At 45.5% G+C, this 86,166-nt stretch carries 69 protein-coding genes and 1 other RNA gene; 57 read left to right on the forward strand and 13 right to left on the reverse strand.

The features are described 5' to 3' along the window. Positions 1 to 282 precede the first annotated feature (282 nt). Genes B0H94_RS12075 through pgsB form a run of 4 tightly spaced genes read right to left on the reverse strand, consistent with a single transcriptional unit; the run spans position 283 to position 5,893 of the window. Positions 283 to 2,754, reverse strand: a complete 2,472-nt coding sequence (locus B0H94_RS12075) for a gamma-glutamyltransferase (protein WP_181315394.1) — start codon at positions 2,752 to 2,754, stop codon at positions 283 to 285. A 13-nt stretch (positions 2,755 to 2,767) separates the two neighbouring features. Beyond that, complete coding sequence (locus tag B0H94_RS12080) at positions 2,768 to 4,120, reverse strand: CapA family protein (protein WP_106589532.1); 1,353 nt, start codon at positions 4,118 to 4,120, stop codon at positions 2,768 to 2,770. A gap of 24 nt (positions 4,121 to 4,144) precedes the next feature. Next, positions 4,145 to 4,609, reverse strand: coding sequence for a poly-gamma-glutamate biosynthesis protein PgsC (pgsC, locus tag B0H94_RS12085; RefSeq protein WP_106589533.1), 465 nt, complete (start codon positions 4,607 to 4,609; stop codon positions 4,145 to 4,147). A gap of 36 nt (positions 4,610 to 4,645) precedes the next feature. Next, on the reverse strand, positions 4,646 to 5,893 hold the full coding sequence (gene pgsB / locus B0H94_RS12090) for a poly-gamma-glutamate synthase PgsB (RefSeq protein WP_106589534.1): 1,248 nt from the start codon (positions 5,891 to 5,893) through the stop codon (positions 4,646 to 4,648). A gap of 479 nt (positions 5,894 to 6,372) precedes the next feature. On the opposite strand from pgsB, the gene B0H94_RS12095 reads away from it, so the two are divergent. The 5 genes from B0H94_RS12095 to B0H94_RS12115 all read left to right on the forward strand — a co-directional run bounded on the left by B0H94_RS12095 (position 6,373) and on the right by B0H94_RS12115 (position 10,071). Then, positions 6,373 to 6,867 (forward strand): TQO small subunit DoxD, encoded by a 495-nt coding sequence (locus B0H94_RS12095; protein WP_106589535.1) that lies wholly within the window; start codon positions 6,373 to 6,375, stop codon positions 6,865 to 6,867. Positions 6,868 to 7,800: 933 nt separating this feature from the next. After that, complete coding sequence (locus B0H94_RS12100; RefSeq protein WP_106589536.1) at positions 7,801 to 8,232, forward strand: small multi-drug export protein; 432 nt, start codon at positions 7,801 to 7,803, stop codon at positions 8,230 to 8,232. A 70-nt stretch (positions 8,233 to 8,302) separates the two neighbouring features. After that, positions 8,303 to 9,283 carry a 2-hydroxyacid dehydrogenase gene (locus tag B0H94_RS12105; protein WP_106589537.1) on the forward strand — a complete coding sequence of 327 codons (981 nt, stop codon included), beginning with the start codon at positions 8,303 to 8,305 and terminating at the stop codon, positions 9,281 to 9,283. 17 nt (positions 9,284 to 9,300) lie between these two features. Continuing rightward, complete coding sequence (locus tag B0H94_RS12110; RefSeq protein WP_106589538.1) at positions 9,301 to 9,681, forward strand: DUF8042 domain-containing protein; 381 nt, start codon at positions 9,301 to 9,303, stop codon at positions 9,679 to 9,681. Positions 9,682 to 9,741: 60 nt separating this feature from the next. Then, positions 9,742 to 10,071 carry a hypothetical protein gene (locus tag B0H94_RS12115; protein ID WP_106589539.1) on the forward strand — a complete coding sequence of 110 codons (330 nt, stop codon included), beginning with the start codon at positions 9,742 to 9,744 and terminating at the stop codon, positions 10,069 to 10,071. A gap of 27 nt (positions 10,072 to 10,098) precedes the next feature. Here the strand turns inward: B0H94_RS12115 and B0H94_RS12120 are convergent, their stop codons facing one another. Further along, positions 10,099 to 12,183 (reverse strand): sensor domain-containing protein, encoded by a 2,085-nt coding sequence (locus B0H94_RS12120; protein WP_106589540.1) that lies wholly within the window; start codon positions 12,181 to 12,183, stop codon positions 10,099 to 10,101. 134 nt (positions 12,184 to 12,317) lie between these two features. Then, entirely contained in the window at positions 12,318 to 14,378 is a 2,061-nt protein-coding gene (locus tag B0H94_RS12125) for a flagellar assembly protein A (protein ID WP_106589541.1), read from the reverse strand. 1,258 nt (positions 14,379 to 15,636) lie between these two features. Between B0H94_RS12125 and B0H94_RS12130 the strand changes: the two genes are divergently transcribed. The 3 genes from B0H94_RS12130 to cypC all read left to right on the forward strand — a co-directional run bounded on the left by B0H94_RS12130 (position 15,637) and on the right by cypC (position 19,050). Beyond that, positions 15,637 to 16,524, forward strand: a complete 888-nt coding sequence (locus B0H94_RS12130; RefSeq protein WP_106589542.1) for a phosphatase PAP2 family protein — start codon at positions 15,637 to 15,639, stop codon at positions 16,522 to 16,524. A 178-nt stretch (positions 16,525 to 16,702) separates the two neighbouring features. Continuing rightward, positions 16,703 to 17,725: an NAD-dependent deacylase gene (locus tag B0H94_RS12135; protein ID WP_345789046.1), complete on the forward strand. Its 1,023-nt coding sequence runs from the start codon at positions 16,703 to 16,705 to the stop codon at positions 17,723 to 17,725. Between the two features lie 14 nt (positions 17,726 to 17,739). Further along, entirely contained in the window at positions 17,740 to 19,050 is a 1,311-nt protein-coding gene (gene cypC / locus B0H94_RS12140; protein ID WP_106589543.1) for a CYP152 family fatty-acid peroxygenase CypC, read from the forward strand. A 269-nt stretch (positions 19,051 to 19,319) separates the two neighbouring features. On the opposite strand, the gene B0H94_RS12145 is transcribed toward cypC, so the two are convergent. The 3 genes from B0H94_RS12145 to hmpA form a co-directional block, all read right to left on the reverse strand. Beyond that, complete coding sequence (locus B0H94_RS12145) at positions 19,320 to 21,515, reverse strand: putative bifunctional diguanylate cyclase/phosphodiesterase (protein WP_181315395.1); 2,196 nt, start codon at positions 21,513 to 21,515, stop codon at positions 19,320 to 19,322. A gap of 116 nt (positions 21,516 to 21,631) precedes the next feature. Then, positions 21,632 to 23,593: a diguanylate cyclase gene (locus B0H94_RS12150; RefSeq protein WP_181315396.1), complete on the reverse strand. Its 1,962-nt coding sequence runs from the start codon at positions 23,591 to 23,593 to the stop codon at positions 21,632 to 21,634. 837 nt (positions 23,594 to 24,430) lie between these two features. Then, the gene (gene hmpA / locus B0H94_RS12155) at positions 24,431 to 25,651 is read right to left on the reverse strand and encodes an NO-inducible flavohemoprotein (RefSeq protein ID WP_427909954.1); all 1,221 of its coding nucleotides are present in this window, start codon (positions 25,649 to 25,651) and stop codon (positions 24,431 to 24,433) included. A gap of 162 nt (positions 25,652 to 25,813) precedes the next feature. On the opposite strand from hmpA, the gene B0H94_RS12160 reads away from it, so the two are divergent. From B0H94_RS12160 to B0H94_RS12210, 11 genes are all read left to right on the forward strand, one after another. Further along, on the forward strand, positions 25,814 to 26,248 hold the full coding sequence (locus B0H94_RS12160; RefSeq protein WP_106589546.1) for an RrF2 family transcriptional regulator: 435 nt from the start codon (positions 25,814 to 25,816) through the stop codon (positions 26,246 to 26,248). A gap of 80 nt (positions 26,249 to 26,328) precedes the next feature. Next, a complete protein-coding gene (locus B0H94_RS12165) occupies positions 26,329 to 27,750 on the forward strand; it encodes an NAD-dependent succinate-semialdehyde dehydrogenase (RefSeq protein WP_106589547.1) in 1,422 nt (473 codons plus the stop codon). Between the two features lie 155 nt (positions 27,751 to 27,905). Continuing rightward, entirely contained in the window at positions 27,906 to 28,478 is a 573-nt protein-coding gene (gene hpf / locus B0H94_RS12170; protein WP_106589548.1) for a ribosome hibernation-promoting factor, HPF/YfiA family, read from the forward strand. Positions 28,479 to 28,680: 202 nt separating this feature from the next. After that, a complete protein-coding gene (gene secA, locus B0H94_RS12175) occupies positions 28,681 to 31,209 on the forward strand; it encodes a preprotein translocase subunit SecA (protein ID WP_106589549.1) in 2,529 nt (842 codons plus the stop codon). Positions 31,210 to 31,234: 25 nt separating this feature from the next. After that, a protein-coding gene (prfB, locus tag B0H94_RS12180; protein WP_106589550.1) for a peptide chain release factor 2 occupies positions 31,235 to 32,333 on the forward strand; the annotation gives its coding sequence in 2 pieces (ribosomal slippage) (positions 31,235 to 31,306 and positions 31,308 to 32,333; 1,098 coding nt in all). A 736-nt stretch (positions 32,334 to 33,069) separates the two neighbouring features. Beyond that, entirely contained in the window at positions 33,070 to 33,942 is an 873-nt protein-coding gene (locus B0H94_RS12185) for a YitT family protein (protein WP_106589551.1), read from the forward strand. Positions 33,943 to 34,010: 68 nt separating this feature from the next. Further along, positions 34,011 to 34,394 (forward strand): c-type cytochrome, encoded by a 384-nt coding sequence (locus tag B0H94_RS12190; RefSeq protein ID WP_106589552.1) that lies wholly within the window; start codon positions 34,011 to 34,013, stop codon positions 34,392 to 34,394. Between the two features lie 241 nt (positions 34,395 to 34,635). Then, positions 34,636 to 35,322, forward strand: coding sequence for a cell division ATP-binding protein FtsE (ftsE, locus tag B0H94_RS12195; RefSeq protein WP_106589598.1), 687 nt, complete (start codon positions 34,636 to 34,638; stop codon positions 35,320 to 35,322). After that, positions 35,312 to 36,208, forward strand: a complete 897-nt coding sequence (ftsX, locus tag B0H94_RS12200; protein ID WP_106589553.1) for a permease-like cell division protein FtsX — start codon at positions 35,312 to 35,314, stop codon at positions 36,206 to 36,208. The genes ftsE and ftsX overlap by 11 nt, the downstream gene beginning before the upstream one ends. 27 nt (positions 36,209 to 36,235) lie before the next feature. After that, the gene (locus B0H94_RS12205) at positions 36,236 to 37,558 is read left to right on the forward strand and encodes a murein hydrolase activator EnvC family protein (RefSeq protein WP_106589554.1); all 1,323 of its coding nucleotides are present in this window, start codon (positions 36,236 to 36,238) and stop codon (positions 37,556 to 37,558) included. A 90-nt stretch (positions 37,559 to 37,648) separates the two neighbouring features. Further along, positions 37,649 to 38,503 (forward strand): alpha/beta fold hydrolase, encoded by an 855-nt coding sequence (locus tag B0H94_RS12210; RefSeq protein ID WP_106589555.1) that lies wholly within the window; start codon positions 37,649 to 37,651, stop codon positions 38,501 to 38,503. Between the two features lie 645 nt (positions 38,504 to 39,148). Here B0H94_RS12210 and B0H94_RS12215 read toward each other — a convergent pair. Continuing rightward, positions 39,149 to 40,435 (reverse strand): helix-turn-helix domain-containing protein, encoded by a 1,287-nt coding sequence (locus tag B0H94_RS12215; protein WP_106589556.1) that lies wholly within the window; start codon positions 40,433 to 40,435, stop codon positions 39,149 to 39,151. A gap of 354 nt (positions 40,436 to 40,789) precedes the next feature. Here B0H94_RS12215 and B0H94_RS12220 point away from each other — a divergent pair, with 354 nt between their 5' ends. From B0H94_RS12220 to B0H94_RS12280, 13 genes are all read left to right on the forward strand, one after another. Beyond that, on the forward strand, positions 40,790 to 42,538 hold the full coding sequence (locus tag B0H94_RS12220) for a putative bifunctional diguanylate cyclase/phosphodiesterase (RefSeq protein WP_106589557.1): 1,749 nt from the start codon (positions 40,790 to 40,792) through the stop codon (positions 42,536 to 42,538). Positions 42,539 to 43,038: 500 nt separating this feature from the next. Beyond that, entirely contained in the window at positions 43,039 to 44,532 is a 1,494-nt protein-coding gene (locus B0H94_RS12225; RefSeq protein ID WP_245894007.1) for a S41 family peptidase, read from the forward strand. A gap of 112 nt (positions 44,533 to 44,644) precedes the next feature. Beyond that, positions 44,645 to 45,841 carry a PDZ domain-containing protein gene (locus B0H94_RS12230; RefSeq protein WP_106589558.1) on the forward strand — a complete coding sequence of 399 codons (1,197 nt, stop codon included), beginning with the start codon at positions 44,645 to 44,647 and terminating at the stop codon, positions 45,839 to 45,841. A 687-nt stretch (positions 45,842 to 46,528) separates the two neighbouring features. After that, the gene (uvrB, locus tag B0H94_RS12235) at positions 46,529 to 48,508 is read left to right on the forward strand and encodes an excinuclease ABC subunit UvrB (RefSeq protein ID WP_106589559.1); all 1,980 of its coding nucleotides are present in this window, start codon (positions 46,529 to 46,531) and stop codon (positions 48,506 to 48,508) included. A 10-nt stretch (positions 48,509 to 48,518) separates the two neighbouring features. After that, the gene (gene uvrA, locus B0H94_RS12240) at positions 48,519 to 51,392 is read left to right on the forward strand and encodes an excinuclease ABC subunit UvrA (RefSeq protein WP_106589560.1); all 2,874 of its coding nucleotides are present in this window, start codon (positions 48,519 to 48,521) and stop codon (positions 51,390 to 51,392) included. An 88-nt stretch (positions 51,393 to 51,480) separates the two neighbouring features. After that, positions 51,481 to 52,659 (forward strand): DUF4097 family beta strand repeat-containing protein, encoded by a 1,179-nt coding sequence (locus B0H94_RS12245; RefSeq protein ID WP_181315397.1) that lies wholly within the window; start codon positions 51,481 to 51,483, stop codon positions 52,657 to 52,659. 60 nt (positions 52,660 to 52,719) lie between these two features. Next, entirely contained in the window at positions 52,720 to 52,929 is a 210-nt protein-coding gene (locus B0H94_RS12250; protein ID WP_106589562.1) for a PspC domain-containing protein, read from the forward strand. Beyond that, entirely contained in the window at positions 52,929 to 53,285 is a 357-nt protein-coding gene (locus B0H94_RS12255) for a phage holin family protein (protein WP_106589563.1), read from the forward strand. Before B0H94_RS12250 ends, B0H94_RS12255 begins: the two co-directional genes overlap by 1 nt. A 318-nt stretch (positions 53,286 to 53,603) precedes the next feature. Next, a complete protein-coding gene (hprK, locus tag B0H94_RS12260) occupies positions 53,604 to 54,539 on the forward strand; it encodes an HPr(Ser) kinase/phosphatase (RefSeq protein WP_106589564.1) in 936 nt (311 codons plus the stop codon). Between the two features lie 59 nt (positions 54,540 to 54,598). Beyond that, on the forward strand, positions 54,599 to 55,450 hold the full coding sequence (gene lgt, locus B0H94_RS12265; RefSeq protein WP_106589565.1) for a prolipoprotein diacylglyceryl transferase: 852 nt from the start codon (positions 54,599 to 54,601) through the stop codon (positions 55,448 to 55,450). A 101-nt stretch (positions 55,451 to 55,551) separates the two neighbouring features. Further along, complete coding sequence (locus tag B0H94_RS12270) at positions 55,552 to 56,508, forward strand: nucleoside recognition domain-containing protein (RefSeq protein ID WP_106589566.1); 957 nt, start codon at positions 55,552 to 55,554, stop codon at positions 56,506 to 56,508. Continuing rightward, positions 56,498 to 57,145, forward strand: coding sequence for a pyrophosphatase PpaX (gene ppaX / locus B0H94_RS12275; RefSeq protein ID WP_106589567.1), 648 nt, complete (start codon positions 56,498 to 56,500; stop codon positions 57,143 to 57,145). The genes B0H94_RS12270 and ppaX overlap by 11 nt, the downstream gene beginning before the upstream one ends. After that, complete coding sequence (locus B0H94_RS12280; RefSeq protein ID WP_106589568.1) at positions 57,142 to 57,639, forward strand: acyltransferase; 498 nt, start codon at positions 57,142 to 57,144, stop codon at positions 57,637 to 57,639. Before ppaX ends, B0H94_RS12280 begins: the two co-directional genes overlap by 4 nt. Here the strand turns inward: B0H94_RS12280 and cax are convergent. Further along, positions 57,636 to 58,688, reverse strand: coding sequence for a calcium/proton exchanger (gene cax, locus B0H94_RS12285; RefSeq protein WP_106589569.1), 1,053 nt, complete (start codon positions 58,686 to 58,688; stop codon positions 57,636 to 57,638). The genes B0H94_RS12280 and cax overlap by 4 nt on opposite strands. 212 nt (positions 58,689 to 58,900) lie before the next feature. Here cax and B0H94_RS12290 point away from each other — a divergent pair, with 212 nt between their 5' ends. From B0H94_RS12290 to ssrA, 24 genes are all read left to right on the forward strand, one after another. Beyond that, entirely contained in the window at positions 58,901 to 60,091 is a 1,191-nt protein-coding gene (locus B0H94_RS12290; protein WP_106589570.1) for an ATP phosphoribosyltransferase regulatory subunit, read from the forward strand. Beyond that, the gene (gene hisG, locus B0H94_RS12295) at positions 60,084 to 60,722 is read left to right on the forward strand and encodes an ATP phosphoribosyltransferase (RefSeq protein ID WP_106589571.1); all 639 of its coding nucleotides are present in this window, start codon (positions 60,084 to 60,086) and stop codon (positions 60,720 to 60,722) included. Before B0H94_RS12290 ends, hisG begins: the two co-directional genes overlap by 8 nt. Then, positions 60,719 to 62,017, forward strand: a complete 1,299-nt coding sequence (hisD, locus tag B0H94_RS12300; RefSeq protein WP_106589572.1) for a histidinol dehydrogenase — start codon at positions 60,719 to 60,721, stop codon at positions 62,015 to 62,017. Before hisG ends, hisD begins: the two co-directional genes overlap by 4 nt. After that, positions 61,998 to 62,582 (forward strand): imidazoleglycerol-phosphate dehydratase HisB, encoded by a 585-nt coding sequence (gene hisB / locus B0H94_RS12305; RefSeq protein WP_106589573.1) that lies wholly within the window; start codon positions 61,998 to 62,000, stop codon positions 62,580 to 62,582. Before hisD ends, hisB begins: the two co-directional genes overlap by 20 nt. A 2-nt stretch (positions 62,583 to 62,584) precedes the next feature. Beyond that, positions 62,585 to 63,229 (forward strand): imidazole glycerol phosphate synthase subunit HisH, encoded by a 645-nt coding sequence (gene hisH, locus B0H94_RS12310; protein ID WP_106589574.1) that lies wholly within the window; start codon positions 62,585 to 62,587, stop codon positions 63,227 to 63,229. Further along, complete coding sequence (gene hisA / locus B0H94_RS12315) at positions 63,222 to 63,962, forward strand: 1-(5-phosphoribosyl)-5-[(5-phosphoribosylamino)methylideneamino]imidazole-4-carboxamide isomerase (RefSeq protein WP_106589575.1); 741 nt, start codon at positions 63,222 to 63,224, stop codon at positions 63,960 to 63,962. Before hisH ends, hisA begins: the two co-directional genes overlap by 8 nt. After that, entirely contained in the window at positions 63,956 to 64,714 is a 759-nt protein-coding gene (gene hisF, locus B0H94_RS12320; RefSeq protein WP_106589576.1) for an imidazole glycerol phosphate synthase subunit HisF, read from the forward strand. The genes hisA and hisF overlap by 7 nt, the downstream gene beginning before the upstream one ends. Then, positions 64,711 to 65,343, forward strand: a complete 633-nt coding sequence (gene hisIE / locus B0H94_RS12325) for a bifunctional phosphoribosyl-AMP cyclohydrolase/phosphoribosyl-ATP diphosphatase HisIE (RefSeq protein WP_106589577.1) — start codon at positions 64,711 to 64,713, stop codon at positions 65,341 to 65,343. Before hisF ends, hisIE begins: the two co-directional genes overlap by 4 nt. Before the next feature lie 690 nt (positions 65,344 to 66,033). Then, the gene (locus B0H94_RS12330) at positions 66,034 to 67,107 is read left to right on the forward strand and encodes a tetratricopeptide repeat protein (RefSeq protein ID WP_106589578.1); all 1,074 of its coding nucleotides are present in this window, start codon (positions 66,034 to 66,036) and stop codon (positions 67,105 to 67,107) included. A gap of 104 nt (positions 67,108 to 67,211) precedes the next feature. Next, entirely contained in the window at positions 67,212 to 68,156 is a 945-nt protein-coding gene (gene trxB / locus B0H94_RS12335; protein WP_106589579.1) for a thioredoxin-disulfide reductase, read from the forward strand. Positions 68,157 to 68,609: 453 nt separating this feature from the next. Then, positions 68,610 to 69,587 carry a Bug family tripartite tricarboxylate transporter substrate binding protein gene (locus B0H94_RS12340; RefSeq protein WP_106589580.1) on the forward strand — a complete coding sequence of 326 codons (978 nt, stop codon included), beginning with the start codon at positions 68,610 to 68,612 and terminating at the stop codon, positions 69,585 to 69,587. 109 nt (positions 69,588 to 69,696) lie between these two features. Further along, positions 69,697 to 70,179, forward strand: coding sequence for a tripartite tricarboxylate transporter TctB family protein (locus tag B0H94_RS12345; RefSeq protein WP_106589581.1), 483 nt, complete (start codon positions 69,697 to 69,699; stop codon positions 70,177 to 70,179). A gap of 24 nt (positions 70,180 to 70,203) precedes the next feature. Continuing rightward, entirely contained in the window at positions 70,204 to 71,724 is a 1,521-nt protein-coding gene (locus tag B0H94_RS12350) for a tripartite tricarboxylate transporter permease (protein WP_245894008.1), read from the forward strand. Positions 71,725 to 72,752: 1,028 nt separating this feature from the next. Then, the gene (locus tag B0H94_RS12355) at positions 72,753 to 74,357 is read left to right on the forward strand and encodes an ATP-binding protein (RefSeq protein WP_245894014.1); all 1,605 of its coding nucleotides are present in this window, start codon (positions 72,753 to 72,755) and stop codon (positions 74,355 to 74,357) included. Further along, complete coding sequence (locus B0H94_RS12360; RefSeq protein ID WP_106589583.1) at positions 74,351 to 75,064, forward strand: response regulator; 714 nt, start codon at positions 74,351 to 74,353, stop codon at positions 75,062 to 75,064. Before B0H94_RS12355 ends, B0H94_RS12360 begins: the two co-directional genes overlap by 7 nt. 140 nt (positions 75,065 to 75,204) lie before the next feature. Beyond that, complete coding sequence (locus B0H94_RS12365; protein WP_106589584.1) at positions 75,205 to 76,311, forward strand: Bug family tripartite tricarboxylate transporter substrate binding protein; 1,107 nt, start codon at positions 75,205 to 75,207, stop codon at positions 76,309 to 76,311. A gap of 84 nt (positions 76,312 to 76,395) precedes the next feature. Beyond that, positions 76,396 to 76,884 (forward strand): tripartite tricarboxylate transporter TctB family protein, encoded by a 489-nt coding sequence (locus tag B0H94_RS12370; RefSeq protein WP_106589585.1) that lies wholly within the window; start codon positions 76,396 to 76,398, stop codon positions 76,882 to 76,884. A gap of 13 nt (positions 76,885 to 76,897) precedes the next feature. Beyond that, positions 76,898 to 78,385 carry a tripartite tricarboxylate transporter permease gene (locus B0H94_RS12375; RefSeq protein WP_106589586.1) on the forward strand — a complete coding sequence of 496 codons (1,488 nt, stop codon included), beginning with the start codon at positions 76,898 to 76,900 and terminating at the stop codon, positions 78,383 to 78,385. 53 nt (positions 78,386 to 78,438) lie between these two features. After that, on the forward strand, positions 78,439 to 79,464 hold the full coding sequence (locus tag B0H94_RS12380) for an AbrB family transcriptional regulator (RefSeq protein WP_181315399.1): 1,026 nt from the start codon (positions 78,439 to 78,441) through the stop codon (positions 79,462 to 79,464). Between the two features lie 106 nt (positions 79,465 to 79,570). Next, positions 79,571 to 79,801, forward strand: coding sequence for a preprotein translocase subunit SecG (gene secG, locus B0H94_RS12385; RefSeq protein WP_245894010.1), 231 nt, complete (start codon positions 79,571 to 79,573; stop codon positions 79,799 to 79,801). Positions 79,802 to 79,912: 111 nt separating this feature from the next. Next, entirely contained in the window at positions 79,913 to 80,668 is a 756-nt protein-coding gene (locus tag B0H94_RS12390; RefSeq protein WP_106589589.1) for an alpha/beta hydrolase, read from the forward strand. A gap of 23 nt (positions 80,669 to 80,691) precedes the next feature. Then, positions 80,692 to 82,923, forward strand: a complete 2,232-nt coding sequence (rnr, locus tag B0H94_RS12395) for a ribonuclease R (RefSeq protein WP_106589590.1) — start codon at positions 80,692 to 80,694, stop codon at positions 82,921 to 82,923. Between the two features lie 134 nt (positions 82,924 to 83,057). After that, complete coding sequence (gene smpB / locus B0H94_RS12400) at positions 83,058 to 83,543, forward strand: SsrA-binding protein SmpB (RefSeq protein ID WP_106589591.1); 486 nt, start codon at positions 83,058 to 83,060, stop codon at positions 83,541 to 83,543. A gap of 89 nt (positions 83,544 to 83,632) precedes the next feature. Next, positions 83,633 to 83,993: a transfer-messenger RNA gene (ssrA, locus tag B0H94_RS12405) on the forward strand. Positions 83,994 to 84,038: 45 nt separating this feature from the next. Here ssrA and B0H94_RS12410 read toward each other — a convergent pair. Together B0H94_RS12410 and B0H94_RS12415 are read right to left on the reverse strand one after the other, a co-directional pair. Next, positions 84,039 to 84,809: an SDR family NAD(P)-dependent oxidoreductase gene (locus tag B0H94_RS12410; protein WP_106589592.1), complete on the reverse strand. Its 771-nt coding sequence runs from the start codon at positions 84,807 to 84,809 to the stop codon at positions 84,039 to 84,041. 24 nt (positions 84,810 to 84,833) lie between these two features. Next, positions 84,834 to 85,430, reverse strand: coding sequence for a class I SAM-dependent methyltransferase (locus B0H94_RS12415; RefSeq protein ID WP_181315400.1), 597 nt, complete (start codon positions 85,428 to 85,430; stop codon positions 84,834 to 84,836). A 104-nt stretch (positions 85,431 to 85,534) separates the two neighbouring features. Here B0H94_RS12415 and B0H94_RS12420 point away from each other — a divergent pair, with 104 nt between their 5' ends. Beyond that, a complete protein-coding gene (locus tag B0H94_RS12420) occupies positions 85,535 to 85,906 on the forward strand; it encodes a rhodanese-like domain-containing protein (protein WP_106589594.1) in 372 nt (123 codons plus the stop codon). Positions 85,907 to 86,166 lie beyond the last annotated feature (260 nt).

Below are 86,166 nucleotides of genomic sequence, written 5' to 3' on the forward strand. Positions count from 1 at the left end.
CTTAGCTTTGGCCATAAGGTTCACGCCCTTTATCATTGTTGTCTTTCATGTAACCATGTGCCAATGTGCCGTGTCCACTATTTATACTAACTTCATGAGTTCATAAAACATGGACCGGCTCCAAGCAAAAGTGGAACTGAATTTGTAAAAATGGACCGTTTCCAAACAAAAGTGGTCCTAGATTTATAAAAATGAAGCGGCACATACGCAAAATGGAACTCATCCATAGATAACAGCATAAAATGACCCCCTCGGCGTGAATCAGCCGAGGGGGTTCACTCATCACTCTATAATATCCACATGGCCATCACGTCGAGGATCGGCTCCTCCTTGAAGCTCCTCATCATCCTCTTCATTTTCAGGTTCAAGCTCTAAATAGAGACCTTGTATGCCGCCGAAGTAAGCGGCTGAACTATGGCTGAGAATGGAGTAACTCGGGTCTTCTCGAAGGTTTTCGTAAATGCTTTGTGATGAATCGCCTTCTAATGGCGTTTCCCACATGTCCCTGAAGTCTTCTTCATAGTAAATGACGCCGTTGTCGATAAAAAGAGTGTCATTCTCATCGTCACGGTTAATGTCGCTTTCAGCGAAGATACGCGGTTCTTCGATAGCCTCCTGCAAAGTTTCTGCTTCATCGTTATATTCAAGGTGCATCAGCGTTTGTGCGAGCATAGCTGGAATGCGCTTGCCGCCTGGTGATCCGATTGACATCACCGGCTCGCCGTCTTCGACCAAGATCGTAGGAGAGATGTAACTGCGCGGACGTTTGCCACTCTCATAGCGGTTCAGCGGGAGGAGGCCTTCATCGAGTAGTGCCTCTTCCAACGATTGACTCTCTTCAATCTGATTTTCTTCAAGTAGTGCCTGCTCTGGAAGCTCTCCTTCTTCAGGTACAACGTCTTCAGTACCCGGTACGTTCATGGAGAAGTTCGTCAGCTGGTTGTTCATGAAGAAGCCGCCGTAAGGTTCAGGCTCTTCATTCCCTTCGACTTCACCAACGCTGCCTTCAACTTTACTTTCTTCAGCTGTATACTCGACGTATTCTCCTGAGCCGAAAAACTCACTTAACGTATTGGTAACAGCGATCATCTTTCCGTCCGAGTCCCGGACAGAGAAGTGGGTGGTGTTTGTTGCATCATTTTGGGTTTCTTCGTTTTCCAGTTGGTCTTCGTCAAACGCGTTATCGTTTTCAGGACCATCGCCTTCGGTATCATCTCGCTGCTGGTCAGGCGCAGGTTGTTCGTCTTCTGGCCCCGGCACTTCTGGCTCCCCAGGAGTCTCTTCTGGAATTTCTTCGTCTTCTGTTTTTTCTAGTTCCTCCGCTGCTTCCTGAAGAAGTCTGATGTATTCTTCGGAGGTGAGCAGTTCGTGATAGTCTTCAGGGTCGAGACCTTGTTCATGCTCGATAACGTTTTGTTCGGAAAGCGCAAGCTCATTCGTTTCTGCTGGTAGAATGTTGTCCGGGTTTGTCTCGCGCTCTTCAATCGCATTCATCATTCGGGTGCTGATATCTTCACGTGTAATGAATGAAGGATCAGCGACACTGATCAGTCGGTCATCATAAACGAGCGAAATGATATTGGCAAGTTTGGGTACGAGTTTATCATATTCATGGTCCCCGTCTTCGTTGAAATGATCCTCAAGCCCAGTTTTTTCAATCAACTCAAGCAGCTGAATGGTGGTGATGCCGCCGCTTGGGGGAGTGCCTGAAGATACGGTATAGTCGCCAAAGGTGCCCTCGGCGGTTTCGAGAACCTGTACTTCATAATCATCAATATCCTCCATACTTAAGCCGTAGCCATCAAGCCCCTCAGGGGAATGTTCGCCTTCACCAGTTAAAATTTGGGCGATATTCGTTTCTACATCGTTATTTTCAGATGTGTACTCGAGGCCGTAAAACGGGTGTTTTTCATCTTCAGCCAGTGCTTCGGCTTCAAAGGTATCGAGATCTTCGTAATAACTTTTTAAATCCTTAAGTACATTGGCAAGGGCGGGCTGTTCTAAGATTTCATTTTCCTGCACGGCTTCTGCATTTTCATCAAAGAAAGGTGTTTCGCCGGCAAAGTCTCCGATGTAACGAATGTTACTGCTCAGCTGGCTGCTTAGCTCACTGTCGACGCTGAAACCTTGCTCACTTAACTCGTAAGCTGGTTGAATCAGTTCATTAAATTCGAAAGTTTCACTGCCTTCTTCGGCATACATTCGTTCCATACCCCGGACAAAGCCGGGAACCCCTGCAGAAAGTGCAGGGTCAGCCGGGTCAACCATTTGCTCGTAACCGCCATAATCTTCAGCGTCGCGCTTTGGTGCAGTTTCACGATAGTCAAAAGCAGTTGTCTCATCGCCATCGGTGATCAAACTCATCCCGCCGCCGGCAATGCCGGAGCCGTAGGGTTCAACAACTCCGAGTGCAAATGATATGGCGATGGCTGCATCCACTGCATTTCCGCCCTCATTCATGATCCTGTTCCCTACGTTCACAGCGATCGGGTGAACAGAGCTCACCCCGTGACTGCTGATGTCACCGTCATCAGCGCTGCCCTCACCGGCGTCATCCAACTCAATGGGGGCCGCCTCTTCAAAAGCAGTAGGAGCCCCAGTGAAAAAGTTGTAGTCATCTTGTAAATAAAATGCTAAAAAACCAGAAGCGATTACGATCGCTGCGGTATACGTTTTCCACAATTTCCGGTAGGGTCCCCAAATTATTGATCCTGTTTTTCGAACGTGTTGTTCGATTTTCGTTAAAGCTTTCATCATGCTCGTCTCCTTACGACTCGGCTTCGATTTCAGGGTCAAGGTGAAGCCGCCCGTCGTGTGTTTCCCATTCTGCATCTAGATTTTTTGAAAGTTGTCTAAAAATACGGGCTTGCTGCATTTGTTCGATCGGGTTTTCGATTCCATGTGGTGTAAACTCGCTTAAACGTAAGGGGGTGAAGATCACTTCATCAATTTCGAGACCATCATCCGCTTCTGTCACATGTAAATCGGCGATCGCTGAATCTCGCGCACGTGTCCAGCCTTGATCGGAGATGAAGTTACCCATACTAGTTAATACAAGTGTTTCATCTATGACTTCAACAGGAGACAAGACACTCGGGTTGTGACCGATAATGACGTCAGCCCCGGCATCAGCTAATATGGCAAATCTTTCTTCGGTTTCATCTGGCGGGTTACTGAGAAAGTCAGTCCCCCAATGAAAATGTACAACAGTAAAGTCATATTTATCAGAAGCCTCTTGAATTGCAGGAATAATACCGGGGGCATCACCCTCATACCACGCAGATACGCCTAGAATACCCGCTTGTGCGAATGTTTGCGCTGCGTAAGTTTCTGTAACGCTTAACGTTGCAATTTCATAATTGTTGCCAACGGTATGAACATGTGGTTCGGCCGCTTCAGCCCCGACACCTAAGCCGACGGTATCGATATTATTGTCTTCCAACGTATTTAAGGTGTAATTGGCAGAGATGTTGCCAAAATTCAACATGTGGTTGTTCGCCAAGGAGACATTCGTGAAGCCGATATCTGCTAAAGGCTCAGCACTCGCCGGCTCAGTAAAGAGTTGAATGTCTTTATCGTGAATAATGTTACCACCACGTTGAATAGCTTCAGATGTGAAAGCGTCTGTAGCATCCTCATGGGTTAAAGCCTCCAAAAATTGTTCCCCTGACGTAAAGGCTTCATCACCATCCAAAAGGTCTTCGTTATTGATCAGCACCTCAGGATTTTCGATAAATCCTGCACCTTCTGTGTCATCAAGGAACTCAGGGTCGTTAATCGGCAGCATCGGCTGTGCGAAGTTGGCAGTGACGTAATCCGCTTCAGCGAGCTTGTCTTTTGTATTACGGAAAAACGCGTGATACCCCCCGTCATGATGAGGGGCGGTGTCCATGACATGACGCCCGAGCATAATATCGCCAAGCATGGAAAGTTGATAGCGCTCTTCATCATCTTCCTGGTTTGCACTGACAGGTTTATCCGCCGGCGCTCCCCAAATTTCTGAGCCGGCAATAATCGCGCCAAAAGCACCGAGGGCAATTAAGCTGTGAGGGAGGAGCTTCTCTTTATGTCGTTTTGTCATCCGCAAATACCGTTCTTTAAAGGTGAGGGAGCGGCGCATAGGTATACCTCTTTCGTGAAAAAATTAAATTAAGAATAATAAGTAGAACATGAGCCCAAAATAAGTTAAGCCCCCAAGGAGGTACGTGCTGCCAATCGTCGGAAGTACACCTTGCTTATGCACAGTGTTGGCAATTAAGCCGGGGACAATAATACCAATCCCGCGGAGTTCAAAACTCTCTTCAATAGGGAGTCCTAAGTAAAGTGCAAAAAAGTCATAGATTAACTTTAAGACGATACCAACAGAGAGCATCGCCGCAAATTTCCGCCGGCCGTATAAGATGACGAACCGGTTTAAAACATACTGCACAATTAGAAATGTCGAAATGCTGATAAAGCCAATGACAACGAGGTTCATCTGCTGGTCAAAAACGAGTGCCACATAGCCGGGCACAATTAAGCCGGACGGGAGGACGCCCGTCCGTTCTGTATAAATTAAGCTGAGCACAATGCCGATAATTAACGCTACATATAAATCGTCACCAAACATAGGGAGGTTCCACCTTTAAATAAATTCCTTTTTTCTTTAATGAGCCGCGACTAATTGCCGCACATGTTCTTCTGTCTCTTCGTGATCTTTCTTGTCTTCAACTTCAACTGTGACAGGCTCCACTTGTAAAGTGTGCAGCAGTTCGGCTAAAGCTTCGCCCCCGCCGTGAATATTGCCGATGCCGTAAAACACGGCTGGCGCTTCTAACCCTTTTAAATATTTGAACACTTCATCAACTGGCTGATTGGTCATGTCAATAAGCTCAGGTGATTGAAGCATACCGGCATCATTTGCTTTTAATATCGCCTCATTATTTTTTCCCATCAATACTACCTTGTCAGCTGCCATGCGAGGGAGGACGTCGCGTGCGAACTGTTCTGTCCGGTCCACCCGGTCGTCCCGGCTGTTCATAATGACGACGGTTTCCATGTCATGATACCCAAGCTTACCCATGCGCCGCCAAATATTAAGTGTAGATGTCGGGTCGTTCGCAGCAAAGGCGTTAAAGAGATAAGACGGTGCAACTGCATCTTTTACGGGTGTGATCCGCATCGCCCCTGGATCAACGGAAGCGTTCAACATACCGTTTAATGCCGTTTCCCGGTCAATCCCCATACAGTGCGCTGCAGCTAAGGCAATTGAAACATTTTGCGGAAAAATCATGTAGGGAAACTTTAGTAGAAACGATTCATCAACTTCGAATTCATCTGCGATCACAAGCTGTGTGTTACGTTTTTCAGCCAGCTGTCGAAACTCCTTAATATAAGGATTATCTGGCATGATTAAATAACCGTTTTTCGGTATGGAGGTTTTAAAAGCTTTGGCGACCTCATCAAGGGTTGGACCAAGCTCATCCATATGGTCTTCAAGAATGTTTACGATGACAGAGATATGAGATTGAATTAAGTGGTTTTGAAAAGTTTGCTGATACTCCGGCTTAACGGCCATGCACTCGCTTACAAGTACATCAGCATCTTCAGCAACAGCACGGTGAACAATCCGCATTTGTTCATTGATATTCGGGCCTTCTGGACGGCGTACAATCGGCTCTTCTTCATCGGTATGCCAAAATAAAAGGCGGGCTTGAGTGCCGGTTGTTTTACCGAGTACGTGATCACCATTTTCTTTTAAAATGCCGGTGATCAGGCGGGTGGCCGTTGATTTTCCGCGAATGCCGTTAATGTTCACACGTAGACGGAGCTGATCAATCCGCTTTTGATGACGTCGGCGTTCAATGAGACCGATAATAAGTGCAGCAGCCACGACAAAAATGATATAAACCATACGTATACTCCTCTATATAAGAGATGTTTGTAGCTCTTTAAACAGTACGATTCCAGTTGGAACACTTGACAAAATAAACATAAACCAAATCAATTTTATAGAACTTTTCCGGTGCGGTCAATTTTATGCAGGAAAATTTAAACCTGCGAAAATGTCAGGGTGTTATAACATTGTACGTGCAGCTTGTTATCGTAATTCAGACGAAGGATAAAGCTGAGATGCAATATACAAAACATGAGGTTTGACGCAAAACTTTAGATAGATGGTTCCACTAAAAGTGAAGGTATGATATACTGTATGTGAAAATATTCACAATCTAATTTTTTGATTAAAAAGTTTTTATGGTCACCGTACGTTTAATGGCAGCCAACATTTGCGATTGAAAGACGGGGGTGGAGATATGCTGCGTTTACTTGAAAGTTTTAATTGGTCATGTGAAAACATTCACATAAATATACTTTACATAAGGAGGCGTTCTCATGTTAGTGAAATTTTTAAGACAGAGTGCAATTGCAGCCGGAGTGCTTTTACTATTGCGTCTATGGCTCGGTTGGTCGTGGCTCACGTCAGGCTGGGGGAAAGCCTTAGGTGAAGAACGATTTGATGCAAGTGGCTATTTGCACGGTGCTGTGCAGGATCCGGTAACCAATCAAGCAGGTGAAGTGGCTTATCCGTGGTACGTTGCTTTTATTGAGTATGTGGCCCTGCCTTTATCTTCTGTATTTAGCTTTATGGTCGCCTGGGGCGAAATATTTGTAGGGGTTGGTTTAATTTTAGGAATTTTAACAGTGTATGCTGCGTTTTTCGGTGCGACGATGAACTTTGCCTTTTTATTTGCAGGCACGATTTCAACAAATCCGATTATGCTGCTTGCGGCTTTCTTTTTAATCGCAGCCGGCCATAACGGTGGATGGTTCGGCGGCGATCGTTATATTCAGCCAAAACTGCAGCATTGGGTGAAAAGAACCTCGTAACATCAGCATGTGCACGCGCCTAAAAAACATGCACATATGACGCAGCAAACAGTGTGCTAAAAACCGTCAGACGAGGTCATAACTCCCTTTAGTTAAAACGTGAGTGGGTATATATAGCAGATGCACAGAAACCTTTTCATTCTGTGCGTCTGCTTTTGTGTAGGCTTTATATTGCTTGACGTTTTATGCGATGTGGAAGATGCTTTTACATCGGTACCTACTTTTGATAAGTCTGACGACACGTTCAGCAATGATTCGCATTGCCCATAGGCTTGTTCAGCCTGATCGGCGGTTTGATCTGCGATACTTAACATTTCTTCAGGCGCTGAATATATTTCTTCTGTACCCGCGGACATCTCCTCGGAAATGAAAGATAAGTTCAGCGTGTAGACAAACTTTCAAGAAAAACGGAGGCTGACGTCGCTTTTCGGCGGACGCTTGCTCAGGCACGGCCTCAACTTCCTCGGCAGAAAGTCACTGCCTGCGGGATTTTCGGCTCGCGCTGTTCCTGATGGCGTCGCCGCCGGTGCTCGTCAGTCTTGCGTCATTTGCTGGTCATGAATTGTAGAGAGCCTTTTGATCAAGCGATATTTAGATGAATCAATTTCATAATGACGCTTCATGAGCGATCAAGCGAACCATATACAATGGAAATCCTTATGATCCGTTAACTAACAAGTGACCGAAACAAAAGACGGCGACTCCCAGAGGATCAAGCCCCCGGGAAAGCGTCCGTCGGTAGTGTTGGTCACGTTCATGATTCGGTTTTTTCTCTTAATAGGGCAGCCAGCGGCGGTTGGAGCCGTAAGTTGTGAGTTAATGTTAAGTTTTGTACTTTGTCTACAGCCTGAAGTTTTTATTGACTGTGAAGAATCTTTTTTCTTTGCGCCGGGAATAAGCTGTGGGTAAGGCGGTATAGAGAAGGTGAATCATATGTGGGAGTACGTAAGTTTAAGTATCAGCGCGTTTTTTATGGGTTATGTGCCGTTTTTTGAAATTTACTTAGCGATTCCGGTTGTGATGATCGCCGGGATGGACCCGGTTTCGGCCATCATTTGGTCCGGGATGGGCAATTTTCTTGCTGTGCCGACGGTGCTCTTTCTTTATCAGCTGCTCAGCCGCTGGCCTCGGCTCGGGCGGTGGATGAAAAAGCTTGAGTATAACCGGTTCCGCCGGCACATTGACCGGTATGGCGGGTGGATGGTTCTTCTTGTGACGGTGCTTGTCGGGGTGTGGGCGGTCGCTGCAGCAGGGCGTTCACTTGGGATGAGTTACCGGGTAATTATGATTAGTTCAGCGTGCAGTATTATACTTTACGGCATAGCCACGGCGTTTGCTGTCCAGCGCGGCTTGGACTTTTTCTAGCTGCGTTTGACTTTTGTTTTAAGCGTGTATAAAACCAACAGTGGATATTTCAAGTAGAGGAGTGGTCGAAGTGTCACAGCCGAAAATTATTGCGTACAGCCGGGTGATGCCGGAGGTGCTCGATTCTTTAAAACGTTCATATGAAGTTGTTCATTATGAACATGACGAGCATTTGGAGAATGAAAACTTTGCTGCCGACATTACAGAAGCAGAAGGCGTTATTGGTCTTGGCTTAAAAGTGACGCCGGAGCTTTTAGATCGAGCTGAAAATTTAAAGGTCATTAGTAACGTCTCCGCAGGCTACGATAACATGAATGTTGAAGCGATGACGATACGCGGCGTGATGGGGACAAATACGCCGGGGGTTTTGGATGAAACAACAGCTGATGCTGTGTTTGGGTTGATTTTAGCAGCTGCCCGCCGCATTCCGGAGTTAGACCGTTACGTGAAAGAAAAACAGTGGACAGAGCTTCTGCCGGAAGAAAAATTTGGTTTGAACGTAAACGGTAAAACGCTGGGTATTATCGGACTTGGACGCATCGGTTCTGAAATTGCTAAGCGCGGACGCTACGGGTTTGACATGAATATCTTATATCATGCCCGCTCGCGTAAAGAAGACGCTGAGCGCGACTTTGAAGCGCAGTACTGTGAGCTTGATGACCTGCTTGCCCGTGCAGATTTTATTGTGGCCATGACGCCGTTGACGGAAGAAACGAGAAAAATGATTGGACGCGAGCAGTTTCAACAAATGAAAGAAACCGCCATTTTCATTAATGCTTCTCGCGGCGGGGTTATTGAGGAAGAGGCACTCGTTTCCGCGTTGGAAAACGGTGAGATCTGGTCTGCAGGACTGGATGTTTATTCAGAGGAGCCGCTTCCGTTTGATCATCCATTTTTAAAGCTTGAAAACATTGTTACAACCCCTCATATCGGCAGTGCAACCCGTGAAACGGAAGAAGCCCTCTCGGCCCGTGGCGAGCAGAATTTACGTGAAGCTTTAGAAGGACGGCGGCCGCAGGATTTAATTAATCCAGAGGCTTATGAAAGTTAAGAACAGGGGGCACTTCGTTGACACAACGTTTAAGTGAAGCAGAACAAAATTTTTTAAAACGTTACGTCGATTGGCTTGAAACGATGGAAGACGGATTGACGACTGTATCCACGTTTTACCATGAAGGGTTTACTGCTGAAGGCGACCGGCTGCTCCGCGAAATGATGGAGGGGTTTCGGCCGCTCGGGTCGAGCAGCATGAGTGTGCGCACGTTATTTTCAGAAGAAGAAGCATTGAGAACGCTTCACCGCTTTGAAGGTGCTGTGAACCGTGCTGTGGCAGTAGAAGAAGCTGAAGGAGACGAGGAGCGCTTTCGGCTGTTGCGCGAGGAAGTCCTGCCTGCGTTTCAAGGATGGAAGCTGCGGGTTGTACAAAAGTATCAAGCAGCAGATGCATAAATCCAGGCTTCGGCGGGTATAGCCATAGAGAAACATCATTGAAAGGAGCGTCGTTCATTTATGGCACATCATACACATGAAAATCACCAGCATGAACACAGCATGGCTTGTGGTCACACAAAGATTAAGCATAACGGCCACATTGATTACATTCATGATGGGCACCTTCATCACAAACACGAAGATCACTGGGATGAGTGCGCGATCGAGGTTAGTGAAACGAACCCTGAAGAGTGTAATTATGTAGAAGCCGCGTGTCAGCATCATGAAGATTGCGGGCATGAGCTTGTTCCTCATGGCGACCATTACGATTATTTAGTCGATGGTCGGCTGCATCATGTACATGGGGATCATATCGATGATCACGGACCGGTGGAAGTGATCAAATAAAAGCGATGGAGCCTGGCTCCATCGCTTTTATTTGCCTTCGGATAACTGTTTTTTTAACTGTTCTGCGGAGGAGGGATAGCTGAAGTAAAAGCCTTGCAGGCCTTCGCAGCCGAGGTTAGTTAAAATGTCAGCCTGCATTTTTGTTTCGATCCCTTCAGCAACCACATCAATTTTCAACTGACGGGCAAGGCCGGTAAGTGAAGCGGCAATCGCCCGGCTGCAGTCATCCACATCAATATCGTGAATGAAAGAGCGATCAATTTTCAACGTGTGCACGGGGAAGGACTTTAAGTGACTAAGAGACGAATAACCGGTACCAAAGTCATCGATTGCAATTTGCACCCCGAGTGCGCTTAAATTTTGGAGCACAACTTGAATACTGCCTTCTTTAGCAAGCAGGGCGGTTTCTGTAATTTCAAGCTGTAAAAGTTCAGGTGGAAAGTTTGTATATTTTAATATGGAGCGAACTTTATTAACAAATACCTGACCTTCAAGCAGCTGTTTAATAGATACATTCACTGAAATACGTACAGGCTCACATTCTGCATTAATCCAATCAGCACCAAATGAACAAGCCTGCTGCAGCACCCACTCCCCAAGCGGTAAAATCGCGCCGAGCCCTTCAGCGATCGGGATAAACTCTCCTGGAGAAACAATACCAAGCTCTGGATGCTTCCAGCGCAGAAGTGCTTCGACGGCTGTAATCTTTTCGGTGTCTGGGTTCATGATCGGCTGAAACAAAACGTAAAAGTCATGGTTTTTCAAACTGCGATACATGTCATGGCCGAGCTGAAGCCGCCGGGAGCGGGATTCATCGGTGTGTGTATGATAAAAACCGTAACAATTGATTTCTTGTTTTTTACTCGCAACCATCGCATCTAAAGCGTGCTCAATTAACTCCTCCACCGTTGTTTCACTTTGCCCGTCAAATGTAGATATGCCAATCGTCGCTGAAACTGATACCCACGTATCATCCGGAAGTAAGAAAGCCTCCTCAAACGTGTGCAGCATGTCGGTCGCCTGCCTCCCAGCTTCCTGCTCATAACTGAAGGACGTAATAAGCGCAAAATATTGATTGCCGTCCCACTTGGCGAGTTCCCCTTCTTCTGGAATAACGGCTGCAAGGCGTTGACCGATTTGGTAAAGGAGCTGCTGCCGCTGCAGCTGCGATAAAGTGGCACTTGTATGCTCAAAGCCGTCAATATTAATGCAAAGAAAAGAAAGAAAATCACCTTTTTTTACAGCCTGCTCCCATGCTTCATAGGCATGGTCCAGAAACAGCCTGCGGTTAGGCAGGTGCGTTTCCGGGTCGTAAAAGGCGAGTAGGTGTCTTCGCTGCTTTTCAAGTTTTTCATCTGTCACATCTTTTGCAATGCCATACACTCCGAGAACGTGACCGTCTTTGGCTTCACGTACCGGCATATTAAGCACCTTAATGTTTAAAAGACGGCCATCTTTATGATAAATCCGGGTTTCATAACTTTGGGATTCCCCTTGAGCAGTACGTAAAAAATGTTCCCGTGTATGGGGCAGGTCTTCATTTAAAACTAAATCTTGATAAGAGAATCCTTTAACGTCCTCAATTGTATATCCGGTTAAATCTGCACAAGCTTGGTTGATAGCGTAGTAATAGCCATCTAAATCCATAGCATAAACAGCATCAATATTTTCGTGAAATAAAGCTTGAAAATGAGCGTCAAATTCTTTCATCTTCTGAAATGTCTCAGCAGAAGCTTCGGTGTTTTGCAGTTGAAGTACGGTATAAGCCTGTTCCGGGACCGGAAGCAGCGAGATGTGAAGCTTTTCTTCAGAGAGGTTTTTTCGTTTAAACGAAAACTGGTGACTTGAAGGGTACTGGTTTTTCGCTCGGTCGAGTGCACGGCGGAATGTACCAGCCTCATCTTGCAAATGGAAGTAATCGAAAATATCAGGATAGGTTTTTAAATCTTCCGTTTTAAAACCGGTCATATTTGTAAAAGCATTGTTGCTGGCAGTGATTTGATGGTTTGCATCAAGCAGGATCAGACCATCTTGATGTTCGTGAAAGAGGGAAGTAAACAAGGGAGCGTCCGGGTTTATCAGAATTCTATGTACATCATTAGCTGCTTTCATAAAATGGACCTCCCAATCAATATGAATCTTGTGAAAATTATACAAATCAACACTCGTCGTATCAATACCTCACTGAACAGGTTTGGAAAATAAGTAAAATATACCTTGGTGATTTAAGTGAAGCACCGGTGCTGTTACAGCTTAACCGGTGCCCCGCGCTCACTAGCTGAGAAGATGCCGTCTTCATTTAAATAAAATAATGCGTTGGATAAGTCGAAAGCAAGTGTTCGTTTTTGGTCTCCGATGTGAAGGGTCGTGTCTGCATATGCATGTTGAATCGAGATTTTCCGATCAGCAGGAACAGATAAATAAGTCCGAGCCCCGCCTGCAGACCCAACCGTTTTTGCGGTAATGTCACCTTCAGCTTTCAATGTTCCGCCAATGACTGTTTTGGAGACAAGAATATCACCAGCTGCTGATACGTTAGAATGGGTACAGCCGCCTCCGAAAATGTGCACATGACCTGCACTTGTAATGGTGCTTTTTGTGGCATAACCGAGATTTAATTGAATATTAGGGTCAAATAATGTTGTCTCATTCTTCATACTTAAATATTTCATACGCTCGTACCACGTTTCAAGCTCCTCAATCGTTTGAACCGGCGCGGTACTTAAAAGTAAGAATTGCTGTTGTAAAAAGTAGCGAACATCATGCCATTCAGTATCAAGCTCGCTCCGCTGCAGATCTAACTTCTCGACTAAATGCTTTACATCAGACTGCATCGTCGGAAACTTTTGGGATATAAGCAGTCGCAGCACCTGACTCACGCTCATCGTAGCGTAATTGGATTGCTGAAACGCTGCGGAAGTATATAACTGTTTTAAAGCCTGAAGCAGCCCGGCCACTTGATCTTTCACCGGCTGAAGCGCTGCAGCAGCTTCTCCTGCATAAAGCTTTTCGGCTCCGGCGATTAATGTTGAGCTGATGGCATTACGTTGTACGGTGATCGACCCGGCAGCGCGTAACGTACTTTTTTCAACATAAGATTGGGCGTGAATTTCACCACCGGCTTCAACACGCATATTTGCTTCAACAGCACCGCGAATATCGATATCACCGATAAAGCTTAAGTTACCGGTTTTCGTGTTTAAGTCGCCGTTGTGAACGAGTTGGGGGAGAACGGAAACCCGCACAATCTGCCCGTGCCGTTCTACCTTTGGGCGCCCGCATTCTTCAGCGATAACGCGCTGCTCATTTTCTGAATAAGATACACCGCGTCCGGCTTTAACAATAAGAGGGTAACCATCTGGAGCCTCAATGGTTTCACCATAAATGTTTAATCCTTCTTCTCCCTCTTCCGGCGGATGAATACTAGCTAGCGTATTACCTTCGTCAACGTTTGGAATGTAGTTTGTTTCACGGAAGTCGACAGAACCGTCAGCCTGCGCTTTTGGAGATATTCTACGTTGATCAATATCAATCGTAAAATCAATGTCCCCGTCTTTACCTGGAACAGCTGGTTTTCCTTCAGCCACCACAAGTCGGACTGGTTCATCGGTTTCACACCCAAGTTGAATGTTTTCGTATAAAATCCCAGAGACGACACGATAAGACTCAAGTTTGTTAAGCACATCGGCCATTTGCAATTCGTTATTCATCTGTACTTTTTTCTGCGTTTCAAGTGTTAAGCGGGCATCCGGCGGCCGGTCTTCCAGTGTGTAGACGGTGAATGACCCAGGGTTCACTTGAAGAATGGCTTGATCGTCATTTTTATGAATGTGAAGGCTCCATGAAGTTTCTACACGCTCGTTGGCAAGCTCTATGACAACGTTATCTTTTTCACGGATCGGCGTACTGCTGCGAAACGTTTTGTCGTTCACGTGTAGTGTAACCCCTTCTCCTGGATAGACGACTGGAGGGCCGCTGGATCCATCCTGCACATGAAGCTGCCCGTTGTGTACCCAGGCTTGTCCGTAAGCCTGTTCTGCATCTTCTTTTGTTTGCTCACGTTCGAATTTGTGAACTTCAGCTGCTTCAACGATTTTTGCAAAAGCATCATCTGTCGTCTCTTCTGGAGCTTTGCTTTTAAGTGAGGCTTCAATCATCGGTCGGCGACGAAGGAAGAATCTACTTTTATCTGTTTCGGGTGTAAGCACTTTAACATCGAGCATTTCCACGGTTTGTTGAAAGTGCTCTTCTGCTTTACGAATGCAGTGAGTGACTGTGCGACCGGTAAACCGCTTCTTTTCAGTCATTGCCACACCCCTCCTTTTATTCACTTTACCTACGAAGGTGAATTCGACATTAAGACAAACGTTACTTATTCTTATGTCAATTTTACTAGAAATTAGGCGGTGTGTCGAGAAAATTCAGAAAAAAGGTGCATTGAAATTTGAAGATGTGATTGAAAGGGAGTTGCCAGAAGTTAGCTCGTTTCCTTGGAATGAGAGCGTTTTTATTGGGGAAAGAGAAGTAGTGTCTACGTTGGTAGTATGTAAACAGCCGATAAACTGAGCATGGTTAAGCCAAATAGGCCGAGTGATATACCGCCAAATAAAAAGAGAAAGACACGTTGGTTTTGGTTCATGGGGATCCTCCTTTTAATGGTATTGTAGAATAGTTTTACCCGATCTATTATTTTTTAAACGATATCTTAAAGCTGCTGAGGGTTTATAAAGGTTAAAGCTTCACTTCTATTAAATATAGAAGTGCCAGACTGTCGACAAAGTATAAAACATAACATTCACGCACAGCTTACTGCTCCGGGATCCGCGGACTGCCCTGTTAAGAGGATAAAAACCGAATCATGAACGTAACCGGAACGAAAACGGACGCTTTCCCGAGGGCTTGCCTTCAGCTAACTTGTTCGAATAAAAACCATTCGAACAAGTGGATCTTCAGCCTGCGCTTGAACCTCTGGGAGTCGCCGTCTTTCGTTTCGGTCACTTTTATATTGATGGATTATCTTTTTTTTATTGTGCATAAAACGTCATGATGAAATTAATGCATATAGACATCGCTTGATCAAAAGGATCTTTACATTTGATGACCTTCAAACTACACAAGGCTGACGAGCACCGGCGGCGACGCCACCAGGAACAGCGCGAGCCGAAAATCCCGCAGGCAGTGATCTGCTGCCGAGGAAGTTGAGGCCGTGCCTGGGGCAAGCGTCCGCCGAAAAGCGACGACAGCCTTCGTTAATCTAAAAAGTTTGTCTACACGCTGTCACTTCTATTAAATATAGAAGTGCTGCAGTTCAAAAGACACAGTTTTAAAAAATATTCATAAACACGTATATATTTCAGAATTTCGGGAAGAAATGTAATAGCAATAGATCGAGCCGTGAAGTCCTCATCTGTTGCTGCCCCCTTTTTTGATAAATTTTTGGACTGCCGGCAGTGCGGCAGTCTCTTTTTTTGTGGCTATTTTTCGTTTTTTTAATTTCTTAAGGATGAACAAATAAGGATAACTTCTGCATAAGGTGTAGAAGTGAAGTAGAAGGGGGCGGATCATTTGAGTTTTAATTATTTACGCTGGTCACAAGTAGCTTATGCTGGGGAAAGAACCTCACCTAAAGACGGTGTGACGCCGAATGCCGGAAGTTGGCCGTTGTTTTATTTTTCAAGAGACCAAAGGGGATTTCTTACGCCAGAAGGTGACCCATTCGATGTACCGGTTGCAGATCCGAATCATATTCCGTTTGAACAAGAACTGCAGGCTGTTCATTCGGCACTTGCCAATGCTGACCGACGTGGTGTAGCATTGGCTGAATATTATGGAACAGGTGTACCGACGAAGCAGTGGACCCCGGTGGCTGACCGCCTTATTGATACGTACGGTGTGACGCCGGTCGAAGCTGCTCGTATTTTAGCTGTGCTTCATCAAGCGCTTCAAGATACAATGGTCGTTGTATGGGCTGAGAAATATAAGTGGGATGTGGCACGGCCGAACCAGTATGACCAAGAGCTTCGCACCCTGCTTTGCACCCCAAGATTTCCGGCCTACCCTTCAGGCCATAGTGCACTCTCTGGGTGTGCTGAAGAAATTCTTAGCTACTTTTTTCCAGGAGAACGGCGGCCGCTCCATCAAGTGGCAGAGGATAACGCTTTAAGCCGTTTAATTGCAGGAGTGCATTTTCCGGCGGATAATACAGAAGGCTTAAAGCTAGGGCGTACGATGGGTCATTTTATCGTTCAACAGCTTCACGAAGATACAGATGCAGAAGGGCGTCCGGTAGACCGGCGCTTTCATGAAAACCTGCAGGCTGATATATTTCCAAGGCGGTATGAACAGTTCATTCCTTTTGAATTTCCAAAGCGGTGTTCTTCACTTGTTGAAACTAAATCCGGTCCTGAAAAGGAGAAAAATGAGGAAGTTGCAAAGCCGAAATTGTATATTTAAACAAGAAGACTGGTAAAAATAAAAGAGTGAGTAAGCGGCTGAAACGGGTTAACAAAGTTTCGCCGCTCTTTATTTTCGTTGAATCTTGATTTACGTACATAATGCGGGTATAAATTCAGCTTTTTTGGGTATAGAACTGCATTGAAAAGACTTATAAAAAAAGAGAGAGGGGGAGAACATGACGACCGAAATATGGCTTGTGACTGAAGGTGAGCATACAAAGGCAACTGTTTACGGACCGGTCGGCATGCCGGACTTTCCGGAGTTTGTTTGGAAGCAGGATGATGAAAGGGTGCATATAGACGGCTGGAATGAATTGTATCAGTTGTTGTGCACGAAAAACCCGGTAGGCCTGACCCCGGCATATGTAGACGAGCGTCTCGTTGAAGTACTGAAGCACTGGTTGTTGACCGAGGCTGAGGGGGAGGATTCCGAGCTTCGGATGTGGATTGATCAAATTGTCGACACTGATCCGGATGAAGTGATGGCAGCTAGATGGATCTGCCGCGCCCGGCATGTCATGGTTGTGACCGGCGCCGGCATGAGCACAGAATCCAACCTGCCGGATTTTCGCTCAAAAGACGGCTGGTGGCGTAACATTGATCCGGTAACGGTGGCGACAGTAGAGGCGCTTGAGAAGCAGTATGAACTGTTTCACGCGTTTTATCAAGCGAGACTAGAAGCACTATATGAAGCTGAACCTCACCAAGGTCACAATATTTTAGCCAAATGGGAAGAAGTTGGTGTAGTAAGCGGAATCGCAACCCAAAATGTGGACGGCCTTCATACAGCTGCCGGCAGTGAGCAGGTGCACGAGCTGCACGGCTCAATCCATTCGATTCGCTGTTACAGCTGTGGCCAAGAGGCTGAACTTCATGCATTTCATGAAGGGCGTGGATGTGATTCATGTGACGGGAAGCTCCGCCCCGGTGTTGTGTTGTTTGGCGAGATGCTTCCGCAAAAAGCATGGGATGAGGCACTTAAGCAGATTGAACAGGCAGATGTGGTTCTTGTCATCGGCACAAGTTTAGAAGTGTATCCTGCTAATCAACTGCCGTGGATGACCCGCGGACGAACCGTTTATATGAACATGGAGTTAAACGCTGATGCCTCAGCGTTTGATGCTGTAATTACCGGCAAAGCGAAAGAAGTATTAACAAAACTTGATAAAAAGCTAGAGCTTTACTGCGCAAACAATTGAAGGAGGCGGCATGGATGAAAGTAAAATCACCTGTACCTAAAGCAAAAGGCGTTGACAATACGATGGCCTTGATTAATGAAGGGTTTGAGTTTTTGCGCACGCGGCGCCAACAGTTAGAGTCAGACATTTTTGAAACGCGGCTGCTCGGTAAAAAAACAGTATGTATGGGGGGGGCTGAGGCGGCTGAAATTTTTTACGATGAAGAGAAGTTTTATCGGAAAAATGCGGTGCCGAAAGTGTTGAAAAAGTCACTTTTAGGTAACGGTGTACATGGCATGGACGGAAGTGCTCATAAACATAGGAAACAAATGTTTTTATCAATGATGACACCGGAAAGATTGGAAGCGATGAAAGATATTGCCCTTGAAGAACTTGATGCGAAAGCCCAAGGTTGGGAAAAGCAGCAAGAAGTTGTTTTATTCGACGAAATGCTTGAAGTTCTGGCCCGCAGCGGCTGCCGCTGGGCAGGGGTTCCGCTAAAAGAAGACGAAGTTAAACAGCGTACTGAAGAAATGGCACGTATGGTCGATTCTTTCGGTGGTTCGCTCGACCGGTTGAAAGAAGGAAAACAGGCGCGTGAATCTCAAGAAAAGTGGTTAAAAGGGATCATTAAAGATGCGCGGGCAGGGCGGATTGAGGCACCGCCATATACACCGCTTTATATCATTGCCAATCACCGCGATCAAAACGGGAAGCTGCTGGATGCACAAACAGCAGGGGTTGAGTTAAATAATACAATCAGACCGCTGCTTGCGACGGCATATTTTCTCGTATTTGGAGCTATGGCCATGCATGAGCACCCGGAGACGGTGGGAAAACTGCGTGAAGATGAAAATGACTACAGCCATAAGTTTGCGCAGGAAACCCGCCGCTTTTATCCGTTTGCTCCGGCGATGGCAGCAAGGGTAAAGAAAAACTTTACATGGAGCGGCTATGATTTTAAAAAGGATATGCTTGTTGTTTTAGACTTCTTCGGCACAAACCGTCACCCGGATGATTGGGAGGCGCCGGATGAATTTCGTCCGGAACGATTTGAAGATTGGAACGGGAGTCCGTTTTCTTTTATCCCCCAAGGTGGCGGCGATCATTATATGGGACACAGGTGCGCAGGAGAATGGACAACGGTAATGGTGATGAGAGCATTCTTTCGCTACTTTGTCCGCCACTTAACATACACAGTGCCAAAGCAAGACTTAAGCTACAGCTTATCACGGATGCCGACACTGCCGAACAGCGGGTTTAAGATCCGTCATGTGCGAAGAGTGAAATTTGACGTTGCAGAAGAGCAGAACGTTGAACAGAGCCAGACTGTTGTGAAGTCGTAAATATTTAATCGAGCTAAAAAGCGAAGGTTGACGTTGCTTTTCGGCGGACGCTTGCCCCGGGCACGCTTTAAATTCCTCGGCAGAACGTCACTGCCTGCGGGATTTTCGGCACGCGCTGTTCCTGGTGGCATCGCCGCCGATGCTCGTCAGCCGCTCTTTATCTCATATTTGGCCTAGGTCTCTGGCACGTTTTTTGTGCCTGACACCTAAAAATATTGATCCTTTGTGGAAGTGAATCATTAGCTGAAGCCAATCCCTCTGTCGGGGGGTTATTGATTGAAAGATGTTTTAAAGTCTTCAATCGGCATTGGCTTTGCTAATAAAAAACCTTGCATGGTGTCGCAGCCGAGTTCGCGCAAATAATTGTATTGTGCTTCAGTTTCAACACCTTCAGCAACGACACTCATCTCCAGGTTATGCGCAAGGTCAATCATGCTTTTAATAATTTTCGCATCAGCTGAATTATGCAGCATCCGGCTCACAAACGAACGGTCGATTTTTAAGCCATCGAACGGAAGAGTGCTCATGTAGCTGAGTGAGGAGTAGCCGATGCCGAAATCATCAATGAATAACCCAAGTCCGAGCTCCCGGAGAACTTCTAAACGTTCGATATTCTGTACGGTGAAGTCCATTGCCATACCTTCAGTAATTTCAATATTAATACTGCAGCCTGGGGTTTGTTTTCGCTCTAAAAGTTGTTGCACACTTTGGATGAAGTCTTCTTGATAAAATTGGCGCGGTGACATGTTCACCGACAAGCTGATGTTTCTCATCCCCGCCTCGATCAAGTTGTTCATATCTGCGCATGCCTGCTCAAGCACCCACGTACCGATGGGAACAATCATACCTGATGATTCAGCAATAGGGATGAAATCTTTTGGCGGTACCATGCCAAAAACCGGGTGATTCCAGCGGAGAAGGGCTTCAGCTCCGGTGATCTCGCCGGTTGCAAGGTCTCGTTGAGGCTGGTAGTGCAGCTCAAACTCATTTGACTGTAAAGCAGAGCGTAGACTGCTTTCTAGAGCTATCATTTCATTAGTCTGGTGGTTCATATAAGGCTCGTACCAAGTCAGTTCCTTTGCTGCATTCGCATCTTTATGATGCAGTGCAGTATCTGCATTGTTCACAAGTGTGCTGAAATCTTTGCCGTGCACCGGGTAAACACTTACACCGATACGTACAGGCACGTGCAGCTCTAACCCGGAAACGCGAATCGGCTCTTCAAACAGCTGAATCAGCTGATCTCCCAGTTCAACATTGGTTTCTTCCGGCGTTTGTATTGGATGAATAAATAAAAATTCTTCTCCGCTCCATCTCACGGTTAAATCGCCAAATTTCGCAAATTGGCGGAGGCGGTCTCCGACTGCACGCAAAAGTGTATCTCCGGTTTCGTGACCGAAATTATGGTTGATGTGGCTGAACCGGTGGATATCAATTAAAAAAACCGCAACACGCTCGTCCTGCGTATGGGCTTGGTCAAGCAACTCGTTACCGCGCTCGTATAAATAATAACGGTTAGGCAGATCCGTTAAAGCATCATAATATGCCATATAGCGAATTGTTGCTTCATTCATCGTTTGTTCAGTCATATCCCTGATAATGATTTGAACAACCGGCTCTTCATTCAACTCGCAGTAAAGCGCTTTTAAATAAAAGTTCCGTTTATTTTCATCAGGTGTGAGGTATGAAATGTCTAAAGCGGTTGTTTCTTTCACCCCTGCTTCTACAGCTTTGAGCTCGTCACGTAAACGCCGTTGTTCTTCAGGAGGAAACAGTGCAGTGAAGTTTCCGGGTAGTGATCCAGGCTGCTCAAAGCCGAGATTAACTCTACCCTGCTCGTTTATATATTCGATACGGTCATTTTGCAGCATTGCAATACCATCTGGCGAATTTTCCACCAGTTGTTTATACTTTGCTTCGCTCTGCTGTAAAGCACGCTTATGGCGGATTCGTTCGAGCTCGTGTGAAGCATGAGTGGATAAAATCCCAAGGATGGTTTGAGCTAGTTCTTTTTGTGTTAAAGCCGTTTGATTCAAGATTACGATAATCCCAATGACTTCTCCTTGGCTGTCGGTTAATGGTGCACCTAAATAAGCCTCAGCATTAACCCCGGCAAGCTCTTCATCTTTTGGAAACAGCTGCTGCACATTTTGCGGATAGCAGCAGACTTGATGTTCTTTTTTTACGTGTTCACAAGGTGTGTCAGTAATATGATAATGAATGTTATCGATCCAGGTGCCATCAAATATAAATGCTTTCGTTTCAACAATTTGGGGCTGGATGAACTCTCCGATAAACGCCGCGTTCACATCGAGAACAGAGGCGAGACGCTCGACCATTGTTTCAAAGAAGGTCTCGTTTTGGTCGCTTGTTGAAGACATTGCTTCATAAATCTGGGTAAGTAAGTGCGTATGCAGACTCCGATTTTCCGAGAAGTCTGCTTGGTAGCTTTGAAAGGAATTCATCATCCAGCCCCTTTCTGAGCGTGAATCTTAAACTCGTTTTGATTTGGTTCCATTTTATCATGAGAATTGGTAATGAGCGACAACTTTTGTAGGCAAAGCTTTTTAGATTGGTTAGCTCACGGCTTCGTTTGAATGTATGCCACGGTATTTTTATCTCCGTCTTTCGCCTTATATAATGCTTCGTCTGCTTCTTTTAAAAAGTCTCTTGCATTATGATGATCAGTGGCTGTTACAACAGCTGCACCAATGCTTACGGTGACAATGCCATAAGGAGAACCTTCATGTTTGATATTCAAGGATTCAATGCTGTTGCGGAGGTTTTCTCCGACTTCGAGTGCTTCCGTTTTATTTGCGCCCGGGAGCAGCACAACAAATTCTTCACCGCCGAAACGAGCAACGGTGTCCATTTCACGGGTGAGCTCCGCTTTTAACGCATTAGCGACTGCTTGCAGGCAGCGGTCACCTTCAAGATGGTTGTAACGATCGTTATAGTCTTTGAAGTTATCAACATCGATAAAAAGGGCGGCAAGTGGGATGCGCTGGTTTTTAACTGACCCCCAAAGAACTTGTAACAATTCCTCAAAAGCCCGCCGGTTGTATACACCTGTAAGTTCATCGAGTTTTGCTTCTTTTTCCATCCGTGCTTTTTCTATTTGAAGTTCGTATTTTTCAGCTTGTTGTTTTGACACATCTTCGAGCACGTGAACGCTGTAAGCTTTTTGGGTATAGGAGCTGTCAACAATGGATGCTTTCATTTCGAATTCCCGCAATTCGTCACCCACAAGTATTTTTAAAGCGAGCGTATATGCCGCAAGTGTCCCGGTGAAAAGCTGCTCCTGCTTCTGTTGAACTTTCAGGTGGTCTTCTTCACTGATCCAGTCGTACAGCTGCATTTTAGCATCGGAAGAAAACAAGCTATGGAACTCATTATTGGCCTCCAAAATATTCAAATCACGATCGGCAACGACGAGTGGAACGCTTGAAAAATTAAAAACGGCCCGGAATTTACGCTCGCGCTCTTGAATTAACCAATCCATCTCTTTTTGCCAAGTGATACTTTCCATTAAGATGCCCCAGCCTGAAGGAGAAGGATAAAATGTAACTTCAAGCCACTCACCTTCAAATTGAATCTCCTCTTCTAATTTATTGGATGCATGTTGAATATGTTGAATCAATGCAGGGTTCTTTTGAAACACTTTCGTATGGAGCACGTTGTTTAAGACTTTTTTGTCTAATGAAAGAAAGCGTGCAGCGGTGTTGTTCATGTAAATGATTTTTCCATCGTTGTCGGCAAAAATGAATGGATCACTGATGCTTGCTAAAATATCGCGCGTTTCTTGTTCCTTTTTTTGCACAGACTGCATCATTTTAATGTTTTTGTAAGCAATATAGAAAAACATACTAACGATGATCACAATAAAAACAGCAATCGGAATAGCAGCGTGATCATTAGAGACAGCGTAAAAGGGTTCGTGCTGGCGCAACGTGTTCGAATAAGTTAGTTCAATTGATGATAGTGCAGTTGTATGAAAGAAAAAGGCAGTTAAACCTTGTGTCAAGCCTGCTGTAAGGCCGAAAGCAAAAGGGCGTCTTTGAAACGAGGCTTTTGTAATGCTTTTTAAATATAAATAAGAAAGTAAAACAGCACTACATAGCGCAAAAAAGAGCCATAACCAGTCATAGCTGATGTTTGCAGCTATCTGCAACCCAAAAATACCGATAAAATGCATAGCTCCAAATGAAGCACTTAAAAATAAAGTCGTAAAAACTAAGCGGCGTTGAGAAAAGTGCGCATTTAAGTAATAAACTGCTGTCCAGACAGCTAACGTAGTCACCACGAGTGATATAACGAGTAAAAGTGAACTGAAAGAAACATGTAACGGAACTTCCCAAGCAAATAACGTGAGAAGATAAGTTGTCCAAAGTCCGAGGCTCCAAATGCACAATGAAATAAAACGGGTGTATCGTTTCTGTTTTTCTTCAAATGTAATGATATAAACGGCTGTAAAGGACATAGCGACGGCTGCGAGCAACGCAAGAAACAACAGGGTCATATTAAACGATGTTTGTATGTCCATCATCTTCGCTCCTAAACAAGAAAAAAATAACATTGAAAGGTTCAAATGTCCTTATACATTTCAGCAAAAATCGACATAAATCGCAAGTGATAATCGGACTAAAATCATAAAAACTTAAAACTGTCGGCTCGTGCTTTTCCTGTAGGCATCGCCGCCGATGCTTGTCATCCTTCAGTTATAATATCGTCATGAAACACCATAGATACCCTCTTGATCACACAATTTCTACATAGGATGAGCCATTTTTTAAAGACGCTTCATGAGCTATAAAACAAGCATTATATGATCCGTGAATTCAAAAGTAACCGAAACGAAAGACAGCAACCCCCCCTAGAGGATCAAGTGCAGGCTGAAGGCAAGCCCTCGGGAAAGTGATCGTCTGAAGTGAAGGTGGCACTCATTGTTCGATTTTTATCCTATTATTACAACTCATGAAATTCATTCGTCTATGTGATAAAAAATTTCCCGGGAAATTGATGAAGGAAAAGAGAGAAGCTCGAAAGTTGTCTTTATACAAAAAAGAGGCGGGGCTGTCTCAAAAGGGTTATAAACATTCGATTTAAGAAAAAGGCACAGGAAATATACGAGACTCCTGCAGGAAAAGCAACAGCTGAAGATCATGCAATGAGCGGGTTTTGATCATTAGGAAGCTGAAGCGTTGTCCGGCGGCAAAGCAGACACGACGAAATCAAGCGTAAGCGCAGGTTGAGTCTATGTCGCACTTGTGCCATTGGTGAAAGCGAGTATATTTCCCATGCCTATCATTTAAATTATATCTTATGGGGCAGCCCCGTCTAAATAACAATCGTGCTTTTTGAAAGTCGCTTGTCGTTTAACTTAATTTGACTTAGGTCCAAAAAATTCATAGTTGATCCGGTCTTCAGCTACGTCCCATTTATTTAATGCGTCGAGTACGGTGTAAATAAAACCTTCCGGGCCGCAGAAATAAAAGGAGGCGTCTTTAGGTACAGTAGCTTGCAAATATTCAAAGTCAATTCGTCCTGCAGCATCGAAGAAAGGCGTTTGTTCATCACCTGGTGCTGGGTTTGTGTAGCGGATATGAGTCACAGCATTGGCAGACACCGGTTCCATGTCCTGTGCTAAGCCGTGAACAGAAGCGCTCGAGGCCGTGTGAATATAGTAAATGCTGCGTTCTGGCGCTTTTTGCTGGGCGGTTTTAAACATGCTGACAATTGGTGTCGCTCCAACACCTGCGCTTAAGAAAACGAGCGGTTCGTTTCCGGAGGTATCAAGCATAAAGTCCCCTGCAGGCGCTGTGACAGGAAGTTCGTCTCCTTCGCTGATCGCATCATGGAGCCAGTTGGAGACTTTACCGGATGGTGTTTCAGTGCCGGACGGTTCGCGCTTCACACTAATCCGGTAATGGTTTGCACTTGGCGCATCTGATAAACTGTACTGCCGCATCTGTGTATAAGTTTCCCCTTCGATATTAGCTTTGATTGTAATGTATTGACCTGGCTGAAAATCTGGGAACGGCTCACCATCAGCCGGCTTTAAGTAAAAGGATGTTATAAGTTCGCTCTCTTTTTCTTTGGACGTAACAGTGAAGTTTCTAAAACCGTTCCAGCCGCCGGTTTGTGCTGCAGTTTCAGCGTAAAGTTCTGCTTCTACTTTGATGAAGATTTCCGCAATTTCTTCGTAAGCTTGACCCCAGGCGGCAATAATATCATCAGTCGCTGCTTCGCCGAGGACTTCTTGGATTGAAGCCAGCAGGTGTTCGCCAACGATCGGGTACTGATCTGGCGTGATTTGCAGACTACGGTGCTTTTCGGCAATTGTGCGCACAGCCGGGGCGATCGCTGATAAATCATCAATGTGTGTAGCTGCTGCATATAAAGCATTAGCTAGAGCGGCTGGTTGTTTTCCTTTTACTTGATGGGTCGGGTTGAAGACGTGATTTAACTCAGGGTGAGCGCTTAGCATCCGTTTGTAAAAGTGGGTTGTAATTGTTGTGCCGTGTTCTGCGAGGACAGGTGCAGTCGCTTTGATTGTTTCTTTCGTTTTTTCATCAAGCTGGCTTTGAAATGAAATCGTCATTATTTATACCTCCTAAAGGTGTATGGGAAATACATCTTTATTGTATCGTACGAAAATAGAAAAAGAAATATATATAATACATCTTTTATGGCAAGCTTAGTATGACGCTTATATTTTTATGTGATAAAATTTTGTCACGACAGGGATTAGAGAGGGATTTAAATGCACTTAAAAAAATATACAGACTACGCATTACGCGTATTAATTTATGCAGCGGCGAAACCGGAAAGTGAGCTTGTGAATAAAAAAGAGATCGCTGAAGCATATGGGATATCAGAAAACCATATCGCAAAAATTGTGTATGAATTAAGTAAGTTCGGCTTGATTGAAACCATACGCGGCCGCGGTGGCGGCATTCAGCTTGCTGATAAACCTTCACAAATTAATGTGGGCGACGTTGTCCGGAAAATGGAGGGGGACTTTGCTTTATTTGAATGTTTTGATCCAAAAACGAACGATTGTGTACTTACCCCGGCATGTAAACTTCGCCATGTACTGCATGATGCACTCGGAGCGTTTTTAGAAGTGCTTGACCAATATACGCTCGAAGATATGGTTGAAAATCGTGAAGAGCTCCGGCATCTGCTTGGATTTTAATCTCCATGCTTACATTGTGAGGTCAGCGGGTATAGGTGAATGTATCGTCAACTTCATATTGAATGGAGGCGGAGCTTCATATGGAAGGCAAGCTGTTTATTCAAGGAAAGTGGCAGGGTGGTGACACATTTGATGTAACCAACCCGGCTGATGGTTCAAAGGTGGGTACTGCAGTGGATGCCGGCAGTAAAGAAACGGCTGAAGCCGTGAAAGCAGCGTCAGAAGCTTTTACATCCTGGTCGCAGAAAACCGCTGAGGAGCGGGGGAAATACTTAAAAAAACTGCAGGCGTTGATGCTTGAACACCGCGATGAGCTTGGAGAATTAATTACGAAAGAGATGGGTAAACCATTGCAGGAAGCCAAAGGTGAAGTGGAGTATGCTGCTTCATTTTTAGAATGGTTTGCTGAAGAAGGCCGGCGTGCTTACGGTGATATTATTCCTTCAAACGCTCGTTCGAAACGGTTTATGGTATTCAAGCAGCCGGTCGGTGTCGTTGGTGCAATCACCCCGTGGAATTTTCCGCAGGCCATGGTGACACGCAAAGTCGCACCGGCGCTTGCAGCAGGGTGTACTGTCGTCTTAAAGCCGGCAGAGGACACGCCGCTTTCAGCAGTAAAGTTTGCTGAGCTTTGTGAACAGGCAGGTCTTCCGGCTGGGGTTTTCAATCTCGTTACTGGGGATGCAAAAGGAATCGGTGATGAGCTTTTAAACCAGGAGAAGGTGAGAAAAGTTACGTTTACTGGTTCAACGGCTGTCGGTAAGCACTTAATGCAAGGCTCAGCTGAACACGTGAAAAAGATTTCCTTAGAACTAGGCGGACATGCACCTGTTATTGTTTTAAACGATGCAGATTTAGATCTGGCAGTAGCAGAAACGGCAGCTTCAAAGTTCAGAAACGCCGGGCAGACTTGTGTATGTGCCAACCGGGTGTATGTGCAGGCTGATGTGTATGAAGCATTTGTGGAAAAGTTTAAGGAAAAAGCTGCGTCAATGAACGTTGGTGACGGGATGGACACATCGAATCAGCTTGGCCCGCTAATTAACAAAGAAGCTTATGACAAGGTGGATCGTCACGTTAAGGACGCCCGTGAACAAGGGGCAATTGTAGAAACCGGCGGTGAAGGCTTCTCAAAAGATGGCGGCTGGTTTTATAAACCAACTGTGCTTTCTAATGTGACCCACGATATGGTCATGATGGAGGAAGAGACCTTCGGGCCGGTAGCACCTATCCAGAAGGTTGAAACAGTTGAAGAAGCGGTGGAGCTGGCAAATGCTTCGCGTTACGGCTTAGCTGCGTACTTCTTTACAGAAAACATGAAAACCGGCATGCATGTCGCAGAAAATTTAGCGTTTGGCATTGTCGGTTGGAATGATGGACGTCCTTCAGCAGCTGAAGCTCCATTTGGCGGCATGAAAGAGAGCGGCTTAGACCGGGAAGGCGGCCGCGAAGGACTTGAAGCGTTTCTTGAAACGAAGTACGTTTCATTAGGTGTTAAATAGTTGAATTTAGGCATGTTTCGCACTTTCTAATCTCAATTTTGCAGAAGCGGACAAGGTTTTGTCGAGAATTTAAACTTTCTTGAAAAAATTGTCCGTTTCAGCAGGGGGTTACTTGAGGTATATAGAAGAGTGTAGACACGAAAGGAGGAGTCTTGATGAATTTTAATATTCGAGGCGAAAACATCGAAGTAAGCGAGTCTTTACGGGGATACGTGGAAAAGAAAATTAGTAAATTGGAGCGTTATTTTGATTCGACACCGATTGCTGATGTCCACGTTAACCTGAAAGTTCTCAATAACGAACAAAGCGTTGAAGTTACAATCCCTATGCCTCAGCTTCTTCTCCGGGCTGAAGAGACGCACAACGATATGTATGCAGCGATCGACCTTGTCGTCGAAAAGCTGGAGCGTCAAATCCGAAAGCATAAAACTCGTGTCAACCGTAAGTTTAGACAGCAAAACGGTGAAGTTAAACAAACATTTGTCGATGATATCGAAGAGCTGAATTATGTCGACTTTGATGAAGATGAAGGTGTAGAAGAGGATAATGTAGACATTGTCCGTACAAAACGATTTAACTTAAAGCCGATGGATGCAGAAGAAGCAGTCCTGCAGATGGATATGCTCGGCCACAACTTCTTCGTATTCTCCAATGCGGTAAGCGGTGACACAAGCGTGGTTTATCGTCGTAATGATGGCAAGTACGGCTTGATTGAGCCGGAATCTTAAGCCGGAACAGAAATTATAAACAAAGCAGAAGCTGCTGAAAAGGCAGCTTCTGCTTTTTTACGTTCAGCAGTAAAGGGTTGACGTTTTTAGCGACATTTTAGCGGTAAGGCTTGATTGTAACGTTGCAATGGAATTGATACAATAGAACTTAAGTGTGGCGCCTTACATTGGAGCCAGTGGAAGAGAGGGCGATGATACGTATATGTTAGGACTTTTGAAAAAAGTTGTCGGGGATACAGATCAACGCATCGTTAAAAAGATGCAGAAGCGTGTGGATCAAATTGAGACGCATATTGAAGATGTTAAGAAGTTAACAGATGATGGCTTACGACAGAAGACGGAAGAATTTAAAGAGCGTTACCAAAACGGTGAAAAGCTTGACCAGCTGCTGCCGGAAGCTTACGCCGTCGTAAGTGAAGGCGCAACAAGGTCACTAGGCATGACGCCGTTTCGTGTTCAGCATTTAGGTGCCATTGCTTTACATGATGGAGATATTGCTGAAATGAAAACTGGTGAAGGTAAAACGCTTGTTGCAACGATGCCAGTGTATTTAAATGCTTTAACTGGTAAAGGTGTACATGTGGTAACGGTAAACGATTACCTGGCAGGCCGCGACAGTGAGGATATGGGCGTTTTGTATAACTTCCTCGGGTTGTCTGTTGGTTTAAATCAAAAAGGAATGACAAAGCTGGAAAAGCAGGAAGCGTATAACTGCGATATAACGTATGGTACGAATAATGAATTTGGTTTTGATTATCTACGCGATAACATGGTGCTTTATCAAGAGCAGATGGTCCAGCGCGATCTTCACTTTGCGATCGTCGATGAAGTGGACTCGATTTTAATTGATGAAGCGCGGACGCCGTTAATTATTTCCGGGTCAGTAGATCAATCGACAAAACTATACGGGTTTGCAGACCAGCTTGTACGCTATTTAAAAGTTGATGAAGATTTCACGTTTGATGAGAAAACGAAAAACGTTCAACTTACCGAAGAGGGCGTTAATAAAACAGAACGTTATTTTCAGCTTGATAACTTGTATGACCAGGATAACGTTCAGGTGAATCACCACATTAACCAAGCTTTAAAAGCTCATCAAGCGATGGTGCGCGATGAGGATTATGTCGTTGATGAAGATGGTGTTGTTATCGTTGACCAGTTTACCGGCCGTTTAATGAAAGGCCGGCGGTACGGCGACGGGCTGCACCAAGCGATTGAAGCAAAAGAAGGGCTGCCAATTCAAAAAGAAAGCATGACCCTGGCTTCAATTACATTCCAGAACTACTTCAGAATGTATGAAAAACTTGCTGGTATGACAGGTACAGCGAAAACGGAAGAAGAAGAATTCCGTAACGTTTATCAAATGAACGTTACTTCAATTCCGACAAACGAGCCGATTGTACGCGATGATAAGTCTGACCTAATTTATAAAACGCAAAATGCGAAATTTAAAGCTGCCGCTGATCAGATTGAAGAGCTTCACGAAAAAGGTCAGCCGGTGCTTGTTGGTACAGCAAGTGTTGATACGTCTGAACTTGTTTCAAACATGTTAAAAAAGCGGCGCGTACCGCACGACGTTTTAAACGCGAAAAACCATGAAAACGAAGCGAAAATCATTGAAAATGCCGGCGAACGCGGTGCGGTTACCATCGCCACCAACATGGCTGGACGTGGAACTGACATTAAGCTTGGTAATGGTGTGCGCGAGCTTGGCGGGTTATTTGTACTCGGTACAGAGCGCCACGAAAGCCGCCGGATCGATAATCAGCTCCGCGGACGTTCAGGTCGTCAAGGTGATCCGGGTGCATCGCAGTTTTACTTGTCGATGGAAGATGATGTGATGCGCCGCTTTGGTTCTGAAAACATGTACAACATGATGGAAAAGCTCGGAATGGATGAAGATCAGCCGATTGAAAGCCGTCTAGTTACGAGAGCTGTAGAAAAAGCGCAGCAGCGCGTTGAAGGACGCAATCAGGATTCGCGTAAGCAGATTTTACAGTACGACGATGTGATGCGCGAACAGCGTGATATCATTTATGCACAGCGTAAAGAAGTGCTAGAATCTGAAAACTTAAGCAGCATTGTGAAAGATATGATCAAACGTGTCATTGAACGCGGTGTGCAGGCACACACACCAGAAGATGAAGTCCCGGAAGACTGGGATTTAGAAGCCATTGTAAGATATATGAACGGCACGGTGCTATTTGAAGGTGACTTGTCTTCCGATGAATTATGGGGCAAAGAACCGGAAGAAATGATCGAGCTGATTAATGAAAAAGCAAAAGCATATTACGATGAGAAAGAAGCGTCTTATGGCGAAGAGATGCGTGAGTTTGAAAAAGTGATTATGCTTCGAGCGGTCGACCGAAAGTGGATGAACCATATTGATCAAATGGATCAGCTGCGTCAAGGCATTCACCTCCGCGCTTACGGGCAGAATGATCCGCTCCGTGACTACAAGTTTGAAGGCTTCAACATGTTTGAAGAAATGATCAACAACATTGAAGAAGAAGTTGTTACTTACGTGTTAAAAGCCGAAATTAAAGAAAACGTAGAACGCGAAACCGTAGCTGAAGGTGAAGCGGTACATGGGAATAATACCGAAAAAGAGCGTAAGAAAAATCAAAAGAAACAGCCGGTACAACGTGGCCAGACGATCGGGCGTAATGATCCGTGTCCTTGTGGCAGCGGTAAGAAGTACAAGCAGTGCTGCGGTCAAAACGCAGGTTGATGATTGTTAAACGAGGTGAGCGCCGATGGATATGACAGAAATGCGTCAAGAACTTGAAAGTATGGCTAAGCGTTTAGCGGACTTCAGGGGGTCTCTTTGACATCGCTCAAAAAGAAGAGCGGATTGCAGAGCTTGAACAACAAATGACAGAGCCCGGTTTTTGGGATAACCAAAAAGTTTCACAGGCTGTTATTGATGAAACGAACCAGCATAAAGAAGTCGCAAACGGCTTAAAACAATTGGAAGAATCATTAGAAAATCTTGAAGTCACGTATGAACTCGCTTCTGAAGATGAAGGAATGCTCGAAGAATTAGAGCCCGGCATTCGCCAGTTGAACGAAGAAATCAATGACTTTGAGCTGCAGATTTTGTTAAACAAGCCTTACGACCGGCAAAGTGCCATGCTCGAGATCCACCCGGGCGCCGGCGGTACAGAGTCACAGGACTGGGCGTCGATGTTGTTGCGGATGTACACCCGCTGGGCAGAACGCCGTGGTTTTAGCGTAGATACACTTGACTACTTACCAGGGGACGAAGCTGGGCTAAAAAGTGTGACATTGCATGTAAAAGGTCATAACGCCTATGGCTATTTAAAAGCGGAAAAAGGTGTGCACCGGCTCGTGCGCATTTCCCCGTTTGATTCTTCCGGGCGGAGGCACACGTCGTTTGCTTCAGTAGATGTGATGCCTGAATTGGATGACACTGTTGAGCTTGATATACGTAGTGAAGATTTGAAGGTGGATACGTACAGAGCAAGTGGTGCTGGGGGACAGCACATTAACACGACTGACTCGGCTGTCCGTATTACGCACCAGCCGACTGGGGTGGTCGTACAGTGTCAAAATGAGCGCTCGCAGATTAAAAACCGTGAAGCAGCGATGAAGATGCTCCGCGCCCGCTTATATCAGCTGGAGATTGAAAAGCAGCAGGAAGAAATTGATGAGCTTCGCGGCGATCAAGGTGAAATCGGCTGGGGTAATCAAATTCGTTCTTACGTCTTTCACCCGTACAATATGGTAAAAGATCACCGTACGAACCACGAAGTCGGCAATACCCAGGCAGTCATGGACGGGAGCTTAGATCGGTTTATCGATGCGTACTTGCGCTTAGATGTAAGCGTGTAACTGAGTGAACCTGTCCTGGCTGAATGAAATCGTACGCTTAGAGTCGAAGTCAGCTCAGAAAGCCCGCAAATTGCGGGCTTTAAGTTTGTAGACAAACTTTTAAAAGAAAGGAAGGCTGACGTTGTTTTTCGGCGGACGCTTGCCACGGGTACGGCCTCAACTTCCTCGGCAGAAGATCACTGCCTGCGGGATTTTCGGCTCGTACTGTTCCCGTAGGCGTCGCCGCCGATGCTTGTCAGCCTTGCGTTATTTGATGGTCATGAATTGTAGAGATTTTTTGTTTAAGTAAGCAATATCTAAATGAATCCTTTTCATTATGATGCTTCATAAATGAGGAAACGAACCCTATACATCGGAAATGTTAGATGATCTTTAAATTGACAAGTGACCGAAACGAATGACGGCGACGCCCAAGAGGGGCAAGCGCAGGATGAAGATCCCGCAATGAGCGGTTTTTCACGCGCAAGCTGATACGTTATCCGGCGGCAAAGCTGACACGACTCAATCAAGCGTAAGCGCTGATTGAGTCGATGTCGCACTTGTGCCGTTGGTGAAAGCGAGTATATTTCCTGTGCCTATCATTTAAATCATACCTTATGGGAAAGTCGTTTTTAATGTTTTTGGAATCAGGCATGTATCCTTTAGCACATTACTACTTTAACGAAGTTCCATTCCCAAAGGTTGGGGTTCTTGCTATACTTTGTAGCGGCAGTCTTGCACGTTAAGGAGGATATGTATGCGTGAGCGCAGCAGACGAAACGGCGTACCTGAACCGCGGGCACAGGTACTCATCAATACGTTAATGATTTTTGGAGGTTCTGCTCTTGTTGCGGTCGCTTATAACCTTTTCTTGCTACCGAACCGGATTGCTTCGGGAGGCGTCAGTGGTTTTGCGACAATTGTTTATGAAGTATTTGAAGTTCTGCCTGCAATTACACTGTGGGCGTTAAATATTCCATTGTTTATTACCGGACTCTTTTTACTTGGCGGGTGGCGTTACGGAGGGAAAACGATTGTTGGAACGTTGTTTTTACCTTTCGTTGTTTACCTTACCCAAGATTGGCCGGCTGCAACGAGTGATCCGCTGTTAGGTGCTTTATTTGGAGGAATAGGTGTAGGTTTAGGTTTAGGTCTTGTGTTTCGAGCACATGCTTCAACCGGTGGCACAGATTTAGCAGCACAAATTATACATAAGTTTACGGGAGCTTCATTAGGCACGGCTGTATTTATTATGGACGGCTTAATTGTAGCTACGTCAGCCTTTGTTTTCAGTATTGAATTTGCGCTATATGCTTTGATTAGTTTATTTATCACCGGGCGGACGATAGATTTTGTACAAACCGGGGTGAAAGACCAAAAAATGGCTTTTATCGTTACGGACGAAGAGGAAGCTGTACGCGATGCTTTATTTGAACAAGTCGACCGCGGTGTTACAAAGTTAACAGCAGAAGGCGGTTATACGAAGGAGAAAAAGCCAATGTTATTGTGTGTCGTGGAGCGTAATGAGGTCACAAAATTGAAACAAGTGGTGCAAAGGACTGATGCATCAGCTTTTGTTGTTGTCACCAATGCCTCTGAAGTACTTGGAGAGGGTTTTAAATCGACATAAATCGGTTATAATATAGGAGCAGGTTTCTTAGTGATCCAGCAAATGAAAAGACAGGAGGTACACCGCTTATGAAAAAGTATTTGTTGACCATTGGTGCAGCTGCCCTCGTACTTAGTGCTTGCGGCACAGACGAAGCAGGTGAGCCGCAGGATCCCGTAGCAGAAAACGGTGAAGAAGAAGCAGCAGACGATGATAACGGCGATGAAGAAGAAGCCGATGATGATGGTGAAGGCGAAACATATGATGCTGATGAAATGGAAGCGGTTTATGAACAAAACTGCTTAAGCTGTCACGGTGAAAACCTCGAAGGCGACGGCGGTAACCCAGGCATTCAAGGTCTTGACGAAGACAGTGTTCACACAGCAATCGAAGAGGGTCCAGGCGCTATGCCGGCAGACCTTGTCGAAGGTGAGGAAGCTGAAGAGCTTTCCGCTTGGGTTGCAGACCAGTAAATCCTATGCTTGAACGCCCGCCCCCTCGGGCGTTCTTTTCACAATAATGCAGCTTTCCTTTCTGTTGCATTTATTACTCCACGTTTGCGGAAATGAAATAAAAATGTTAAATGATTTTCCCTTATCAATATGTCGCTTAATGATATAATGAGGGAGGATTTTGCGTGTCACGCTTAAAATTGTAACTATACAAGGGATGCGTGAGCGTAAAATGCACGTTTTCTTTGAGGGAAGTGATCGTTTGATAGAGATGCGCGATGTCACCAAGACTTATGGTAACGGCATCACGGCAGTCAATAACATTAATGTGTTTATTGATAAAGGCGAGTTCGTTTATGTTGTTGGCCCAAGCGGTGCCGGCAAGTCAACGTTTATAAAGATGACATATTTAGAAGAGCGTCCAACGGCCGGAAAGATTTATATGAATGGCACAGATTTGGACGAACTCAAGCGCAAGCATATTCCATTGCTGCGCAGAAATATCGGAGTAGTTTTCCAAGATTTTAAGCTTTTGCCGAAACTGAGCGTCTTTGAAAATATTGCTTTTGCTTTAGAAGTACTTGAAGAACCTCGTCACGTCATTAAAAAGCGAGTTTTTGAAGTTCTCGATTTAGTGCGCTTAAAAAATAAGGCGCGTTTTTACCCGCAGGAGCTTTCCGGCGGTGAACAACAGCGGGTTTCGATTGCCCGGGCGATGATTAACCATCCGCCGATCCTGATTGCTGATGAACCGACAGGAAATCTTGACCCACAAACGTCTTGGGGGATTATGGATGTACTTCAAGAGATTAATGCACGTGGAACCACCGTGGTTATGGCAACGCATAATAAAGAGATTGTGAATGTATCACCTAAGCGTGTGATTGCTTTTGAAGGTGGCAGGGTTACAAGAGACGAGCAGAGGGGGCGCTACGCATATGAAAAGTAGAACGCTCCTTCGTCACAGTAAAGAAGGACTAAAAAACATCGGTCGTAACGGTTGGATGAGTTTTGCATCTGTTAGCGCTGTAACTATTATGTTGATGGTTGTCGGGATTTTTCTCATTTTAATTGCAAACATTAACCATATTGCCTCCGATGTTGAAGGTGATGTAGAAATACGTGTTCATATTGATATGACAGCTTCTGAAGAAGATAAAGAAGGGCTGTACGAGCAAATTGATGCGATCGATAATGTAGCTGCAATTACATATGTTGACCGGGATGAAGGACTTGATCAATTTATAGAAGATGTAGATGAAGGCAGCGCAGAGTTGTTTGAATCCCTCCGGAACGAAAACCCGTTAAACGATGTATTCGTTGTCGAAACAAAAGAGCCGCAACTTACTGAAGATGTCGCGGGAGAGATAGAACAGTTTGCAAACATTGATACAGTTGATTACGGCGAAGATATCATTGAACAGTTGTTTGCAGTTACGAACATGATTCGTATTGTTGGGGCAGCGCTTGTGCTTGGTTTAATGTTTACAGCAATGTTTTTAATCGCGAACACAATTAAGTTGACGATTGTAGCGCGTAAAAATGAAATTCAAATTATGAAACTTGTAGGTGCGACAAACGGATTTATTCGCTGGCCATTTTTTGTCGAAGGTTTAGTGTTAGGTTTACTAGGCGCAATTCTTCCAGTGGCAGCTGTTATAAGCGGATATTATTATTTATATGACCTGCTCGTAACAGAGGCGATTTTGTCTTTTGTGGACATTGTACCTCCGAATCCATTAACCTTTGAAATCGCTGCGATTTTAATCGGCATAGGCGCCTTAGTCGGCGTTTGGGGGAGTTTGATGTCGGTTCGTAAATTCCTGCGTGTATAGAGAAAAGTGAAAAAGGGGAGGCAGACTTTGAAGCAGAAATTAATTTTAGCCCTATTAGCTTTAACCCTCGTCAGTGCCGGTTGGCTCCAAGCTGCACAACCGGCTGCCGTTGGTGCAGATCCGTCGCTTGAAGAAGAAATATCTGATATCCAGGAGGAGCGCTCAGAAACTGATGAAGAAGCTGAGCGTACGGAAGAAGAAATTGCTGAAGTTGAAGAAGAAATGAGTGGGCTGGAAGAAGAGATTCGCGAACTTGATCGTGATATCTCTACCACCACAAATGATATTCGAGAACAAGAAGCTGAAATAAAAGAGACAGAGGAACGTATCCGCGGTTTACAGGAAGAAATTGGAGAGTTAGAAGAGCGGATCGAAGCACGTGATGATCTCCTAAAGGATCGTGTTCGTGCAATGTATCAAAATGGTGGTGCTGTTGATTATCTTGAGGTTTTACTTGGTGCTAGTAGCTTTAGTGATTTTTTAGATCGCATGGCGGCTGTTGCAACAATTACTGAACAAGATCAAAACATTTTAGAAGAGCATCACAACGATCATGAAGCGTTAGAAGCAAGAAAGTCTGAAGTTGAGGATCAGCTTGCAGATTTGGAAAGATATTTAGAAGATTTGGAGATTATGCGCGAAACGCTTGAAAGGCAGCAGGAGCAAAAGGACGAGCTATTAACTGAACTTGAAGAAGAAGAAAGTGAGCTTTTGAAGGCTCTTGGTACGCTCGAAAATGAAGCAGAAGTTTTAGAGCGGCAGGAAGAAGCTAAGCAGGAAGAGCTTGAAGCCTACCGAGAGCGTCAAGCAGAAATTGAGCGTGAACGTGAACGACAGCGCGAACGCGAAAGGCAGCAGGAGCGTGAACGAGAGCGTGAACAGGAAGAGGCAGACAGTCAAAACGACGGAGAAACAGCTAGCAGTGCTGAAGTAAACCAAGGATCCGGCGGTGGTGTGCTTGCTCGGCCGGCAACCGGGCGCATGTCATCCGGCTTTGGGCAACGTTGGGGCCGCATGCACTACGGGTTGGATATTGCCCAGGGAGGACGTTCAAACGTTCCGATTGTTGCAGCTGAATCAGGCCAGGTAATTGATGCAAGTTATATGAATGGGTATGGAAATACAGTCATGATTACGCACCAAGTTGGTGGACAGACATTAACAACGTTGTATGCACATTTGGATTCCATGCATGTGTCTCACGGTGATCAAGTATCGCGTGGTGAGCAGATTGGGATTATGGGTAATACCGGTTTCTCTACGGGTCCGCACTTACACTTTGAGGTCCACGAGGGCGGTTGGAATAACGAGAAATCCAACGCTGTTGACCCTGAACCGTATATCCAATAGTTTGTCTACACGCTGAGGCACCCTTTTTTAGGGTGTCTTTTTGTATATCGGGAAATTGGGTATAAGTATAAGAGAGGAGGAGATGTAGACATGGAAACAAGGTTTATTGAAACTGAAGGAGCAACGCTGCACACCGTACTTGCCGGGCCTGAAAAGGGAGAGTTGGTCGTCCTGCTGCATGGTTTTCCAGAATTTTGGTATGGTTGGCGCAGACAGATTCAAGCGCTGGCGGCTGCAGGCTACCGCGTTGCTGTTCCAGACCAGCGTGGGTACAATTTAAGCTCTAAGCCACAAGATGTTGAAAGTTATGACACGGCGCTTCTTGCTGATGATGTAGCTGAACTTATTCAAGCTTTAGGATATGAGAAGGCTGCAGCGGTCATCGGCCATGATTGGGGTGGCGCAGTAGGTTGGTATCTAGCGATAACCCGGCCGGAAGTTATGCGCATGTTTATCCCAATTAATATCCCGCACCCTGGTGTGATGCCGGTAAGTTCTTTGAAAAATCCAACCCAGCTGTTAAAAAGCTCGTACATGGCTTTCTTTCAGATACCGGCGATTCCTGAAAAAGCAATGCAGGCAGGGGAATTCACTTATATGATGGATGGGTTGAAGCGGACATCCCAGCCAGGTGCTTTTCATGATGAAGAGCTGCGTGCTTATGAAAGAGCATGGTCACAACCAGGTGCGCTCACAGGTATGCTCAATTGGTACCGAGCTATGCGCACAGGTACGATGGCTCATATTGCAGGGGAGGCTGTTGATATTCCTGTCCGAATGCTTTGGGGGATTGGTGATCAGTTTTTATCGACGACGCTCGCCAAAGACAGCTTAAAACTGTGCCGTGATGAAGAAGCAGTGTTTATTGGCGAAGCAACTCACTGGGTACTACATGAGCAGCCGGCACTTGTAAATGACTGGATCTTACACTGGCTGAACAATTAGAAGGATCGTAAATAAACAGAAGCACTCCGCAAAAGACATGCGGAGTGCCCAGACTATCGATAAAGTACAAATTCTAAGGTTCGCGCACAGCTTACTATTCCAAGCTCTACGACCTGCCCTATTAAGAGGATAAAAACCGAATCACAAACGTAACCTTCACGCCAGACGGACGCTTTCCCGAGGGCTTGGCTTCAGCTAACTTGTTCGAAACCATTCGAACAAGTGGATCTTCAGCCTGCGCTTGTCCCTTTGGGAGTCGTCGTCTTTCGTTTCGGTCACTTTTACATTTGTATATGGTTCGTTTGATCACTCATAAAACGTCGTTGTGAAATTGAATCATGTAGATATTACTTAATCAAAAGAATCTTTATCGTTCATGACCACCAAATGATGTAAGGCTGACAAGCATCGATGGTGACGCTTACGCAGAGCAATGAGTGAGAATAGCCCGCAGGCAGTGTTCGCCTGCCGAGAAAGTTGAGTCCGTACAAGTGGATTAAGAAGACACGATGCGATCAAAAGTGAGCGCAGATCAAACCGATGTCGCACTTGTGCCCTCCGGGTGCAAACCTCCGCTGAAATGCAAAGTCAGCTTTTATATGCCTACGTGTTGGGCACTCCGCAATCTCTTGCGGAGTGCCCTGATTAATTTTCTTGATTTTCGGTATAATCATCGTAAATATAGTTGTCGCCTTTAAAGTGCCTGCTGTGCTCAAAAATTCTCATGGAGGCTTTAAAGTAATACAATGCATCTGTCATTTGTCCATGTTTTTCGAGGAATGTGGCATAATCAAAGTAAAAGCTGCCTAATGTATGTTCAGCCTGCATGTCTTCTAAAAATTTGCATACTTCTTCATAATACTTATAACACAACGCTACATCTGATAATAACGGTTGCATAAATCGGAAAGTCGTATGGGCTTCTTGAGCGGCCCGGTAGGTCATCGCTTCGTACATTAAAGCTTCATACGCTTCTACTTTTTGTTCGTTAGAAGCTTCAGATAGCTTCATTAAATTCATTTTCGTCCGTAAAACGCCAATTTTCGATCCGATATTTTCAAATAGTGATTTCGAAGTTTCATAGCACTGCCTTGCAAGGTCTAAACGCTCCATAAGCAGAAAGTTAAAACCGAGGTTTAACCAGCAAGTAGCACTGGTATGTGGCGGCACGCGGTAACTGCCGAGGTCAAGACAACGATATAAAAGTTCCACCGCTTTTTCGTAATCTTTAGAATCAGTAAAAAATCGTGACTTTAACACGAGGAGTTTGCTTAAAAACTTTGAACTCTCGGCTTTTTCAGCAAGTTCAATTAAATAATCGAGCTTCGTTAAATAATTATCGAGAACTTTTAATTTTTTTTCAGCAAGTAGTTGGTTGTATTTAATTCGTAAGTGGTCTTCTGTGTAGGCTTCAATCAGGTCGGTTGTCATTAAGGCATCGGCTTCGTTAAAGGCTGTTAATGCAGCGGCCGGCTTGCTTTGCGATAATCGGTTTTTTCCTTCAGTTGTTTTAAGCCGAATTTGTTCAATATCTTTGACCGGAAGTTTACGTAAGCTTTGTAAAATTTCATCTACTTTATCTGTATGCCCAGCTGGAATTAATTTTTGGGCGAGTGTCAGCCGGGTAGGAAATTGAAATTCTGTATAACGCTCAAACGCTTCGAGCAGCTGAGTTGGATCAGATGTTTTACGTAAAAGATAAAGCTGAATGCGCTGCTCATGGTAAGTAACGTTGTACATTTTTTCGTCAAGTTCATCTTCGCTTAAACCGAGGCGCAGCATTAAATAATGTTTTGTTTCTGGTTTGATCCGCACAGTTTTACCACGTTCAATGTTGGATAACGTCGCCGGGGTCATTTGTTCACCAGCAAGTTCTTCTAATGTCAGCCCAAGCTCCAAACGTTTGGAGCGGATCAAGGCGCCGATGTCCATAACATCACCTTTTCTTTAAATTTCCCACTCGGAGCAAGCAGTTCAATTGTATCATAAGAATTTTTTCAAATATTGTTTGTTATTGTGAAGTTACAAAGTATCGAGACACTTATGTAACAATAAAATGGAAAGGGGAAGTGCCAGAATGCTCGAAATATAAGTTTTCTTATATTATACATGGGCCAAGCCGCTTCGAAAAGCTTCGAGCCTGCTGTCAGGCCTTTATCATCGTTACTTCACAAAATAGAAATTCTACTTATTAGGTATTTTGACCTTCGACTTATGGTTGTATATGATACAATATTTACAAAGTATGCATGTAGTTGTGTTAGATAAAAGGAGGAAAGTGCGGTTATGTATATTCCGTACACAGATATTAAGTATTATGAAAAGTTTCACGCTTACGCCGAAAAAACTTTAGCGGTCGTGAACGAACTCGTTGATAAAGAAAGCTTCTTTATTTCTCATACGGATGACCAGCATTTTTCGATTTTAGCTGCGCTTCATACGAGCGAAGAAAATTTTCAGTTAACAGCAAATAACCGCTTTCCGCTCGATTATTCCATCTGCCAATATTTATATCGCGATGGCTATTCATCGCTTACATTTCATGATACGATGGACGCTTCTATGACTTCCGAGTTACCCGCAGTACAACAGTTAAATGTAGGGTGTTATATTGGTGTACCCATTAAACTTGAAAATGGCGCAGTTTTCGGGACGCTTTGTGCAATCGGGAGAAATCCGGGTGAGGCAGCAAGTCAAGATGTTCAGCACCTCGACTACTTTGCCGGAATCTTAGCTGAGATGATTCAATACGAATATGATGCAATTCATGACAGCTCTACCCATCTATACAACGAAGCTTTTGTGTACAGATGCTTTGATCATGAGGTACAGCACGCTGCTTCGTTTTTAAATGTTTATTATATTGATATTGATAACTTCAAATATGTCAATGAAGCGATGGGCTTTTATGTGGCTGAACAACTGCTCCGGCACACTGCTGATCGGTTAAAAAGCGTCCTTGCACCGGATAGTATTGTTGCTCGTATCGGTGGGGATGAATTGCTGGTCGTAACCTCGGAGACGAGCTCTTCCCAAGACGCAGAAGCACTCGCTGAACGAATGAAAATACTGTTTGAAACGCCGTTTGAAATTCAAAATTACGAAATTAATGTAACCCCAAGTATAGGAGTTACAGAATACCCGCGGCTCGGCGATTATGTGGAAACCTTGGTCAAGCAAGGAAAGCTCGCAATGGAAGCTGCGAAAAAAGATGGAAAAAACACAATAAGTTATTACGCCCGCCAAATGCAATCAGACTCCGCGCGTAATGCCTTAGTTGCGAATGATTTACCAAAAGCCTTAATAGAGGAACAATTTGAGCTTTATTTTCAACCCCTTTATTCGTCGTCGGGGGAAACTGTTACTGCACTTGAAGCTTTAATCCGCTGGAATCACCCAGCTGTTGGGCTTGTTTCCCCCGGAGAGTTTCTGCCGCTCGCTGAAGAGATGGGCTTTATGCCAAAAATTGATGAGTGGGTTTTAAGAGAAGCCTGCCGGTGTGGGAAGGAATTTCAAGAAACCTATAACCGCAATCTTCGCATAAGCGTGAATTTATCTACCCATTTTTTTACACAGTCCCAATTTGCTTCACGCGTGTTTGAAGCTCTGGATGCGACCGGTCTTCCGTATGAATCGCTTCAAATCGAAATAACAGAACGACATATGCTTAAAAACCTTGAAGAAACGAAACAGTTGCTCACGTTTTTACAGACATCTGGTATCGGAGTTGCGCTTGATGATTTTGGCAAAGGGTATTCCTCTTTAAATTACTTGCGGGAATTACCGATTCAAACATTAAAGCTTGATGCATCTTTAATACCGGACTCACTTGAGCGTTCAGCAGATGTAGAGTTTGTGCATAACATTATTAAGATTGCTCATTTGTATCAATTGAAAGTGGTAGCTGAAGGGATTGAAACAAGTGAGCAGCAGCAAATGTTGAGCACGCTAGGGTGTAATGGTTTACAAGGTTTTTGGCTTGCCCGGCCGGCTTCTGTGGATGAGCTGAAAAGACGCATTTTAACAGCATCGTGATTTGAACTAAGTTGAATAAGTTTCATCATTTGTCATAAGAGGATAAAAGCCGAATCATGAACGTAATCTTCACTTCAGACGGGTTCTTTCCCGAGGGCTTGCCTTCAGCCTGCGCTTGACTCTTTGGGCGTCGCCGTCTTTCGTTTCGGTCACTTTTTAATTTACGGATTATCAATCATTTTAATATATATTTTTCGTTCTACAACTTATGAAGCGCCATTATGAAATTAACTTAAGTTATGAAAGCTCCCTGGCGCTTAGGGGGGCTTTTTTACGGTTCGCGCAGGGTTAGGAAGTCTTTGCGTACAATTTTGAAATATGCTTTAATAAAGAAAGAATCCGTCTTTTATTAACGATAAAGTTAAGATTTAATACAAGCGTTTTCAAAAAGAAAATTGATTAAAACAATATTTGATGTCGAAGGAGATTTTTAACATTTATACGTCCAGCCGGCTGTTTTAAGTTTTACGGAAACAGGAAAATGGAAAGGTGGTTCATCTTTGGCAAATAAACAAAAGTGGCTGGCGGGAGCAGGTGCGCTGGTGCTTGCTTTTGGTGCAGGCGGCCTGATGTTCTCCGGGGGCGATGAGGTCACGGAGGAAGAGATGCGCGAACTTGCTTCTTCAGTAGAAAACAGCGAGGAACAAAGTGGCAGCGAAGGCCAGAGTAGTGAGGCCACTGAAGCAGAAGAAGAGATAGAGGCTGATCTTACAAAAGTTGCTCAAGCATTTGAAATGATCCAACAAAATTATATTGATGATGTTGAGGATGAAAAGTTAATCGAAGGTGCCATTGAAGGAATGGTCAATGAGCTGGATGATCCGTTTTCGGATTATATGGATGCTGAAACAGCTGAAGAATTCATTGAATCTTTGGATGCCCAGTTTGAGGGTATTGGTGCAGAAGTGAGCATGGAAAATGGGTATGTAACAATCATGTCGCCGTTTAATGATTCGCCGGCAGAAGATGCAGGACTTCAGCCAAACGACCGGATTATCGAAATTGATGGCGAGCCCATAGAGGATGAGACTTTAAATGAAGCGGTTATGAAAATTCGGGGTGAGAAAGGTTCGGTTGTTACCCTTACAATTGACCGTCCAGGCACTGAAGATACCTTTGATGTGGATGTCGAGCGCGATGAAATTCCAATTGAAACTGTTGAGAGTGAAACGTATGAGCGAAACGGAGAGACGGTGGGTGTGCTGACGTTAAACTCCTTTTCTCAAGATACCGCAGCTCATTTTGAAGAACATCTAGATGAGCTAGAAAGTGAAGGTATTCAAGGGCTCGTTGTTGATGTCCGAGGAAACCCAGGCGGTTATCTAAACAGTGTTGAAGATATAGGTGATCTGATTATTCCGGGTGGTGAACCGGTTGTACAAATTGAGGACCCAATGGGACAGACGATGCAGCATATTTCAAATTTAGAAGAGGATAAAGATTACCCGATGGCTGCCGTTACAAACGAAGGAAGTGCTTCAGCTTCTGAAATTTTGGCAGCAGCTATGATGGAGTCCGGCGGTCATGATGTCGTCGGGGAGTCTTCGTTTGGAAAAGGGACCGTTCAACAGTCTCTTGATCTAGGGGACGGGAGCGAGTTGAAGCTATCGTTATTCCGCTGGTTGACTGCAGATGGCAATGATATTAACGAAGAAGGTGTCACGCCTACTGTTGAAGTTGAGCAGCCTTCATATTTCACTCTCCCGGCGCTTCAGGTGGATGAAACGTTTGCTGAAGATGACCATGATGAGCAGATCCGGATTGCACAGGAAATCTTAACTGTATTGAATTATGATCCAGAACGGACAGACGGCTATTTAGATGGGGAGACGTCAGCTCAACTTGAAGCCTTTCAAAGTGAGCAAGGGCTATCGGAAAATGGAGAACTTGATGATGAAACTGCAACAGCACTGCATCAAAATATTCTTGATGAAGTGCGCGATCCTGCCAATGATGCACAGCTTCAAAAAGCGTTGGAGCTAGTGAGTGAATAAGTCGTTTGGAGGATTTCTGCATGCTGGAAGAGGATGTACAGCAGCAGTGTCGAATACATTCACAGCGGTGTCTGTGAATGTATTTTTTTCCTGAAGGAAAGGGGGAAGGGATGTGGAATCAGCCGGATTGGAATTGATATATGGGGTCGGCCGGTTTTTAGCCCACCCGCTTCCTTACATATTATTGCTTGTAATGGTGTTTCTCGGTTTTCGCCGGGTGCGCCGGGAGCGGAAGATGTTTCAATTGAAGTTTCGTCCGGAGCTTGCAGACTTATGGCCGGCACTGCTGCCTGCAATTGCAGCAGGTCTTTTGTTATCTATTGTTGTGCTTTTTGTTGGTATTACAGTTTCACCAGCATTTTTATGGCTCATTTCAATCTTAACTGTTGTGCTGTTAGTCGGTGGCCCGCGCTTCGTTTCACCAGCAAACATTTTAGGTGGCGCTGTGCTTGTTGGAATGGCTCTGCCTTATGCAGCGGATCTATTACAGCTTAGCCTGCCACCGGCGTGGCGTTTTACCGAACAGCCTGAGGTTTTCATTTCGGCAGTGCTGTTGTTGGGCGGAATGATGATTGTCGAAGGGCTTCTTGTTGCACGCGCACACCGGGGAGCTTCTCCACTCCGGATGAAAAGCCCCCGAGGAAAACCGATCGGCGGCTATGAAGTGAAACACCTCTTTCCGGTTCCTGTATTTGTTTTTATCCCCGGCGGAATGATCGAGCCGTTTGGCTGGTGGCCGGTGCTTCCTATAGGTGCTGAAGGCTTAGGAATTATGTTATTTCCAGTCGCGGTCGGGTTTTCTCAAAAAGTGTACCGAATGCTTCCGAAGCAGGCCTGTAATGTACAAGGAGCACGAATTATTGCGGCAGGGCTGCTTGTGACTGGTTTAAGTATCACCGCTTTCTATGAGCCTTTATTTATTGTCATTGCAGCAGTGGCTGCAGTTGTGCTGCGGGAGTCGGTTTATGCGGTTGAGGCTTTAAGGGAAGCGAAGGCTGCACCCCTTTTCTCGCCGCGCGATCAAGGGTTACTTGTGCTAGGGGTTCTTGAAAATTCGCCGGCAGAAAAAATGGATTTAAAGCCGGGCGAAATTATTGTAAAAGCGAATGGTTTTCAAACAAACGCGCCAGCTGATTTATATCAAGGCATACAAAAAAACTCAGCGTACTGCAGGCTTGATGTCGTTGGGTATGATGGTGAGGTTCGAAAAGCAGAATCTGCTTTATATGCAGACGAACACCACGAAATTGGTGTGCTGCTCTTGAGAGAACGTTCCACAGAAATTGAAGTAAGTGCGTACCCTTGGTAAAAGATGATTTAGCTGTATAATGCGCGAAGTGCTGTAAGCAGTCGTTTTCTTTGAAGTTTGTTTACACTGAAAGCCCTGGGTATGTACCGGAGCCTGCGGCCTGGTGACAAAGTATTAAAGCCTTAAAGTCACGCACAGCTTACTGTTCCAAGCTCTGCGGGCTCCTCGATTAAGAGGATAAAAACCGAATCATGAACGTAACCAACACTACCGACGGACGCTTTCCCGAGGGCTTGGCTTCAGCTAACTTGTTCGATTGATTCCAATCGAACAAGTGGATCTTCAGCCTGCGCTTAAACCTCCGGGAGTCGCCGTCTTTCGTTTCGGTTACTTTTACATTTGTATATGGTTTGTTTGATCACTCATAAAGCGTCATGACGAAATGGATTCATGTAGTTATAGCTTGATCAAAGTGGTTTCTACCATTCATAACCATCAAATAACGCAAGGCTGCTAAGCACCAGTATCGCGCTTGTGCTCACTGTGCTCAAGCGTCCGCTGAAAAAGCGCCGTCAGCCATCGTTCATCTGAAAAATTCGTCTACACACTAGAAGCCTCGGGCCTGTACCGGGGCTTTTTTGTAATCAAATAACGATCGTGTGTTCGTTTTTACGTTTTCTTTGAGGATTCTTGTGGTATAATATAGGTAATTATATTGTACGTTTGGAGCAATCGAGGTGAAAGGTTATGGCAGAGACATTTCAGCTGGCTTCTAAATATTCTCCGCAGGGTGATCAGCCGGAAGCGATCGAAAAGCTTGCCGCAGGAGTTCATGAAGGTAAGAAGCATCAAACGCTGTTAGGGGCAACAGGCACAGGTAAAACGTTTACGATGTCTAACGTGATTCAGCAAGTGAACAAGCCGACGTTAATTATGGCACATAACAAAACGCTCGCTGGTCAGCTTTACAGCGAGTTTAAGGAGTTCTTTCCGGATAACGCAGTTGAATACTTTGTCAGCTACTACGACTATTATCAGCCGGAAGCGTATGTACCGCAGTCAGATACATTTATTGAGAAAGATGCAAGCATTAACGAGGAAATTGATAAACTTCGGCACTCAGCAACGAGTGCGTTATTTGAACGAAGAGACGTGATTATTATAGCCAGTGTCTCATGTATATACGGCCTCGGTTCTCCAGAAGAATACCGTGACCTTGTTGTTTCGTTACGCAAGGGGATGGAAAAAGATCGGGATACGCTTTTGCGCGAGCTTGTGAGCATTCAGTATGAGCGTAATGATATCAACTTTACCCGCGGGACGTTTCGTGTGCGCGGCGATGTTGTAGAAATTTTCCCGGCCTCACGAGATGAACAGTGTATCCGTGTCGAGTTTTTCGGGGATGAAATTGACCGAATGACAGAGGTCGATGCTTTAACCGGGGAAATCCGCGGTGAACGCGAGCATGCAGCGATCTTTCCGGCATCTCACTTTGTTACGCGTGAGCAGAAATTGAAGCGGGCGATTGTAAATATTCAGGCGGAACTTGATGAGCAGCTTGCAAAGCTCCGGGCTGAAAATAAAGAGTTAGAGGCGCAGCGTTTAGAGCAGCGGACAAAATACGATATCGAAATGATGGAAGAAATGGGATTTTGCTCAGGTATTGAGAACTACTCCCGTCATTTAACATTCCGTGATCCGGGAGACTCTCCTTATACATTGATTGATTATTTCCCGGAAGATTTTTTGTTAATGATGGATGAATCACACGTTTCGCTTCCACAGGTGAACGGCATGTACAAAGGCGACCAAGCGCGGAAGGAAGTTCTCGTCAATCACGGGTTTCGTCTGCCTTCAGCTATGGATAACCGGCCCTTAAAGTTTGAAGAATTTGAAGGACGGATGAATCAAGTAGTTTACGTTTCGGCAACACCCGGCCCGTACGAGCAGGAGAAATCACCGGAAATGGTAGAGCAGATTATCCGGCCGACCGGGCTGCTTGATCCAACCGTTGAAATCAAGCCAATTGAAGGCCAGATTGACGATTTAATTTCGCAAGTGAATGAACGTAAATCACAAGGTGAGCGGGTACTTGTGACAACTTTAACGAAGAAGATGGCAGAAGATTTAACAGATTACTTAAAAGAAGTAGGTATTAAAGTGAAATACCTGCATTCTGAAGTGAAAACCCTTGAACGAATGGAAGTGGTGCGGCAGCTGCGGCTCGGAGAGTTCGATTGTCTTGTGGGCATCAACCTGCTTCGTGAAGGACTAGATATTCCGGAAGTTTCACTTGTCACGATTTTAGATGCAGATAAAGAAGGTTTTTTACGTGCGGAGCGCTCGCTCATACAAACGATGGGCCGGGCTGCGCGTAACGCAAATGGCCATGTTATTATGTATGCAGATAAAATGACCCGGTCGATGCAGGCTGCAATTGATGAAACAGAGCGCCGTCGTGCGATTCAAATCGCCCATAATGAAGAGCACGGCATCGAGCCACAGACCATCAAAAAAGAAATTCCAGCACAGATTCAAGCAACATATACAGCGGAAGAAGAAGACGGCTACAAGGAAAAACCGGATTTAGACCGGATGTCCAAACAGGATAAAGAGAAAATGGTAGAAGAATTAGAAGCAGAGATGAAAGAAGCAGCAAAAGAATTAAACTTTGAACGGGCGGCAGAGCTCCGCGATGTTGTGCTCGAATTAAAAGCGGAAGGGTGACGAATCGGCGATGGGCATGGATCATATTCAAATTCAAGGCGCACGTTCACACAACTTAAAAGATATCGATATTTCGATTCCGCGAGAAAAGTTTGTTGTTTTTACAGGCTTGTCCGGTTCCGGGAAATCGTCACTCGCATTTGACACCATTTATGCAGAGGGGCAGCGGCGCTATGTTGAGTCATTGTCAGCTTATGCCCGGCAGTTTCTCGGTCAGATGGATAAGCCGGATGTCGATTCAATTGAAGGGTTGTCACCGGCAATTTCTATTGATCAAAAAACAACGAGCCGCAACCCGCGGTCAACCGTCGGTACAGTCACCGAGATTTATGACTATTTACGCTTACTTTACGCCCGGGTCGGCCGGCCGGTTTGCCCAAAGCATGGGATTGAAATTGAATCACAGACCGTTCAGCAAATGACAGACCAGCTGCTTGCTTATCCTGATCGAACAAAGATGCAGCTGTTCGCGCCCGTTGTTTCCGGACGCAAAGGAACGCATGCAAAAGTGTTTGAGGACTTGAAGAAACAAGGTTTTGTCAGGTTGCGTGTAGATGGAGAGATGCGGGAAGTCTCAGAGAGCTTTGATTTAAATAAAAATAAAAAACATGATATCGACGTCGTTGTTGATCGGATTGCAATCAAAGAAGGTGTGGAATCCCGGCTTACCGACTCGCTGGAAACGGCAGCAGAGCTTGGCGGTGGACATGTACATGTCGATATTATTGACGGTGAAGAACTGCATTTCAGTCAGCACCATGCCTGTCCTCACTGTGGTTTTTCAGTGGGTGAGTTAGAGCCGCGCATGTTTTCTTTTAACAGTCCGTACGGCGCATGTCCAACATGTGACGGTTTAGGAAGCAAGCTGGAAGTTGATGAGGATCTAGTTATCCCCGATCCATCATTGACGTTAAAAGCGCATGCACTCGCCCCGTGGGAGCCGGGGAGTTCTACGTATTATCCTCAGCTTCTTGCAGCTGCATGTGAGCACTTTGCCATTGATATGGATACCCCGGTGGAACAGCTTCCGCGTGAACAGCTGGACACATTATTACACGGTGCGCGCAAAGAACGGATTCATTTTCAGCACGTGCAGGAAAGCGGCCGGGTGAAAGAGCGCACGTTGTATTTTGAAGGGGTGATGAACAATGTACTCCGCCGGTACCGGGAGTCCTCCTCTGATTATGTCCGTGAAATGATGGAAGGCTATATGGCGCATGTGCCATGCCCGACCTGCAAAGGACACCGGCTGCGCGAAGCAAGCTTGGCTGTGAAAGTAGGGCATCATCATATCGGCGAAGTGACAGATATGTCGATTCAGCGTGCTGCTGACTTTTTTCAAGCGCTTGAGCTTACAGAAAAAGAGCAGCAAATTGGTCGTTTGATTTTGCGTGAAATTGATGAACGTTTAGGCTTTTTATTAAACGTTGGCTTAGAATATTTAACGCTCAGCCGGGCAGCAAGCACCCTTTCTGGTGGAGAAGCTCAACGGATCCGGCTTGCAACCCAGATCGGTTCTTCTTTAATGGGGGTTCTCTACATTTTAGATGAGCCATCTATCGGGCTACACCAGCGGGATAACCACCGTTTGATCCAGACCTTAGAGCGAATGAGAGATCTTGGGAATACGCTCATTGTTGTAGAACATGATGAGGACACAATGCTTGCGGCTGACCATATTGTTGATATAGGTCCAGGTGCTGGCCGCGACGGCGGTTGGATCACTTCAGAAGGTACCCCCGAAGAAGTGAAGGCTGATGATACCTCACTTACTGGTCAATATTTAGCCGGTAAGAAGTATATCCCGCTGCCGCTGGAGCGCCGTGAACGAGACGAGCGTGCGCTTAAAATCCGCGGAGCTGAAGAAAATAACTTGGAAAAAACCAATGTAGAGTTTCCGCTTGGATTATTTCATGCGGTGACAGGTGTTTCAGGTTCAGGTAAGAGTACGCTAATTAACGATATTTTATATAAATCACTTGCCCAAAAGCTTCATAAAGCAAAAGAAAAACCAGGTCGCCACCAAGCAATTGATGGTATTGAAGAGCTGGAAAAAGTCATAGATATTGATCAGTCCCCGATTGGTCGTACGCCGCGTTCAAACCCTGCGACTTACACCGGCGTATTTGATCCGATCCGTGAAGTATTCGCCATGACAAACGAAGCGAAAATTCGCGGTTATCCTAAGGGGCGCTTTAGTTTCAACGTGAAGGGTGGACGGTGTGAAGCATGTAAAGGTGACGGTATCATTAAGATTGAGATGCACTTTTTACCGGATGTTTACGTGCCGTGTGAAGAATGCGGCGGCAGACGATACAACCGGGAAACGCTGGAGATCACTTATAAAGGGAAAAGCATTGCAGATGTACTTGAAATGACTGTTGATGAGGCGTTGGAGTTTTTCGAAAACATCCCGAAAATTAAGCGCCGCATTCAAACTTTGCAGGATGTAGGGCTCGGCTATATTAAGCTCGGTCAGCCGGCAACAACGCTTTCCGGAGGGGAAGCCCAGCGTGTGAAACTTGCTTCACAGCTCCACCGCCGTTCAACGGGACGCTCGCTTTATATTCTTGATGAACCGACAACTGGTCTGCACGTTGAAGATATCCGGCGCCTGTTAAATGTTTTGCAGCGGTTAGTGGAAAATGGTGACACAGTCCTTGTGATCGAACACAACCTGGATGTGATTAAAACCGTAGACTACGTTACAGACCTGGGTCCAGAAGGCGGTGACCGTGGCGGTGAGATTGTTGCTTCAGGAACGCCGGAAGAAGTCGCAGAAGTTAACGGCTCTTATACCGGTCAATATTTAAAACCGATTCTTGAACGTGAAAGAGCGCGTATGGCAGCGGATCTTACTGAAGCTGAAACCACGCCGTCCTAAGCAGGGTTAAGAGCGTTAACTTTTGGGAAAACAACCTATAGCATTCACCGTAGTATCGTGAGAAAAGATGTTTATGGAGGTGGCGATGATGGAAGAAGAACGTCGCATGATTTTAAACATGATCCGGGATGGCAAAATTACAGCTGAAGAGGGAGAAAAGCTTTTAAAAGCGCTAGGGCAGGAAAGTGATGCGTCAGGCCCGCAGCCTTCAAAAGGAGAAAATGAAGAAACCGGCGTGACGGAAGCGACTTCTTCAAACCGGGAATTATCGACAGACGTGAACTGGGAACAAGCCAACCGCCGATTTGAAGAAGAAAAAGAAGCTTTTGGGCAAAGTAGTGATGGCGATCGGGGCTGGCAGGCAGGTGCCAAATGGTTAAGTGACTTTGTAGATGATGTGATGCGAAAAGTAAAAGAGATGGATTTGGATTTCAATTTCGGTCAAGCTGAGCTTGTGCAGCACACGTTTCAACATGCAAACGTCACCGAAGGTTCGATTGATATCGCAGTTGAGAATGGTTCGATTGAGGTCGTACCAGTCGATACTGGCAGCTTAAGTCTCGTCTGCGATGCCCACGTTTATCAGCGAAGCGCTGAAAAAGAGGCACGCAGCTTCTTCCTTGAAAACACCATTTTTGAGCAAGACGGTGAGCGACTCCGGTTTCATTCGAAAGCAAAGAATGTGAAGCTGCACGCGAAGCTTTATTTACCGGTAAAAAGTTATGAACAGTTTTATTTGTATACGTTAAATGGGCATTTAAAAGCAGACCGGCTGCAGGCTGCCTCGTTAAATATTAAAGCAGTCAACGGCAGTATCACCCTCACAGAACCGTCGGCTTCTGTCTGCTATGCTGAAACGGTTAATGGTCCAATCGAAATTGGTCATGCACGGCTAGAGCAGCTGGATGTACGAACGGTCAATGGGGCAATAACTACCAGTGGACGGCTGAATGATCTAGAAGCAGAAACGCTCCACGGGGCACTTGATGTCTCGCTCCTTAATGTGCCAAGAGCACGGGCGAAACTGTCTGCAGCAACAGGGAATGTTGATGTGAAGGTTTCTGAGGAGCTCCGAATTAATGGCCACTTGCAAACGAATGTAGGTAATTATCACATTTCTCTACCGCTTGTGAACGTAACGAATGAAACGAAAAACTTTTGGCAGCGTACAGCATCATTTACCGCGAACGAAAATCAAAGTGCGCCACTGTATTTAGAAGCAGAAACAAAGACGGGGATTATTTCGGTCAACCCATTACGCACTTAAGTAAAGATGGAAGTAGATCTATTTAATTTGATTATGTTTTAGAAGGGCAGGTGTAGTGCGATGTCAAGCAAACGATTAACAAGAACAGAAAGCGACCGCAAACTCGCTGGTGTATGCGGCGGGCTTGCACGGTATTTTGGAATTGATCCTACCATTGTGCGTGTCATTGCAGTTTTGGCGCTTGTATTAATTGCGAGTGCACCGGTGGTCATTTTAACGTATATTATTCTGGCTATAATTATGCCGAATGAATCGGACGTTGAAGTGTAATGGGCTGCTTGATTCACCTGCTCGTCAATACGGTTGTTTTAATGGTTGTAGCTGGTTTTTTTACAGGGTTTGATTTAGGGGGGTTTGGTGCAGCGATTGTCGCTGCTGTACTGCTTGGGCTTGCCAATGCGGTCGTTAAGCCAATCCTTGTTATTTTAACTTTGCCGATTACTGTCGTTACGCTTGGGTTATTTTTATTTGTGATTAACGCGTTAATCTTAATGGCTATTGCAAGTTTAATGGGAGATGCTTTCGTGATTGATGGCTTTGGCATGGCGCTTTTGGCGGCAGTGCTCATTTCTTTATTAAACTTGTTCATTCACTGGTTTATTGTCGAACCGGTGCGGAGCACATAAGTTAAGTGTGTGAAGAAAACCACACTGCAACGCCGCGCTCTGAAGGCAACCCCTCGGGAAAGCGTCCGTCGGTAGTGTTGGTTACGTTCATGATTCGGTTTTTATCTTTTTAATAAGGTAGCCCCCGGATCTCGGAACAGTAATCTGGGCGTGTATTTTAGGTTTTGCATTTTGTCTGCAGTCTGCAGCACCGCGAGCTGAATAGCTTGCGGTGCTTTTTAAATAGTTATCGGTGAGTAGGGGCGATTTCAACGCTAATGTGAAACGTGATACAATAGGTTCGATATTTGAACGGAAGAAAAGGTAGGAGGTTACAATATGCCGAAGGTGACAGCCCAAGATTTAATTGATCGTTTTTCACTTCAAGTCATCAGTGGTGAAGAAGGCAGTGCCCGTGTCATTTCAACAAGTGATATTTCACGACCGGGGATGGAAATGGCCGGTTTCTTTACATATTATCCTGCCAAACGTTTGCAGCTGCTCGGACGGACAGAGCTTTCTTTTTTTGAAACGCTATCCTTGCCGGAACGACGTGATCGCATGGAAAAACTTTGTACGTATGATACACCTGGGATTATTATATCCCGCGGCTTGGAAGCACCGCCGGAATTGATAGATGCTTCCGAAAAAGTCGGTGTGCCGATTATGCGCTCTGATATTACAACGACACGTCTCAGCAGTCAGCTTACAAATTTTTTGGAGGCGCAGCTCGCAAAATCGACCGCGATTCACGGTGTACTTGTTGATATTTACGGGATCGGTGTATTGTTAACCGGGGCAAGTGGTGTAGGTAAAAGCGAGACGGCGCTTGATTTAGTCCGGCGCGGCCACCGGCTTGTCGCTGATGATTCTGTTGATATCCGGCAGGAGCATGGGAATACCCTTGTCGGTCGGGCACCGGAATTAATTCAGCACCTCCTCGAGATTCGTGGGCTGGGCATTATTGATGTCATGACGCTATTTGGTGCAGGAGCCGTGCGCCCGTTTAAGCGTGTAGCCTTAAATATTGATTTAGAACTTTGGGATGAAGGCAAATCGTACGATCGTTTAGGTATTGATGAAGATACGATTCAAGTCATTGATACGATGATTCCGAAATATACCATTCCTGTCCGTCCGGGCCGGAACTTGGCGGTTATTGTTGAAGTTGCAGCGATGAACTTCCGTTTAAAGCGGATGGGGATTAATGCAGCCCAGGAATTTTCGGATCGGTTAACTGATGTGATTGATGAAAGTGATAAAGAAGATTATTAATTGAAGATGTAGATTGAAAAAGGGTACATCTTATGAAAATTGAGGTGAATTGTATGATAATGAATCAAGCACAGCCGATTGATCCGGTTTTGTTTGAACTTGGGCCGCTGTCTGTCCATTGGTACGGCGTCATCATTATGCTTGGTGCCTTTTTAGGTTATCTTCTTGCTACACGCGAGGCAAAAAAACGCGGGTTACCGGAGGATGTATTTGCAGATTTACTACTATTTGCCGTGCCGATCTCTATTGTTAGTGCGCGCTTGTACTACGTTATTTTTCAATGGGAGCACTTCGCCAATGACCCAGGCCGCATCATCGCTGTTTGGGAAGGCGGTTTGGCCATTCACGGGGCATTGATTGGTGCGGTATTAACCGCGGTTGTTTATGCGCGTGTAAAAGGTCTTTCTTTTTGGAAGATCGCCGATGTTGCTGCCCCGAGTATTCTGCTTGGGCAGGCGATCGGCCGCTGGGGAAATTTTATGAACCAAGAAGCACATGGAGGGCCGGTGAGCCGGGAGTTTTTAGAAGGTTTAATGCTGCCGGAGTTTATTATTCAGCAAATGTATATTGATGGCACGTATTATCATCCAACCTTTTTGTATGAATCGTTGTGGAGTTTATTAGGTGTAGCGGTTTTATTATATTTACGCCGGGTGAACCTGCATCGGGGTGAAATGTTCCTTACGTATGTCATTTGGTACTCCTTTGGCCGTTTCTTTATTGAGGGATTGCGGACAGATAGTTTAATGATCGGGGATACCGTTCGCGTAGCACAGCTTATTTCTATTCTCTTAATTGCCGGTGCGGTTGCGCTCATCATTTATCGACGCAAAACGGGACTGGCTTCAGCGCGGTATTTGGATGAAGAGCCTAAATCTCGCGGGAAGCAGCAAAATAAAAAGAAAAAGTAACTTTGATGATTCAACTAGCGAACGCCCCGTCAGGTTTTGTAAGTAAACAGGGGGCGTTCTGTTATATATTTGACCTGTCATGAAAGGAAAGGCGAGCGTGTATGCAGACGTTGAAACAAGGCCTTCTCGTCGGGTTGAAAACGACGTGGATGCTTGCAAAAATTATTTTTCCGATTACGTTAATTGTGACGGTGCTTGGGTACACACCGGCGCTTGACTGGCTCGCAGAACAGCTAGCTCCGCTTATGTCATGGATCGGCCTGCCAGGGGAGGCGGCGATTCCCCTTGTACTCGGAAATGTGTTGAACTTATACGCTGCGATTGGAGCAATTTTATCGCTCGATTTAACGATTAAAGAAGTATTTATTTTAGCAGTGATGCTCTCATTTTCTCATAACTTGTTTGTTGAATCGGCAATAGCTGTTAAGCTCGGCTTGCGTATTTCAGTGGTGCTTGCTGTACGGATCGGTTTGGCTGTTTTTTCTGCTTTTATGATTCACTGGTTTTGGCAGGGAGGAAGCGAGCCGGCAGAGTACGGGCTTGCAGCAGGCGCACAGCAGCCGGAAGTCTCCGGCTGGGGCGGTGTTGTACTTGAAGGTTTAACAAGTGCTGCTGTCGGCGTGTTTCAAATCGGGCTTGTTGTCATTCCCATCATGATTTTTATTCAAGTGATGAAAGATATGAACTGGCTTGACCGGTTTTCAAATGGGATGGCGCCGCTCACCCGTGTGCTTGGGATTGAGAAGAACACATCGACGACACTCGCATCTGGTCTTTTGTTCGGCTTAGCCTTTGGCGCAGGGGTTATGATTCAAGAAGCAAAAGAGAAAAATGTGAAAAAGAAAGATCTTTATCTTGTTTTTATCTTTTTGGTAGCATGTCACGCTGTAATAGAGGATACGTTAATTTTTATTCCGCTTGGGATTCCTGTCTTACCGCTTTTAATCATTAGGTTAGTAACAGCGGTGCTTTTAACGATGCTAATTGCCTACATTTGGAATCGGTTGGAGAAGGATGAAGCGTCTAACACTGAACAGGAGGCGACTTATGGATATTAATACAATTTTATTTGATTTAGATGGAACTTTAATTAACACGAACGAATTGATCATTTCTTCATTTGATCATACGCTGCATACGTTTGGTTATACAGGTTATGCACGTGAGGATATTATTCCGTTTATCGGCCCGCCGCTTGATGAAACGTTTAAAAGCATTAGTCCCGAACGGGCAGAAGAGATGGTTGAAGCATACCGAAAGCATAATGTGCTGCATCACGATGATTTAATCGAGGAGTATGAAGGGGTGCGAGAAACGATAGAAGCCCTTGCAGAACAAGGATTTAAGCTTGCCATTGTAACGACAAAACGAGTAACGACTGCGCATATGGGGTTAAGAGCTGCTGGTTTAGACCGTTATTTTTCCACCGTTATCACGTATAACGATGTGGACCAGGTGAAACCAAATCCAGAGCCGCTTCACAAAGCAATGGAAGAACTCGAAGCTATGCCTGAACAAACATTAATGGTTGGCGACAGCCATCACGATGTGCTTGGCGGAAAAAATGCCGGTGTGAAAACAGCAGGGGTTGCCTGGTCGATTAAAGGACGTGATGCACTTCAGGCGTATGAACCGGATGTGATGCTTGAAAAAATGCCGGATCTTTTAGAAGTGGTTAAGGACGGCCGGGCATGAGACGAACAACCCGGTACCCTGTAGAAGGTGCAAATTCGCTTTGGCACGTGTACCGGACCGTTCCATTTTGGAAAGTAGCAAAAAACTTTGTTGTTATTCAAATGGCACGTTACACACCCTTTCTCCCCATGAAAAACTGGCTGTATCGCACGTTTTTAAGGATGGAGGTCGGAAAGGAATCGGCGTTTGCGCTTATGGTAATGCTTGATGTGATGTTTCCGGAAAAAATCAGTGTCGGTCGAAATAGTATTATCGGCTACAACACAACCATCCTTGCTCACGAGTATTTAATTGAAGAATACCGGCTCGGCGATGTTGAGATTGGCAGCCGGGTGATGATTGGTGCGAACACAACCATTCTTCCAGGTGTGAAGATTGGCGATGGCGCTGTTGTGGCTGCAGGGACGCTCGTACACAGGGATGTAGCTCCAGGTGCTTTTGTTGGAGGTAATCCAATGACTGTTATTAAGCCTGGAGAATCAACCGATGATTAAAGGAAGTAAAAGCCGGTGGCAAGAATCGCGTAGGCAGCGAGCAGCATAGCGCCTTCAAACCAATTCGTATCGCCATCCATCGTAACGACAATCGAGAGCAAAACGGCGAGTACCATCGCTATAAGTTCCGGCATCGTAAATACGAGCGGCATATGGTTGTTAAATGCAAGGGATAGTAAGACAAGTACCGGCACAACAAACATGGCAATTTGAATGGACGAACCAACAGCAATTTCCACAGAAGCATTTAGTTTGCTCCGGTAGGCAAGGTAAATGGCAGAAGCGTGCTCGGCTGCGTTTCCGACAATGGCTATAACAATGACACCAAGAAACAACTCACTCCAGCCGAAACTTTCTCCTACCGCCTCAAATGTACGGACAAGTTTTTCGCTCATGTAAGCAACACCGACCGTTGCGCTTAGTAAAATGAGAAACGATCTACCTTTTGTCCATTCAGGTGTTTCTTCTTCATCTGTACCATTGTCCTGTCCAGGATAAACACTATGGTGTGTAACGAGCCGGAAGATTAAGCCGGAAATATATAAAATCATTAAAATGACGGCGACAAACACACTTAAAGTCATCGCTTCACCTGCGCTCGTCTGGCTGGCAAAGATATGCGGGAAGACAAATGCTGTTACAATCCCAAGCATTAACATGCCACCATTATGGCGGGCGTCGTGTTCATTAAATGACTGTCGTTTCTTTTTTATCCCGCCAACTAAAAATGAAAAACCACATACGAGAAGCAGGTTGCCAAGCACAGCCCCAGTCATAGATGCAAGGACGATGGACGTGTAGCCGGCATAAAGCGCAAAAATTGAAATGATAAGTTCTGCAGCATTGCCGAATGTAGCATTTAAAAGCCCGCCGATTCGTTCTCCAGCATGAATGGCAATGCTTTCGGTAGCCCGCCCCATATATGCAGCAAGACCAACGATCGTTAAGGCATACACAATAAACATCCATGTTTCATTAACGCGGAACCAGTCGCCGGCTGTACCAAGTGGAAGACCGATAATTGCTAAGAGAAAAAAGATGCGTTTCATGGGCTACTCTCCTTCGTCAATCTCCGCAGTAGTGTTTGCACCTCTTAAGAGCTTCATGCGCAAAGTAAGAAAAGGGACAGTTTAAATTGACGGAGAGCCTCCGGAGATGTAAACTAACGAATATATTACTTTATCTCATTATCACATTAGCGAACTAAAGGATGGCGTAAAATAGATTAAATCCAACGGGTTGATTAAAGGAGCGTTAAGTGATGACAGAACCATTTATGTTTGAAAAACCGCTCGGTATGCGGGATACGCTGCCGGTGCTTTATGAAACAAAGCGCGAAGCAACAAACAGCATGCAGCAAATGATGGAACGTTGGGGATATTATCCGATTGAAACCCCGGCATTGGAGTATTACGACACAGTAGGAGATTCATCGGCGATTTTGGATCAGCAGTTGTTTAAGCTGCTTGACCAACAAGGCCACACGCTTGTGCTGCGCCCGGATATGACAGCACCAATTGCGCGGGTGGCAAGTTCAAGTTTAAAAGATCAGCCGCTGCCACTTCGTTTGTCCTATTGTGCCAATTTGTTCCGCGCCCAGCAGCATGAAGGCGGCCGGCCGGCTGAATTTGAGCAGCTTGGTGTTGAACTTGTTGGTGATCCGACGGCAAGTGCGGACGCAGAGGTGATCGCGCTTATGGCAGAGTCGTTAAAAGCGGCTGGACTGACGGACTTTAAACTCGCGATCGGTCATATTGGCTACGTGAATGCGCTGCTTGCCGATATTGTTGGTAAAGAAGAACGTGCAGCTCAACTGCGCCGCTACTTGTACGAAAAAAACTTTGTCGGTTTTAAACAGCACGTAAAAACGCTGCCGGTATCATCTGTAGACCGTGATCGTCTGCTTCGTCTTTTAAAGCTGCGCGGCGGTATTGAGACGCTTGATGAAGCACGTACAATTGTGAATAACGGTAGAGCGGCTGAAGCACTCGACAACCTGCAGGCGCTATATGATGCGCTTGAGGCTTATGATTTAACTGATTATATTACATTTGATTTAAACCTTGTGATGCACATGGATTACTATACAGGGGTTGTTTTTGAAGGCTACGGGAGTACGCTCGGCTTTCCGCTTTCAAGCGGGGGACGTTACGATGAGCTGCTCGAAAAGTTTGACCGTCCGGCGCAGGCAACAGGTTTTGGGATCCGCGTAGATCGACTTGTAGAAGCACTGGGTGCGACGAAAGCTAAGCCGGAAGAAACGCTGATTTTGTTCAGCAGCGAACGAAGAAAAGAGGCACTCACTGAAGCCGCAAAGCTGCGAGGCAGAGGTGAGGTTGTCGTTCTGCAGGATGTGGCAGGGGCCGCTGATCTTGATGGACTGACCGCTGCTTATCAGCATGTGCTTTCTTACATTGGACAAACGCAAGGGGAGGGTGCGCGCGATGAGTGAACAATTAACAATTGCTATGCCGAAAGGGCGGATCTTTGATGAGGCTGCCGAGCTTCTCCGACAGGCGGGCTATCGTTTGCCAGATGCCTTTGATGATTCACGTAAGCTGATCGTTGAAGCGCCTGAGGCGAATATGAAATTCTTTCTTGCAAAGCCAACCGATGTTCCGACCTATGTGGAGCACGGTGTGGCAGATATCGGGGTGGCCGGTAAAGATGTCATGCTTGAAGACGAGCGTGATGTGTATGAAGTGCTGGATTTAAATATCAGTGCCTGTTATTTGGCGGTAGCAAGTCTTCCGGGGCAGACGCCGAGTACGATTGCGCCAAAAGTTGCCTCCAAATACCCAAAGACGGCGGCGAAGTATTTTAAAGAGCAAGGTGAGCAGGTTGAAGTGATTAAGCTTAACGGCTCGATTGAGCTTGCCCCGCTCGTCGGTTTAGCTGACAGGATTGTAGACATCGTTTCGACCGGTGGGACCCTTCGGGAAAATGGACTGGTGGAAACAGAAGAAGTTGTCCACATTACGTCACGCTTAATTGTGAATCCAGTCAGCTACCGGGTGAAAGATGAAGCAATTGAAGAGATGGTTGAACGCCTTGCGTCTGTTGTAGAGGGGGATGCAGAGTGAACATTATTTACGTTGACGGCAGTGAAAGTCTCGCGCGTGATTTAGATACCGGAACCGCTCAGCAGCAGGCGACGGTGCGTGAGATTATTTCCGAGGTGCAGCAAAAAGGTGATGAAGCTTTGTTTCGTTATACCGAGCAGCTCGATGGTGCCAAGCTTGATCACATCAAAGTAACAACTGAAGAGATGCAGGCAGCATATGAACATGTGAGCGAAGCAGAGCTTGCGGCGATTCGCAAAGCATCAGCTAACATTCGTCGGTTTCATGAGCGCCAAGTGCAGCAGTCGTGGATGACGACCGAAGAAGATGGAACCATGCTTGGTCAAAAAATCACGCCGTTACATGCAGCTGGTGTATACGTGCCCGGGGGTAAAGCGGCCTATCCGTCAACGATTATGATGAATGTCATTCCAGCTCAGGTGGCCGGCGTCAAACGGATTGTTATGGTGTCACCGCCGGCGGCTGACGGTACGCTTGCGCCGGGGGTGCTCGTGACCGCGAGCGAACTCGGTGTGGAAACGGTGTTGAAAGCCGGCGGCGCACAAGCAGTTGCAGCTCTTGCGTATGGTACAGAGACGGTGCCGGCTGTAGATAAAATTACAGGCCCGGGGAATATTTATGTTGCGCTAGCCAAACGCGAGGTGTTCGGCAAGGTTGATATTGATATGATCGCTGGTCCAAGTGAAGTTGTTGTACTTGCTGATGATCGTGCTCGGCCGGATTATATCGCTGCGGATATGTTATCGCAGGCGGAGCATGACGAAATGGCGTCTGCGATTTTAGTCACGCCGAGCGAAGCGCTCGCACAGCTTGTTTCAACAGAGGTTAACCGGCAGCTCGAGAGGCTTCCGCGGCAGGAGATTGCACAGGCTTCGATTACGGATTACGGCGCAATCTATGTAACAGAAACGATGGCGCAGGCCGTTGATACGGTAAATCAGTTAGCGCCGGAGCATTTAGAAGTGCAGACACTAGCGCCTGAAGAACTGCTCGGACGTCTGCAGCATGCTGGGGCGATTTTTCTCGGAGAACATAGTTCCGAGCCGGTCGGTGACTATATTGCCGGGCCCAACCACGTTCTTCCGACAAATGGAACAGCGCGGTTTTCAAGCCCGTTAAATGTGGAGGATTTTACGAAAAAGTCCAGTGTGATTCGATATACAAAAGAAGCAATTCACCGTGACGGCCCTGATATTGCGGCACTTGCGCGGATGGAAGGGCTTGAAGCTCATGCTCGGGCGGTAGAGCTACGGACGAAAGGAGATGCAGGCGAAGATGCGGACGAAAACGATTGAACGAACCACTGGAGAAACAGATATTCAACTTACCTTTACAGCGGATGGGAACGGAAGCGGCACAGTAGCTACAGATGTACCGTTTTTAAGCCATATGCTTGATTTGTTTCGTAAGCACGGCCATTTTGATTTAGACGTGACAGCCCGCGGTGACACCGAGGTGGATGACCATCATACGACCGAAGATGTAGGGATCTGCCTCGGTCAGGCATTTAAAGAATCCCTCGGTGATAAAAAAGGGATCCGTCGTTACGGGAATGCATTTGTACCGATGGATGAAGCCCTTGCCCAAGTTGTCGTTGATTTAAGTAACCGGCCGCATTTGGAGCTGCGCGGCGAGCTGCCTGCTGAAAAAGTAGGTACATTTGATACAGAGCTTGTCCATGAGTTTTTATGGAAGTTTGCGCTTGAGGCGCGTATCAACCTGCACGTCATTGTTCATTACGGAACAAATACCCACCATATGATTGAAGCGGTGTTTAAAGCGCTCGGTCGTGCCCTTGATGAAGCGTCCTCCATTGATGAGCGCGTACAAGGGGTGCCGTCTACGAAAGGAATGTTGTAAACATGATCGGCATTATTGATTACGGCATGGGTAACTTGCACAGCGTGAGCAAAGCGATGGAGCGTCTTGGATTGTCTTATTTTATTTCGCCGTATGTCGAAGAATTAAAAGAAGCCGACGGCCTTATTCTCCCGGGGGTTGGCTCGTTTAAAGATGCGATGAATATTCTTGAAGCAGATGGCCTTGCACCGTTTATCCGGGAATGGTCGCAAGCGGATCGGCCGCTGCTTGGGATCTGCTTAGGGATGCAGTTGTTGTTTGAAGAAAGTGAAGAAAACGGAACGACCCAAGGTTTAAACCTTTTACCAGGCCGTGTGCGCCGGTTTCGAGGTGTGACTGAAGCTGGGGAAGCGTATAAAGTGCCGCATATGGGCTGGAACCTGCTTACATTTTGGCAGCCTGAACATACCTTGCTGCAAAACACAGCGCCGGGGCATGTGTATTTTGTTCACTCGTTCGTTGTGGAGGTAAAAAGCCGTGATATTTTAATTGCAACGTGTACCTATGACGTCGAAGTGCCGGCAGTGGTCGGACAAAATGCAACGATGGGGACACAGTTTCACCCGGAGAAAAGCAGTCAGCTCGGTATGGCGATGCTTGAAAACTTTGGTAATTTTGTAGCGCAGGAGGTGAAGGCACGTGGCTGAGTTTACAGTTTATCCGGCGATTGATATGCGCGGCGGCAAGTGCGTACGTCTGTTACAAGGGGATTATAATCAAGAAACCGTTTATGGTGACTCTCCGTTTGACATGGCAAAATCATTTGCCGATGCCGGCGCACGCTGGATTCATATGGTAGATTTAGACGGGGCGAAAGAAAAGCGCCGCATCAACCATGAGCATGTCGTAAAAGCCGCTAAAGAACTGCCGGCTGCAATTCAAGTGGGTGGCGGAATCCGGACAGAAGAAGATGTGGCGTATTACTTAGAAAACGGTGTCGACCGCGTCATTCTAGGGAGTGTTGCTGTTTCACATCCGGAATTTTGTCAGAAAATGCTTGAAATGTACGGGGAGCAGATTGTCATTGGACTTGACGCACGTAACGGTTATGTGGCTGTGAACGGCTGGCTGGAAACTTCTGAAGTTACAGCCGAGGCCCTTGGTCAACAAATGGCAGCACACGGTGCGGAGACGTTTATTTTCACTGATATTGAAAAAGACGGTACGCTGAATGGACCAAATGTTGAAGCCATTGCTTCGCTTGCAAAAGCAACTGGGAAAGATGTTATAGCCTCCGGTGGCGTAAGCGTGCTTGAAGACTTGCACGTTTTGCAGCGCCGCGCAGATGAAGGGGTTGCTGGTGCGATCGTAGGGAAAGCCATTTACACCGGCCGAGTCGACACGAAAACAGCTTTAAAGGAGGTCGACGGCCCATGCTAACCAAGCGCATTATTCCGTGTTTGGATGTCAAAGACGGCCGAGTGGTTAAGGGCGTTCAGTTTCTCGGGCTTCGTGATGCCGGTGACCCTGTGGAGTTGTCTACATTTTATGATCAAGAAGGTGCCGATGAACTCGTTTTTTTAGATATTTCCGCTTCTCATGAAGGCCGGAAAACCATGATTGATGTCGTTGAAGAAGTGGCTGGGACACTCGCCATTCCATTCACTGTCGGCGGTGGAATTAATGCACTCGAAGATATGCGTGCCATTTTACGCGCCGGAGCAGACAAAGTTTCGCTCAATACAGCAGCTGTTAAGCGGCCAGAGCTGATCACTGAAGGCGCAGATTATTTTGGCAGCCAGTGCATTGTTGTTGCAATTGATGCGAAGTATGATGAATCATTAGGTTCCTGGCGTGTTTATACGCATGGCGGCCGTAACAGTACAGCGCTTGAAGTGAAAGCATGGGCCCGCGAAGTTGTTGAGCGCGGCGCAGGTGAAATTCTACTTACAAGTATGGATCAAGACGGCGCAAAAACCGGCTTTGATCTGGCACTAACTGAAGCCGTAAATGAAGTTGTATCCGTCCCGGTCATTGCCTCAGGTGGTGCCGGTGCCGGGGAACACTTTCCACCGGTCTTTCAACAATCCAATGCGGATGCGGCACTTGCAGCATCGATTTTTCATTACAAAGAAACGTCTGTAGCTGAAGTGAAAAAGCTGCTTGACGAACAAGGAGTGGTCGTACGGTGAAGGTGGAGGATTTGTCCTTTGATGCAGACGGGTTAATTCCGGCTGTCGTACAGGACCGGCAGAGTAAAGAGGTGCTTACAGTTGCTTATATGAACCGTGAGTCGCTTCAAAAGACGATTGAAACGAAAGAGACGTGGTTTTACTCCCGCTCACGCCAAGAGCTTTGGCATAAAGGTGCAACATCAGGAAATACGCAGGTGGTGGAGGAGATCCGTTATGACTGTGACCAAGACGCATTGGTTGTTCTTGCTCGTCCAAATGGGCCTGCGTGTCATAAAGGAGATTACAGCTGCTTTTCGAACGTGCTGTTTGAAAGCGAAGTACCAGCAGCCGAACAGGACCGTTTTGCAATTATTCATGAACTTGAAGAGACCATTGCCAAGCGCAGTGTGGAAATGCCGGAAGGAGCTTACACAACGTACTTGTTTACGGAAGGCGTCGATAAAATTTTAAAGAAGGTAGGCGAAGAGGCGAGCGAAGTCATTATTGCAGCGAAAAACCGCGATGCGTCTGAGCTCTCACTTGAAGCTGCGGACCTTCTTTATCATATGCTCGTATTGTTGCGTGAACAAGGTGTAGCACTTGATGATATTGTGCAGGTGCTTGAAAACCGGCATGGTCAGAAGTGAATCATATAAGATATAAGTTCTGTAGATTCTAGGGACTGTGGAACAGCTGACGGCACATCTTTTGCCCTAAGGGGGGCAGGCGTCCGCCGAAAAGCGCCGGCAAGTTTGTATACAATGCCCCGCCTCAGATGTCGATAAAGTACAATGTCAAGCATTCACGGACAGCTTACTGCTCCGAGCCTCGGACTGCCGCATGAAGAGGATAAAAACCGAATCATGAACGTAACCGAAACGAAAGACGGACGCTTACCCGAGGGTTTGGCTTCAGCTAACGATTCACTTTCACAATGGATCAATATTTTTAGGTGTCAGGCACCAAAAAGCGTGCCAGACACCTAGCCCAAGTATGAAATAAAGAGCGGTTGACGAGCATCGGCGGCGACGCCTTCGCAGAACAACAAGCCGAAAATCCCGCAGGCAGCATTTTTCTGCCGAGGAAGTTGAGGCCGTGACGAGGGCTAAGAAGACACGGTGAGATCAAGCGTCAGTCCGAGGTCGCACTTTTGCCCTCAGGGTGCAAGCGTCCGCCGAAAAGCGACGTCAAGGTTGTATACACAATGAAGCCGGGCATGCCCCGGCTTTTTGTATGGGCGTATATGGATTTTGTTAGGAATTTCTTTTTGAGGTTTCACAGTTTAAAATGATATACTAATCTAGTTGTAAGTCTTTACCCATGGAGGTACGTCAATCATGACTTCGCATATATCGAAAAAGGGACGTGTCATTCCTTTTCTGCAAAACGGCGAATATTTTTTCAAGCGCGGTGTGAATGCGTATCAGCGTCAGGAATTTGAACGCGCAGTGAAATATTTAAAAAAAGCGATTGACCTCCGTCCGAATGAAGGCGTGTTTCAGTGCCAGCTGGCTGCTGTGCTCGCGGACATGGGTCAATTTGAACGGTCGAATGAGTGGCTGCACCACGTTTTGGATCATTTAAACCCTAACATGGCAGAATGCTACTTTTTCCTTGCGAATAACTACGCCCACCAAGGGCTGTTTGATAAAGCGAAAGAAACGGCAACAACGTATTTGAAGCGGAGTCCTTCCGGTGATTTTGAAAAAGATGCTCAAGAATTGTTAGAGATGCTTGAACAAGAAACTGAAGATACAGATGGCACGGATGAACAGGCGGCTGAGGACGTTGAAAATGACGAGTTGATCATTAACTATGAGCAGGCTGGTCGGCTGATCGCCGGCGGCCATTTATCGCAGGCACGCGATATGCTTGAAGGTCTTATTGTAGACTTTCCAGCATATCGTCCGGCGTACACACGGCTTGCTTATGTGCTCTCCCTTGATGGTCGGCTTGAAGAAGCGATTGTTTATCTTGAAGAGTTAATGGATGATACGGCTTATGTACCAGCGCTCTGTCAGCTTGCTCTTTACTATGAGAGACAGGGGCGTAAAGACGAAGCTGATCAATGTTTAGAAGCAATGCGACCGCTCGTTCCGCTAGAGCCGGCGCAGGCGAAAAAGCTCTTTTCAGCGTTTGCGGCTTTTGGTTATTATGCTGAAGCTTATAGATGGGCGCGTCGCTTCGAACGGCGTTCTGTAGACCTTCTTGCCGTCCATTTGTTTTATGCTGGCGCCGCGGCGTTTTATGAAAATGATAGTCGCAGGGCTGAACGGTGGTGGCGTGAGGCGCAGGCGCAAGGGCATACTGGTGCAGAAATGCTGTTAGCAGCCTGGGCCCACGGAGATTTAACCGTTGAAAATTTGGAACTTGAGCTGTTTGAAGACTTGGATCATGTTTTCAATATGTAAGTGTGAGCATCATAATGGACAGGATAAAAGACATCTTCTAATATAGAGTACGCAGATAAGTTATCGTAACGATCAGGTGATTATGAAAAAGGAGTGAAGGTCTTATGACCGAAGAGCAAATTTATGATGTGATTATTGCAGGTGCAGGTCCTGCGGGCATGACTGCAGCGGTTTACACAGCACGCGCAGAACTTAGTACCTTGATGCTGGAGCGGGGCATGCCAGGCGGACAGATGGCAAACACAGAGGATGTAGAGAACTACCCTGGATTTGATCATATTCTCGGTCCGGATCTGTCGACAAAAATGTTTCAGCATGCGCAGAAATTCGGGGCTGAATATGCCCATGGCGATATTAAGTCTATTGAAGATCACGGTGCCTACAAACTCATTAATGCTGGTAATAAATCTTATAAAGCACGAGCGGTCATCGTCGGTACAGGTGCAGAGTATAAAGCGCTAGGCGTACCGGGTGAAAAAGAATTGAGCGGTAAGGGTGTTTCTTATTGTGCCGTATGTGATGGTGCGTTCTTCCGCGATAAAGAAATCGTTGTCGTTGGTGGCGGGGACTCGGCCATTGAAGAGGCTGTATATTTGACGCGCTTTGCGAAAAAGGTCACAGTTATTCACCGCCGCGATGAGCTGCGCGCACAGAAAATTCTACAGCAGCGGGCATTTGTAAATGATCAAATCGACTTTAAGTGGAGTCATGTGATGAAAGAAATTAATGAAAAAGACGGTAAGGTTGGCAGTGTGACTTTAATGGATGTAAACTCCGGTGAAGAATATGACTTTGAAACCGAAGGTGCATTCATTTACATTGGTATGCTCCCGTTGAACGACGCTCTTCATGGGCTTGGGATCTTAAATGAAGAAGGCTATGTTGTGACAAATGCTGAGATGGAGACGAAAGTTCCGGGCATTTTTGCTGCCGGTGACATTCGCGAGAAGTCCTTACGCCAGATCGTTACCGCTACAGGTGATGGTAGTATTGCAGCACAGACGGCGCAGCACTACATTGAAGAATTGAAAGAGAAGGTCGGTTCGTAATCGTTATTTCGACGTAATGCCTATGTAATTCACATGAAACATTTCATCTTTACAATAAAAGTTGAATAAAGAACCCCCCTTTTTTATAAATGAATTTTTGGCGCAGGCGCATTTGCCTGCGTTCTTTTTTTGTTTTGTTTATATTTTTGTAAAGTGATGAATTTTTCAAATGTCAAGCTGGAGCGTTTTCAAACAAAGCTTTAGTTAACATTTGTTTAGTTAATGCCGTTTTATTTGAACAAAATGAAGTTTAACCCCCCGTTAAAAATAACTTTTAGAAAGAATTTTCCACAAATTTCAGTTTGACTGATCCGAGGTTTTAACTTATAATTTTACACAATTATTCAGATTATTCAACAGATATGAATGTAGGGGGCGTATAGAAAGCATTCAGCAGACATATAGCAACAAAATTTTCAAAAAAGTGATAAAAAATAAAGGAGCGTATAAGAGATGAGTAAGTTTAAGCGTACGTCACTTGCAGCCTTTACTTTGGCAGTACCGGGGATTTTGCTCGCTGCATGTGGTGGAGAAGAGGAATCAGCGGAGGATTTTCCGAGCCGGGAAGTAGAGATGATTATTCCATGGAGCCCGGGCGGGGGTAGTGATATCGAAGGGCGTGTGGTTGCAGAGCACCTTGAAGATACGTTGGATGAAAATGTGGTTGTTACGAACATCGACGGTGTAGGCGGTACTGTCGGTATGGAGGAACTCTTGCAAGAAGAAGCGAATGGCTATCATATCGGACAAATTCATGAAGGTCACTTAGTTGCCGAACATACGGGTGTAACGAGTGTAGATTTCACCGAGGAATTCACGCCACTGGCGGCCATGTCTTCAGCTGATCAAATTCTAGCGGTTTCCGATGATTTTGAAGCACAGTCGTTAGAAGACTTCGTTGAGTATGGACAAGAAAATACAATTCAATTCGGTGGTACAGTAAGTGGTATTCCGCGTGTCTGGACGGAGCAGATGGCTGATGCGCTTGAGATCGATCATGAAATGGTAGGTTATGAAGGACTCGGCGAAGCCATTCAAGCCCTTGCCGGCGGTCATGTTGATGCGGTGATTGTGGATTATCCTTCAGCTTCTGAGTTTGTCGAAGCAGGCGATATGCATTTTGTTGCTGCAGGTACAGATGAGCGGATTGAACAGATTGATGATGTACCAACGTTCCAAGAAGAAGGTTACGACTTTAATATGTCTTTATATCGCGGCTATGTTGCACCGGCAGATACCCCGGATGAAATTGTTGAGGTGCTTGGTGATTACTTTGAGGAAACAGCTTCTCAAGATGAATATGTTGATGAAATTAATGATTTAGGTGCTGAAGTTGACTTTATGGGCCCTGAAGCTTATCAGGAGCACCTTGATGAGCAAGATGAGATGATTCAAGAAACGGTCGAAGAAATTGATATGGAAGAGGAATAAAACAGGTATTTAAGGCAGCGCAAAGAAAGCACAGCTGTCGTTATGAAAAGAGGGCGCTTTGACGTCCTCTTTTTCATCTAAACTCATCGTGAGGGGGAAGGAGAGCAGCATGGGTGAGATTGTGATCGGTGTTTTCATCATTATTTTAGCGATTTTAATTTATACAAATTCCGGCGATTTTCCACAACTCGAAGAACCTGTACTTGATGCAGGGAGTTATCCACGCTTAATTGCAGTTATTCTTGCCATTTTAGCTGTCATTTTAATTATTAGAAAAGGTATGGAGCTTTATAAATCTCAAGCCGAACGTTCAGGAATGGGGATAAGAGCTTATACAGCTTATGTATTGAAAGAGTATAAACTTGTATTTTTGATACTAGCTATGTTTGCCGTTTATGTTGGGCTAATTGATATTATTGGTTTTATTGTAACAACGATTGCGTTTATTATAGCTGCTGGTTTAACAGTAGGTCCTACGACGAAAAGAAATGCGGTTGTCATGAGCATTGTAGCTGTCGTTTTGACGCTTGGGATGTATTTCTTTTTCGAGACAGCTCTTCATGTGCGGTTTCCAACGGGAATTTTAATTTAAAAAACAAGAAAGGAGGATAAAGCCTTGTTTGATTTGCTCTATTTAGGTATTGCAGAAATTTTTCAACCCCAAGTACTACTTATTATTTTACTAGGCGTGATTGCTGGTATCATTACAGGATTAATCCCGGGTTTTACAGTTGCTATGGCGATTGTGCTTACACTGCCGCTCACGTTTGGACTAGATCCGGTTTCCGGGGTCGCAGCAATGATTGGTGTGCTTGTCGGCGGAATGTCAGGTGGTTTGATTACAGCATCACTGCTCGGTATTCCAGGAACACCTTCGGCGGTGGCAACAACGTTTGATGGCTTTCCAATGGCGCGGAACGGACAGCCGGGTAAAGCATTATCGATTGGCATCTGGGCTTCATTTTTAAGTTCAATTGTCAGTTTATTTCTACTTGTTGCGATTGCGCCACAAATTGCTTCTTTTGCCTTAATGTTTGGTCCATGGGAAATGTTTGCTTTAATTGTTGCTGCATTAACAATCATTGCAAGCGTTACAGGAGAGTCCGTTTTAAAAGGTTTAATTGCCGGGATGTTTGGCTTATTGATTGCAACGGTGGGTGCTGATCCAATTAGCGGAATTTCTCGTTTTTCTTTTGATTTTGCCACGCTGCGGGCCGGCATTCCATTTCTTGTTGTTTTGATTGGGATGTTTGCTGTTTCTCGTTTGATGGAATCGATTCAAACGAGTGAGCTTGAAAAAGATCAGCAGCGCCGACTGGAGGATAAAGCGAAGGATGTTCAATTTGTTTTACGACCGATCGCTACGTTAAAACAAGTGATGAGAAAACCGGTGAATTTACTGCGGTCTTCATCGATTGGGGCGATTGTAGGGGCAATCCCCGGTGCTGGAGGGAGTATTGCCAACATTATTGCTTATGACCAGGCGAAAAAATGGTCGAAAACGCCGGATGAGTTCGGGAAAGGTCACGATGAAGGCGTTGTAGCTTCGGAGGCCGGTAATAACTCAACGGTCGGCGGAGATTTAATTCCAACGGTTGCTTTAGGTATCCCGGGTTCAGCTGTGACGGCAGTGCTTCTTTCTGCTTTAATGGTGCACGGAATTAACCCCGGCCCGCTTTTAATTACAAATGAACCTAATATCGTTGGCGGTATATTTGTTGCCTTTTTAGCAGCGTCATTTTTTATGTTGGTTGTACAGTTCACCGGTATTAAATACTTTATCAGGGTGACAGAAATCCCGGCCCATGTACTTGTTCCTGTCATTTTAGTTTTATGTGTTCTTGGTACATTCGTATTAAACAACCGGGTAACAGATCTTTATATTTTGCTTCTTATGGGGATCGTAGGTTATATCTTTGTGAAATATAAGTTTACGCTTGCCCCTGTCATTATCGGGGTCATTCTCGGTCCAATTGCAGAAACAAACTTACGCCGGGCGTATATGAACGAACCGGAATGGACGTTATTTTTCACGCGCCCGATATCATTAACATTTTTAATCATTGCGGTTCTGTCGATTGTATTCACCATTTGGCAGGCGCGACGCGCAAAAGCAAAAGCTGCTGCCCAGCCATAAATAGTTATGATTGAAAGGCTGCGATACGAGGTTATCGCAGCTTTTTTTAATACCTATTAATAAGAATCCATTTCATCATGACGCTTTATGAGCGATAAAACCAGCGTGTAGATAAACTTTTTAAAAAAGTGAAGGCTGATGTCGCTTTTCGGCGGACGCTTGCACCCGGAGGGCACAAGTGCGACATCGGTTTGATCTGCGTTAACGCTTGAAGTCACCGTGTCTTCTTAGCTCCCGTCACGGCCTCAACTTCCTCGGCAGAAAGTCACTGCCTGCAGGATTTTCGGCTCGCACTGTTCCTGGTGGCGTCACCGCCGGTGCTCGTCAGCCTTGCGTCATTTGATGATCATGAATGGTAGAGGTCCTTTTGATTAAGCGATAGCTACATGAATTAATTTCATCATGATGCTTCATGAACGATCAAACGAACCATACACAAAAGACAAATGTAAAAGTTACCGAAACGAAAGATGGCGACTCCCAGAGGATCAAGCGCAGGCTGAAGATCCACTTGTTCGATTGGTCTTTAATCGAACAAGTTAGCTGAAGCCAAGCCCTCGGGAAAGCGTCCATCTGAAGTGAAGGTTACGTTCATGACTCGGTTTTTATCCTCTTCATGCGGCGGCTCGGAGCAATAAGTTATTCTTGAATGTTTGGTTTTGTACTTTGTCCACAGTCTGAAAACGAAAAGTATAAATTAAATGTAAAAGTAACCGAAACGAAAGATGGCGACTCCCAGAGGGTCAAGCGCAGGCTGAAGATCCATGAACTATTCGAACAAGTTAGCTGAAGGCAAGCCCTCGGGAAAGCATCCGTCGGTAGTGTTGGTTACGTTCATGATTCAATATAACCTTCTGCAAATGATGAAATTCATTCACAAGTTTCGAAATTCGACAATTTCCAATTTTTAATCTACCTTTGTGCTACATTCGTATGACATAATGAAGCAAGCGATTACATTTTAGAAACAAGGGTTGGAGAGACAAATAATGATATTGAGGGAGAAATTATTTCCACCTTCTTTAAGAGTGACATTGCTGACAAAAATATTGATTCTCGTGGGAACTTTAGTCACGGTTACTGTTCTAGCTTTAGGGTACTATTTTAATCAGCATTCTGCGGATCAAATGAAAGAGCAGAAAGGTGAACAAGCACTGCATATCGCTCAAAGTATTGCAGGCATGCCAGCAGTGGTTGAAGCTTTCGAGTTAGAAAACCCAGAAAACATCATTCAGCCGATTGCGGAAGGAATCCGTCAAGAGATCGGTGCCGAGTTTATCGTGGTCGGAAACTTGGAATCAATTCGTTACTCCCACCCTGTTGAAGACCGAATTGGCGAGCAGATGGTTGGTGGCGATAATGAACGTGCATTCGCAGGTGAATCATACGTCTCTGAGGCAGAAGGGTCTCTCGGCCCGTCTGTTCGTGGGAAAACCCCTGTGCTTGATATAGAAGGAAATGTCATTGGTGTTGTATCTGTAGGTTTTTTACAGGAGGATGTTCAATTAACTGCAGGCGAATACTTAACCGATACGTGGTATATCATTGGCGGCCTTTTAGCGTTTGGCTGGCTTGGAGCTGGTGTTATTTCTCTGCTTGTAAAGCGTTCGATTTATGGCTTAGAGCCTCACGAAATCGGCCGGCTTTATAAAGAACGCGAAGCCGTAATTCAATCGGTACATGAAGGGTTAATTGCAATAGATGCAAATGGGAAGATTCAAACGGTAAATCAAGCAGCAGCTCAGCATATGAATGACGATGAAGCTCTGTTTGTCGGACGTGATATTACAAGTGTATTCCCGCATACAGGACTTCTCGAGGTGCTAGAAAACGGGAAGCCTCAATTCAACCAGGATTTATGGATTGGTGGCGAATATGTCATCGTCAACAGGGTACCGATTTATCATAATCACACGATTACCGGAGCCGTAGCCACATTTCGAAATCGTACCGAGATGTTGGAACTGTCGCGGGAATTAACAAAAATTAAAGAATATGCGGAAGGCTTGAGGGCGCAGACCCATGAATTTTCGAATAAGCTTTATACGATATCAGGACTCTTGCAGTTAAGTCGACCGGATGAAGCGATTGCATTTATTAATAAAGAAGCGCAGGTGCAGCAGGATTCGATTCAATTTTTAATTTACAATGTCGAGGACACGTTAATCAGTGCTGTGCTTCTCGGAAAAATGAACCGTGCACGAGAATTAGGTGTGCAGCTTGAGGTGGAATCGGAGAGTAGTCTTCAATCTTCATTAAACGAAGATCAGCGGGAGCATCTCGTTACGATCATCGGGAACGTCGTTGAAAATGCTGTTGAAGCAGCTTTGAGCTGTATGCAGGAACGAAGACCGACTGTACGTATTGCCTTCACTGATTTTGGAGACGATCTCGTGTTTGAAATCGAGGATAGTGGTCCAGGTTTCAAAACGGGTGAACATACAGTTTGGTTGCAGCAAGGTTATTCGAGTAAAGGTAAAAACGGCAACCGTGGTGTCGGCTTAACCTTGGTACAGACGGCCGTTGATGAGCTGGGTGGTACGTTGTCGTTTGAAGAAAGCGACCTCGGTGGAGCTTGTATGATTATTGCAGTTCCAAAAGCGCAGCCGGGAAGGGGGAAATTACCATGGTAAACGAAAGAATAAATGTTCTTATTGTTGAAGATGATTTTCGTGTTGCTGATATAAATCAAGCGTTTGTACAAGCCGTGGAAGGCTTTCAAGTATTCAGCCAGGCAAAAACAGCAGTTGAAGCTCGAGAGAAGCTGCAATTATATGGATCAAAGATTGATGTGGTATTGTTAGATGTATATTTGCCTGATGTAAAAGGTTTGGAGTTTCTTTGGGAGCTTAGGCAGTCGTACCAGCAAGTAGATGTCATTATGTTAACAGCTTCAAAAGAGACAGATATTATACAAGAGGCGCTGCGGGCTGGTATTTTTGATTATATTATGAAGCCTTTAAATCAAGATCGAATTGAAAAAGCTTTACATGCTTATGCTTTGAGCCGTAAGGCAATGAAAGAGAAAACGTCGTTAGAGCAGCAGGAGCTTGATAAGCTGATGGGTAAAGCATTTACTACGTCACCCTCGGTAGGAGCAGAAGAGGAGCTGAATTTACCAAAAGGGATTGACCCATTAACGTTAAGAAATGTGCAGGAAGCTTTAGCAGATGCTGGACACGTCGGGACAACAGCTGTAAAAGTTGCTGAACAGATTGGTGCAAGCCGTTCGACGGCCAGGCGCTACTTGGAATATTTAATAGGTACAGGTTCTGCGAAAGTCTCTGTAACGTATGGAGATGTAGGTCGACCTGAGCGCCGTTATATTATCGTTTCTTAAATGTTCGCCCGCCGATGACCGGTTGGGCGTTTTTTTGTGCACAAAATGAACAAAATACTGTTTATTTTCACAATATTTCGTTTTGGATACGCTTTCATTTAAAGTGAGGTTAGTTAATAACGAAAGAAGAGGTGTTCAAAATGAAAAGGTTTTGGAAACGTGCAGGCGTATCATTTGTGGTACCAGCGGTTGCTGTTGGTGTGCTAGCTGGATGTGGTGAGGCACCAGAAGAGCCGGATACAGACGATGATCAGGCTTCTGGTGAAGCTGAAGAAGAACCAGATGATACAGAAGACGATGATGACGATACAGAAGAAGAGTTTGATGAGGATTGGGAGCCAGAGCAGGATGTTGAATACATTGCCCCGGCGGATGCTGGTGGCGGCTGGGATACACTGATCCGTCAAACGGCAGATGTGATTGAAAGTGAAGATTTGGCACCAGTAAACTTTGCGCCGCAAAACATTCCAGGAAGCGGGGGAGCTGTTGGCTGGGCTGAAGTTGCCGGTCATGATGGTGAGCCGCAGCCACTATTTGCTGCAAGCCCGCCGATCATTCTTGTGCCATTGACAGAAACATCTGAGTATGACCATACCGATTTCACTCCGGTAGCTAATTTAATTACCGACTATTCAGTTGTCTTAGTCGAACCGGATTCTGAGTTCGAATCGATTAACGATGTGTTTGAAGCGATTGAAGATGATCCAGGCAGCGTTAGTATCGCCGGAGGATCAGCAGCTGGAAGTATGGACCATATCTCCATTGCTGGTGCGGCTGATGAATATGGTCTCGACGCTGCGGATGTGAACTACATTCCATTCTCCGGCGGCGGTGAAGCAATGACGCAACTGCTTGGTGGGCACGTCGATGTTGTTTCTACAGGTGTTGGAGAAGCTATGGGGCAGATGGAATCCGGTGAGCTTCGTCCAATCGCGTATTCAGCGGATGAACCAATGGAAGAGATGGAAGAACTAGGTGCTGAAACATACATTGAACAAGATGTTGATTACACCTTCGATATTTGGAGAGGTATTATGGGTCCGCCGAACATGCCGGAATCTGCAGTAGCTTATTATGAAGATATGTATGCTGAAATGCTTGAAACTGAAGCTTGGGAAGATGTTCAAGATAATCAAGGATGGTTGAATAACTATCAAGATAGTGAGGAGTTTGGTGAATTCCTGGATGATCAATACGATTTATTTGAGAATGTACTGACTGAGGTAGGCATTCAAGAAGAAGAGTAAAGCGAAGGTGAAAGAAGAAGGGAGTGCGCCTTTCTTCTTTCCTTTCTTTACATAAGAAACCGTTAAGGAAAGGAGAGGCGTGCATTGTCGATAAACAAGTTTACAACGAATCAAATTGCGTCTTTGATTGTTATTGCTTTCTCAATTTTTTACTTAATCTTGGCGTTTCAAATTCCCGAATATGCGTTGCCGCGGCCGGTAGATTCGGATCTTTTTCCGAAAGTTTTAGGTTTTTTTATGCTGCTACTAGGTATTTTATTGTTCTTTGAAAAAGATGATGAAACTTCGGAAAAAGAAGAGGTCGAAGAGGAAGAGGAGAAGCTGCCTTGGTATCGTACGGGTGGCGGAGAAATTGCCGTTACGATTCTTTCTGTCATTGCTTATATTCTTCTTCTCGAAATTGTTGGATTTGTGCTGACAACCGTTCTATTCATCTTTGGTTTAACTTGGTTTTATGGTTACAAGCGTTTTGTTGTGAATGGCATTGTTTCTGTTGTGATCGGCTTTGGTTTTTATATGATTCTTACGCGGGGTCTCGGGGTTTATTTACCGCCGGGAATCCTGGGATTTTAGGAGGTGAGCGTCAATGAATGCATGGGAAAGCTTAATGTATGGCTTTAGTGTAGCCTTACAGCCGGAAGCATTAATGTTTGTGTTTATCGGTGTTGTAGCCGGTACAGTCATCGGGATGCTTCCAGGGCTTGGGCCGATTAGCGCTCTGGCGCTCATGATCCCGGTCACTTATGGTATGGATCCAACGGTAGGTTTAATTTTGATGGCAGGTGTATATTACGGTGCGGTTTTTGGTGGGTCAACATCCTCCATCTTGTTAAATGCGCCAGGAATTGCTGGTACAGTTGCTACCTCGTTTGATGGGTATCCGCTGGCTAAGCAGGGGAAAGCTGGAAAGGCGTTAGCTTTAGCTGCTTATGCATCATTTATAGGTGGTACGGTTAGTATTATCGGCCTCATGCTCGTTGCACCGTTATTGTCGAATGTAGCGGTCGCATTTGGTCCCTCCGAATACTTTGCATTAATGGTTTTCGGGTTAACGGCAGTCGTTAGTTTATCTGATAAATCATTAGTGAAAGGTTTAATTGCAGCGGTATTTGGTGTCATGGTCTCCCTCGTAGGGATGGATTTACAAACGGGGACAGCACGCTTTACGTTTGGTAATGTTAATTTACTCGACGGGATTGATTTTCTCGTCGTAGCGCTCGGAATTTTTGCTTTAGGTGAAGTGTTTGTACTTCTTATGAAAAAAGCTGGAAGTATGCAGCAGAATTCCCTCGGTTCGCTTAAGTTGTCTAAACAGGAAGTGCGCGACATTGGCCCTCCGATCGGTCGCAGCTCTATTCTAGGTTTTTTCACAGGTGTGCTGCCTGGTGCCGGAGCTACAATTGGTTCGTTTTTAGGTTATTCGATGGAGAAGCGGATTGCAAAAGATGGAGACACATTCGGCAAAGGAAACGTCAAAGGTGTTGCTGCGCCTGAAGCCGCAAATAACGCTGCAAGTGGTGGTTCGTTTGTTCCGCTCTTAACGTTAGGTGTACCAGGCTCCGGTACAACAGCGGTATTGTTAGGCGCACTGCTTGTTATGGGAATCACCCCGGGACCGCTTATGCTAGAAGACCGGCCTGATGTTTTCTGGGGTGTCATTGCAAGCATGTATATCGGTAATATTGTGCTCTTGATTTTGAATTTACCGTTAATCCCGTTTATCGCTAAAATTTTAAATCTTCCAAGAGCGTTACTGTTACCGTTAATTATTGTGTTCTGTATGATTGGTGTGTACGGGATTAGCTTCAACACGTTTGATCTATTCTTAGTGTTGTTCTTTGGCTTAATCGGATTTTTAATGCGCCGTTACGGTTTTCCGGCAGCACCGCTCATTTTAGCAATGATTCTCGGGGCAATAATGGAAGAAAACATGCGGCAGGCTTTACAGATTTCCGGAGGCGACTGGACAGTGTTTACAGATTCAAACATCTCGCTTGTATTATTGATATTAGCTGTACTTTCGTTAATTGGCCCGCTCGTTCCACGGATGCTGCGCATGATCAAAAGGTCGTAACAAAAACGTAAGCTCATTTTTGCCGCTGAAGTGATGTTTAAAGGATGATCGCGATGGGACAAAAGTTCATATTTTTAGCACTTGCTATATCCGCCGGTGGTTTGTTGAATCTGTTTGGGATGCCGGCAGGGTGGCTGCTCGGTGCAATTATGACCGGTATCATCTGGGGTTTGACTCGTGAACGGCTCATTTTTGAAGGCTGGCCGTTTAAAACAGCCTTAGCTTTTGTTGGAACAAACATTGGCTTGTTAATGGAGCAGGAGTTATTTGCTGTTATTGGGGCGTATTTTGCGCCCCTTTTGCTTGTAATCGCGATGACAATTGCGATGGGGCTCGGCCTTGGGGTTCTGTTATACCGCTGGACAGAGCTGGACCGTCGTACCGCTTTTTTCTGCTGTGTACCCGGCGGCGCTTCTGAAGTCATTAGTGTCAGCGGGGAATACGGGGCGGATCAGCGCATTGTAGCAGCATTTCATACAACACGAATAACGCTGTTTGTGTTAACGATTCCGCTTTTGGTTGGTTTGTTCAGCACGGCGTCAGAAACGACACAGTCGATGCCGGAAACAGCGCTTACGCTCACGCACTTTTGGTTATTCCCGTTCATCATAGCTGCTGCCTTGTTTTTACAGCGCGTGATTAAGCTGCCGGCCGGCGGTTTGTTGTTTGCGATTATACTCGGCTTTATATTTGGTGAATTTATCGTGCAGCCTACCGATGCACCAGCTTACCTTGGTGGGTTAGGGCAGGCTTTGATTGGTGCTATGGTAGGGGTCCGCTTTGAGCGGCAGACGCTGGGTCAATTAAAACGGATTGGTAAAGCGAGTGCCGGCGTGCTTGGCTTGTATTTTGGAGCAAGCTGGTTCATTGGCGGTACATTTTGGCTGCTGACGGATCTTTCTTATATGTTGAGTGTGTTAAGCACGGTGCCGGCAGGAGCTGCGGAAATGGCTGCTACAGCGTTTGCACTCAGCTTGCAGCCGTCGCTCGTAACCAGCTTACACATCATACGAGTGATCGTGTTGTTTTTGCTCCTTCCGTTTTTGATTAAGCGGATTAAAAATGTTCCGGATGGGTGACTATATCCTTTGGAAGTGAAGATTTGTTAAGCGTGCGTGTCATTGCTTTGAGCTCATAGTTATGATAAATTATTTATGGGTTAAAAAGGCGTGGAGGTGTAAACTGTTGGAAACTGCCTTGACTTGGTTACTTGTGATTAATTGTTTAGCACTTATTACTGTCGTGCTTTTACAGTCCGGTCGAAGCGCAGGGTTGTCCGGAGCCATTTCCGGCGGCGCTGAGCAAATGATGGGAAAGCAGAAAGCGCGTGGTATTGAAGCATTCTTAAGCCGTGCAACGGTCGTTCTTGCCGTGATTTTCTTTGTCGTGACGTTAGCGCTTGCGTATTTCTTATAATCGCGTCAAACGGTGTATGTACATGTAGAGCAAATGAACGAAGGCTGTCCGGTTATGAAACGGGCAGTCTCTTTTTTATATTGATAAGATGGATATCAGGAGGTTGTAAAAATGAAAATGATCCCCCCGAAACCTTTTACATTTGAAGCAGGACCGCGCGCTGTGCTTTTACTGCACGCCTTCACTGGTTCATCAACAGATGTGCGAGCGCTCGGTCGTTATTTGCAGAAGCAGGGTTACACAACGCATGCCCCGATTTATGAAGGCCATGCAGTACCGCCGGAAGAATTAATGAAAACAGGCCCGGATGAGTGGTGGCAAAATGTTGATCGGGCCTACCAGCATTTAATTAATGAGGGATATGATGAAATCGCTGTTTGCGGGTTATCCTTAGGCGGGTTAATGTCGCTGCGTGCCGGATATACATTTCCGGTTAAGGGCATTATACCAATGTGTGCGCCAATGAAGACAAATCATAATAAAGAGCGTTTATATCAAGGTGTGCTTTCTTACGCTAAGGAGTATAAGCAGCTTGAAGGAAAGACAGAATCAGAAGTTAATGAAGAGATGGAAGCTTTTCAACAGCTGCCGTTGGATACGTTAGATTCAGTAAACGAATTGATCGAGGAAGTACATGAAAACCTTGATATGGTAGATGCCCCCGTACAAGTCATTCAAGCCGGAAAGGATGAGCTGATTGACCCAGATAGTGCAAATGTGTTGTATGAAGCACTTGATATTCGGGAAAAAGAATTAAAATGGTTTGAGAACTCCCCGCACGTTATTACCCACGGGCCGGATAAAAATGAACTGCATGAAACGATCTATCAGTTTTTAGAACAGCTCGATTGGGAAAAGGGGGAATAGCGATTTGAAAGGAGAGATTAGACATGGGATATGAAGATCGAAATCAACTTTTATCTTATATGAAACATGAAGCAGCAAAACCGCTTTCGACGAAGGAATTGGAGGAAGCGTTTGAAATCGAAGAGTCGGATGACTTTAAACAACTTGTACAGGATTTAAATGCGCTTGAAGAATCCGGTGATCTCGTTCGTACGCGCAGCAATCGTTACGGACTTCCAGAGAAAATGAACTTGTTGAAAGGTGTTGTGCAGGGCCACCAAAAAGGGTTTGCTTTTATTCTGCCAAGCGAGGAAGGTTACGATGATGTGTATGTTCCGCCAAATGAACTAAACGGCGCCATGAATAAAGATACAGTTCTCGTACGTACACAAAAGCCTGCAAGCGGCAGCAAGCCTGAAGGTTCTATTGTCCGTATTTTAGAACGCGGCAACACGAAGACAGTCGGTACATTTATCGATTATGAAAATTATGGTTTTGTCCAGTCGGACGATAAACATATTGCAAATGATATTTTCATTCCGAAAGGGTCTGAACACGGCGCGGTCGATGGTCATAAAGTTGTTGTAGAAATTTCAAAGTACCCTGAAGGGCGTGCGAGCGCAGAAGGTATCGTCGTTAGCGTTCTCGGGCATAAAAATGACCCGGGTGTGGATATTTTAGCAATTACGCATAAGCACGGCCTCCCTGGTGACTTTCCAGAAGAAGTTGTCGAACAAGCAAACAACACGCCGGATGAGATTAATCCTGAAGAAATTAAAAACCGGCATGATTTGCGCGATGAACAGATTGTCACGATCGACGGTGCAGATGCAAAAGACTTGGATGACGCGGTGCAGGTGGAAAAGCTTGATAACGGCAACTATAAATTGGGTGTGCATATTGCAGATGTAACGTATTATGTAGACGAGCAGTCACCGATTGATAAAGAAGCACACGATCGTGCAACGAGTGTTTACTTGGTTGACCGAGTGATTCCGATGATTCCACACCGTTTGTCCAATGGGATCTGCAGTTTGAATCCGCAGGTGGACCGTTTAACCCTCTCCTGCACAATGGAATTGGATGCATCCGGGGACGTTGTCAGTCATGATATTTTCCAAAGTGTAATCCGGACAGAGGCACGGATGACGTATGATGAAGTGCGTAAAATTCTTGAAGATCGGGATGAAGAAACGCGCAATCAATACGAAAATCTTGTGCCGATGTTTGAGCGCATGGAAGAGTTAGCTTCAATTTTACGTAAAAAGCGGGCCCAGCGCGGTGCTATTGATTTTGACTTTAAAGAAGCCGAAGTGCATGTTGATGAAGAAGGTCAACCGACCGATGTTTCCCTGCGCACGCGTTCGGTTGCAGAGCGTTTAATTGAAGAATTTATGCTCGCAGCAAACGAAACCGTTGCTGAACATTTTCACTGGTTGAAGCTTCCTTTCATTTACCGTATCCACGATAATCCGGATGACGAGAAGCTACAGGAATTTCTTGAGTTTGTTACGAACTTTGGCTACGTGGTGAAAGGTAAGGGAGATCAAATTCATCCGCGAGCGTTGCAGGAGTTGTTAGAGGAAGTTCGTGGTGAGCCGGAAGAAGCTGTAATTAGTACAGTCATGTTACGTTCAATGCAGCAGGCAAAATATGACCCGCAAAACAACGGTCACTTCGGCTTGGCGACAGACTATTATACACACTTCACATCGCCGATCCGCCGTTATCCAGACTTAATTGTTCATCGTCTCATTCGTACGTACTTGATTCAAAACGACACAAGTGAGCGTACGAAGGAGCATTGGCAATCACAGTTGCCGGAAATTGCTACACACGCTTCAGAGCGTGAGCGTCGCGCGGTAGATGCTGAGCGTGAAGTTGATGAAATGAAGAAAACTGAATTCATGCGCGATAAAATTGGTGAAGAGTTTACCGGTTTTGTCAGCGGTGCGACGAACTTTGGGTTGTTTGTAGAACTGCCAAATACTGTGGAAGGGCTTGTGCATATCAGCTACTTGACGGATGATTATTATCATTATGATCAAAAGCAGTATGCATTGATTGGCGAACGAAGCGGCACGATGTTCCGTATCGGCGATCAACTAGATGTTCGCGTCATCAGTGTCAATGTTGAAGAGCGGGCGGTTGATTTTGAAGTCGTCGGTATGCCTGAGCGTAAAAAGCGCGAACGCAAGTCCAGCCCGAAAGTCATCGAAGGTAATAAGCACGGTAAAGGTGAAGGTGACAAGGGAAAAGGAAAAAAAAGACGATAAAGGGAAAAAGAAAAAAGGCGACAAGAAAAAGAAGAAAAAATAAGTTGAACCCCCGTCAACCGCCCCTTTAATTGACGGGGGTTTTCCCGTTCTGCTAAGATAAATGAACGAACTGGAAAAAGGGTGCATGGCTGATGGCAAAAGAAAAGGAAACAACTGAAGGTAAACTTGTTGCACAAAATCGAAAAGCCCGCCACGATTTTTTTATTGAAGAAACCTTTGAAGCAGGGATTGAACTGCGCGGCACAGAAATTAAATCCATCCGCGCCGGACGTATGAACATTAAGGACGGATTTGCCCGTATCGAAAAAGGCGAAGTGATGTTGCACAATGCCCATATTAGTCCATATGAACAAGGGAACCGCTTCAATCATGATCCTTTGCGGACACGGCGCCTTTTGCTGCATAAAGGTGAAATCAAGAAGCTGGCCGGCAAGTCCCAGCAGGAAGGGTATTCAATTATTCCTTTAAAAGTTTACATTAAAAACGGCTTTGCAAAAGTTTTAATCGGACTTGCGAAAGGTAAGAAAAAGTACGATAAACGTGAAACGCTGAAGCAGAAGACAGCAAAGCGTGAAATGGATAAGGCGGTAGGCCAGCGCATGAAAGGAATGCGCTGATGGGCTTGCATTATATGTTGTATATGTTACAATGAATCATCCAGCGTTGGAGGTGAGTCCTTCATCTTCAACGCTTATTTCACTTACATGGGGACGTTACGGATTCGACAGGAATAGGTCGAGCTTAGGTTGCGAGCCGAGCGGTCCACTCGTAAAACGGCCACGCCAATAATAACTGGCAATAACGAAGACAACCTCGCAGTAGCTGCATAAGCAGCCTGCGGATCCTTCCCTTCATCTCCCACGTGAAGGCTTTGAAGGGTCTCACTAACTAGTGGGATACGCTGTCCGGCCACCGTCTGAGGCCGGCAGAAGAGACTAATCAGACTAGCCGCACGGAAGCCGGTCACTGGGCTGAAGTGACGGCGAATGATAATACAGTGACTACGCTCGTAGAGGCCTAAGTGGCGATGTTCTTGGACGCGGGTTCGACTCCCGCCGTCTCCACCATACATAAAAAAACCGGTGCCCTGTAAAAGGGCGCCGGTTTTTTGTTTATGTGGCAGCCATACCGCCGTCAATGCGGTACTGTGCCCCAGTGATGAATTGGCTTTCGTCTGAAGCGAGAAACAAAGCAAGCTTTGCGATCTCTTCAGATTCCCCGTAGCGCCCAAGCGGGATACCGGCAGTAAATGCTTTTTTTGCATCTTCAGCTGCATCCGGGTTCGCGCCTGATTCTAGGGAGCGCATCATACGTGTTTCAACTGGAGAAGGGTGGATCGAATTTACGCGTACATTCGCTTCAGCAGTTTCAAGTGCTGCAGTTTTTGTCAAGCCGATCACGGCATGTTTTGATGTAACGTATGGCGCCACCCCTGGGCTTCCGATAAAACCGGCAACAGAAGAGTTATTAATAACACTTCCGCTTTTTTGTTGCTGCATGATGGGAAGGACGTACTGAAGGTTTAAAAAAGTACCGCGTACGTTTACACTCATGACCTGTTCAAAATCTTCAATACGTTGTTCTGTCAATGGAGCAACTTTACCTTCGATCCCAGCGTTGTTAAACAAAATATCAATTTGCCCAAACGTTTCCACGGTTTGATTCACATATCGTTTAACATCTTCTTCGTTTGAGACATCCCCCTGCATTGTAATGACATTCTCCGGATCCTCGAGCTCTTCAGCTGTTTTAGTCAATTCATCTTCATTAATATCAACAAGTGCAACGCGGGCGCCTTCTTGTAGAAACAGCTTCGCGGTCTCTTTGCCAATGCCGGCGGATCCACCGGTAATCAGAGCTGTTTTTCCATCAAGTCGTGCCATCGTATATCCTCTCCTTTTAATGAATCAGCTTTCAGGTATTTGCCCTTCAATTGTTACAAACACGTGCTCAAAAGCTTCGTCAATTTGAACGTTTTGAAACCCGGCGGCTTTAAGTAAATGGTCTGTCGGACGATTTAAGCGGCAGCCGTCAAACACACGCTTCCATGCTGGGGTAAGTGCGTCTTGCAGTCCTTCAATCAGTGGGTGATGTGAGCGGACATGTTCGAAAAAGTATACACGTGCGCCAGGTTTAGCGACCCGTTGAATTTCTTGAAAAGCTTGATGAGGGTCATCGATGGAACAAAAAACGAGTGTAGCAATCACAGTGTCGAAGGAGTTGTTGTGAAAAGGGAGTTCTTCTGCGCGGGCGTCTGCCAAAATCACCGGGGAAGCAGCGCGCTGCCCTTTTTTCGTGGAGCGCTCGCGCATCGCTGGATCCGGCTCGACAGCTGTAACACTATCGGCATGTTTGTAAAATGGAAAGTTTGCACCAGTGCCTGAACCGAGTTCGAGGACGTGACCCGTTGCTTTTCCGGCAGTTTCCTGGCGCTTTGCTTGAAATGTAGATCGTTCAAGTGGGAACATGAAAGCGTCATAACACCGTGCGAAAAGGTGGCTCATTGTAAGGTCCTCCTTTCGTTGATTGACGTGAAACGCAAACATAAGTAATATACCCTGTGAGGTATAAAGTAAAACAATTCGGAGAAAAGAAAGAGGTGTGATTCATGAAGTTGAAACTAATGATTTTCGTAAGTGCTTTACTTTTCATTATAACAGCTTGTGGTACAGACAGCACTTACGATGAAGTTGAAAGTGAGAAAGGGCAGGCTCTTGTTGAAGATGAAGAAACCATTGTAATTGATGTGCGCACACCAGAAGAATATGAAAGCGGGCATATTCCGCAGTCAGAGCTTCTTCCCCTGAAGGACCTCCCTGATGCTCTCGATTCCTTGGACTCGGATGCTTCGTACTTATTAGTGTGCCGGTCTGGAAACCGATCTGCTGAAGCAGCTGAAATGTTTGTTGATGCTGGAATTGAAGATGTTACTCATTTAGCTTATGGTGTTGGAAGCTGGGAAGGCGAGTGGACTGAATAAAGCAGATAGTTGGAACAAGGTAGGCGAAGATGGAGCAGATTCATTAGAAATGGAACGTGGTCGAGTGGAAGTGGAGCGGATCATAGCCAGAGTGAAGCGCGCCTCAGCAAAAATGGAGCGCGCTTAGCCAGTTTTGGTTCGACTGCTCTGAAAATGAAAGGTTAATGAAGTTAGTATAAATAGTGGACACGGCACATTGGCACATGGTTACATGAAAGACAACAATGATAAAGGGCGTGAACCTTATGGCCAAAGCTAAG

The sequence above is a fragment of the Salsuginibacillus halophilus genome (assembly GCF_003014715.1).
Lineage (GTDB): Bacteria > Bacillota > Bacilli > Bacillales > Marinococcaceae > Salsuginibacillus > Salsuginibacillus halophilus.

Excerpts from the sequence above, each read along its gene's own strand:
- B0H94_RS12075 (WP_181315394.1), bottom strand. The coding sequence starts at position 2,754 with ATGAAAGCTTTAACGAAAATCGAACAACACGTTCGAAAAACAGGATCA.
- B0H94_RS12080 (WP_106589532.1), bottom strand. The coding sequence starts at position 4,120 with ATGCGCCGCTCCCTCACCTTTAAAGAACGGTATTTGCGGATGACAAAA.
- pgsC (WP_106589533.1), bottom strand. The coding sequence starts at position 4,609 with ATGTTTGGTGACGATTTATATGTAGCGTTAATTATCGGCATTGTGCTC.
- pgsB (WP_106589534.1), bottom strand. The coding sequence starts at position 5,893 with ATGGTTTATATCATTTTTGTCGTGGCTGCTGCACTTATTATCGGTCTC.
- B0H94_RS12095 (WP_106589535.1), top strand. The coding sequence starts at position 6,373 with ATGTTAGTGAAATTTTTAAGACAGAGTGCAATTGCAGCCGGAGTGCTT.
- B0H94_RS12100 (WP_106589536.1), top strand. The coding sequence starts at position 7,801 with ATGTGGGAGTACGTAAGTTTAAGTATCAGCGCGTTTTTTATGGGTTAT.
- B0H94_RS12115 (WP_106589539.1), top strand. The coding sequence starts at position 9,742 with ATGGCACATCATACACATGAAAATCACCAGCATGAACACAGCATGGCT.
- B0H94_RS12120 (WP_106589540.1), bottom strand. The coding sequence starts at position 12,183 with ATGAAAGCAGCTAATGATGTACATAGAATTCTGATAAACCCGGACGCT.
- B0H94_RS12125 (WP_106589541.1), bottom strand. The coding sequence starts at position 14,378 with ATGACTGAAAAGAAGCGGTTTACCGGTCGCACAGTCACTCACTGCATT.
- B0H94_RS12135 (WP_345789046.1), top strand. The coding sequence starts at position 16,703 with ATGACGACCGAAATATGGCTTGTGACTGAAGGTGAGCATACAAAGGCA.
- cypC (WP_106589543.1), top strand. The coding sequence starts at position 17,740 with ATGAAAGTAAAATCACCTGTACCTAAAGCAAAAGGCGTTGACAATACG.
- B0H94_RS12145 (WP_181315395.1), bottom strand. The coding sequence starts at position 21,515 with ATGAATTCCTTTCAAAGCTACCAAGCAGACTTCTCGGAAAATCGGAGT.
- B0H94_RS12150 (WP_181315396.1), bottom strand. The coding sequence starts at position 23,593 with ATGGACATACAAACATCGTTTAATATGACCCTGTTGTTTCTTGCGTTG.
- hmpA (WP_427909954.1), bottom strand. The coding sequence starts at position 25,651 with ATGACGATTTCATTTCAAAGCCAGCTTGATGAAAAAACGAAAGAAACA.
- B0H94_RS12160 (WP_106589546.1), top strand. The coding sequence starts at position 25,814 with ATGCACTTAAAAAAATATACAGACTACGCATTACGCGTATTAATTTAT.
- B0H94_RS12165 (WP_106589547.1), top strand. The coding sequence starts at position 26,329 with ATGGAAGGCAAGCTGTTTATTCAAGGAAAGTGGCAGGGTGGTGACACA.
- hpf (WP_106589548.1), top strand. The coding sequence starts at position 27,906 with ATGAATTTTAATATTCGAGGCGAAAACATCGAAGTAAGCGAGTCTTTA.
- secA (WP_106589549.1), top strand. The coding sequence starts at position 28,681 with ATGTTAGGACTTTTGAAAAAAGTTGTCGGGGATACAGATCAACGCATC.
- B0H94_RS12185 (WP_106589551.1), top strand. The coding sequence starts at position 33,070 with ATGCGTGAGCGCAGCAGACGAAACGGCGTACCTGAACCGCGGGCACAG.
- B0H94_RS12190 (WP_106589552.1), top strand. The coding sequence starts at position 34,011 with ATGAAAAAGTATTTGTTGACCATTGGTGCAGCTGCCCTCGTACTTAGT.
- ftsX (WP_106589553.1), top strand. The coding sequence starts at position 35,312 with ATGAAAAGTAGAACGCTCCTTCGTCACAGTAAAGAAGGACTAAAAAAC.
- B0H94_RS12210 (WP_106589555.1), top strand. The coding sequence starts at position 37,649 with ATGGAAACAAGGTTTATTGAAACTGAAGGAGCAACGCTGCACACCGTA.
- B0H94_RS12215 (WP_106589556.1), bottom strand. The coding sequence starts at position 40,435 with ATGGACATCGGCGCCTTGATCCGCTCCAAACGTTTGGAGCTTGGGCTG.
- B0H94_RS12220 (WP_106589557.1), top strand. The coding sequence starts at position 40,790 with ATGTATATTCCGTACACAGATATTAAGTATTATGAAAAGTTTCACGCT.
- uvrB (WP_106589559.1), top strand. The coding sequence starts at position 46,529 with ATGGCAGAGACATTTCAGCTGGCTTCTAAATATTCTCCGCAGGGTGAT.
- uvrA (WP_106589560.1), top strand. The coding sequence starts at position 48,519 with ATGGGCATGGATCATATTCAAATTCAAGGCGCACGTTCACACAACTTA.
- B0H94_RS12245 (WP_181315397.1), top strand. The coding sequence starts at position 51,481 with ATGGAAGAAGAACGTCGCATGATTTTAAACATGATCCGGGATGGCAAA.
- B0H94_RS12250 (WP_106589562.1), top strand. The coding sequence starts at position 52,720 with ATGTCAAGCAAACGATTAACAAGAACAGAAAGCGACCGCAAACTCGCT.
- B0H94_RS12255 (WP_106589563.1), top strand. The coding sequence starts at position 52,929 with ATGGGCTGCTTGATTCACCTGCTCGTCAATACGGTTGTTTTAATGGTT.
- hprK (WP_106589564.1), top strand. The coding sequence starts at position 53,604 with ATGCCGAAGGTGACAGCCCAAGATTTAATTGATCGTTTTTCACTTCAA.
- lgt (WP_106589565.1), top strand. The coding sequence starts at position 54,599 with ATGAATCAAGCACAGCCGATTGATCCGGTTTTGTTTGAACTTGGGCCG.
- B0H94_RS12270 (WP_106589566.1), top strand. The coding sequence starts at position 55,552 with ATGCAGACGTTGAAACAAGGCCTTCTCGTCGGGTTGAAAACGACGTGG.
- ppaX (WP_106589567.1), top strand. The coding sequence starts at position 56,498 with ATGGATATTAATACAATTTTATTTGATTTAGATGGAACTTTAATTAAC.
- B0H94_RS12280 (WP_106589568.1), top strand. The coding sequence starts at position 57,142 with ATGAGACGAACAACCCGGTACCCTGTAGAAGGTGCAAATTCGCTTTGG.
- cax (WP_106589569.1), bottom strand. The coding sequence starts at position 58,688 with ATGAAACGCATCTTTTTTCTCTTAGCAATTATCGGTCTTCCACTTGGT.
- B0H94_RS12290 (WP_106589570.1), top strand. The coding sequence starts at position 58,901 with ATGACAGAACCATTTATGTTTGAAAAACCGCTCGGTATGCGGGATACG.
- hisG (WP_106589571.1), top strand. The coding sequence starts at position 60,084 with ATGAGTGAACAATTAACAATTGCTATGCCGAAAGGGCGGATCTTTGAT.
- hisB (WP_106589573.1), top strand. The coding sequence starts at position 61,998 with ATGCGGACGAAAACGATTGAACGAACCACTGGAGAAACAGATATTCAA.
- hisH (WP_106589574.1), top strand. The coding sequence starts at position 62,585 with ATGATCGGCATTATTGATTACGGCATGGGTAACTTGCACAGCGTGAGC.
- hisF (WP_106589576.1), top strand. The coding sequence starts at position 63,956 with ATGCTAACCAAGCGCATTATTCCGTGTTTGGATGTCAAAGACGGCCGA.
- B0H94_RS12330 (WP_106589578.1), top strand. The coding sequence starts at position 66,034 with ATGACTTCGCATATATCGAAAAAGGGACGTGTCATTCCTTTTCTGCAA.
- trxB (WP_106589579.1), top strand. The coding sequence starts at position 67,212 with ATGACCGAAGAGCAAATTTATGATGTGATTATTGCAGGTGCAGGTCCT.
- B0H94_RS12340 (WP_106589580.1), top strand. The coding sequence starts at position 68,610 with ATGAGTAAGTTTAAGCGTACGTCACTTGCAGCCTTTACTTTGGCAGTA.
- B0H94_RS12345 (WP_106589581.1), top strand. The coding sequence starts at position 69,697 with ATGGGTGAGATTGTGATCGGTGTTTTCATCATTATTTTAGCGATTTTA.
- B0H94_RS12360 (WP_106589583.1), top strand. The coding sequence starts at position 74,351 with ATGGTAAACGAAAGAATAAATGTTCTTATTGTTGAAGATGATTTTCGT.
- B0H94_RS12365 (WP_106589584.1), top strand. The coding sequence starts at position 75,205 with ATGAAAAGGTTTTGGAAACGTGCAGGCGTATCATTTGTGGTACCAGCG.
- B0H94_RS12375 (WP_106589586.1), top strand. The coding sequence starts at position 76,898 with ATGAATGCATGGGAAAGCTTAATGTATGGCTTTAGTGTAGCCTTACAG.
- B0H94_RS12380 (WP_181315399.1), top strand. The coding sequence starts at position 78,439 with ATGGGACAAAAGTTCATATTTTTAGCACTTGCTATATCCGCCGGTGGT.
- B0H94_RS12390 (WP_106589589.1), top strand. The coding sequence starts at position 79,913 with ATGAAAATGATCCCCCCGAAACCTTTTACATTTGAAGCAGGACCGCGC.
- rnr (WP_106589590.1), top strand. The coding sequence starts at position 80,692 with ATGGGATATGAAGATCGAAATCAACTTTTATCTTATATGAAACATGAA.
- smpB (WP_106589591.1), top strand. The coding sequence starts at position 83,058 with ATGGCAAAAGAAAAGGAAACAACTGAAGGTAAACTTGTTGCACAAAAT.
- B0H94_RS12410 (WP_106589592.1), bottom strand. The coding sequence starts at position 84,809 with ATGGCACGACTTGATGGAAAAACAGCTCTGATTACCGGTGGATCCGCC.
- B0H94_RS12415 (WP_181315400.1), bottom strand. The coding sequence starts at position 85,430 with ATGAGCCACCTTTTCGCACGGTGTTATGACGCTTTCATGTTCCCACTT.
- B0H94_RS12420 (WP_106589594.1), top strand. The coding sequence starts at position 85,535 with ATGAAGTTGAAACTAATGATTTTCGTAAGTGCTTTACTTTTCATTATA.